94 protein-coding genes and 1 pseudogene (2 of these 95 running past the window's edge) are annotated in these 115,343 nt (G+C 72.8%); 45 read left to right on the top strand and 50 right to left on the bottom strand.

Translation table 11 applies throughout. From position 1 onward, the window contains the following. Positions 1–924 carry the end of an aconitate hydratase AcnA gene (acnA, locus tag CP984_RS08735; RefSeq protein WP_003981071.1) on the top strand. Its footprint begins 1,794 nt before the window's first position, so 924 of the gene's 2,718 nt are visible here — the last part of the coding sequence; the start codon falls outside the window, past its left edge; it ends in the stop codon at positions 922–924. 186 nt (positions 925–1,110) lie between these two features. On the opposite strand, the gene CP984_RS08730 is transcribed toward acnA, so the two are convergent. Both CP984_RS08730 and CP984_RS08725 read right to left on the bottom strand, forming a co-directional pair. Further along, a complete protein-coding gene (locus CP984_RS08730) occupies positions 1,111–2,064 on the bottom strand; it encodes an FG-GAP repeat domain-containing protein (protein ID WP_003981070.1) in 954 nt (317 codons plus the stop codon). 117 nt (positions 2,065–2,181) lie between these two features. After that, positions 2,182–5,607: a GH92 family glycosyl hydrolase gene (locus CP984_RS08725; RefSeq protein WP_003981069.1), complete on the bottom strand. Its 3,426-nt coding sequence runs from the start codon at positions 5,605–5,607 to the stop codon at positions 2,182–2,184. A 419-nt stretch (positions 5,608–6,026) separates the two neighbouring features. On the opposite strand from CP984_RS08725, the gene ngcE reads away from it, so the two are divergent. The 9 genes from ngcE to CP984_RS08680 all read left to right on the top strand — a co-directional run bounded on the left by ngcE (position 6,027) and on the right by CP984_RS08680 (position 19,058). Further along, a complete protein-coding gene (gene ngcE / locus CP984_RS08720; protein ID WP_003981068.1) occupies positions 6,027–7,469 on the top strand; it encodes an N-acetylglucosamine/diacetylchitobiose ABC transporter substrate-binding protein in 1,443 nt (480 codons plus the stop codon). Between the two features lie 70 nt (positions 7,470–7,539). Continuing rightward, positions 7,540–8,463 (top strand): carbohydrate ABC transporter permease, encoded by a 924-nt coding sequence (locus CP984_RS08715; RefSeq protein WP_003981067.1) that lies wholly within the window; start codon positions 7,540–7,542, stop codon positions 8,461–8,463. Beyond that, positions 8,463–9,374: a carbohydrate ABC transporter permease gene (locus tag CP984_RS08710; protein WP_003981066.1), complete on the top strand. Its 912-nt coding sequence runs from the start codon at positions 8,463–8,465 to the stop codon at positions 9,372–9,374. The genes CP984_RS08715 and CP984_RS08710 overlap by 1 nt, the downstream gene beginning before the upstream one ends. A 255-nt stretch (positions 9,375–9,629) precedes the next feature. Then, positions 9,630–10,907: an ROK family transcriptional regulator gene (locus tag CP984_RS08705; RefSeq protein ID WP_003981065.1), complete on the top strand. Its 1,278-nt coding sequence runs from the start codon at positions 9,630–9,632 to the stop codon at positions 10,905–10,907. A gap of 149 nt (positions 10,908–11,056) precedes the next feature. After that, a complete protein-coding gene (locus CP984_RS08700; RefSeq protein ID WP_003981064.1) occupies positions 11,057–12,166 on the top strand; it encodes a substrate-binding domain-containing protein in 1,110 nt (369 codons plus the stop codon). 72 nt (positions 12,167–12,238) lie between these two features. Then, on the top strand, positions 12,239–13,033 hold the full coding sequence (locus CP984_RS08695; RefSeq protein ID WP_030181907.1) for an ATP-binding cassette domain-containing protein: 795 nt from the start codon (positions 12,239–12,241) through the stop codon (positions 13,031–13,033). Continuing rightward, positions 13,030–14,313, top strand: coding sequence for a sugar ABC transporter permease (locus tag CP984_RS08690; RefSeq protein WP_003981062.1), 1,284 nt, complete (start codon positions 13,030–13,032; stop codon positions 14,311–14,313). The genes CP984_RS08695 and CP984_RS08690 overlap by 4 nt, the downstream gene beginning before the upstream one ends. Positions 14,314–15,172: 859 nt before the next feature. Continuing rightward, positions 15,173–17,143: a 1-deoxy-D-xylulose-5-phosphate synthase gene (dxs, locus tag CP984_RS08685; RefSeq protein ID WP_003985643.1), complete on the top strand. Its 1,971-nt coding sequence runs from the start codon at positions 15,173–15,175 to the stop codon at positions 17,141–17,143. Positions 17,144–17,468: 325 nt separating this feature from the next. After that, on the top strand, positions 17,469–19,058 hold the full coding sequence (locus tag CP984_RS08680; protein ID WP_078575301.1) for an amino acid permease: 1,590 nt from the start codon (positions 17,469–17,471) through the stop codon (positions 19,056–19,058). An 18-nt stretch (positions 19,059–19,076) separates the two neighbouring features. Here the strand turns inward: CP984_RS08680 and CP984_RS08675 are convergent, their stop codons facing one another. Next, complete coding sequence (locus CP984_RS08675) at positions 19,077–19,469, bottom strand: NYN domain-containing protein (protein WP_030185688.1); 393 nt, start codon at positions 19,467–19,469, stop codon at positions 19,077–19,079. 64 nt (positions 19,470–19,533) lie between these two features. Here CP984_RS08675 and CP984_RS08670 point away from each other — a divergent pair, with 64 nt between their 5' ends. Beyond that, on the top strand, positions 19,534–20,049 hold the full coding sequence (locus tag CP984_RS08670) for an NUDIX hydrolase (protein WP_003985646.1): 516 nt from the start codon (positions 19,534–19,536) through the stop codon (positions 20,047–20,049). Between the two features lie 41 nt (positions 20,050–20,090). Here CP984_RS08670 and CP984_RS08665 read toward each other — a convergent pair whose 3' ends face one another. Then, positions 20,091–22,217, bottom strand: coding sequence for a 3-hydroxyacyl-CoA dehydrogenase NAD-binding domain-containing protein (locus CP984_RS08665; protein WP_003985647.1), 2,127 nt, complete (start codon positions 22,215–22,217; stop codon positions 20,091–20,093). After that, positions 22,214–23,434 carry a thiolase family protein gene (locus CP984_RS08660; protein ID WP_003985648.1) on the bottom strand — a complete coding sequence of 407 codons (1,221 nt, stop codon included), beginning with the start codon at positions 23,432–23,434 and terminating at the stop codon, positions 22,214–22,216. The genes CP984_RS08665 and CP984_RS08660 overlap by 4 nt, the downstream gene beginning before the upstream one ends. A gap of 596 nt (positions 23,435–24,030) precedes the next feature. Between CP984_RS08660 and CP984_RS08655 the strand changes: the two genes are divergently transcribed. Next, positions 24,031–24,519, top strand: a complete 489-nt coding sequence (locus CP984_RS08655; RefSeq protein WP_003985649.1) for a PepSY domain-containing protein — start codon at positions 24,031–24,033, stop codon at positions 24,517–24,519. Positions 24,520–24,562: 43 nt separating this feature from the next. Here the strand turns inward: CP984_RS08655 and CP984_RS08650 are convergent, their stop codons facing one another. The 3 genes from CP984_RS08650 to CP984_RS08640 form a co-directional block, all read right to left on the bottom strand. Next, the gene (locus tag CP984_RS08650) at positions 24,563–25,837 is read right to left on the bottom strand and encodes an HRDC domain-containing protein (RefSeq protein WP_030185685.1); all 1,275 of its coding nucleotides are present in this window, start codon (positions 25,835–25,837) and stop codon (positions 24,563–24,565) included. An 85-nt stretch (positions 25,838–25,922) separates the two neighbouring features. Further along, the gene (locus tag CP984_RS08645; RefSeq protein ID WP_003985651.1) at positions 25,923–26,585 is read right to left on the bottom strand and encodes a response regulator transcription factor; all 663 of its coding nucleotides are present in this window, start codon (positions 26,583–26,585) and stop codon (positions 25,923–25,925) included. A gap of 389 nt (positions 26,586–26,974) precedes the next feature. Continuing rightward, positions 26,975–27,631, bottom strand: coding sequence for a DUF3000 domain-containing protein (locus CP984_RS08640; protein ID WP_003985652.1), 657 nt, complete (start codon positions 27,629–27,631; stop codon positions 26,975–26,977). A 102-nt stretch (positions 27,632–27,733) separates the two neighbouring features. Here CP984_RS08640 and hemE point away from each other — a divergent pair, with 102 nt between their 5' ends. Continuing rightward, positions 27,734–28,801 (top strand): uroporphyrinogen decarboxylase, encoded by a 1,068-nt coding sequence (gene hemE / locus CP984_RS08635; RefSeq protein ID WP_003985653.1) that lies wholly within the window; start codon positions 27,734–27,736, stop codon positions 28,799–28,801. Between the two features lie 43 nt (positions 28,802–28,844). Here hemE and CP984_RS08630 read toward each other — a convergent pair whose 3' ends face one another. Both CP984_RS08630 and CP984_RS08625 read right to left on the bottom strand, forming a co-directional pair. Beyond that, positions 28,845–30,227, bottom strand: coding sequence for an FAD-dependent oxidoreductase (locus tag CP984_RS08630; RefSeq protein WP_003985654.1), 1,383 nt, complete (start codon positions 30,225–30,227; stop codon positions 28,845–28,847). An 85-nt stretch (positions 30,228–30,312) separates the two neighbouring features. Continuing rightward, the gene (locus CP984_RS08625) at positions 30,313–31,743 is read right to left on the bottom strand and encodes an aldehyde dehydrogenase family protein (protein ID WP_003985655.1); all 1,431 of its coding nucleotides are present in this window, start codon (positions 31,741–31,743) and stop codon (positions 30,313–30,315) included. 155 nt (positions 31,744–31,898) lie between these two features. Between CP984_RS08625 and CP984_RS08620 the strand changes: the two genes are divergently transcribed. After that, the gene (locus tag CP984_RS08620; RefSeq protein WP_003985656.1) at positions 31,899–32,408 is read left to right on the top strand and encodes a hypothetical protein; all 510 of its coding nucleotides are present in this window, start codon (positions 31,899–31,901) and stop codon (positions 32,406–32,408) included. Between the two features lie 13 nt (positions 32,409–32,421). Here the strand turns inward: CP984_RS08620 and CP984_RS08615 are convergent, their stop codons facing one another. Further along, entirely contained in the window at positions 32,422–33,636 is a 1,215-nt protein-coding gene (locus CP984_RS08615; protein ID WP_151416120.1) for a thiolase family protein, read from the bottom strand. 70 nt (positions 33,637–33,706) lie between these two features. Beyond that, on the bottom strand, positions 33,707–34,726 hold the full coding sequence (locus CP984_RS08610) for a DUF4349 domain-containing protein (RefSeq protein WP_003984748.1): 1,020 nt from the start codon (positions 34,724–34,726) through the stop codon (positions 33,707–33,709). A 135-nt stretch (positions 34,727–34,861) separates the two neighbouring features. Between CP984_RS08610 and hemG the strand changes: the two genes are divergently transcribed. Both hemG and hemQ read left to right on the top strand, forming a co-directional pair. Further along, positions 34,862–36,328, top strand: coding sequence for a protoporphyrinogen oxidase (gene hemG, locus CP984_RS08605; protein ID WP_030185390.1), 1,467 nt, complete (start codon positions 34,862–34,864; stop codon positions 36,326–36,328). A gap of 10 nt (positions 36,329–36,338) precedes the next feature. Beyond that, positions 36,339–37,067 carry a hydrogen peroxide-dependent heme synthase gene (gene hemQ / locus CP984_RS08600; protein ID WP_003984746.1) on the top strand — a complete coding sequence of 243 codons (729 nt, stop codon included), beginning with the start codon at positions 36,339–36,341 and terminating at the stop codon, positions 37,065–37,067. Between the two features lie 83 nt (positions 37,068–37,150). Here the strand turns inward: hemQ and CP984_RS08595 are convergent, their stop codons facing one another. The 6 genes and pseudogenes from CP984_RS08595 to CP984_RS08570 form a co-directional block, all read right to left on the bottom strand. Then, complete coding sequence (locus tag CP984_RS08595) at positions 37,151–38,800, bottom strand: alpha/beta hydrolase (protein ID WP_003984744.1); 1,650 nt, start codon at positions 38,798–38,800, stop codon at positions 37,151–37,153. 193 nt (positions 38,801–38,993) lie between these two features. Continuing rightward, positions 38,994–40,025 carry a DUF1996 domain-containing protein gene (locus CP984_RS08590; RefSeq protein WP_167748711.1) on the bottom strand — a complete coding sequence of 344 codons (1,032 nt, stop codon included), beginning with the start codon at positions 40,023–40,025 and terminating at the stop codon, positions 38,994–38,996. A gap of 359 nt (positions 40,026–40,384) precedes the next feature. Then, positions 40,385–41,110, bottom strand: a pseudogene (locus tag CP984_RS08585) (DUF4142 domain-containing protein); the annotation flags it as partial. Between the two features lie 144 nt (positions 41,111–41,254). Then, positions 41,255–42,298 carry a TIGR04222 domain-containing membrane protein gene (locus CP984_RS08580; protein ID WP_226048630.1) on the bottom strand — a complete coding sequence of 348 codons (1,044 nt, stop codon included), beginning with the start codon at positions 42,296–42,298 and terminating at the stop codon, positions 41,255–41,257. A 5-nt stretch (positions 42,299–42,303) separates the two neighbouring features. Next, positions 42,304–43,659, bottom strand: coding sequence for a DUF692 domain-containing protein (locus CP984_RS08575; RefSeq protein ID WP_003984740.1), 1,356 nt, complete (start codon positions 43,657–43,659; stop codon positions 42,304–42,306). Positions 43,660–43,853: 194 nt separating this feature from the next. Beyond that, complete coding sequence (locus CP984_RS08570; RefSeq protein WP_100246675.1) at positions 43,854–44,525, bottom strand: LysE family translocator; 672 nt, start codon at positions 44,523–44,525, stop codon at positions 43,854–43,856. 112 nt (positions 44,526–44,637) lie between these two features. Here CP984_RS08570 and CP984_RS08565 point away from each other — a divergent pair, with 112 nt between their 5' ends. Beyond that, entirely contained in the window at positions 44,638–45,408 is a 771-nt protein-coding gene (locus CP984_RS08565) for a nuclease-related domain-containing protein (RefSeq protein ID WP_003984737.1), read from the top strand. 13 nt (positions 45,409–45,421) lie between these two features. Here the strand turns inward: CP984_RS08565 and CP984_RS08560 are convergent, their stop codons facing one another. Then, positions 45,422–46,414: a LysR family transcriptional regulator gene (locus CP984_RS08560; protein ID WP_050498881.1), complete on the bottom strand. Its 993-nt coding sequence runs from the start codon at positions 46,412–46,414 to the stop codon at positions 45,422–45,424. 140 nt (positions 46,415–46,554) lie between these two features. Between CP984_RS08560 and CP984_RS08555 the strand changes: the two genes are divergently transcribed. Beyond that, on the top strand, positions 46,555–46,920 hold the full coding sequence (locus CP984_RS08555; protein ID WP_003984735.1) for a darcynin family protein: 366 nt from the start codon (positions 46,555–46,557) through the stop codon (positions 46,918–46,920). 86 nt (positions 46,921–47,006) lie between these two features. On the opposite strand, the gene CP984_RS08550 is transcribed toward CP984_RS08555, so the two are convergent. Continuing rightward, positions 47,007–47,774 (bottom strand): aminoacyl-tRNA hydrolase, encoded by a 768-nt coding sequence (locus tag CP984_RS08550; RefSeq protein ID WP_003984734.1) that lies wholly within the window; start codon positions 47,772–47,774, stop codon positions 47,007–47,009. An 86-nt stretch (positions 47,775–47,860) separates the two neighbouring features. Here CP984_RS08550 and CP984_RS08545 point away from each other — a divergent pair, with 86 nt between their 5' ends. The 3 genes from CP984_RS08545 to CP984_RS08535 are packed head-to-tail and all read left to right on the top strand — an operon-like array spanning position 47,861 to position 50,125. Beyond that, positions 47,861–48,538, top strand: a complete 678-nt coding sequence (locus CP984_RS08545) for an AIM24 family protein (RefSeq protein WP_003984733.1) — start codon at positions 47,861–47,863, stop codon at positions 48,536–48,538. A gap of 46 nt (positions 48,539–48,584) precedes the next feature. After that, the gene (locus CP984_RS08540) at positions 48,585–49,454 is read left to right on the top strand and encodes an ATP-binding cassette domain-containing protein (protein WP_078575642.1); all 870 of its coding nucleotides are present in this window, start codon (positions 48,585–48,587) and stop codon (positions 49,452–49,454) included. 2 nt (positions 49,455–49,456) lie between these two features. Then, positions 49,457–50,125, top strand: a complete 669-nt coding sequence (locus tag CP984_RS08535) for a hypothetical protein (protein WP_003984731.1) — start codon at positions 49,457–49,459, stop codon at positions 50,123–50,125. 9 nt (positions 50,126–50,134) lie between these two features. Here the strand turns inward: CP984_RS08535 and CP984_RS08530 are convergent, their stop codons facing one another. Both CP984_RS08530 and zapE read right to left on the bottom strand, forming a co-directional pair. Further along, positions 50,135–51,502 (bottom strand): alkaline phosphatase PhoX, encoded by a 1,368-nt coding sequence (locus CP984_RS08530; protein ID WP_030185380.1) that lies wholly within the window; start codon positions 51,500–51,502, stop codon positions 50,135–50,137. A 130-nt stretch (positions 51,503–51,632) separates the two neighbouring features. Then, positions 51,633–52,718, bottom strand: a complete 1,086-nt coding sequence (gene zapE / locus CP984_RS08525) for a cell division protein ZapE (RefSeq protein ID WP_030185378.1) — start codon at positions 52,716–52,718, stop codon at positions 51,633–51,635. A gap of 107 nt (positions 52,719–52,825) precedes the next feature. On the opposite strand from zapE, the gene CP984_RS08520 reads away from it, so the two are divergent. Together CP984_RS08520 and CP984_RS08515 are read left to right on the top strand one after the other, a co-directional pair. Next, positions 52,826–53,746 carry a pyrimidine reductase family protein gene (locus CP984_RS08520; RefSeq protein ID WP_226048629.1) on the top strand — a complete coding sequence of 307 codons (921 nt, stop codon included), beginning with the start codon at positions 52,826–52,828 and terminating at the stop codon, positions 53,744–53,746. A gap of 156 nt (positions 53,747–53,902) precedes the next feature. Next, complete coding sequence (locus CP984_RS08515; RefSeq protein ID WP_003984728.1) at positions 53,903–54,430, top strand: hypothetical protein; 528 nt, start codon at positions 53,903–53,905, stop codon at positions 54,428–54,430. Here the strand turns inward: CP984_RS08515 and CP984_RS08510 are convergent. Both CP984_RS08510 and CP984_RS08505 read right to left on the bottom strand, forming a co-directional pair. Next, positions 54,396–55,127 (bottom strand): ABC transporter ATP-binding protein, encoded by a 732-nt coding sequence (locus CP984_RS08510; protein WP_003984727.1) that lies wholly within the window; start codon positions 55,125–55,127, stop codon positions 54,396–54,398. The two genes, CP984_RS08515 and CP984_RS08510, sit on opposite strands and share 35 nt — an antisense overlap. Positions 55,128–55,452: 325 nt before the next feature. After that, positions 55,453–56,574 (bottom strand): ABC transporter permease, encoded by a 1,122-nt coding sequence (locus CP984_RS08505; protein ID WP_003984726.1) that lies wholly within the window; start codon positions 56,572–56,574, stop codon positions 55,453–55,455. A 241-nt stretch (positions 56,575–56,815) separates the two neighbouring features. Here CP984_RS08505 and CP984_RS08500 point away from each other — a divergent pair, with 241 nt between their 5' ends. The 4 genes from CP984_RS08500 to msrB all read left to right on the top strand — a co-directional run bounded on the left by CP984_RS08500 (position 56,816) and on the right by msrB (position 60,683). Next, positions 56,816–58,078, top strand: a complete 1,263-nt coding sequence (locus CP984_RS08500) for a sensor histidine kinase (RefSeq protein ID WP_078575647.1) — start codon at positions 56,816–56,818, stop codon at positions 58,076–58,078. Continuing rightward, positions 58,075–58,740 carry a response regulator transcription factor gene (locus CP984_RS08495; RefSeq protein ID WP_003985398.1) on the top strand — a complete coding sequence of 222 codons (666 nt, stop codon included), beginning with the start codon at positions 58,075–58,077 and terminating at the stop codon, positions 58,738–58,740. Before CP984_RS08500 ends, CP984_RS08495 begins: the two co-directional genes overlap by 4 nt. 112 nt (positions 58,741–58,852) lie before the next feature. Continuing rightward, positions 58,853–60,256, top strand: coding sequence for a UDP-N-acetylmuramate--L-alanine ligase (murC, locus tag CP984_RS08490; RefSeq protein ID WP_003985399.1), 1,404 nt, complete (start codon positions 58,853–58,855; stop codon positions 60,254–60,256). 19 nt (positions 60,257–60,275) lie between these two features. Beyond that, entirely contained in the window at positions 60,276–60,683 is a 408-nt protein-coding gene (gene msrB, locus CP984_RS08485; protein ID WP_003985400.1) for a peptide-methionine (R)-S-oxide reductase MsrB, read from the top strand. A gap of 70 nt (positions 60,684–60,753) precedes the next feature. On the opposite strand, the gene CP984_RS08480 is transcribed toward msrB, so the two are convergent. Both CP984_RS08480 and CP984_RS08475 read right to left on the bottom strand, forming a co-directional pair. Then, on the bottom strand, positions 60,754–61,659 hold the full coding sequence (locus CP984_RS08480) for a metallophosphoesterase family protein (RefSeq protein ID WP_003985401.1): 906 nt from the start codon (positions 61,657–61,659) through the stop codon (positions 60,754–60,756). A 148-nt stretch (positions 61,660–61,807) separates the two neighbouring features. Beyond that, positions 61,808–63,346: a PucR family transcriptional regulator gene (locus CP984_RS08475; RefSeq protein ID WP_003985402.1), complete on the bottom strand. Its 1,539-nt coding sequence runs from the start codon at positions 63,344–63,346 to the stop codon at positions 61,808–61,810. Positions 63,347–63,560: 214 nt separating this feature from the next. On the opposite strand from CP984_RS08475, the gene CP984_RS08470 reads away from it, so the two are divergent. Then, positions 63,561–64,094, top strand: coding sequence for a type 1 glutamine amidotransferase domain-containing protein (locus CP984_RS08470; protein WP_003985403.1), 534 nt, complete (start codon positions 63,561–63,563; stop codon positions 64,092–64,094). An 18-nt stretch (positions 64,095–64,112) separates the two neighbouring features. Here CP984_RS08470 and treZ read toward each other — a convergent pair whose 3' ends face one another. Together treZ and CP984_RS08460 are read right to left on the bottom strand one after the other, a co-directional pair. Then, entirely contained in the window at positions 64,113–66,002 is a 1,890-nt protein-coding gene (gene treZ / locus CP984_RS08465) for a malto-oligosyltrehalose trehalohydrolase (protein ID WP_003985404.1), read from the bottom strand. A 49-nt stretch (positions 66,003–66,051) separates the two neighbouring features. Continuing rightward, positions 66,052–66,978 carry a GNAT family N-acetyltransferase gene (locus tag CP984_RS08460; protein WP_003985405.1) on the bottom strand — a complete coding sequence of 309 codons (927 nt, stop codon included), beginning with the start codon at positions 66,976–66,978 and terminating at the stop codon, positions 66,052–66,054. A gap of 252 nt (positions 66,979–67,230) precedes the next feature. Between CP984_RS08460 and CP984_RS08455 the strand changes: the two genes are divergently transcribed. Further along, positions 67,231–67,776 (top strand): DUF1707 and FHA domain-containing protein, encoded by a 546-nt coding sequence (locus tag CP984_RS08455; RefSeq protein ID WP_003985406.1) that lies wholly within the window; start codon positions 67,231–67,233, stop codon positions 67,774–67,776. A gap of 21 nt (positions 67,777–67,797) precedes the next feature. Here CP984_RS08455 and CP984_RS08450 read toward each other — a convergent pair whose 3' ends face one another. Further along, the gene (locus tag CP984_RS08450; protein ID WP_003985407.1) at positions 67,798–68,481 is read right to left on the bottom strand and encodes a lipoprotein; all 684 of its coding nucleotides are present in this window, start codon (positions 68,479–68,481) and stop codon (positions 67,798–67,800) included. A gap of 267 nt (positions 68,482–68,748) precedes the next feature. Between CP984_RS08450 and CP984_RS08445 the strand changes: the two genes are divergently transcribed. Continuing rightward, complete coding sequence (locus CP984_RS08445) at positions 68,749–69,192, top strand: hypothetical protein (RefSeq protein ID WP_003985408.1); 444 nt, start codon at positions 68,749–68,751, stop codon at positions 69,190–69,192. Positions 69,193–69,227: 35 nt separating this feature from the next. Here the strand turns inward: CP984_RS08445 and lpdA are convergent, their stop codons facing one another. Continuing rightward, entirely contained in the window at positions 69,228–70,697 is a 1,470-nt protein-coding gene (gene lpdA / locus CP984_RS08440) for a dihydrolipoyl dehydrogenase (RefSeq protein WP_003985409.1), read from the bottom strand. Positions 70,698–70,789: 92 nt separating this feature from the next. Here lpdA and CP984_RS08435 point away from each other — a divergent pair, with 92 nt between their 5' ends. Then, positions 70,790–71,668 carry a LysR family transcriptional regulator gene (locus tag CP984_RS08435; protein ID WP_003985410.1) on the top strand — a complete coding sequence of 293 codons (879 nt, stop codon included), beginning with the start codon at positions 70,790–70,792 and terminating at the stop codon, positions 71,666–71,668. On the opposite strand, the gene CP984_RS08430 is transcribed toward CP984_RS08435, so the two are convergent. The 3 genes from CP984_RS08430 to glgX all read right to left on the bottom strand — a co-directional run bounded on the left by CP984_RS08430 (position 71,650) and on the right by glgX (position 77,556). Further along, complete coding sequence (locus CP984_RS08430; RefSeq protein WP_003985411.1) at positions 71,650–72,480, bottom strand: M55 family metallopeptidase; 831 nt, start codon at positions 72,478–72,480, stop codon at positions 71,650–71,652. The two genes, CP984_RS08435 and CP984_RS08430, sit on opposite strands and share 19 nt — an antisense overlap. A gap of 103 nt (positions 72,481–72,583) precedes the next feature. Then, positions 72,584–75,010, bottom strand: a complete 2,427-nt coding sequence (treY, locus tag CP984_RS08425) for a malto-oligosyltrehalose synthase (RefSeq protein ID WP_003985412.1) — start codon at positions 75,008–75,010, stop codon at positions 72,584–72,586. Positions 75,011–75,339: 329 nt separating this feature from the next. After that, positions 75,340–77,556: a glycogen debranching protein GlgX gene (gene glgX, locus CP984_RS08420; RefSeq protein ID WP_003985413.1), complete on the bottom strand. Its 2,217-nt coding sequence runs from the start codon at positions 77,554–77,556 to the stop codon at positions 75,340–75,342. Positions 77,557–77,806: 250 nt separating this feature from the next. Here glgX and CP984_RS08415 point away from each other — a divergent pair, with 250 nt between their 5' ends. The 3 genes from CP984_RS08415 to CP984_RS08405 all read left to right on the top strand — a co-directional run bounded on the left by CP984_RS08415 (position 77,807) and on the right by CP984_RS08405 (position 81,482). After that, positions 77,807–78,595: a hypothetical protein gene (locus tag CP984_RS08415; protein ID WP_053799766.1), complete on the top strand. Its 789-nt coding sequence runs from the start codon at positions 77,807–77,809 to the stop codon at positions 78,593–78,595. Positions 78,596–78,734: 139 nt separating this feature from the next. Continuing rightward, positions 78,735–80,114 (top strand): copper amine oxidase, encoded by a 1,380-nt coding sequence (locus CP984_RS08410; protein WP_078575643.1) that lies wholly within the window; start codon positions 78,735–78,737, stop codon positions 80,112–80,114. 102 nt (positions 80,115–80,216) lie between these two features. Then, positions 80,217–81,482: an SAV2148 family HEPN domain-containing protein gene (locus tag CP984_RS08405; protein ID WP_003985565.1), complete on the top strand. Its 1,266-nt coding sequence runs from the start codon at positions 80,217–80,219 to the stop codon at positions 81,480–81,482. Positions 81,483–81,487: 5 nt separating this feature from the next. Here CP984_RS08405 and CP984_RS08400 read toward each other — a convergent pair whose 3' ends face one another. Beyond that, positions 81,488–81,676: a hypothetical protein gene (locus CP984_RS08400; protein WP_129820961.1), complete on the bottom strand. Its 189-nt coding sequence runs from the start codon at positions 81,674–81,676 to the stop codon at positions 81,488–81,490. 94 nt (positions 81,677–81,770) lie between these two features. On the opposite strand from CP984_RS08400, the gene CP984_RS08395 reads away from it, so the two are divergent. After that, the gene (locus tag CP984_RS08395) at positions 81,771–85,136 is read left to right on the top strand and encodes a BTAD domain-containing putative transcriptional regulator (protein ID WP_003985564.1); all 3,366 of its coding nucleotides are present in this window, start codon (positions 81,771–81,773) and stop codon (positions 85,134–85,136) included. Positions 85,137–85,640: 504 nt separating this feature from the next. Further along, on the top strand, positions 85,641–86,411 hold the full coding sequence (locus tag CP984_RS08385) for an exonuclease domain-containing protein (protein WP_003985563.1): 771 nt from the start codon (positions 85,641–85,643) through the stop codon (positions 86,409–86,411). Positions 86,412–86,442: 31 nt separating this feature from the next. Here the strand turns inward: CP984_RS08385 and CP984_RS08380 are convergent, their stop codons facing one another. Further along, positions 86,443–87,333 (bottom strand): aminoglycoside phosphotransferase family protein, encoded by an 891-nt coding sequence (locus tag CP984_RS08380; protein WP_003985561.1) that lies wholly within the window; start codon positions 87,331–87,333, stop codon positions 86,443–86,445. 329 nt (positions 87,334–87,662) lie between these two features. Here CP984_RS08380 and CP984_RS08375 point away from each other — a divergent pair, with 329 nt between their 5' ends. The 5 genes from CP984_RS08375 to CP984_RS08355 all read left to right on the top strand — a co-directional run bounded on the left by CP984_RS08375 (position 87,663) and on the right by CP984_RS08355 (position 94,360). After that, positions 87,663–88,592 carry a carbohydrate ABC transporter permease gene (locus CP984_RS08375; RefSeq protein WP_003985559.1) on the top strand — a complete coding sequence of 310 codons (930 nt, stop codon included), beginning with the start codon at positions 87,663–87,665 and terminating at the stop codon, positions 88,590–88,592. A gap of 263 nt (positions 88,593–88,855) precedes the next feature. Next, positions 88,856–89,653: a carbohydrate ABC transporter permease gene (locus CP984_RS08370; RefSeq protein ID WP_032921856.1), complete on the top strand. Its 798-nt coding sequence runs from the start codon at positions 88,856–88,858 to the stop codon at positions 89,651–89,653. Next, positions 89,653–91,017, top strand: coding sequence for an ABC transporter substrate-binding protein (locus CP984_RS08365; protein WP_003985557.1), 1,365 nt, complete (start codon positions 89,653–89,655; stop codon positions 91,015–91,017). Before CP984_RS08370 ends, CP984_RS08365 begins: the two co-directional genes overlap by 1 nt. 315 nt (positions 91,018–91,332) lie before the next feature. Next, positions 91,333–92,565 (top strand): macrolide family glycosyltransferase, encoded by a 1,233-nt coding sequence (locus CP984_RS08360; RefSeq protein ID WP_030182964.1) that lies wholly within the window; start codon positions 91,333–91,335, stop codon positions 92,563–92,565. A 568-nt stretch (positions 92,566–93,133) separates the two neighbouring features. Then, a complete protein-coding gene (locus tag CP984_RS08355; protein WP_003985555.1) occupies positions 93,134–94,360 on the top strand; it encodes a S8 family peptidase in 1,227 nt (408 codons plus the stop codon). 93 nt (positions 94,361–94,453) lie between these two features. Here the strand turns inward: CP984_RS08355 and CP984_RS08350 are convergent, their stop codons facing one another. The 14 genes from CP984_RS08350 to CP984_RS08285 all read right to left on the bottom strand — a co-directional run bounded on the left by CP984_RS08350 (position 94,454) and on the right by CP984_RS08285 (position 109,602). Beyond that, complete coding sequence (locus tag CP984_RS08350; RefSeq protein ID WP_003985553.1) at positions 94,454–95,386, bottom strand: glycosyltransferase family 2 protein; 933 nt, start codon at positions 95,384–95,386, stop codon at positions 94,454–94,456. Between the two features lie 114 nt (positions 95,387–95,500). Continuing rightward, the gene (locus CP984_RS08345) at positions 95,501–96,415 is read right to left on the bottom strand and encodes a glycosyltransferase family 2 protein (RefSeq protein WP_003985552.1); all 915 of its coding nucleotides are present in this window, start codon (positions 96,413–96,415) and stop codon (positions 95,501–95,503) included. Beyond that, the gene (gene rfaE2, locus CP984_RS08340; RefSeq protein ID WP_030182962.1) at positions 96,412–97,815 is read right to left on the bottom strand and encodes a D-glycero-beta-D-manno-heptose 1-phosphate adenylyltransferase; all 1,404 of its coding nucleotides are present in this window, start codon (positions 97,813–97,815) and stop codon (positions 96,412–96,414) included. The genes CP984_RS08345 and rfaE2 overlap by 4 nt, the downstream gene beginning before the upstream one ends. 37 nt (positions 97,816–97,852) lie before the next feature. Continuing rightward, a complete protein-coding gene (locus CP984_RS08335) occupies positions 97,853–98,500 on the bottom strand; it encodes a D-sedoheptulose-7-phosphate isomerase (protein WP_003987315.1) in 648 nt (215 codons plus the stop codon). Positions 98,501–98,605: 105 nt separating this feature from the next. Beyond that, positions 98,606–99,847, bottom strand: coding sequence for a glycosyltransferase (locus CP984_RS08330; protein ID WP_003987314.1), 1,242 nt, complete (start codon positions 99,845–99,847; stop codon positions 98,606–98,608). Then, on the bottom strand, positions 99,844–100,809 hold the full coding sequence (locus tag CP984_RS08325; protein WP_003987313.1) for a glycosyltransferase: 966 nt from the start codon (positions 100,807–100,809) through the stop codon (positions 99,844–99,846). Before CP984_RS08325 ends, CP984_RS08330 begins: the two co-directional genes overlap by 4 nt. Beyond that, a complete protein-coding gene (locus tag CP984_RS08320; RefSeq protein WP_031008620.1) occupies positions 100,806–101,903 on the bottom strand; it encodes a glycosyltransferase family 9 protein in 1,098 nt (365 codons plus the stop codon). The genes CP984_RS08325 and CP984_RS08320 overlap by 4 nt, the downstream gene beginning before the upstream one ends. After that, positions 101,900–102,604, bottom strand: coding sequence for a D-glycero-alpha-D-manno-heptose-1,7-bisphosphate 7-phosphatase (locus tag CP984_RS08315; RefSeq protein ID WP_003983676.1), 705 nt, complete (start codon positions 102,602–102,604; stop codon positions 101,900–101,902). Before CP984_RS08315 ends, CP984_RS08320 begins: the two co-directional genes overlap by 4 nt. A 3-nt stretch (positions 102,605–102,607) precedes the next feature. Then, entirely contained in the window at positions 102,608–103,660 is a 1,053-nt protein-coding gene (locus CP984_RS08310; RefSeq protein ID WP_003983675.1) for a glycosyltransferase family 2 protein, read from the bottom strand. Next, positions 103,657–105,453 carry a carbamoyltransferase family protein gene (locus CP984_RS08305; RefSeq protein WP_003983674.1) on the bottom strand — a complete coding sequence of 599 codons (1,797 nt, stop codon included), beginning with the start codon at positions 105,451–105,453 and terminating at the stop codon, positions 103,657–103,659. The genes CP984_RS08310 and CP984_RS08305 overlap by 4 nt, the downstream gene beginning before the upstream one ends. 90 nt (positions 105,454–105,543) lie before the next feature. Then, positions 105,544–106,506 carry a UDP-glucuronic acid decarboxylase family protein gene (locus CP984_RS08300; protein WP_003983673.1) on the bottom strand — a complete coding sequence of 321 codons (963 nt, stop codon included), beginning with the start codon at positions 106,504–106,506 and terminating at the stop codon, positions 105,544–105,546. A 229-nt stretch (positions 106,507–106,735) separates the two neighbouring features. Next, a complete protein-coding gene (locus tag CP984_RS08295) occupies positions 106,736–107,692 on the bottom strand; it encodes a polysaccharide pyruvyl transferase family protein (RefSeq protein ID WP_003983672.1) in 957 nt (318 codons plus the stop codon). Then, positions 107,689–108,765, bottom strand: a complete 1,077-nt coding sequence (locus tag CP984_RS08290; RefSeq protein WP_100246643.1) for a glycosyltransferase family 9 protein — start codon at positions 108,763–108,765, stop codon at positions 107,689–107,691. The genes CP984_RS08295 and CP984_RS08290 overlap by 4 nt, the downstream gene beginning before the upstream one ends. 432 nt (positions 108,766–109,197) lie before the next feature. After that, positions 109,198–109,602, bottom strand: coding sequence for a DUF3515 family protein (locus tag CP984_RS08285; protein WP_226048790.1), 405 nt, complete (start codon positions 109,600–109,602; stop codon positions 109,198–109,200). A gap of 226 nt (positions 109,603–109,828) precedes the next feature. Here CP984_RS08285 and CP984_RS08280 point away from each other — a divergent pair, with 226 nt between their 5' ends. Both CP984_RS08280 and CP984_RS08275 read left to right on the top strand, forming a co-directional pair. After that, a complete protein-coding gene (locus CP984_RS08280; protein ID WP_003983669.1) occupies positions 109,829–110,095 on the top strand; it encodes a hypothetical protein in 267 nt (88 codons plus the stop codon). A gap of 550 nt (positions 110,096–110,645) precedes the next feature. Then, positions 110,646–111,914, top strand: coding sequence for an MFS transporter (locus tag CP984_RS08275; protein WP_063604407.1), 1,269 nt, complete (start codon positions 110,646–110,648; stop codon positions 111,912–111,914). Between the two features lie 58 nt (positions 111,915–111,972). Here CP984_RS08275 and CP984_RS08270 read toward each other — a convergent pair whose 3' ends face one another. Then, entirely contained in the window at positions 111,973–112,167 is a 195-nt protein-coding gene (locus tag CP984_RS08270; RefSeq protein ID WP_003983667.1) for a DUF2795 domain-containing protein, read from the bottom strand. A 211-nt stretch (positions 112,168–112,378) separates the two neighbouring features. On the opposite strand from CP984_RS08270, the gene CP984_RS08265 reads away from it, so the two are divergent. Both CP984_RS08265 and CP984_RS08260 read left to right on the top strand, forming a co-directional pair. Further along, entirely contained in the window at positions 112,379–113,677 is a 1,299-nt protein-coding gene (locus CP984_RS08265; RefSeq protein WP_003983666.1) for an ATP-grasp domain-containing protein, read from the top strand. 61 nt (positions 113,678–113,738) lie between these two features. Then, positions 113,739–115,343, top strand: the 5' portion of a protein-coding gene (locus CP984_RS08260) for a CocE/NonD family hydrolase (protein ID WP_003983665.1). It continues 429 nt past the right edge of the window; only the first 1,605 of its 2,034 coding nucleotides appear in the window; it begins with the start codon at positions 113,739–113,741; its stop codon lies beyond the right edge, outside the window.

Genomic DNA, 115,343 nt, shown 5'->3' with positions numbered 1-115,343 from the left:
ATCTGGCCCTCCGAGGCCGAGGTCAACGACGTTGTGGCCAACGCCATCGGCGAGGACATGTTCTCCAAGTCGTACGAGGACGTCTTCGCGGGCGACGCCCAGTGGCAGGCGCTGCCGATCCCGACCGGCGACACCTTCGAGTGGGACCCGCAGTCCACCTACGTGCGCAAGCCCCCGTACTTCGAGGGCATGACGATGGAGACCAGCCCGGTCTCCGACGTCCAGGGCGCCCGCGTGCTGGCCAAGCTGGGCGACTCGGTCACCACCGACCACATCTCCCCGGCCGGTGCGATCAAGGCCGACACCCCGGCCGGCCAGTACCTCACGGAGCACGGCGTCGAGCGCCGCGACTTCAACAGCTACGGCTCGCGCCGCGGCAACCACGAGGTCATGATCCGCGGTACGTTCGCCAACATCCGCCTGCGCAACCAGATCGCGCCGGGCACCGAGGGCGGCTTCACGCGTGACTTCACGCAGGAGGGCGGCCCGGTCTCCTTCATCTACGACGCGTCGCAGAACTACCAGGCGGCCGGCATCCCGCTGGTCATCCTGGCCGGCAAGGAGTACGGCTCCGGCTCGTCCCGCGACTGGGCCGCCAAGGGCACCGCGCTGCTCGGCGTCAAGGCCGTCATCGCCGAGTCCTACGAGCGCATCCACCGCTCGAACCTGATCGGCATGGGTGTCCTGCCGCTCCAGTTCCCCGAGGGCGCCTCCGCGCAGTCCCTGGGCCTGACCGGCGAGGAGACCTTCGACATCACCGGCGTCACCGCCCTGAACGACGGTGGCATCCCGGAGACCGTCAAGGTCAAGGCGGGCGACGTCGAGTTCGACGCCAAGGTGCGCATCGACACCCCTGGCGAGGCCGACTACTACCGCAACGGCGGCATCATGCAGTACGTGCTGCGGTCGCTGATCCGGAAGTAACCGGCGATCCCGCTCCGTTGAGCGGGTGAAACGCGAGGGCCGCACCCCGGCTGGGGGGCGGCCCTCGCTGTGTTGCTGTCCCGCTGCTCATAAACCGGTGCGGCGCGTCTCGTGGAGACGCGCCGCACCATCACCTCACCGGCACACGGCCGACCGGAGTCCCCCGGCTACCGGTGTTCTGGAGGACTAGAACATCCAGCTGTAGATGTTGTAGCCGAAACCGATCTGCTTGCGGGACTCGAAGGGGTCCTGGTTGCCGCCGTCGCCCTTGTAGAGCCACAGCTTGCCGTCGGTGTCGCGTGCCAGCAGGTCCGCGCGGCCGTCGAGGTCCACATCGCCGACCGAGACGAGGGCGTTGTACGCGTTCCAGCCCGCGCCGATCTTGACGCGCGGGGCGAACGGCGCCTTGTAGTCGCCGGTGCCCTTGTAGAGCCACAGGACGCCGGAGGAGTCCCGGGCCACGATGTCGGCCTTGCCGTCGCCGGTCAGGTCGCCCTTGCCGGAGATCTCGGTGTAGGCGTTCCAGCCGCCGCCAACCTTGACGCGCGAGGTGACCTGGCCGTTGTCGTAGCCGAGGTAGATCCACAGCACGCCCGACTTGTCGCGCGCGATGATGTCGTAGGCGGTACCGCCGCCGAGGTTGCCCGGGGACAGGACCTTGTCGTAGATGTTCCAGCCGCCGCCGACCGTACGGCTCTCGGAGTCCGAGTTGAAGTACAGGTTGCCGGCCTTGTCCCAGGCCCACATGCCGTCGCCCACGCCGTCACCGCTGTGGTCGACCGTGGCCGCGGCCTTGAGCAGGTCCCAGTCGCTGGTGACGAACGTGCGCTCGTCCAGGCCACCGGTGCCGTCCGGCAGGTACTGGTAAAGGAAGCCGTCGGAGCGCTGGATGCCGAACAGGCCGAACACGGGGGCCTCGGCGGTCGCCGCCGCACGGGCCGTGGCGCGGGACTTGGCCCCGGCGCCGGCCTTCGGCGCCGCCTGCGCCAGCTTGCTGATGTCGACGTTCTTCACGGGGGCGGGGACCGGCGCGTCCGCCACCGCGGCTGAGGCACTGGTGCCGACCAGGGCGGCGGCGATCGCCGCGACAGCCAGGCGCGATACGGCGCGCCCGCGCTTACGGCCGGGAAGTTTGGCCACGTAATTCTCCATTTGCCATGTGATGAGGCGCGACGCACCCTCATGGGGGTGCGTCGTGTGATCGTCAGGATCTTTGCACAACCTTTTTACATGTCAACTGGTTTACGGGTGGTCTGATCAGTCGGTCCTGAAAACCGCCCGTTTCGGACCGATCAGCTCGAACTCCGCCAAGGAGGCAGGGTTTGCCGGTGTCAGTCGGTAACGCTGGTAGCTCCCAGGTGATTTCACCGTGAATATCCGGGTTTGCCGGTCCCAGCTGAAGGTCTCGTGCGTCCGCCGGTCCAGCGTCCGCCACTTCCCGTGGCGGTCCAGGCCCTCCAGCACCCAGGCGCCGGGCGCGTCACCCTTCGCTGCCGAGGTGAGGGTGTACGAGGTCACCCGCGCCGCCGACGGGAGCGTGACCGGGACGGACTCGAAGGATGCCGAGGTGGCCGACGTGTCGTCCAGCAGCGGGCTGCCGCCCGGCGTCGTCAGGTCGCCGTCGGGCACGGGCACCCGGTCGTCGTGCGTGATGGACGACGGCGCCGCGTGCTCGCCCGTGCCCCAGGAGGACGGGCGCGGCCCCATCGCGAATTCCAGGGTGCCGCCGCGGGCGAGCAGGGCATGGGGCAGCGCCGTCGAATTCCACGGCTTTCCGTTGACCCGCAGCCCTTGGACGTACACATTGCGCGCGCTGTTGCGCGGCGCCTTGACGACGAGATCGCGGCCGTTCTCCAGGTGGACGGTGGCCTCGGTGAACAGCGGGGAGCCGATGGCGTATTCGGGCGAGCCCATCACCAGCGGATAGAACCCGAGCGCGCTGAACACGTACCACGCGGACATCTCGCCGTTGTCCTCGTCGCCCGGATATCCCTGGCCGATCTCGCTGCCCAGATAGAGGCGGGAGAGCACCTCACGCACCTTCTCCTGGGTCTTCCACGGCTGCCCGGCCGCGTCATAGGCGTACGCGATGTGGTGCGACGGCTGGTTGCTGTGCCCGTACATGCCCATCCGGGTGTCCCGGGCCTCGGTCATCTCGTGGATGACGTTGTTGTACGAGCCGGCGAATTCCTTCGCCGCGGTTTCCGGGGTGGCGAAGTACGCGTCCAGCTTCTTCGCCAGACCCGCCCGGCCGCCGTACAGGTTGGCCAGGCCGCGGGTGTCCTGCGGCGCGGTGAAGGCGAAGGTCCAGGCGTTGGTCTCGGTGTAGTCGTGGCCCCAGACGCGCGGGTCGAAACGGTCCGGGGGCAGCCGCCAGTTCCCGGCCGCGTCCTTGCCCTGGAAGAAGCCGACCTTGTCGTCGAAGTGCTTGACGTAATCGCGGGCGCGGTTGAGGAAGTACGCGGACTCCTCCTTGTAACGCGGGTTCTTCGTCTTCGCGTACAGCGCCTGTCCCATACGGGCGATGCCGTAGTCGTTGAGGTAGCCCTCCAGCGCCCAGGACATGCCTTCCTTGGTGTCCGTGCTCGTATAGCCGCGGAAGGGCGAGGTGGCCATGCCCTTACGGCCGACTCCGGGGCTGGGCGGGGCGACGGTGGCGTTCTTCACCGCCGCCTCATAGGCCGCGGCGGCATCGAACTTCACGCCCTTCGCATAGGCGTCGGCGAAGGCCACGTCCGAACTCGTACCGGTCATCAGGTCCGCGTAACCGGGGGAGGACCAGCGGGAGATCCAGCCGCCGTCCTTGTACTGCTGGACGAAACCGTCCACCATTTTCCCCGCCTGGCGCGGAGTGAGCAGGGAATAGGCGGGCCACGTGGTGCGGTAGGTGTCCCAGAAGCCGTTGTTGACGTAGACCTCACCGTCGACGATCTTCGCTCCGGTGCGGTCCGGGGTGTCCGGGCCGGTCCGCGGCGAGAAGGGGCTCGCGTAGCGGGCGCGCGAACCGACCTGCTCATGGCCGGAGTTGGGGTAGAGGTAGAGCCGGTAGAGGTTGGAATAGAGGGTGACGAGGCGGTCCCGGCTCGCGCCCTCGACCTCGATACGGCCGAGGATGCCGTCCCACTGGGCACGCGCGCGGTCCCGGACCCGCTCGAAGGAGTCGCCCGCCGGGACCTCGCGCTCCAGGTTCGCGCGCGCCTGGTCGACGCCGATCAGCGAGGTGGCGATGCGCAGCGTGACCGTACGGTCCGCGCCGGGCCGCAGTTTCAGGTAGCCCGTGACGTCCGGGCCACCGCCGCCGCTCAGCTTGCCGCCCGCGGTGACCGGCGCGTCGAGCACGCCGTACACGAACAGTCGGGTGGCGCCGGTCGACAGGTTGCTCCGGACGTCGGAGAAGCCGGTGACGACGCCCCGCGCGGTGTCCAGGGTGAGCCCGCCGTTGTTGTTGACGTTGTCGAAGATCAGGTTCGCGTCGTCGCCGGGGAAGGTGAAGCGCATCAGCGCCGCGTGGTCCGCAGGGGCGATGTCCGCCCGGAGGCCGTTGTCGAAGGTGACGCCGTAGTGGTGCGGTTTCGCGGTCTCGTTGGTGTGGTGGAAGGGCAGGGCGCGGGCGGTCCGGCCGGCGTCCGGGGTGCCGGCCGCGGTGGACGGCATGACCTGGAAGGTCTGCCGGTCGCCCATCCAGGGGCTCGGCTCGTGGCTGGCGGCGAACGCCTGGAGGGTGGGCAGGTTGGCGGCGTTGTTCTTCCGCGCGTACTCGTACAGCCAGTCGGTGGAGCCCGCGTTGGTCACCGGCGTCCAGAAGTTGAAGCCGTGCGGCACGGCGGTGGCCGGGAAGGTGTTGCCGCGCGAGAAGCTGCCGCTGGAGTTCGTGCCGCGGGTGGTCGCCACGTGGTCGGCGAAGTGGGTGGGCGGCTTCTCCCGGGCCGCGGGGCCCAGGGTGATGTCGTCGACCCAGCCGCGGAAGACCGGTGTGGCCTTCGGCGCGGCCGGGGAGTCGTACGCGATCAGGATGCGATCGACGGTCTTGCCCGCCGCGACGGCGCCGATGCGCGACTGGCGGTGGTTCCACTGGTTGACGTAGAGCGTCTTGGCGGCGGCCTGGCCGCGCGGGGTGAGCGGCGCGCCGTTCTGGTCGGCGGCGCCCAGCTCGCTGAGGTACGTGCCGTCGGTGAAGGCCAGGTCGAGCGCGACGTGGGTGGCGGGGTAGCCCAGGTCGGTGGCGGCCATCTCGGGGAAGATCTTGTACGACAGCGAGGTGGCGGCCGTGACCGGCAGGTCGACGTCGAAGACCTTGTTGTACGAGTAGCCGCGGCCGGACGCGGTGTGGGTGCCCGCGTACCGCAGCGCCCGCAGCCCGCTGAAGCCGGCGTTCGTCCTCGCGGTGGGGGAGGCGGTGGGGCCGGAGTCGGGGTGGCTGCTCATGCCGGCGCCCGGACCGCTCTCGGGGCCCACTCCGGAGGTCTTCCCAGTGCCGTCCGGGCCGGTTTCGACCGTGTCCAGCCAGGCGGGCTGCGGATCGCCGGTCTCGAAGGAGGAGCTGAACTGCCGCTCGCCCGGGGGCTTTCCGGGCGGGGCCGCGACGGCCGGGGCGTACGCCGTCAGGACGAGCAGGGCCGCCACCGCGAGTGCGACGGGGCGGGCCGTGCCGGGCAGGGATCTGTGCCGGTGTCTGAGCCGCACGCGTACCTCTCAACGAAGCGACAATTCCCCAACGGTGACATCGTTGTCAGCTGCGTAATGCAGAGATAAGTAAGGTGCGTGGGGCCTTTGTTGTCAAGGGTGACCCGACGAACGGCGGTCAGAAGTTTCCGGCGCAAGCGACGCATACCGTCGAGGTCTCAACTCGGGAAAGATGGCGGCCCGAACTTGCTTACGATCTTGCCGAGTTGACCTGAAGTGGACTATACCTGTCGGCGTCCGAGCGGCTGTGCGAACGACGCCGCGGACCCGGGGGGACCTGCGGAGCAGCACAAGAAGTCGGCCCCGCACATCTCTAGCGTGCCCGGTGCACATCCCGTACAACTCAGCTTCATCTGACCCGCGGTGCCGGGGTGGCTCCGGTACACCGCCTGAGTCCTGAAGAAGGCGAGGACTTGCGCATGGGATCCACCTCAGATTTCAGCCGCCGTGCCCTGATCAAGCGGGCCGCGGCGCTCGGAATCGTCACCGTGCCGGCCATGAGCGCCCTGTCGGCGTGTGCCAGCAGTGGTGGCGACGGCGGTGAGAAGGCCGAGAAGGGGCAGAAGTCCGCCAAGAATCCGCTCGCGGTCAATGAGAGCGCCGCCCTCGACGTCGTCATCTTCGACGGCGGATTCGGCGACAAATACGCGAAGGACGCCCAGGCCGAATACGTCGCCGCCTTCCCCAAGACCAAGGGCAAGGTCAAGCTCGCCTCCACCCAGAAGATCCAGTCCACCCTCCAGCCGCGGTTCAACGGCGGCAACCCGCCGGACCTGGTGGACAACTCCGGCGCGGAACAGATGGACTTCGGCACACTGGTGTCGAAGAACCAGCTCGCCGACCTCACCCCGCTGCTCGACGCCCCGTCGATCGACGACCCGAACAAGAAGGTGCGCGACACGCTGCGCCCCGGTGTCGTCGAGATGGGCCAGTTCGGCGGCAAGGAAACCTGGATCATGTACTACGCGTACACGGTCTACGGCGTCTGGTACTCCAAGACGAACCTCCAGAAGGTCGCCGACGCGGAATACCCGAAGACCTGGGACGAGATGCTCGCGGTGTGCGAGAAGGCGAAGAAGAAGGGCGTCGCCGGGTGGACCTACCCCGGCAAGTACCCGTACTACCTCCCCTTCAGCCTCTACCCGTTCATCGCCAAGATCGGCGGCGCGGAAGTACTCCGGAAGATCGACAACCTGGAGCCGAACGCCTGGAAGGACCCGGCCGTCAAGGCGGCCTTCGACGCGTACTACGAGCTGTACAAGAAGGGGTATGTCCTCAAGGGCTCGCCGGGCCTGGACCACCTCCAGTCGCAGAAGGCGTGGGCCGAGGGCAAGGCGCTGTTCATACCCAACGGGTCGTGGGTCGAGAACGAGTCGGCCAAGCAGATCGAGAAGAACCCGGACTTCCAGCTCTCGGTCGGCGCGCCGTCCAGCCTCTCGTCCTCCGACAAGATGCCGTTCGGCACGATCTGGGCCTCCGGCGGCGAGCCGTACATCGTGCCCCGGGAAGCCAAGAACGCACCCGGCGGCATGGAAATGCTGCGCATCATGCTCAGCAAGAAGTCCTCGCAGAACTTCATCAAGCAGGTCTCCTCGCTCACCTCGCTCAACGGCGGTACGGAGGGCCTGAAGCTGCCCCCGGGCCTGGACTCGGCGCAGCAGGCGCTGCGGACGGCGGGTCAGAACATCGTCAACCCGCGGTTGCAGGACTGGTACGTGGCGCTGCAGAAGGAGAAGATCGGCGTCGGCGCGCTGGGCGAGATGATGGCGGGCCGCATGACTCCCGACGAGGCGATCACCAAGATCCAGAAGTACGCGGACGAGACGCGCGAGGACAGCAGCGTCAAGAAGTACAAGCGCTGACCGTGCGTCGGACGCGTCACCAGCGGTGGCGGTCACGCGAAACCGCGGGGAAAGAACGGGATCGGTAGTCATGCAGCACGGTAAATACCGCTTCATAGTGGGGTTCCTGGTCATCCCGCTGGCGATATACGCGATCTTCGTGATATCGCCGTTCGTGCAGGCGATCTACTACTCCTTCACGGACTGGACCGGCCTGAGCTCGGACATGAAAATGGTCGGGTTCGACAACTACGCGCGCCTCTTCAAGGACAGCGTTTTCTGGGCCGCGGTGGGAAACAGTGTGACGCTGTTGCTGCTGCTGCCGGTGGTGACGCTCTCGCTCGGGCTCTTCTTCGCCTTCATGCTCAACGTCGGTGGCCGCCGCAGAAAGAAGGCGGTCATCGGCGGGGTGCGCGGATCGGGCACGTACAAGATTCTCTACTTCTTCCCGCAGGTGCTGTCGATCCCGATCGTCGCCCTGCTCTTCCAGTTCGCGTACAACCCGGAGAGCGGCGCGCTGAACGCGTTCTTCCAGGCGATCGGACTGGACAGCGTGCAGCCCGACTGGCTGGGCGATCCGCAGATCGCGCTCTGGTGCATCATGGGCGCGATGATCTGGGCCAATGTCGGCTTCTACGTCGTGCTCTTCTCGGCCGGCATGAGTTCCATACCGAAGGACTTCTACGAGGCCGCGCTGCTGGACGGAGCCAACCGGTTCAACACGTTCTTCCGGATCACCCTGCCGCTGCTCTGGGACACGGTGCAGACCGGCTGGATCTATATGGGCATTCTGGCGCTGGACGTGTCGGCCTTCGCGTTCGTGCAGATCATGAGCGTCGGGCCGGGCGGCCCCGACTACTCCACCGAGGTCCTGCCGCTGTACGTCTATCAGAAGACCTTCCGCGACGGTCAGGCCGGTTACGCCACCTCGATCGGCGTTTCCCTGCTGATAGTGACCCTGATCTTCTCGGCCATCGTCATGCGGCTGGGCCGGCGCGAGCGACTGGAGTTCTGATGAGCGTGCAGACCACCGAGACCCCGGCCGCGACGGGCCGGGACGGCGCGGGCGGCAAGGGCCGCAAGGGCGGCGGAAGCGGTGAGGGCCGCGTCCTGAACGTCTTCTCGCACGGCGTCCTGATCATCTGGGGCCTGCTGGTCACCATGCCGCTGCTGTGGGCGGTGATCAGCTCCTTCAAGGACGACGGGGAGATCTTCGGCTCGCCCTGGGGCCTGCCGTCGGCGCTGCACTTCGACAACTGGGCGCGCGCCTGGGACAAGGCCAACATGGGCCAGTACTTCTTCAACTCGCTGATCGTGGTGGGTGGTTCACTGATCGGCACGATGCTGCTGGGCTCGATGGCGGCGTACGTACTGGCCCGGTTCGACTTTCCGGGCAACCGCTTCATCTACTTCCTGTTCGTGGGCGGGATGGGCTTCCCGATCATCCTGGCGCTGGTCCCGCTGTTCTTCGTCATGAAGAACATGGCCCTGCTGGACACCTACCACGGCCTGATCCTGGTCTACATCGGGTACTCCCTGCCGTTCACCGTCTTCTTCCTCAGCGGGTTCTTCAGAACGCTGCCGACGTCGGTGGCGGAGGCCGCGCTCATCGACGGCGCCTCCCACACGCGTACGTTCTTCCAGGTCATGCTGCCGATGGCCAAGCCGGGCCTGATCAGCGTCGGCATCTTCAACTTCCTGGGGCAGTGGAACCAGTACCTGCTGCCGACGGTGCTCAACGTCGGCGACCCGGACAAGAAGGTGCTGACGCAGGGCCTGGTCGCGCTGGCGGTCAGCCAGGGGTACAAGGGCGACTGGTCCGGCCTGTTCGCGGGCCTGACCATCGCGATGCTGCCGGTGCTCGGCGCGTACATCATCTTCCAGCGGCAGGTGGTGGCGGGCCTGACGGCGGGGGCGCTGAAGTAGCTCCGCGCGCCGTGCCGGCCGGCAGTACGCCGTACGCCACAGCGGCCCCCGCCGATCCGCGGGGGCCACTGGGCTGCTTGGAGAACAGCCGGGTTTTGGCCACAGGCCCGGTGCACCCGGTCGAGGACTTGACGTAACCGGACCCTGGCACGTCAGCTTAGATTCACATGTTGGAGACAAGCCGGGTCCCGTCGGTGTGACCCGGCCGGCGGCCGGTCGTCGTGCCGGGCGCTACAGGCGGGAGTGGATGAGTCGATGGAGACTCCGGGTTCGCAGTCCTCGCTGCACCGGGCCAATCTGGAGCGGGTCGTACGCGCGGTGCGCATGGCGGGATCGCTCACCCAGGCGGAGATCGCCCGGACCACGGGTCTGTCGGCGGCCACGGTCTCCAACATCGTGCGGGAACTGAAGGACGCCGGGACCGTCGAGGTCACGCCGACCTCGGCGGGCGGCCGCCGGGCCCGCAGCGTCTCGCTCTCCGGTGACGCCGGGATCGTCGTCGGGGTCGACTTCGGCCACTCCCACCTGCGCGTCGCGGTCGGCAACCTCGCCCACCAGGTGCTGGCCGAGGAGACCGAGCCGATCGATGTGGACGCCTCCGCCGCGGAGGGCTTCGACCGGGCCGAGCGCCTGGTCAACCGGCTGATCGAGACGACCGGCGTGGGCGCGGGCAAGGTCATCGGGGTGGGCCTCGGCGTCCCCGGGCCCATTGATGTCGAGTCCGGCACGCTCGGCTCGACCGCGATCCTGCCCGGCTGGAGCGGCACGAACCCGAGCGAGGAGCTGGCCGGGCGGCTCGGCGTCGGGGTGTACGTGGACAACGACGCCAACCTCGGCGCGCTCGGCGAGCTGGTGTGGGGCAGCGGACGCGGCGCCGCCGACCTCGCGTACATCAAGGTCGCCAGCGGCGTCGGCGCCGGTCTGGTCATCAGCGGCCAGATCTACCGGGGCCCCGGCGGCACGGCCGGCGAGATCGGGCACATCACGCTGGACGAGTCCGGGCCGGTGTGCCGCTGCGGCAACCGCGGCTGCCTGGAGACCTTCACCGCCGCGCGGTACGTGCTCCCCCTGCTCCAGCCCAGCCACGGGCCTGACCTGACCATGGCGGAGGTGGTCCGGCTGGCCCGGGAGGGCGACCCCGGGTGCCGGCGGGTGATCGGGGACGTGGGGCGGCACATCGGCAGCGGCGTGGCCAACCTGTGCAACCTGCTCAACCCGAGCCGGGTGGTGCTCGGCGGCGACCTGGCGGAGGCCGGGGAGCTGGTGCTCGGGCCGATCAGGGAATCGGTGTCGCGGTACGCGATCCCCAGCGCCGCGCGGCAGTTGAGCATCGTGCCCGGGACGCTGGGCGGGCGCGCGGAGGTGCTGGGCGCGCTCGCGCTCGTCCTGAGCGAGATGGGGGACTCGACGCTGCTGGACGGCACGCTGCCCGCCGACGCAGCGGTGCCGTCGGGTACGCGTACGGCTCCCGGAGTGCCCGCCGTGGCCGGTGCCCGGCCGGCCGGTGGCACCGGTACCTCGGCCATTGCCTGACGTATACGAGGCACGCTGAGTTCACACAGCTAACGCATGGCACCGTTGTCATCTCGTTAAGTATTTACTCCTTGACGGTCTGCGAGCGGCCGAGTTGACTTCCAGCCACCTCGGCCGCAACGACGCGGCCTCGTCAGGGAGGTTTCACCGTGAACACGCATCTGCGTCGTGCCGCCGTGGCCACTGCCGCCGTCTCCATGGCCCTCGGTCTCGCCGCCTGCGGCTCCGCCAAGGAAGCCGGCGGCGACTCGGACACCAAGAAGGACAAGAAGGGGCCGCTGACCATCGGCCTCCTGCTGCCCGAGAACCAGACCGCGCGCTACGAGCGGTTCGACAAGCCGCTGATCGAGAAGAAGATCCGCGAGCTGGCGGGCAAGGACACCGAGATCCTCTACGACAACGCCAAGCAGGACCCTTCCGTCCAGCAGCAGCAGGTCGACACGATGATCACCAAGAAGGTCGACGCGCTGATCCTGGACGCGGTGGACGCCAAGTCCATCGCCGCCTCCGTCAAGAAGGCGAACGACAAGGGCATACCCGTGGTGGCCTACGACCGGCTGGCCGAGGGCCCGATCAAGGCGTACACCTCCGTCGACAACGAGCGCGTCGGGCGGATCCAGGGCGAGTCGCTCCTGAAGGAGCTGGGCGACAAGGCGGGCCAGGGCGAGATCGTCATGATGAACGGGTCCATCACCGACCCGAACGCCAAGATGTACAAGGACGGCGCGCACTCCGTACTCGACGGCAAGGTCAAGATCGGCAAGGAGTACGACACCAAGGAGTGGAAGCCGGAGAACGCCAACGAGAACATGAAGGGCGCCATCTCCTCGCTCGGCAAGGACAAGATCATCGGCGTCTACTCCGCCAACGACGGTATGGCGGGCGGCATCATCACCGCCCTCAAGAGCGCCGGATTCACCAAGCTGCCGCCGGTCACCGGCCAGGACGCGGAGCTCTCCGCCGTCCAGCGCATCCTCACCGGCGAGCAGTTCATGAGCGTCTACAAGCCCTACCAGCCGGAGGCCGACGCCGCCGCGTCGATGGCCGTCGCGCTCGCCCAGGGCAAGAAGCTCGACGGGATCGCCAAGTCCACCGTCGACAGCGCCACCGAGAAGAAGGTGCCGTCCGTCATCGTGACGCCCTTCGCGCTCACCAAGGCGGATATTTCCAAGTATGTCGGCCAGGAAGGTTTCTTCACCAAGGCCGAGATCTGCACCGCCAAGTTCCAGTCCGCCTGCGCCGAGGCCGGCCTGAAGTAGGCCCGGCCGTCCGCCCGGCCCCGCCAGCCAGGGGCCGGACGGCGCGTTCCCGCCGGTCAGGCGGCGAAGGAGATGATTCACGTGTCCGCTACGCCCGTGCTGGCGTTGCGCGGGATCTCCAAGCGGTTCGGCGCCGTACAGGCGCTCACCGATGTCGAACTGGAGATCCACCCCGGTGAGGTCGTCGCCCTGGTCGGCGACAACGGCGCCGGCAAATCCACCCTCGTCAAGGCGATCGCCGGCGTGGGCCCCGCCGACGACGGCGTCATCGAATGGGAAGGCCGGCCGGTCACCGTGGACCGGCCGCACACCGCCCAGGAACTCGGCATCGCGACCGTCTACCAGGACCTCGCGCTGTGCGACAACCTCGACGTCGTCGGCAACCTCTTCCTCGGCCGCGAGATCGTCCGCGCCGGGGTGCTCGACGAGGTCGAGATGGAACGCCGCTCCCGCGAGCTGCTCGGCACGCTCGCCATCCGCATCCCGAGCGTGCGCATCCCCATCGCCTCGCTCTCCGGCGGCCAGCGGCAGACCGTCGCCATCGCCCGCTCACTGCTCGGCGAGCCCAAGGTCGTCATCCTCGACGAGCCCACCGCCGCGCTCGGCGTCGAACAGACCGCCCAGGTCCTCGACCTGGTCGAACGGCTGCGGGAACGCGGCCTCGGCGTCATCCTCATCAGTCACAACATGGCCGACGTCAAGGCCGTCGCCGACCGGGTCGCGGTACTGCGCCTCGGCCGCAACAACGGCACGTTCGAGGTACGCAGCACCACCCAGGAAGAGATCATCTCCGCCATCACCGGCGCCACGGACAACGCCGTGACCCGGCGCAAGGCGCGTACGGATACCGCGGAGGGCCGGAAGTGACCACCAACCTTTCCAAGGCCGACGGCGCCGAGGGCGCCGGAGGCGCCGCCGAGGGTGCCGTTATCGCCGTGGACCCGCGGCTGCTCGTACGGCAGCAGGGGTTCAAGGGCTACCTCGACGAATTCCGCCGCAAGATGCGCAGCGGCGAACTGGGTTCCCTCCCGGTCATCGTCGGCCTCATCATCATCGGCCTCGTCTTCCAGCTCCAGGACTCCGCGTTCCTCGGCGCCGAGAACCTCTCGAACCTCTTCGTGACGGCCGCCGGCACCGGACTGATCGCCGTCGGCATCGTCTTCGTCCTCATCCTCGGCGAGATCGACCTGTCCGTCGGCTCGGTCAGCGGCCTGGCCGCCGCGGTCTTCGCCGTCCTCAACATCAACAACGGCATGCCGGAGTGGGCGGCCCTGATCCTCGCCCTCCTCACCGGCACCGTGGCCGGAGTCCTGCACGGCTTCTTCTTCGCCCGCATCGGCGTCCCCGCCTTCGTCGTCACACTCGCCGGACTGCTCGGCTGGAACGGTCTGATGCTCCAGATCCTCGGATCGAACGGCACCATCAACCTCGACGACAGCGGCCTCGTCGCCCAGCTCACCAACTACTACTTCACGGATGTGGCCGCCGCGTACGGTCTGGCGACGGTTGCCGTCCTGGCCTTCCTCGGCCTCTCCCTCCTCGACTCCCGCCGCCGCGAGGCCGCGGGCGTCCCGAGCAGGCCGCTCAGCGAAACCGTGCTGCGCACGGTGGTTCTCGCCGTGCCCGCCTATCTGGTGGCCTGGCTCCTGAACCAGTACAAGGGGCTGCCGCTCGCCGTGGTCATTTTCCTGGGCGTCGTCGTCGCCCTCGACTTCGTGCTGCGGCGCACCACGTACGGACGCCAGGTCTTCGCCCTCGGCGGCAGCGTCGAGGCGGCCCGCCGTGCGGGCATCAACGTCGCGTTCGTCCGCATCTCCGTCTTCTCCCTCGCCGGCACGATGGCCGCCGTCGGCGGCATGTTCCTGGCCTCCCAGATCAACGCCGCGAACCAGTCTTCCGGGGCGGGCAGCCTCCTCATGAACGCGATTGCTGCCGCGGTCATCGGAGGTACGAGCCTGTTCGGCGGGCGCGGCAAGACGTGGTCCGCGCTCCTGGGCGTCCTGGTCATCCAGTCCATCGCCTCGGGCATGGCGCTGCTGGGTATCGCGTCGGCCGTCCAGTACATGATCACCGGTGCGGTGCTGTTGGCGGCGGTTGTCATCGACTCGGTGTCGCGGAGGACGCAGCGGACGGCGGGCCGAGCGTAAGCTCGGGGTTTGTGGGGGTCTGGCCCGCGCTTCGCGCGGATACGCATTGCCTGGTCTGTGGGGCGGGGGTGCCCAGGGGGCCATCTCCTCGGCGCCTGGAGCGGCCGTCATGTCTGGACGCAACCATGTAACGGTCGCCTGCGGGGAGTGTCCCCCTGCACACCCCCTCCCGTCGGTTCGGCGAGTGCGGGCCGGTGGGGGGAGGGGGAAAGAAGCCTGGTGCGCGCCCCCCATGAGGAGAAGCTCGCGTATGCGCATGCGCAGGGCCCGGGGCGGCTCCGCGTCATGCGGAGGGGGCCGCATGGGTCCGGCCGCCAGGGGTCTGTAAAAGACCCCCGCCACGGCGGCGGGAAAGCCGCCCACGGCGCGGGCTCGGGGACACGTAGGGGTCTCCCCGCAGGCGACCGAAGCCCCGGTTGCGTCCAAACTATTCGGCCGCTCCAGGCGCCGAGGAGTGACCCCTGCGGGGCCCCGAGCCCCCACCCACCGAACCCCCGGCGCCAAGGCGCACCCCCACCGGGGCAACCGCCCCCCACCGGGCAGAACCGCGCACCAGACGCCCCCCACCCACAGCCCATATTTCGCCAGCCCCCAAACACCGCCCCGCGAGGCGCGGAACCACGCGCACCCCCACCACGCAGCACGGATGTCGACGTCCGCCACCCCACGTCGCTTCCGCGGCCGGAGGCCGCGTCCGCAAACCGGCCATCCGCGTGACATACATCGCACGGCCCGTTATCCGTCGCCGCAGGCGGAACATTAGACTCGGCAGATCGACAAGGTCGACCAGCCAGAGCCAGCTACAACCAGGCGAATCTGTACGAATCGCCCGAACCAGCTCGACAGCAAGGAGGCACGGGTGGCGCTGCTGACCCGTATCAAGGGACCGCGCGATCTGGACCGGCTGGGGCCGGAGCAGCTGGAGCAGCTGGCGGGGGAGATCCGTACGTTCCTCGTCGACGCCGTCTCCAAGACCGGCGGTCACCTCGGCCCCAACCTCGGCGTGGTCGAGCTGACCATCGCCCTGCACCGGGTCTTCGACTCGCCGCGGGACAAGGTGCTCTTCGACACCGGCCACCAGTCCTACGTCCACAAGCTGCTCACCGGCCGCCAGGACTTCTCCAGGCTGCGCAGCAAGGGGGGCCTGTCCGGCTACCCCTCGCGCGCCGAGTCGGCGCACGACGTGATCGAGAACAGTCACGCGTCGACGGTGCTGGGCTGGGCGGACGGCCTGGCCAAGGCCAATCAGGTGCTGCGCAAAAACGATCATGTCGTGGCGGTGATCGGGGACGGCGCGCTGACCGGCGGCATGGCCTGGGAGGCGCTGAACAACATCGCCGACGCCCAGGACCGCCCGCTGGTGATCGTCGTCAACGACAACGAGCGGTCGTACGCGCCGACCATCGGCGGCCTGGCGAACCACCTGGCCACCCTGCGCACGACGGACGGCTACGAGCGCTTCCTGGCGCGCGGCAAGGACCTCCTGGAGCGCACGCCGGTCGTCGGCAAGCCGCTGTACGAGACGCTGCACGGCGCCAAGAAGGGCCTGAAGGACTTCATCGCGCCGCAGGGCATGTTCGAGGACCTGGGGCTGAAGTACGTCGGGCCGATCGACGGGCACGACATCGAGGCCCTGGAGTCCGCGCTCCAGCGCGCCAAGCGCTTCGGCGGCCCGGTCATCGTGCACTGCCTGACCGAGAAGGGGCGCGGCTACAAGCCCGCCGAGCAGGACGAGGCGGACCGTTTCCACGGTATCGGCGTGATCCACCCGGACACCGGCCTGCCGGTGGCTTCCGGCGGCGCGAGCTGGACCTCCGTCTTCGGTGACGAGATGGTCAAGCTGGGCCAGGAGCGCGAGGACATCGTGGCGATCACCGCCGCGATGCTCCAGCCGGTGGGCCTGCAGAAGTTCGCGAAGGCGTTCCCGGAGCGGGTCTACGACGTGGGCATCGCCGAGCAGCACGCGGCGGTCTCGGCGGCCGGCCTGGCGACGGGCGGCCTGCACCCGGTCTTCGCGGTGTACGCGACGTTCCTCAACCGCGCCTTCGACCAGGTCCTCATGGACGTGGCGCTGCACAAGTGCGGGGTCACCTTCGTCCTGGACCGCGCCGGTGTCACCGGTGACGACGGCGCCTCGCACAACGGCATGTGGGACATGTCGCTGCTCCAGGTCGTGCCGGGCCTGCGGATCGCCGCCCCGCGCGACGCCGAGCAGGTACGGGCCCAGCTGCGCGAGGCCGTCGAGGTGGACGACGCGCCGACCGTGGTGCGCTACTCGAAGGGCAAGGTCGGCCCGGCGGTGGAGGCCGTGGGCCGGGTCGGCGGCATGGACGTGCTGCGGGAGCCCGGGAAGGGTGTGGAGCGCCCCGACGTGCTGCTGGTGTCGGTGGGTGCGCTGGCGCCGATGTGCCTGGAGATCGCCGATCTGCTCGACAAGCAGGGCATCTCCACGACGGTGGTGGACCCGCGCTGGGTCAAGCCGGTCGACGCGGCGCTGCCGGGCCTGGCCGACGCGCACCGCGTCGTGGTCACGGTCGAGGACAACAGCCGCTCGGGCGGTGTGGGCTCCGCCGTCGCGCAGGCGCTGCGCGACGCGGGCGTGGACGTACCGCTGCGTGACTTCGGTATTCCGGAGCGCTTCCTCGACCACGCCTCCCGCGCGGAGATCCTGGCCGAGATCGGGCTCACCGCGCCGGACATCGCCCGGCAGGTCACCGGTCTGGTCTCGAAGATCGACGGTCGGTACGAGGGCACGGACCGGTCGGTGGACGCCGCGGAGTCGGTGGGTTCCGTGGACGACGCCGAGCGCGCCGAGGCCGCCCGCGACTGACGGAGGATGCGGCTGGTGTACGTACGCGGACGTACGTACACCAGCCGGTCAACGGCTTCATCGGCCGTCCACCGGTCACTCCGGCGCCGCTCAAGGCCGCACAAATCCGACGCGCAACACTGCACAAACATCGCTGAACGGTCATACGATGGGCTGGTGGGCCACCCGAACGGGTGCTTTCACCGGCCCTTCGGCATATCCACCCGTCCGTACCATCGGGTGAATCCCCGCCGCGCACAGGCCCGCCGCACCGTACTCGTTCCGACCATTGCGCAGACTCGGTCAGTTCACGAGTCGCGACGGTCGTCCAGGCGGAGGTTGGCCCATGAGCAGGACACAGCGGGGCACGGCACACGGACCGGAACGCGGCGGCGGGGAGCACGCGCGAGTGCGCCGCAGCGGCCTGTTCCGGACCAAGACGGTCGAGGAGTCGATCCGGGACACCGAGGAGCCGGAACACGCGCTCAAGAAATCCCTCTCCGCCCTCGACCTGACTGTCTTCGGTGTCGGCGTCGTCATCGGCACCGGCATCTTCGTCCTCACCGGCAAGATCGCCAAGGAGACCGCCGGCCCGGCCGTCGCGCTCTCCTTCGTCACCGCGGGCCTGGTCTGCGCGCTGGCCGCGCTCTGCTACGCGGAGTTCGCCTCGACCGTGCCGGTGGCCGGTTCGGCGTACACCTTCTCGTACGCCTCGCTGGGCGAGCTGCCCGCCTGGATCATCGGCTGGGACCTCATCCTGGAGCTCGCGCTGGGCTGCGCGGTGGTCGCCGTCGGCTGGTCCGGCTACGTCCGCTCGCTGCTGGACACGGCCGGGGTCCATCTGCCACAGGGGCTGTCCGGCACCCATGAGGGCACCTTCGGGTTCGACCTGCTCGCGTGCGTGCTCGTGCTGGTGCTGACGGCCGTCCTCGTCGTCGGCGTGAAGCTGTCGTCCCGTGTGACCTCGGTGATCGTCGCCGTCAAGGTCACCGTCGTACTGCTCGTGATCGTCGCGGGCGCGTTCTTCATCAGCGGCGCCAACTACCAGCCGTTCATCCCGCCGAGCAAGGCCACCGAGGGCAGCGACGGCCTGGCGGCACCGCTGTCCCAGCTGATCTTCGGCTTCACCCCGGCCAATTTCGGCATCATGGGCATCTTCGCCGCCGCCGCGGTCGTCTTCTTCGCCTTCATCGGCTTCGACATCGTCGCCACCGCGGCCGAGGAGACCCGTCTGCCGCAGCGGGACGTGCCGCGCGGCATCCTCGGCTCGCTCGCCATCTGCACGGTGCTCTACGTCGCCGTCTCGATCGTCGTCACCGGTATGCAGAAGTACAGCGAGCTGTCGACGGACGCCCCGCTCGCCGACGCGTTCAAGTCCGTCGGGCACCCGTTCTGGGCCGGGCTGATCAGCTTCGGCGCGGCCGTCGGCCTGACCTCGGTCTGCATGATCCTGCTGCTCGGCCAGAGCCGGGTCTTCTTCGCGATGAGCCGCGACGGCCTGCTGCCGAAGATCTTCTCGCAGGTCCACCCGCGCTTCGGCACCCCGTACCGCTCGACCATCGCCCTGGGCGCCGTGGTCGCCGTCGTCGCCGGGTTCACCTCGATCGACGAGCTCGCCGAACTGGTCAACATCGGCACCCTGTTCGCGTTCGTCGTGGTCGCGATCGGCGTGGTCATCCTGCGCCGCACTCGCCCCGACCTGCCCCGCTCCTTCCGCACCCCGCTGGTCCCGTTCGTGCCCGCGCTGTCGGTGCTGGCCTCGCTGTGGCTGATGCTGAACCTGCCGGCGGAGACCTGGCTGCGGTTCGGCATCTGGATGCTCGTGGGCTTCGTCGTCTACTTCACGTACGGGCGGTCGCGGAGCCGGATGAACAGGCCCGGGGGCAGGAACGCGGCCACCGGTCCCGTGGGTGGTGGTCCGGGGCAGGGCAGCTGAGCCGTACGGGCGTGGCGGTCAGCCGCTCCGCCCGCGCCGTACGGCCCGGGGCCCGGCCACCCGGGCCCCCAGCGCCGTCACGCGCGCCCGCAGCCCGCGGTCGGCGGTGACGACCACGGTGTCCGGGCCCCGGTCCGCGTCCCGTACCAGTTCCACGATGCGGTCGTCGCCGCTGCCCGGCGCCTCGACGACCTCCACCCCGGGCAGCGGCGCCACACCGCGCGCCGCGCCCTCCACGACGAGGACCAGCCGGACGGGCGGCCCGTCGGGCGCGAGCCCGGGGAGCCCGTCGGCCGCCTGTTCCGCCAGTGCGTCCCGCAGCCGTTCGGCCGCCGCGCGGCGGTCCCGCCACCAGCCGTCGGGCACCGAGCCGATGACATTGGCCGCGTCCACGACCACCAGAGTGCTCATGGCCCCAGCGTGGCACGCGGAAAACTCCTGTCGTACGACGCGGCCGCGGCCGTACGCTGCCGGGATGCCCACCACCGAGAACGCACCCGGCCTGGTTCGCCGTTCCGCCCGCGTCCTGCTGCTCGGCACGGACGACCGCTTGCTGCTCTTCCGCGGCCATCTGGACCCCGCCCGCCCCGGGGCCGGGCACTGCTGGTTCACGCCCGGCGGCAGCGTCCAGGAAGGCGAGACGCCGCCCGAGGCGGCGGCGCGGGAGCTGGCCGAGGAGACCGGGCTGCGGGTGCCGCCCGGCGCGCTCGGGCCGCTGGTCGCCCGTACCTCCGGATACGCCGAACTGCCGTGGGCGAGCGGCGAGTTCGAGGACGTGTTCTTCCTGCGCCGCGTCGCCCCGTACGAGGTCGACACCGGCGGGTTCCGGGAACACGAGCGCGCTTCCGTCACCGGGCACCGCTGGTGGCCGGTGGACGAACTGGCGACGACGGCGGAGACGGTGTTCCCGTACGGGCTGCCGCCGCTGCTCGCGGACATACGCGGCGGCCGGACACCGGCCGAACCCGTGCGACTGCCCTGGCACCACTGAGCACAGCGGTACCAGGGCAGTCGGCGCGGATGCCGTCCCCGTTACGCGGGCACGCTCGCCACACCCGGGGCGAGGAACTTCTTGCCGTTGACGCGCTCGGAGACGCCCTCGCGGTCCAGGTACGGCGTGATGCCGCCCAGGTGGAAGGGCCAGCCGGCGCCGGTGATCAGGCACAGGTCGATGTCCTGCGCCTCGGCCACGACGCCCTCGTCCAGCATCAGGCCGATCTCCTGGGCCACCGCGTCCAGGACACGGTCGCGGACCTGCTCCTCGGTCAGGACGGAGTCGCCCTGCTTGAGGAGCGCCTTGACCTCCGGGTCCAGCTCCGGCTTGCCGGAGTCGTACACGTAGAAGCCGCGCTTGCCGGCCTTGACCACGGCGGCCAGGTTCGGCGAGACGGTGAAGCGGTCCGGGAAGGCGCCGTGCAGCGTCTCGGAGACGTGCAGGCCGATGGCCGGGCCGACCAGCTCCAGCAGCACCAGCGGCGACATCGGCAGACCGAGCGGCTCGACGGCCTTCTCGGCGGTCTCGACGGGGGTGCCCTCGTCGATGACGTTCTGGATCTCGCCCATGAAGCGGGTCAGGATGCGGTTGACCACGAACGCCGGGGCGTCCTTGACCAGCACAGCCGTCTTCTTCAGCGACTTGGCGACGGAGAAGGCGGTGGCCAGCGACGCGTCGTCGGTCTTCTCCGCGCGCACGATCTCCAGCAGCGGCAGGATCGCGACCGGGTTGAAGAAGTGGAAGCCCACGACCCGCTCGGGGTGCTTGAGCTTGGACGCCATCTCGGTGACCGAGAGGGACGAGGTGTTCGTGGCGAGGATGGCGTGCTCCGGCACGACCGCCTCGACCTCGGCGAACACCTGCTGCTTGACGCCCATCTCCTCGAAGACGGCCTCGATGACGAAGTCCGCGTCGCCGAAGGCGGCGGCCTTGTCCAGGTGGCCGGTCACCAGGCCCTTGAGGCGGTTGGCCTTGTCCTGGTTGACGCGGCCCTTCAGGAGCAGCTTGTCGATCTCGCCGTGGACGTACTCCACGCCCTTGTCGATCCGGGCCTGGTCGATGTCGGTCAGCACGACCGGCACCTCCAGGCGGCGCGCGAAGAGCAGCGCCAGCTGGGAGGCCATCAGGCCCGCGCCGACCACGCCCACCTTGGTGACCGGGCGCGCGAGCGACTTGTCCGGGGCGCCGGCGGGGCGCTTGGCGCGCTTCTGCACCAGGTTGAAGGAGTAGATGCCGCTGCGCAGCTCGCCGCCCATGATCAGGTCGGCGAGGGCCTGGTCTTCCGCGTCGAAGCCCTGGCGCAGGTCGCCGTTCTTGGCGGCGGCGATGATGTCCAGCGCGCGGTACGCGGCCGGGGCGGCGCCGTGCACCTTGCCGTCCGCGATGGCCTTGCCGCGCTGTACGGCCTGGTCCCACGCCTCGCCGCGGTCGACATCGGCCCGTACGACCTCGGTGTCGCCCTTGAGGACCGAGGCGGTCCACAGCAGCGACTGCTCCAGGAAGTCCGCGCCCTCGAAGATCGCGTCGGCGATGCCGAGGTCGTAGACCTGCTGCCCCTTGAGCTGCTTGTTCTGGTTGAGCGAGTTCTCGATGATCACCGAGACCGCGCGGTCGGCGCCGATCAGGTTCGGCAGCAGGACGCAGCCGCCCCAGCCGGGCACCAGGCCGAGGAAGACCTCGGGCAGCGAGAAGGCGGGCAGCGCCTTCGAGACGGTGCGGTACGTGCAGTGCAGACCGACCTCGACGCCGCCGCCCATCGCGGCGCCGTTGTAGTACGCGAAGGTCGGCACGGCCAGGCCCGACAGGCGCTTGAAGACGTCGTGGCCGCCCTTGCCGATGGCCAGCGCGTCCTCGTGCCGCTTGAGCAGCTCGACGCCCTTGAGGTCGGCGCCGACGGCGAAGATGAACGGCTTGCCGGTGATGCCGACGCCGGAGATCTTCCCGTCCTTGGCCTCCGCCTCGACCTGGTCGATCGCGGCGTTCAGGTTCGCCAGCGACTGCGGGCCGAAGGTGGTCGGCTTGGTGTGGTCCAGGCCGTTGTCCAGCGTGATCAGCGCGAAGGTGCCGGCGCCGGGCAGCTCCAGGTGCCGTACGTGCGCCTGGGTGACGACCTCGTCCGGGAACAGCTCGGCCGCGCCCTTCAGCAGCTCGGTGGTGGTGGTCACTTGCCTGCTCCCTCGAAGTGCGGGTTCTCCCAGATGACCGTGCCGCCCATGCCGAAGCCGACGCACATGGTCGTGATGCCGTAACGCACCTGCGGCTGCTCCTCGAACTGCCGGGCCAGCTGCGTCATCAGACGCACGCCGGAGGAGGCGAGGGGGTGGCCGAAGGCGATCGCGCCGCCGTACTGGTTGACGCGCGGGTCGTCGTCCGCGATGCCGTAGTGGTCGAGCAGCGACAGCACCTGGACGGCGAACGCCTCGTTGATCTCGAAGAGGCCGATGTCGTCGATCGTCAGACCCGCCTTGGCCAGGGCCTTCTCGGTCGCCGGGACCGGGCCGATGCCCATGACCTCCGGCTCGACGCCCGCGAAGGCGTAGTCCACCAGGCGCATCTTGACCGGCAGGCCCAGCTCGCGGGCCACGTCCTCGGCGGCGATCAGCGAGGCGGTGGCGCCGTCGTTCAGGCCCGCGGCGTTGCCGGCGGTGACGCGGCCGTGCGGGCGGAACGGCGTCTTGAGGTTCGCCAGGTTCTCCAGGGTGGTGCCCGGGCGCATCGGCTCGTCGGCGGTCGCCAGGCCCCAGCCGGTCTCGCCGCCCTCCGGGTTGGTGCGGCGCACCGAGATCGGCACCAGGTCGGCCTGGATCTTGCCGTCGGCGTACGCCTTGGCGGCCTTCTCCTGGCTGCGTACCGCGTACTCGTCGGCGCGCTGCTTGGTGAGGTGGGGGAGGCGGTCGTGGAGGTTCTCCGCCGTCATGCCCATGAAGAGGGCCGACTGGTCGACGAGCTTCTCGCTGACGAAGCGGGGGTTGGGGTCGACGCCCTCGCCCATGGGGTGGCGGCCCATGTGCTCCACGCCGCCCGCGACGGCGATGTCGTACGCGCCGAAGGAGACGCCGCCGGCGATGCTCGTCACGGCGGTCATGGCGCCGGCGCACATCCGGTCGATGGAGAAGCCGGGCACGGACTGCGGGAGGCCGGCGAGGATGCCGGCGGTACGGCCCAGGGTCAGGCCCTGGTCGCCGATCTGGGTCGTGGCGGCGAGGGCGACCTCGTCGATACGGGCCGGGTCGAGGTCCGGGTTGCGGCGCAGCAGCTCCCGGATGCACTTGACGACCAGGTCGTCGGCGCGGGTCTCGTGGTAGATGCCCTTGGGGCCCGCCTTGCCGAACGGGGTGCGGACGCCGTCGACGAAGACGACGTCCCTAGCGGTACGAGGCACGTTGGCTCTCCTCCAGGTGCGGGATGGCACTGCTGCGGGCGCGCCCGGGGGCGCGTCCCGGTCCTCATGCTACTTGTGGGTAACCATGGTGCCCAGTCCTCTTGGGGTCTGCGGTGAAGGTCACAGGGGGGCTTGTTTCGGCTGGTGGGATATGCGGTGCCTCTGCGGTTCACCCTGGCGCGTTGGGTTCGGTGGGTGGGGGCTCGGGGCCCCGCAGGGGTCACTCCTCGGCGCCTGGAGCGGCCGAAGTGTATGGACGCAACCGGGGCTTCGGTCGCCTGCGGGGAGACCCCTACGTGTCCCCGAGCCCGGTTCGTGCGCGGCTTTCCCGCTCGTTGTGGCTGGGAATGCGCTCCCTGTGCGCATTGGTGCCATTGCGGTCTTATGGTGCAGGTATGCGTACAGATGGGAGCGAAGTCGTGACCAAGCGTGTTCGAGTTGGTGGGGCTGTGTGTGCTGTCGCATTGGCCGGGGGGTTTTTGGCCGGGTGTGGGGGCGATGACAGCGGGGGTGGGGGGTCGTCCGCCTCGCCTTCGGCCTCGGCCCCCTCGCAGTCTGCTGGGGGTGGGGAGTCGTCGGGGGCCTCCTCCGGTGGGATGACCGAGGATCAGCGGTCGCGCAAGGCGCTCGTTCCGGAGGCCAAGATCTCGTATGACCAGGCGCTCAAGGCTGCTACGGGGGCGGTGTCGGGCTCCAAGGGGGTGTCGGTGGAGCTCAAGCGGGGGAGTGGCGGCAAGCCTGAGTGGGTTACGGAGGTGGCCGGTGAGGATGGGAAGGCCGGCACCGTGCGGGTTGACGCGGTTTCCGGGAAGGCGGGGGCGCCGGAGGCCAAGAAGAACGATGACGATGACATGAGGGAGCTGGCGGACCGGCTCAAGCGGGCCACGGTGACGCCGCAGCAGGCCGCTGCCACGGCCACGGGGCGCAAGAGCGGGACGGTTACCGCTGTGGAGCTGGACACCAATGACCAGAAGAAGGAGATCTGGTCGGTGGATGTGGTGACCAAGAACGACTGGAACAAGACCACGTTCGATGTGGACGCGGCCAGCCGGAAGATTCTGCGCGAGCACGTCGACCGGGACTGAGCCTCCGGGGGCGGGCCGGGATCGCCGGGCCGCCCCCGGGGAATCAGGCGCCGGTCGAGGTCAGGGCCTCGGTGAGGATCGGGGTGACCTGTTCGATCTGCCAGGGGCGGGCGCCGTGGCCGGCCAGGACGGCCGCGACGGCTTCCTTGGTCGGCTCGGCGGGGGGCTCCCAGCACAGGCGGCGCACCGTGTCGGGGGTGATCAGGTTCTCCTGGGGGAGGTTCAGGTCCTCGGCCAGGGCGGTCACCGCCGTACGGGCGGCGGCCAGGCGGGCCGCCGCCGCCGGGTCCTTGTCGGCCCAGGAGCGGGGCGGCGGGGGGCCGTTCAGCGGCTGGCCGGGCTGCGGCAGCTCGCTTTCCGGCAGGGCGCGGGCGCGGTCCACGGCGGCCTGCCACTGTTCGAGCTGGCGGCGGCCCATGCGGTGGCCGAAGCCGGCGAGGGCGGCGAGGGCGTGGGTGTTGGGGGGCAGGTTCAGGGCCGCTTCGATGATGGCGGCGTCGCCGAGCACCTTGCCGGGTGAGATGTCGCGGCGCTGGGCGACCTCGTCACGGGTGGTCCACAGTTCCCGTACGACGGCCATCTGCCGGCGGCGGCGGACCTTGTGCATGCCGGACGTGCGGCGCCAGGGGTCCTTGCGGGGCGGCGCCGGGGGCGCGGCGGCGATGGCCGCGAACTCCTGGTGCGCCCATTCGAGCTTGCCCTGCCGCGACAGCTCGTCCTCCAGGGCGTCGCGCAGGTCGACCAGCAGCTCGACGTCGAGTGCGGCGTAGCGCAGCCAGGGTTCCGGCAGCGGGCGGGTGGACCAGTCGACCGCGGAGTGGCCCTTCTCCAGGGCGTAGCCGAGGACGTTCTCCACCATGGCGCCGAGGCCGACGCGGGCGAAGCCGGCGAGGCGGCCGGCCAGCTCGGTGTCGAAGAGCCGGGACGGGACCATGCCTATGTCGCGCAGGCAGGGGAGGTCCTGGGTGGCGGCGTGCAGCACCCACTCGGCGTCGGTGATCGCCTCGCCCAGCGCCGAGAGGTCGGGGCAGCCGACCGGGTCGATCAGGACGCTGCCGGCGCCTTCGCGGCGCAGCTGCACCAGGTAGGCGCGCTGGCCGTAGCGGTAGCCGGAGGCCCGTTCGGCGTCCACCGCCACCGGACCGGTACCGGCCGCGAAGGCCGTCACGACTTCGGCAAGTTCCTCGGCCGTGGCCGTCACGGGCGGGGTGCCCTCGCGCGGTTCCAGCAGGGGGACCGGCGCCGGGCGGGTGTCCGGAGGCGAGTCTCCGGGTGTTCGCAGTGTCGAGTCTTCTGCGGTCTTTTGGGCGTCGGTCACCAGTCAAGGGTATCTGTGTATGCACTGCGCCCGTCGAGGGAACGTTCCCTCGACGGGCGGGACGGTGGTGTTCCGGGGGCGGAGGTCAGTGGATGATGCCGGTGCGCAGGGCCACGGCGACCATGCCGGCCCGGTCGCCGGTGCCCAGCTTGCGGGCGATACGGGCCAGGTGGCTCTTGACGGTGAGCGCCGACAGGCCCATCGAGACGCCGATGGCCTTGTTGGACTGGCCCTCCGCAACCAGCCGCAGCACCTCGACCTCGCGTCCGGACAGCTCGCGGTAGCCGCCCGGGTGGCCGGGGGCGCCCGGGGGGCGGCGGTGCATACGGGCGGCGTTGGCGCCGATGGGCGCGGCGCCGGGGCGGCCCGGGAGGCCGAGGTTGGTGCGGGTGCCGGTGACGACGTAGCCCTTGACGCCGCCGGCCAGGGCGTTGCGTACGGCGCCGATGTCGTCGGCGGCGGACAGGGCGAGGCCGTTGGGCCAGCCGGCCGCCCGGGTCTCGGACAGCAGGGTCAGGCCGGAGCCGTCGGGAAGGTGGACGTCGGCCACGCAGATGTCGCGCGGGCTGCCGACGCGGGGACGGGCCTCCGCGATGGACGACGCCTCGATCACGTCCCGTACGCCGAGCGCCCATAGGTGGCGGGTGACGGTGGAGCGGACGCGAGGGTCGGCCACGACGACCATGGCCGTCGGCTTGTTCGGGCGGTAGGCGACCAGGCTCGAAGGTTGCTCGAGGAGAACTGACACCGGGCCTCCTGGGGGGAGTGGCGGGACGGGAGCCGACATTTGGGGCGAGTCGGAATGCTCCGTCTTTGAAGGGTCACTGACCTCTTCGGCATCAAACGGGCTCGACTTTAGAGTTTGATCTCAACTTAGTTAGGTTCATTTCGGGCAAATCGGTCGCTTGATCGACTGGAGGGTGATCCGGCGGTGGAAGGTTGCCGGGAAGGCGTTCGAGGGGTGTGGGGGAGGAGGGTGTCCGCCTGCCCGTCAGGCGGTGCGCCGGTGGGTGCGCGGTGGCGCCGGGCGGTGCGTCCGTACGCTGCCCGCCACTGCTGTACGCCGGCGGGTGCGTCACCGCGCCGGAGGGCGTACGGGGACGCGCGCCCCCCGGTGCGCCAGTGCGCGGAGCGCGTTCAGCGTGCCTGGGGTCCCCGGCGCTGCGGCAGGGGCACCACACCGCCCCGCGGCGACGGCTCGGGAGCGGCCGGCGGCAGGCCCGCCACCTGGCACAGCAGGTCGCACCACGCCGACAGGTGGGCCGCGGTGTCCGGCACCCCGCCCTGCCCCTCCTCCGGGGTCCACGAGGCGCGCATCTCCAGCTGGGTGGCCGGCTCCCGCTCCGCGAGGCTGCCGAAGGAATGCGAACTGGCCCGCGTGACCGTGCCGCCGATCTCCCCGTACCGCACGCCGCGCGCGTCCAGCGCCCCCGTCAGCCAGGACCAGGACACCTCCGGCAGCAGCGGGTCGGCGCCCATCTCCGGCTCCAGCTCGGCACGCGCCAGCGTCACCACCCGGAAGGTGCCCTGCCATGTGTCGTGCCCGGCCGGGTCGTGCAGCAGCACCAGTCTCCCGTCGGCCAGATCCGCGTCCTCCCCCTCCGGCCCGGCGCCCGGTTCGACGACCGCCGCCTCCAGCGCGTACGCGAAGGGCGCGAGGCGCTTGGGCGCGGGCGTCGGCTCGATCTCGATCTCGGGGCGCAGCCGTGCCGTGCGGAGCGCCTCGATCGCCTGACGGAAGGGGATCGGTACGTTGTCCGCGCTGTCCGCGAGGTGTTCGTGAGCCGCAGCCATGCCCGGAAGATTAGGCGGAAGGAGCCGCTGGGTGAGGGAGGACACCCGCTGCGCGCGTCGCCCATTCGGAGGCGCCCTCGCGCGCGTGCGAAGATTCGGTGTGTGAGCGCCAACGACCGCCCCACGGGCCAGCAGCAGACCGGTACGTACGACTCGGCCTTCCTCAAGGCATGCCGCCGGGAACCGGTGCCGCACACGCCCGTGTGGTTCATGCGCCAGGCCGGGCGCTCGCTGCCGGAATACCGCAAGGTCCGCGAGGGCATCGCGATGCTCGACTCCTGCATGATGCCCGAGCTGATCACCGAGATCACCCTGCAGCCGGTGCGCCGGCACGGCGTCGACGCGGCGATCTACTTCAGCGACATCGTCGTGCCTCTGAAGGCCATCGGCATCGACCTGGACATCAAGCCGGGCGTTGGCCCGGTCGTCGAGAAGCCGATCCGTACCCGCGCCGACCTGGAGCAGCTGCGCGCGCTGGAGCCGGGCGACGTGTCGTATGTGACCGAGGCCGTGCGGATGCTCGTCGGCGAGCTGGGCAGCACGCCGCTGATCGGCTTCGCGGGCGCGCCGTTCACCCTCGCCAGCTACCTGATCGAGGGCGGCCCCTCGCGCAACCACGAGCACACCAAGGCGATGATGTACGGCGACCCGCAGCTGTGGGCCGACCTGCTGGACCGCCTGGCGGACATCACCACCGCCTTCCTCAAGGTGCAGATCGAGGCGGGCGCGAGCGCCGTGCAGCTCTTCGACTCCTGGGCGGGCGCGCTGGCCCCCGCGGACTACCGCCGCTCCGTCATGCCGGCCTCCGCCAAGGTCTTCGAGGCGGTGTCCGGATACGGCGTACCGCGTATCCACTTCGGTGTCGGCACCGGCGAGCTGCTGGGCCCGATGGGCGAGGCGGGCGCGGACGTCGTGGGTGTCGACTGGCGCGTCCCGCTGGACGAGGCGGTCCGCCGGGTCGGCCCCGGCAAGGCGCTCCAGGGCAACCTCGACCCGGCGGTGCTGTTCGCGCCGCGGGAGGCCGTCGAGGGCAAGGCCGACGAGGTGCTGGACGCCGCCGCCGGCCTGGAGGGCCACATCTTCAACCTGGGTCACGGCGTGCTGCCGAACACCGACCCGGGCGCGCTGACCCGCCTCGTCGAGTACGTCCACGAGCGCTCGGCCCGCTGACCGCGCGGGCGGGCCGCCGGTGCTCCGGCGGCCCGCCGTCCGCTCAGCCGCCCGCTTCCCGCACCGCGGCCGCCGCCTTGCGCGCCGCGACCAGGACCGGGTCCCACACGGGGGAGAACGGCGGTGCGTAACCGAGGTCGAGGGCGGTCATCTGCTCGACCGTCATCCGCGCCGTGAGCGCCACCGCCGCCACGTCCACGCGCTTGCCTGCGCCTTCCCGGCCGACGATCTGGACGCCGAGGAGGCGTCCGGTGCGCCGCTCGGCCATCATCTTCACGCGCATCGGGCGGGCGCCCGGGTAGTAGCCGGCGCGGCTGGTCGATTCGATCGTGACGGTCACGTACTTCAGGCCGACCGCTTTCGCCTGCTCCTCCAGGAGGCCGGTGCGGGCGATCTCCAGGTCGCAGACCTTGGAGACGGCGGTGCCGACGACGCCGGGGAAGGTCGCGTAGTCGCCGGCCACGTTCGAGCCGATGACCTGGCCGTGCTTGTTGGCGTGGGTGCCCAGCGCGATGTGCCGGGTCCGGCCCAGTACCAGGTCCAGCACCTCCACGCAGTCCCCGCCGGCCCAGACGTTCTCGTATCCGCGCACCCGCATCGACAGGTCGGTGAGCAGCCCGCCGGTGTCACCGAGCGGCAGACCGGCCCGTTCGGCGAGGGTGGTCTCGGGCCGTACGCCCAGGCCCAGCACGATCACGTCGGCCGGATACTCGCCGTCGTCCTCGGTGGTCACCGCGCAGGCCCGCCCGGAGTCGTCGGTGCGGACGCCGGTGACCACCGCGCCGCGCACCGTCTCGATGCCCATCCCGCACATCGCCTCGTGGACGAGCGCTCCCATGTCCGGGTCGAGCGTGGACATCGGCTGCTCGCCGCGGTCCAGGACCGTCACGTCGTAACCGCGGGTGACCAGCGCCTCGGCCATCTCGACGCCGATGTACCCGGCGCCCACCACGACCGCCTTGGTGCCCTCGGTGGCCTGGAGGGTGTCCAGCAGCGCCTGCCCGTCGTCCAGCGTCTGCACGCCGTGCACGCCGGGCGCGTCGATGCCCGGCAGCGGCGGGCGCAGCGGCCGCGCGCCGGTGGCGATCACCAGCTTGTCGTAGCCGGTCCAGGACTCGGTGCCGCCGCCGTCCAGGTCGCGGGTGCGGACCCGGCCGCGGTCCGGGTCCAGCTCGACGACCTCGGTGCGCATCCGTACGTCGATGTCGCGCTCGCGGTGCTTCTCCGGCGACCGGGCGATCAGGTCGTCCGGGCCGTCCACCGAGCCGCCGACCCAGTACGGGATGCCGCAGGCGGAGTAGGAGGTGAAGTGACCGCGCTCGAACGCGACGATCTCCAGGTCCCCGGGCTTCCTCAGCCGCCGGGCCTGGGACGCGGCGGACATGCCCGTCGCGTCGCCGCCGATGATCACCAGTCGCTCCGCCATCGCGGGGTGCTCCCTTCTCGTGTACGGCCCTGTTTCGTGTACGGCCCTGCGCGGACCGTCTGTCCCGTACGGCGCAGATTACGGGTCAGAGCGGATAACCGGCCGGGGTGGCCCGGACCGTGGTCCAGCGGGTCTCGGTGAACGCGTCCAGGTTGGCCGTGCCGCCGAAGTGCGCGCCGGTGCCGGAGGCGGCGAGGCCGCCCATCGGCGCGACCGGCTCGTCGTTGACCGTCTGGTCGTTGATGTGCAGCAGCCCGGTCGGTATGCGCTCGGCCAGCTCCAGCGCGCGGGCGGTGTCCCGGGTGACGACGCCGAGCGCCAGCCCGTATGCGGTGTCGTTGGCCAGTGCCACGGCCTCGTCGGTGGTGTGGAACTTGCGTACGGGAGCGACCGGCCCGAAGACCTCCTCGGCGTAGGCGGGGGAGCGGTCGTCCACGTCGGCCAGGACGGTGGGCCGGTAGAACAGCTCGCGGTGGCTGCCGCCGGCCGCGAGCCGGGCGCCCGCCGCGGTGCTCGCCTCCACCAGGCCGTGGACGCGGTCCCGCTGCCCGCGGTCGATCACCGGCCCGAGCTGGACGTCCTCGCGGTACGGATCGCCGACGGCGAGCGAGTCCGCCTTGGCCGCCAGCCGTTCGATGTACTCCTCGTACAGGGAAGCGTGCACGAGGTGGCGGCCCGAGGACATGCAGATCTGGCCCTGGTGGAAGAAGGAGGCCCAGGCAGCGGCGGACATGGCGGCGTCCAGGTCCGCGTCCTCCAGGACGAGGAAGGCGCTGTTGCCGCCCAGTTCCAGATGGGCCCGCTTCAGATGGCGCGCGGCGAGCGCGCCGACATCGCGGCCCGCGTTCGTCGAGCCGGTGAAGGAGATCACCCGGACGTGCCGGTCGCCGACCAGGGCCTGCCCGGCCTCCGCGCCGCCCGGCAGCACGTGCAGCAGCCCCTCGGGCAGCCCGGCCGCCGCGAAGACCGCCGCCACGGCGTGGCCGCCGCACACCGCGGTGCGCGGATCGGGCTTGAGGACGACCGCGTTGCCGAGCGCCAGGGCCGGGGCTACGGAGCGCATGGCGAGGACGAGCGGGACGTTGAACGGCGCGATGACGCCGACCACGCCGGCCGGCACCCGGGTCGCGTACGACAGGCGCGGCGCCGCGGAGGGCAGCACCTGGCCCAGCGGATGGTGGGCGAGGGCCGCGGCCTCGTAGCACTCCTCGGCGGCGGTCCGGATCTCGAACTCGGCCTTGCCGGGCACGCTCCCGGCCTCCCGGATGATCCACTCGGACAGTTCGGCGGCGTGCTCGGTGATCAGGTCCCCGGCCCGGCGCAGCACCGCGGCGCGCTCCGTGTACGGGGTACGCGCCCAGGAGCGCTGGGCGGCCGCGGCCTCGGCGGCGGCGCTCTCCACGTCGGCGGGGGCGGCCAGGGTGAACGAGGCCAGCGGTTCGCCGGTGGCCGGTTCGACCGCCGTGGCCCCGCCGCCGTGCAGTGTGGGCCGGTGTGCCGGGTCGAGCAGGGGCATCGCGCAACCTCCGGTCGAGGGGAACGGTTGAGGAATGAACCAGTTCGGTTCATCCTCTCGCACCGGTGATCGACGAGGACGGCGGGGTGCGGGCCTTGCGGGCGCCGCTCCAGGGAGGCAGCGTCACTGAGGACGGCGGGCGGGAGGGGGGGACCGTGTCCAAGGAGGACCTGTGGACGCGTACGGCGGTGACCGTGGCGGCGCTGGTCGGCCTCGCCCTCAAACTCCTCGTCCCGGAGCGGGTGGACGCGACGGCCGTGGCGCTGCTCGTCCTCGCGCTGATCCCCTGGATGTCGACGATCCTCCAGCGGATCGACACGGTCGCGGGCGGCGTGGTGCTGCGCGAGATCAAGAAGACCCAGGCCGGTCAGCAACAGGAGATGGAACGGATGAAGTTCCTCTTCGAGCACCTGGTGCCGCGCGAGGAACTGCGGCACCTCCAGGCGCTCGCCGACGGGACACCGCTCCCGTACGACAGCGGTTACACCCGCCCGCTCCTCGACGCCGAACTGCGCCGCCTCACCGGCACGGGCCTGATCGAACGTCTGCCGGGGCGCACGTTCGCGCAGATGGGCGAGGTCGGGGACGTGCGGGAGCACTTCGCCCTCACGGACGCGGGCAGGGCGTATCTGGAGATACTGAACGGCTACCGGGCCCGCGAATGAGCGCTCCGTCCGGTCAGCGTTCGAGGGTGAGGGCGAGGCCCTGGCCGACGCCGATGCACAGGGCGGCCAGGCCGGTACCGCGGCCGCGGGCGGCCAGCTGATGGGCCACCGCCCCGGCCAGCCGGGCCCCGGAGGCCCCCAGCGGATGCCCCAGCGCGATCGCACCGCCACGCGGATTGACCACCTCCGAATCCAGACCGGGCCACTGCGCCAGACAGCCCAGCGCCTGCGCCGCGAACGCCTCGTTCAGCTCCACCACCGCCAGATCCCCCAAACCCCGCCCGGCCTTGTGCAGGGCGCGGCGCACCGCCTCGACCGGGCCCAGGCCGAACAGCTGCGGCTCGATGCCGGTCACCGCGCTCACACCGATGCGGGCCAGCGGGTCACGGCCGGTGGCCCGCAGCCCCCGCTCATCGGCCAGCAGCAGGGCGGCGGCGCCGTCGCTCAGCGGAGAGGCATTGCCCGCGGTGACCGTCCCGCCCTCCGGGCGAAAGGCCGGCCGCAGCCTGCCCAGCGCCTCCGCCGTGGTGGTGGCCCGGATCGACTCATCACGGGCCAGATCCACCCCCGGCACCGGCACCACCTCAGCCTCGTACGCCCCCGCCTCCCAGGCACGCGCCGCCTTGCGGTGACTGGCCAGCGCAAACGCATCCTGCGCCGCCCGGTCGATGCCGTACTTGTCGGCGATCAGCTCCGCGCCCTCGCCCAGCGCCACCGTCCACTCCGGCGCCATACCAGGGTTGGTCATGCGCCAGCCCAGCGTGGAGGAGAACAGCTCCTGGTGCCCGGCCGGAAAGGCCCGCTCGGGCTTGGGCAGCACGTAGGGGGCGCGGCTCATCGACTCCACCCCGCCGGCCAGCACCACCTGCGCATCGCCCAGGGCAATACTGCGGGCAGCCTGGATCACCGCCTCCAGGCCGGAGCCGCACAGCCGGTTGACCGTCACCCCCGGCACCGTCACCGGCAGCCCGGCCAGCAGCACCGCCATCCGCGCCACATTGCGGTTGTCCTCCCCCGCCCCGTTCGCATCCCCGAACACCACATCATCGATCCGCGCCGGATCCAGCCGCGGCGTGCGCTCCACCAGCGCCCGCACCACATGCGCCGCCAGATCATCGGGCCGCACACCACTGAGCGCACCGCCATACCGGCCGACCGGCGTCCGCACCGCATCCACCACATACACATCACGGGCGCCCCCAGCGCCTCGTGCACCCTGCTCGGTCATCAGCCCGCCCGCCCTGTCCGCTCGAAGATCGGCGCTACCGCCCCGAGTCTTTGCCCGCCGCGTACGGCTGTCAACGGGCCCCCGGGGCGTCACCCTCCCGTGTGGTGTCCGTGCCCTCCGGCGCGGCTTCCGCGGGGTACTGCCGCGGCGGTGCCGGGGGGACGTCGAACGTCCGCGTACGCCTCGGCAGCCGGCCCCGCAGCACCCGCCACAGCCCGTACACCAGCGCTCCGGCCGCGAGGAACGGCAGCGCCGCGCCGACCGCCACCAGCAGCCACCGCACCCCCGCCGTGAAGGCGTCCCAGCCGCTGCTGAGCGCGTCACCGAAGGTGGTCTCCCCGTCGTCGTCCGCCGCGTCCGGCTCGCGCAGCACCAGCGTGACCGTGGCCATGCCGGTCTGCTCCTTCAGGGACTTCAAGCGCGCCTGTAGGGACTCCAGTTCCGACTGGCGGCGGCTGAGTTCGGACTCCAGCGTGACGATGTCGCCGATCGACGTGGCCTTGTCCATCAGCGCCCGCACCCGCGCCACGCTGGCCTGCTGCGACCTGATGCGGCTGTCGGTATCCACGACCTGGTCGGTCACGTCCTTCGCCGAGACCTGGCGCTCCTTGAGCGTGCCCAGGCGGGAGAGCCGGTCCAGCAGCCCGTCGTACGCCTCGGGCGGCACCCGCAGGACGACCCGGGAGCGCTCCCGGCCCTCGCCGTCCCGGTCGGTGGACTCGTCCTCGACGTAGCCGCCGGTGCCCTTCGCCGCCGTACGGGCCTTGGCCAGCGCTCCCGGTACGTCCGCGGCCTCGACGGTGATCGTCGCCGTACGGATGATCTGCGCCGTCGAGACCTGCGTGGGCTTCCCGGTCCCGCTGCCCGCCCCGGACCCCGCCTTGCCGTCGGCCGACGCCGCGCCGCCAGGCGCCTTCGGACCGACCATGCCCTGCTCGCCCCGCGCGGAGCCCTTGTCAGCCTGCGGCGCGCTCGCCGGCCCGGAGTCGCCCTGCCCGGCGGCCCCGCACCCCGCGACCGCGAGGGACGCCGCGAGCAGCGTTCCCGCGGCCGCCCGCCGCGCCCCGTACGCCCGGCTCGCTGTGCCCATGATCCGTACCCCCCCGAAGTGGTGTGCTGTCGTTGCCACTTCGACGGGGCGGGGGAGCCGTGGGTTGCCGTTCGTGGGTCGCGATGCGGTCACGGACCGGACTCCGGAGGAGGCGGCTTCTGAGAGAGTGGGGGCATGAGCACAGCGCACACCAGTACGGGCCGCGCGCCCGGAAGTCACGTCGTCGTCATCGGTGGGGGCATCTCGGGCCTGGCGGCGGCCCACCGATTGCTCGGTGGCGGTGCGCGGGTGACCGTACTGGAAGCGTCCGGGCGGTTGGGCGGCAAGCTGCGCGCCGGGGAGATCGCGGGTGTACCGGTCGATCTCGGTGCCGAGTCGATGCTGGCCAGGCGGCCGGAGGCGGTGGACCTGGCGCGTGCCGTGGGCCTCGGGGACCGGCTGCAGCCGCCCACCACCGCGACCGCCGCCCTGTGGACGCGCGGCGCGCTGCGGCCGATGCCCAAGGGCCATGTGATGGGCGTGCCCGGTGACCTGGGCCTGCTGGCCGCCTCCGGCGTGATCTCTGCCGAGGGCATGGCGCGGATCGCCGAGGACGAGACGCTGGCGCGTACGGAGGTCGGCGCGGACGTGGCGGTCGGCGCGTATGTCGCCGAACGGCTCGGCCGCGAGGTCGTGGACCGGCTCGTCGAGCCGCTGCTCGGCGGCGTCTACGCGGGCGACGCCTACCAGATCTCGATGCGCGCCGCCGTACCGCAGCTCTTCGAGGCCGCGCGCGCCGAGCGCTCGCTGATCGAGGGCGTACGGGGCATCCAAGCGCGCGCGGCGGCGCGCGCCGACGGGCCCGGCCAGGCGCCGGCGCCGGTGTTCATGGGCATCGACGGCGGTGTGGGCACGCTGCCGGGCGCCGTCGCCGACGCGGTAAGGGCCGCGGGCGGCACCATTCGTACAGAAAGCCCCGTACGGGAGCTGCGCCGCACCGCCGGCGGCTGGCGCGTCGTCCTGGACGGCGGGGACGGCCCGGCGGCGCTGGAAGCGGACGCCGTGGTCCTGGCGACGCCGGCGCCCGCGGCCGCCCGGCTGCTGGCCGCCGAGGCGCCCGTCGCCGCCACCGAGCTGTCCGCCGTCGAGTACGCCTCCATGGCCCTGGTGACCATGGCCTTCCGCCGTGCGGACGTGGAGGCGGCGCTGTCCGGCAGCGGCTTCCTCGTCCCGCCGGTCGACGGCCGCAAGATCAAGGCGTCCACCTTCGCGAGCAACAAGTGGGGCTGGCTCGCGGACGCCGACCGGGACCTGTTCGTGCTGCGCACCTCCGTGGGGCGCTACGGCGACGTGGCCGACCTGGAGCGCGACGACGCCGACCTGGTGGACCTGTCGCTGCGCGACCTCGGCGAGGCGGTGGGACTGGCCGCCCGGCCCGTGGCCCAGCAGGTCACCCGCTGGGACGGCGGGCTGCCGCAGTACCCGGTCGGCCACCTGGACCGGGTGGCCCGCATCCGGGCCGAGGCCGGAAAGCTGCCCGGCCTGCGGGTATGCGGGGCGCTCTACGAGGGCGTGGGCATTCCGGCCTGCATCGCGTCGGCCCGCGCGGCCGCGGACGACATCTTGGACACCCTGCCGCAAGCCGCCGCACCGGCCGAGTGAGAATGGACCCATGACTGACGCTTCCGCCCCCGCTCCCGAGAAGACCCCGAACGCCGGCAAGAAGGCGAAGGACCTGAACGAGGTCATCCGCTACACGCTCTGGTCGGTGTTCAAGCTGCGCGACGTGCTGCCCGAGGACCGCACCGGCTACGCCGACGAGGTCGAGACGCTGTTCGCGCAGCTCGCCGCCAAGGATGTCGTGGTGCGCGGCACGTACGACGTCTCCGGTCTGCGCGCCGACGCCGACGTGATGATCTGGTGGCACTCGGAGAGCTCCGACGCGCTCCAGGAGGCGTACAACCTCTTCCGCCGCACCAGGCTCGGCCGCGCGCTGGAGCCGGTGTGGTCGAACATGGCGCTGCACCGCCCGGCCGAGTTCAACAAGTCGCACATCCCGGCGTTCCTGGCCGACGAGGTCGCCCGCGAGTACGTGAGCGTCTACCCCTTCGTGCGGTCCTACGACTGGTACCTGCTCCCCGACGAGGACCGCCGCCGGATGCTCGCCGACCACGGCAAGATGGCCCGCGGCTTCCCGGACGTGCGCGCCAACACGGTGCCGTCCTTCTCGCTGGGCGACTACGAGTGGATCCTCGCCTTCGAGGCCGACGAGCTGTACCGCATCGTCGACCTCATGCGCCACCTGCGCGGCTCCGAGGCGCGGATGCACGTCCGCGAGGAGGTGCCGTTCTACACCGGCCGCCGCAAGCCGGTCGCCGAGCTGGTCGCCGGGCTGGCCTGAGCCGGCGGGGCCGTACCGGTCCCGGACAGCGGGACAGGCCGGGTGCGCCACCCGGCCTGTCGCTCACTGAGCGGTCCGCCGCGCTACTTGCTCCCGCGCTTCCCGGCCGTCGGCAGCACCGGCTTGGGCTCCGCGCGCGGCCCGCAGTACGTGTCCCGCGCCGGGGTCCGCCCGGTCAGCAGATACCGCTCCACATACTGGTTGGCGCAGGTGTTCGTGCCGAACGAGACACCGTGCGTACCCGCGCCGCGCTCGGTCACCAGCGCCGAGCCGGGCAGCCGGCGCCGCAGCTCGATCGCGCCGGCGTGCGGTGTGGCGGCGTCCCGCTCGGCCGACAGCAGCAGCACCGGCGGCAGCGCGCCCGGCGCCGTACGCACGTCCACCGGACGGTGCGGCGCACCGGCCGGCGGCATGGCCGCCTCGCCCACGTCCGCCGCGTAGCCCATCGGGTCCTGTACGGCGGCGGCGCCCCTGGGCGAGAAGCGGGGCCAGAAGGCGCACGGCATGTTCATCCAGGCGTTGTCCCAGGTCTCGAAGGGTGCCACCCGCGCGCTCGCGGTGTTGTCCCGGTCCCAGACCCGCAGGTCACGCGGCCACAGCCCGTCGTTGCACTCCACCGCCGTATAGACCGCGTTGCCGTTCTCGTCCGACTTCGCGCCGTCCGGCAGCGGGGTGGCCTGCTTGAGGAGCGGTTTCGGGTCGCCCTTGACGTACGCGGCGAGCGCCGCCGCGCGCACCGGCCAGTACGCGTCGTTGTAGCCCGTCTTGAGGAACGCCGCCTGGAGCTGCGCCGACCCGACCTTTCCGCCCAGCGGCTTGCGGTCCAGCCGCGCCCGCACGGTGTCGTACGTGCGCAGCACCGCCCGCGGTGTCGTACCCAGGTGGTAGACCTTGTGGTGCTTGGCCACCCAGCGGGCCCAGTCCTGCCAGCGGCGCTCGAAGCCGATGTTCTGGGCGAGATTGTTGCGGTACCAGACGTGCCGGGGGTCTGGATTGACGACGCTGTCGAAGACCATGCGGCGGACGTGGCCGGGGAAGAGCGTCGCGTACACGGCCCCGAAGTAGGTGCCGTAGGACGCGCCCATGAAGGTGAGCTTCTTCTCGCCGAGCCCGGCGCGCAGCATGTCCAGGTCGCGGGCGTTGTTGGCGGACGTGAAGTGGCGAAGGGCCGGGCCCGCGTTGCGCGCGCAGCCCTGCGCGTACGCCTTCGCCTCGGCGAACTTCTTCCGCTTGAACGCCTCCGGGGGAAGCTTCGGGCTCCGGCTCGGGATCTTGGTGAACTCCGCCGGGTCCTGGCAGGACAGCGGCGCCGAGCGCCCGACGCCGCGCGGCGCGTACCCGACGAGGTCGTAGGCCCGCGCCGTCTTGCGCCACCGGTCCAGCTGCCCGTACAGCGGGAAGTTCATGCTGGACGCCCCGGGTCCGCCCGGGTTGAAGACGAGCGAGCCCTGGCGTTCCCTGGGGGAGCCGGTGGCGCGGGCCCGGCTCACGGTGAGGGAGATCTTCTTGCCCTTGGGGTGGGCGTAGTCCAGCGGGACGGCGAGGCGGCCGCACTCCACGCCGGCCGGCAGGTGCTCCTCGGGTGCGCAGTGGCCGAAGGTGATCCGGTGCGGCGCGGGGGCCGGGGTCCTGACCGGGGCCTCCGCGGGCCGGGTGGTGCCGCCGGCCGGGACGGCGACGAGGGCGGACAGGACCAGCGACCCGAGGGTGCCGTAGAGCGCTACTGCTTTCACAAAGCCGTCCCTTCGTATGGAGGCGCCGTGGAGACGCCCGGTGCGCATACAAAAGGGATAGTTGGGGCGAGGGTTGGGCTTGTAAAGCACCGCCCTCCGGTGTCGGGAGCTATGCCCCCAACGAGTGGAGCGCGGTGCGGGGGCCACGGCCGTTCGGCTCGTACAGCCTTGCGTGCGTACGGTCCCGTGTTCCTCAGCGGCAGCGGCGGCCGGAGTTGATGCACGCCACCGCGCGCGCCATCAGGTCGCGCGGCATGAAGTTGGCGAAGTCGGCGTGATCGGTCACCGGCTTGCGCAGTTGCTCGGGGAAGCTGTCCAGGGCGAAGGCGCGCGGCCGGGGGGTGACGGCGTAGGTCAGCCGCATCTGGAGCTGGGGCACGGCCTTCGTGCCGCCGGGGCAGCGGCCGGAGGCCCGGTCGGGGAAGACGAGGTGGGTGCGGTGGTTGGCGCTGTCCTTGTTCGTCCCGTCCCAGCAGCTGGGGAAGTCCAGGACGCGTACGGCCCGGCTGCCGCCGGGACACAGCGGGTACTTGTCCGCCAGCCGCCGGTCCTCGAAGCCGGTGCAGGTCCACTGCGCCCGCGCGTTGGCGGTGCCGTTGGTGAACGCCTTGGCGTCGCCGGTGATGGCGCGCAGGCCCTCGGGCATGGCGGCGACCTTGCCCGCCGGGCTGCCGCGGAAGGTCAGCGAGACCGAGGACGGCGTCAGCACCCGCCCCACGTTCCCGTCCGCCGGGTCCTGCCCGTTGCCGCTGCTCGGGCCGTCCCCGCCACTGAGGCGGCGCAGTACGGGCCAGAAGTACGCCGACTTGTCGCCGCCGGCGCAGGTGGTGCCGGCCGCGCGCAGCGAGCCGTCGGTGGAGAAGGCGTCCGTGGAGCGGTTGCCGACGTAGTCGTGCAGGTGGTGGGCGCCGTTGCGGACACCGGGAGTGACGATGAAGTTGTCGGGGTTGTTGTGCCGCTCCTCGTTGCGGCCGCAGTCGCTGGTGAAGGTGCCGGTGGACGCGCCGGGTCCGTCGCGCGGAGGGCGGGGGCCGGGGCGTACGGAGCGGATGTCGGCGAAGTCCCCTGCGGCCGGGACGCTTTGGCCCGGACCGGTGGAGCCGCTGGGGGAGCCGGAGCCGGCCGGGCCCGCGGGATCGTCGGGGGCGTCCGCCGGGGTGCGCGAGGATCCGGCGGAAGCGCTGGTGGAAGCGTCGGCGGGGGCGTTGTCAGTGGGGTCTGTCACGCTGGGTGACGAGGGTGAAGGTGACGGATCGACGGGCGGGGACCCGGACGGGGGAGTGGCGTTGTGAGCCGAGGCGTTACCGGTGACGGAGACGAAGGTGCCGGCCGAGCCGAGCACGGCGAGCAGGGCGATCAGCACGAGGTGCTTGGTGCCGAGCCGGCGCCGGTGCCGTGGGAGCTGCGGGGGCTTGTGGGGCGGTGGCGCTGGTCGTGGGGGAGGCGAAGGGCGAGGGCTCTGCGGGGGCTTTGGGCTCGCGGAGTGCCGGGGGTCGTGCATGGGCGATCACTTCTTCCCGTTCTCTCGGGGGTGTTGAGGCCGGCCGTCGGGTACCGGGCGGATTCCGGGGCCCCGGTGGCGGTGGCGGGTGGCGTGGCGGGCGGAGGCAGTGAATACGTCGCCGACGGAGTGACGGGCGTCGGTGTGGCGGCCGGCGCGTCCAGGGACGGCGGCGGGGCCGAGGGGCTCGGCGACGGGGAGGAGGTGGCCGCGTCCTCGGCGATCGCGTCGAAGTCGACGAAGCCGGTGTGCTCCAGGACGGAGATGTGGTCCAGGACGGTGCGGTTGGCGTCGTCGGCCAGGCTCCGCACGAGCGCGTTGCGGGTGGTGGCGCGCACCTGCGCGACGACGGTGAAGACCTTGCCGTGCGCGAGCCGCAGGATGTTCGCGAACTTCCGGTCGTACGCGGCCCCGCGCGCCGCGCTCAGCTCGGCCAGCCAGTGCCGCTGCTGGGCGTTGGGCCGGTCGGGCAGCGCGAGACCGAGCTGCGCCGCCACCTCGCGTACGTGCCGGTCGAGCGAGGTGTGCCCCTCGACGAGGTGGGTGCCCGCCTCCCGTACGGACGGCACGGTGCCGCGCTGCTGGGCCTGCTGGCCCGCGGGCAGCTCCCACAGGCCCGCCAGGCGTACGCGGTTGACGAAGTCACGGTCGAGCGCGGACAGCGGGCCGAACGAGGTCGCGACGGTCTGGGTGTCGGCGCCCCCGTCCTGGCCCGGCCGGCCGGCGAACGACCAGATCGGGAAGAGCAGCGCGGCCAGGGTCGCGGCGAGCGCGGTGACGACGAGGCCGGTGCCGGTTACGGATCGCATGGTGCCTCCTGATGCGGCACCGCACGCTAGTGCGCCCTGTGTCGGCCCTGTCGCCCGTTCGGGGAAGCCCCGCCAACGGCCGCCCGGCGTTGGTACGTTGACCGGTTGCCCGGGGGCCGCGGGGGCTACGGACGCCGCGGGGGATCAGCTGCCCCCGCAGCCACCGCCGCCGCAGGAAGAGGAACTGCTGCTGCAGCTGGACCCGGAACTGCCGCACGACGAGCCACCGCCGCACGACGACCCGCCACCGCACGACGAACTGCCGCACCCCGACCCCGACCCCGACCCGCCGCACGACGACCCGCACCAGGCCGTGTCCGAGCTGTCGTCCGGCACGTTCCAGCCGCAGCTCGCGTTCGACGAGCCGGTCGACGTGGTGGACGACGACCCGGAGTACGGCGCCGCCGAGGCACCCGCACCCGCCATCGAGTGCTGCACCTCGGTGAGGTGGTCGCGCAGTACGTCGTCCACGAGCAGCGCGGTGCTGCCGAGCGCCACGAGCAGCGCGGCGGACTGGGTCGCGTCGCTCACCAGGTCCGCCTTGTGCGCCGTACGGAACGTCCGTACCGCCGAGACACCGGCCCGCGTCACCCGCCTGCTGAGGACCTTCCGGCACACCGCGCCGGTCACGATGCCGAGGAGGGCCGCAGGCAGGACCTGGACGACGAAGGGTGTCTCTCCGTTCGCGCCGGTGATGGCGCCCGTCAAGGTGAAGAGCAGGACGAGCACGAAGCCCGCCGCACAGATCCCCGACTGCCAGGCGGCGTACCGCCGCCAGGGGCGCCCGGCGCGCGGATTCCGCATCAGACCGCGCTTCGCCAGCCGGTCACCGACCGCCTGGACGGCCGGGGCCCGCATGACGTGGCGGCGCAGGGTGTCCAGCGCGCCGTCCGGAGTCCGCGCCAGCGAGTCCAGGACGGCCGTCTCGACCGGGTCGTACGCCACCGCCTGCCGCACGGACACCACACCGGGCCCGCCCACGGCGAGCCGGCCGTCCTGGTGCATACCGGCGATCGCGGCGTCCGCGACCCGGGCGGGGCCGCCGGCGAGGAAGGCGATCTCCCAGAGTTCGTATGCGGTCGCCTTGCGGCGCTTGGGGCGGGGCGTCGCACGGACGACATGGACGGTACGGGCGACGAGCAGCAGCGAGGAGGCGGCGATCACCAGGGTCACCAGAGGCGCGAGCATGTTCATCACCCCCGGCCCAGGGCGAGCCGTGCGGCGCGGACGAGCCGGTTCGCGGGCCTGCCCGGCGGTTTCGGCCCGGAGCGGTCCCGCCACCACTGCGTCAGCTGACGGCGCGCGTCCGGGTCGGCGGGCCGGTTCTCGGCCAGCAGATGCACGGCGAAGTCCATGGCGTCCTGGCGGTAACCGCCCTTCATGGGCCGGTGCCGCGCGTAACCGAGGAAGCTGGGCCGGTAGTCCGTGCCGAGGATGCCCGGCAGCTCGGGCGCGACCTTGGCGACCACGGAGGCCCGCTTGTCGGCCAGCGCCCGGCTCTGCACGAGCAGCCGCCGCCGGTCGAAGCCCTCCGGCGCCGGCGTCCCGGCCACCAGCGCGGAGAGCAGCGCGGCCTGCGCGACGGCCAGGCGCTGCCGGGCGGGGGTGGTCGTGGCCGGACCGGTGGTCGTGGCCGGGCCGGTGGTCGGAGCCGGGCCGGTGGTGGGGCTGCCTTCCGTCGCGGGCTCCTGTGCGGTCCCGGGCCCCCGGCGTACCGGGACCGCCGGCGCCTCCGTCATCACCGTGCGGATCATGTCCAGCTCCTTGGCGAGTTCATCGGTCGCCGGGAAGTTCTCGTCGCGCTCCAGGAGGATGCCGGGAGGCGTGGTGCGGGCGCAGAGTTCCGCCAGTACGTCCAGGACGGGGCGGGTCACCGGGTGGGCGTGGGTGTCGTGCCAGACCCCGTCCCGCTCGATCCCGCCCGCCACGTGCACATACGCGATGGCCTCGACCGGCAGCTCGTCCAGTGCCGTGGCCGGGTCCTCGTTCCGGTTCACATGATTGGTGTGGAGGTTGGCGACATCGATGAGCAGCCGTACGCCGGTGCGCTCGACCAGTTCGGCGAGGAACCGTCCCTCGGTCATCTCCTCGTCGGGCCAGGCGACCAGCGCCGCGATGTTCTCCACGGCGAGCGGTACGGGCAGCGCGTCCTGCGCGATGCGGATGTTCTCGCAGAGCACGTCCAGAGCGTCGCGGGTGCGGGGCACGGGCAGCAGGTGCCCCGCCTCCATCGCGGGGGAGGCGGTCAGCGGGCCCCCGGCCCGTACGAACGCGATGTGCTCGGTGACCAGCGGCGCGCCCAGTGCCTCGGCGCGTTCCGCGAGGGCGGCGAGCCGGGCCGGGTCCGGGCGTTCGGCGCCGCCGAGCCCGAGCGAGACGCCGTGCGGCACCACCGTCGTGCCCCGCTCGCGCAGCGCCTGCAAGGCGGGTGGGAGATGACCGGGACAGAGGTTCTCGGCGACGACCTCCACCCAGTCCACGCCGGGCAGCTCCGCCACCCCGTCGGCGATCTCGGGCCGCCAGCCGATGCCCGTACCGAGATGTTCCATGGTTCCCCCCACTCGTGCACCCCCGTGGTGTTGGGTAGTCATCGCCCCGCCGGTCGGGAACCAATCCCGGGGGAGGCGGGTTCAGAGGATGATTTGAGCTTGCGACGGCGCGTGCCACCGAGTGGGCGGCTCGGCTCCTGTCCCGCGCCGCGTGCGGGACGACGCGACGCCGTACGCCCCGCGTTCCGTATCGCTCAGCGCGCCGTCTCGACCCCGACCGCGGCACCCAGCGCGAGCAGGACCCCGCCGGTTGCCTGGTCCAGGCGGCGGCGGACGCGGGGGCGCTGGAAGAGGGCGCGCGCCCGGTGCACCGCCAGGGCGATGCCGCCGAGCCAGAACAAGCCCAGCAGGACGTGGACGGCGACCAGCAGCAGCGTCGTGGCCACGACCGGCGCGCCGTGCGGGATGAACTGCGGCAGCAGCGACATGTACACGACCCCGACCTTCGGGTTCAGGACATTCGTCAGCAGGCCGGTACGGAACGCCCGCAGCGGCGACTGCCGGCCGACGTCGGTGATGCCGGATTCCGGACCGGCGCCTTCCGGTCCGGCGCCTTCCGGCAGGTCGCCCCCCGGCGTGCGGCGGCGCGCGCTGCGCAGCGCCTGGAATCCCAGCCACATCAGATACAGCGCCCCGGCGACGCGCAGCGCGTCGTACGCCGTCCGCGACGCGGACAGCATGGCGGTCAGCCCGACCGCGCCCGCCAGCCCCCAGACGACACAGCCCGCGGCGATGCCCAGCGCGGAACACAGCGCCGCCCGCCGCCCCGAGCCGAGGGAGGTCCGCAGCACCACGGCGAAGTCCGGCCCCGGCGAGACGGTCAGCAGGACGGCCACCGCGGTGAAACCCATGAGAGAGGAGAACACGGGAGATAACCGTACGTTGTCCGCTGACCTCGGCTTTCCCGGGGCCTGACGGTCGTACCCCTTGCCCGGGGGCCGGGTGCCTGCTCCCATGGCCATCGGGGGGTGAGGGGACATGAGCGACATCCGTCATCAGCCCGGCGCGGAGGACGGGTCAGCGGACCAGCTGTCCGCCGACGCCGTCGCGGACCTCGGTGCCGAGGGGAGCGGGGAGGGGAAGCGGGAGGCGCGGTACGCGAGCGACCCGGACCGGCTGTTCCTGCCGCCGGACGACGATCTCGCCCCGAACCGCCCGGGAGAGGCCCTGCGGGTCCGCCTCGCGGAGGAGCCGCGCGCGAGGGCCGCGCTGTGGTGGGCCCGCCTGCTCGGCCGGCGCCCGCCCCAGGACGACTGGCACCGGCAGCTCCTCGGCGAACAGGCCGTCGGCACGGCCCTCGACCTGCTGACGGCGGGCGGCTGGTACGTGATCCACTCCGTGCCGATGCCGCCCGCGGCGGTCATCGGCCACCTGCTCATCGGTCCCGGCGGCGTGCTGTGCGTCGGCACCCATTACGTGCGCGGCGCCCGGGTGCGGGTCGCCGAGGACGCCGTCCGCGTCAGCCGCGGCCACCAGGCGTTCCCGTACGTCCGGGACATCCGGCAGGAGGCCCGGCGCGCCTCCTACGTGCTGACCCGCAGCTGCCGCTTCCGCGTCGAGACCCGGCCGGTGCTGGCGTTCGTCGGCGCGGCGGAGGTGACCCTGGACCCGGCCCTGCGCGGCGTACGGGTCCTGCGGGACGAACGCGAGGCGCCCTCGCTCGGGCAGCTCGGCGGGGTACTGGCCCCCGCGCGTGTGGAGCGTGTCTACACGGTCGCCAGGAACCGCCGTACATGGCTGGCGGCCTGAACGGGCCCGCGCCTCACACTGCCGTCACGCCCCCGGGTCCCCCGACAGTCCGGCGCACCGCGTCGCGCAACCAGTGGTGCGCCCCGTCGGCCGCGTGGCGCGGATGCCAGGCCATGCCGATGGTCACGGGCGGCAGCGGCAGGGGGACATCGAGGAGGTGCAGGCCCAGGGCGGTGGCGGCGTCCGTGAACGGCGAGGGGGCGGCGCCCGGGAGGGCGATGGGGAGGAGGCAGACGACATCGCTGCGGGCGGCGAGGGCTATCGCGGCCAGGTGACTGGGGAGGACGGCGGTGACCCGCCGCTGGAGGCCGTGCTCGGCCAGGGCGGTGTCCAGCGGGCCGGTGAACCGGCCGCGTCGGCTGACCGCGACGTGCTCGGCGGCGGCGAGCCGTTCCGGGGTCAGGGGTTTTTCGGTGAGGGGGTGGCCGGGCCGGACGGCCGCCACCATCCGGAGGGTGACCAGTTCCTCGACCTGGGTCTCGGGGTCGACATGGTCGATGGCGCCGATCTCCAGGTCGATCCGGCCGTCGCGCAGGGCCGGCTGCGCTTCCAGCTCCTCGGCCCGCAGGCGCAGCGAGACCCCCGGCGCCTCCTGCCGGGCCAGTTCCAGCAGGCCGGGGACCAGGGCCGCGCCGACGATGTCGGCGGCTTGGACCGTGAAGGTGCTGCGCAGTGCGGCGGGGTCGACGCCGGTGCCGGGCGAGAGCAGTTCTCCCAGGCGGCGCACCACCGTGGCGGCTTCGTCGCGCAGGGCCTGGGCGCGCGGGGTGGGGACCATGGTCTGTCCGGCCCGGACCAGAAGAGGGTCCTGGAGGATGCGCCGCAGCCGGGCGAGCGTGCGGCTCATGGCGGCGGGTGAGGTGTGCAGGCGCGCGGCGGCGCGGGTGACGCTGTGCTCGGCCAGCAGCGCGTCCAGCGCCACGGCGAGGTTGGCGTCGATGACCGGCTCGGGTCTCGCTGGACCGTTCACGCCGTTCCCCCTGTTCGGACCGTTCAGCGGCGTCATTCCATTTCGGGCAATGATCCCTTGCCGATGTTCCCATTGTGGCAATACCGGGCGCCTCGCAGGATGAAGACGTACCGGTCCGGTACGTCCCACACGGTCTTCACGACCGCTTCCACCTGCCCTTTCGGAGGCAATGCACCATGTCCGCAGAGGAAACCGCGCCGCCCGTCACCGCCTTCCTGCTCATCAAGACCATGCCCGAGTGGCTCGCCATGACCCCCGAGGAGCGCGTGCACGCCTTCGGCACCGAGGTCATGTCCGTGGTCAAGGCCAGGACGACCGGCGTGCGGTCGCGCTTCTACGACACGGAGTTCTACTCCACCCGCGTCACCGACGTCTGGGTCTGGGAGGCCGACGACCACGAGGCCTACCAGCTCCTCATCGACGCGCTGCGCGAAACCCCGTTCTGGGACCGCTACTTCGAGGTCGTCGACCTCCTCGTCGGCACCGAGAACGGCTACGCCCGTACGTACAACGTCGACCCCGTCGCCACCGTCAGCACCTGATACACCGCCCGCACCACCGAACCGCCCGGACCGGGCGACTCCCGATGCCCTCCCGCCCCCCACATGGCCGGAGGGCTTCGGCCGTGTCAGCAGCCTCCGGCAGACGGTTCGAGCCGCGCCCGCAGCGCCGGATGGTCGGCGACGACCGTGCACGAACCGGGCGCGATCTCCGTGAACCCCGCATCCCGGACCATCGGCAGCCCGTCGTGGACCAGCCGCTCCCACTGGTGCGGTGCGGCGGACCGTACGGAGAGGGGGAAGCCGGCCTCCCGCCAGGACGTGCGCTCGGCCGGGGTCAGCTCCCACCACGCGAGCTGGGCGCCGTGGCCCGCCTGGGCCATCGCCTTGCCCGCCGACATGTCCAGCTCGGGGTTGAGCCACAGCACCACGCCGCCGGGGGCGGGCGCTTCGGCCTCCTGCGGGTCGTCCAGGTGCGTCCCGGAGACCTGGAGCCGGGCCAGGTCCTTGGGCCAGCCGTCCAGCGGGACCGGCGGGAAGACCCGTACCTGCGCGTCCGTGCCGTGCACCGTGATCCCCGGCAGCGCCTCGGCCCGGCGCCACTCCGCGCCGCGCGCCCGGCGCACGACCTTGCGGATACGGGCGTCCTGCCAGTCGCGTACGGCTGCCGCCCACTCGCCGTCGCCGGTCGCGCGCTCGTCCGCGAGCAGCACCAGGACGGCCCGCGCCGCGGTCTCCAGCGCGTCCGTGCGGGCGGGGGGCGCGTCCCGCTCGATCCGTACGACGAGGGGGAGGACGTACTGCGGGGCGGCGTCCCGGTCGGACTCCGCGGGGCGCGGCGCGTCGGCCGGGGTGTCGGCCGGATCGCCGGGGCCGGTGAGGTCGGTGCTGGTCACACGGACAAGTGTGCCAGCAGCCCGGCCGGGCCCGCGGCGGGCCGTCGCCTTGGCGGAGCGGATCGTTCCGGGTGATTATCCTCCCTATGCACAGCGACCTCTTCGCCTCCGAAAACGTGGTCACCCAGGCCTCCGCGCCCGGTATGACCCTGCAGAACGCCAAGTCGATCAAGTACGCCGTGGACGGCGAGTGCTTCGCCCGCCAGGGCTCGATGGTCGCCTACCGCGGTGACCTGCAGTTCGAGAAGAAGGGGCAGGGCGTCGGCAAGTTCATCAAGCGGGCCGTGACCGGCGAGGGCCTGGCCCTGATGGCGGTGCGCGGCCGGGGCGAGGTCTGGTTCGCCCACGAGGCCGCCAACTGCTTCATCGTCGAGCTCGCCCCCGGCGACGGCATCACGATCAACGGCCGCAACGTGCTGTGCTTCGACCCGTCCCTGTCGTACGAGATCTCCACGGTCAAGGGCGCGGGGATGACCGGCGGCGGCCTGTTCAACTCGGTCTTCACCGGCCAGGGCAAGCTCGGCGTGGTGTGCGAGGGCAACCCCATCGTCATCCCCGTCTCCCCGCAGGCCCCGGTGTTCGTCGACACGGACGCGGTGGTCGGGTGGAGCGCGTCGCTGAAGACCTCGCTGCACCGCTCGCAGAGCCTCGGCTCGATGCTGCGCGGCGGCTCCGGCGAGGCCGTCCAGCTGCGGCTGGACGGCGAGGGCTTCGTGATCGTACGGCCCAGCGAGCTGCGTCCCGAGCGGGCGAGCGGGAACTGACGGTGACGGCCGGGGGCGCAAGCGACCAGGGGGCGGCGGGGTGCCGATGAGGCTGGACGGGGTCGGGCGGCGCTACGGAGTGCGCGGCCCATGGGTGCTGCGGAACGTGAGTCTCGACCTGCCGCGGCGCTCCCTGGTGCGCGTGGAGGGGCACAACGGCAGCGGCAAGTCCACGCTGCTGCGGCTGCTGGCCGGGATCGACGCGCCCAGTACGGGCCGTATCACCGGCCGCCCGCGCACCGCGTACGTCCCCGAACGCTTCCCGGCCGCCCTGCCGTTCACCGCCGTCGGCTACCTCACCCACCTCGGCCGGGTGCACGGTCTGCGCGGCCGTACGGCGGCCCGCCGCGCCACGGAATGGCTCGACCGCTTCGGCGCCGCCGGCCACGCCCGTACGCCGCTCGCCGAGCTGTCCAAGGGCACCAGCCAGAAGGTCGCGGTGACGCAGGCCCTGCTCGCCGAGCCGGACCTGCTCGTCCTGGACGAGGCGTGGACGGGCCTGGACCCGGCGGCGCGCGAGACCCTCGACCGGGCCGTGGCGGAGCGCGTCGCGGCGGGCGGCACGGTCGTCTTCGTCGACCACGACCCGCGCCGCCTGGAGGGCGCGGCCGACGCGCGGTACCGGGTCACGGGCGACCGGCTGGACCGGCTGCCGGACGGGGCGGAACCGGGCCCGGCGGAAACCGGCGGCCTCCACAGCCCCCGGGTGATCATCGAGGCGGTGGCACCCCCCGGTGCCACCGCTGCCGACCTCCCGGGCCGCCCCTCCGCCACCCCCGGCCCGGACGGCACGACGGTCCGGCTGACCGTCGCCGCCGCCCACTCCGACGCGCTGCTGCGCGCCCTGCTCGCGGCACATCCGCCCTGGCACATCCGCACCGTCACCCCGGCCCCGCCTCCCGACGAAAACCGGTAACCGTGATTCCGCTCCTGCGCTACCACTCGGCCCTGCTCCTGAGGTCGCACCGCTGGCTGCCGCCGGTCCTGCTGTACGCCGCCTTCCTCGCCGTCGGTGTGCAGCCCGGCGGGCCGGTCCTCGACTCGTACGGGTTCGCCGCGATCGGCCCGCTGCCCCTCGCCGCCTGGCTGTGCCGGCTCTGCGTCACCGGCGAGCCGCCCGCCGCCCGTGCCTGCGCCGCCGCGGCCACCGGCCCCGGCCGGGCCCACCTCGCCAGGGTCCTGACCGGGGCGCTGTCCGCGACGGTCCTGGCCTTGGTCGGCACGGTGTACGTCGCGCTCGGGTCCGACCCGCACGCCTCCGACCACCACACCGCCGTCCCCGTGGCGCCCGCGTTCTGCGCCGGGCTGCTGGCCGCGCTCGTCTCCGTCCTGCTCGGCACCGCCGTCGGGGCCCTGTGCAACTGGCCGGTGCTGCGCAGCACCGGCTGGTCGGTCCTGTCCGGCCTGTCGGCCGCGCTCCTGCTGCTGGTCGGGAGCGCCTCGCCCGCCAACGCCGCGGTATCCGGCCTGGTCACCGGCTCCGCCCACGGGACGGTCGCCCTGCCCTGGCTGCCGCTGCTCGGCACGGTCGTCATCGCGGCCGTGGCCACCGCCGTGGCCTGCCGCCTCGGTTCGCGCCGCAACTGAGGACGCGCCTCAGTCCTCCCAGGGCCCGGTCACCGCGAACGTCGTCCCCGGCGTATAGCAGTTGACGTACATCGTCCGCTGATCCGGGGAGAACGTGACACCCGCGAACTCACCCCACTCGGGCTTCTCCGGGGTGCCGATGTTCTGCCGCCCGCGCGCCACCGGGTACACCGTGCCGCGCCGGGTGAGGCCGAACACGTACTGGGCCCCGTCCCCGTCCTCGCACACCATGAGGCCGCCGCCGGGGGCCAGGCAGATGTTGTCGGGGGACTCGCCGGGCAGCTGTACGTCGGTGTCCGGACCGAAGACGACCACGAGGGTCAGGCGGCGCGCGTCCGGGTCGTAGCGCCACACCTGCCCGTAGTGGTCGGCGGCCGAACCGTCCGCGCTCCGCGCGAAGCTGGACACGAAGTAGACGCAGGAGCCGCCCCAGTAGCAGCCCTCCAGCTTCTGCGCGTGGGTGATGCCGCGCGGCCCGAAGTCCTGGAAGCGGACGGGTGTCTGCCGGGCGAGCGGGTCGGGGACGTCCACCCACTCCACGTGATCGAAGCGGGTACCCGTTTCCTGGACGGCGGACAGGTCCTTCACGTCCGGTACGCGCAGCGCCTGGAGCCGTCCGCCGGCCCGCAGCGAGCCCCGCCCGCCGAGCGGCCGGGCGGGCCGGAAGCGGTAGAAGAGGCCGAACGGCTTGTCGAAAGCGTCCTCGGTCTCGTAGACCGTGCCGTTGCGGGGATCGATCGCGACGGCCTCGTGCTGGAAGCGGCCCAGGGCGGTCAGCGGCACGGCGCCGGTGCGGCGCGGATCGTACGGATCGACCTCGAAGACGAAGCCGTGGTCCTTGGTGTACCCGTCCTGGCCCGCCCGCAGCTCGGTCTCCTCGCAGGTGAGCCAGGTGTGCCAAGGGGTGGGTCCGCCCGCGCAGTTGGTGGAGGTGCCCGCGATGGCGACGCGCTCGGAGAGCACGCGCTGGTGCCGGTCCAGCTCCAGCGCCGTACAGCCGCCTTCGCCCGCCGGGTCGTAGGTCAGACCGTCGACGGCGGGGACGGGGACCCGGGACTTGCGCCGGTTCTCGTGGTTGCGTACGAGGTGCACGCGGCCGTGCCGTCCGGGGAAGGCCGCCATGCCGTCGTGGTTGCCCGGTGTCCGCCCCTCGCCCGAGGGCAGCGGGGCGCCCTCGCGGGACAGCACCCGGTACCGGAAGCCCTTGGGCAGATCGAGCAGCCCGGCCGGGTCCGGGACCAGGGGGCCGTAGCCGTGGCGGCCCGCGCCGTGCGCGGCGGCGGTGCCGGTGAAGAGTTCCGTGACGCTGCCGGCGAAGGCGATCGAGACGCCCACTGCACCGGTTCTCGCGAGGACCTGACGACGTGTCGCGGACATGGGCAACTCCCTGCTGGCGGACAGGTGGTGTCGACCCGCATGTGTGTACCACGCACGTCGGCCGCCGGGAACCGGCCGCGCGCGGACCGGAATCCGGCCCGCCGCCGCTGTGCCGCCCTGAGGGCGCGCCCTACGCCTCCGTCAGCGGCTTGGCGTCCCGGGCCAGCGCCGTGAGCCGGGAGATGGCGCGGAAGTACTTCTTCCGGTAGCCGCCCTTGAGCATGTCGTCACTGAACAGCGCGTCGAACGGCTTGCCCGCGGCCACCACCGGCACCTCGCGGTCGTAGAGCCGGTCCGCGAGGACGACCAGCCGCAGCGCGGTGGACTGGTCCGGCACCGCCTGTACGTCGGTCAGGCAGACGGCCGTGATGTCGTCGCACATCGCCCCGTACCGGCTCGGGTGCACCTTCGACAGGTGCTCCAGCAGGGCGGGGAAGTCGTCGAGCGAGGCGCCGGGCGTCCGGTGGGCGACCCGGGTGACGGTCGCCTCGTCGAACGGCGGCGGGGCCTCGGGCAGGCCGCGGTGCCGGTAGTCCTCGCCGTCGATGCGCAGCGGCCGGAAGTGGGCGCTCAGGCCCTGGATCTCGCGCAGGAAGTCCGCCGCGGCGAAGCGGCCCTCACCGAGCTTGCCGGGCAGCGTGTTGGAGGTGGCGGCGAGCGCCACGCCCGCCTCGACGAGCCTGCTCAGCAGGCTGGAGACGAGGACGGTGTCACCGGGGTCGTCCAGTTCGAACTCGTCGATGCACAGCAGGCGGTGGCCGCTGAGCGTCTGCACGGTCTGCTGGAAACCGAGCGCACCGACCAGGTTCGTCAGCTCCACGAAGGTGCCGAACGCCTTGCGCGCGGGGTCGGCCGGGGTCGCGTGCCAGAGGGAGGCCAGCAGGTGCGTCTTGCCGACGCCGTAGCCGCCGTCCAGGTAGACGCCGCGCGGACCCGAGGGGGCCGCGGCCTTCTTGGGGCTCCGGCCGAACCAGCGCCGCTTGCCGCCGGACGCGGCCGTAGCGCCGCCGATGCCCGCGGCGAAGTCGCTCAGGGTCTGTACGGCCGCGGCCTGGCTGGGCTGGTTCGGGTCCGGGATGTAGGTCTCGAAGCGCGCGCTCTGGAACCGCGGCGGCGGCACCATCTCCGCCACCAGGCGGTCGGCCGGGACCTGCGGCGCGCGCTCGGTGAGCGCGACAGGGGCGGTTCCGGCCCCCTCGGCCGGCTGCCCGGCTATGGGGGAGGACTGGGGGGGCGAGGGCTGCGAAGACGACACAGCCGTCCAGCCTAGCCGCTGTGCGGGAGGACTCGGCCGGGTGAGCGAGGCATGTCACACTGCCGCCTATGCGACGCCTGTTTCCCATTCCCTCCCCGTACGTACGGTCCGCCGTTTTCCCGGACACCGCCGGCACCGAGAATTCTGCCGCGTCCGCCCCGGGAACATCACCGGAAGGCAATACCGGAACCGTACTGGGGACCGGGGAGGTTTCCGGGGCCGCCGTTTCCGGTACGGCGGATTCCGGCGCCGCCGATTTCACCGACCGCCGGTGGAGCCTGGACGAACTGGCCGACCTCTACGCGTATCCCCGCACCGACGACGGCGCGGGCTGGCTGCGCGCGAACATGGTCTCCTCGCTGGACGGCGCGGCCCACCACGAAGGCCGCTCGCAGCCGCTCTCCAGCGACGCGGACATGCGGATCTTCGGCGTGCTGCGCGGGCTGGCGGACGCGGTGGTCGTCGGCGCCGAGACGGTGCGCAAGGAGGGGTACCGCCCCGCGCGCGCCCGCGAGGCGTTCGCCGCGCGCCGCGCCGCGGCCGGGCAGGCCCCCGCCCCCGCCATCGCCGTGGTCACGGCGAGCCTGGACCTGGACTTCTCCCAGCCGCTGTTCACCGAGCCGCTGGTGCCGACGGTGATCGTGACCGGTTCCGGGGCCGACGAGGCCCGGGTACGGGCCGCGCGCGACGCCGGGGCCGAGGTGCTTTTCGCAGGTGAAGGCGCTGCGGTCGATCCGTCGCGGGTGGTCGGCGCGCTCGCCGCGCGGGGGCTGTCCCGGCTGCTGACGGAGGGCGGGCCGCGTCTGCTGGGTCAGTTCGCCGGAAGCGGGGCACTCGACGAGTTGTGCCTCTCCCTGGCACCACTGGTGGTCGCCGGTGACGCGTCGCGCATCATGAACGCGCCGGTGACGACCGTTCCGGAAACGTTCGTACTCGCGTCCGTACTGGAGGAGGCCGGTTTCCTGTTCACCCGTTACCGTCGGTCCTGAACAAAGAGCGGAATTGCTCGTTCCGCTTAGCTTCCGCTGGGCACACTAAAGGCCAAGGCCCCGTGTGGCGACGGGGCAGGATGGTTTCTGTCGGTTTCGCTCCGCGGACCGCGAGAGAAGAGAAGAAGGGCGCCCGCCGTGTTCACGAGTGTATTGATGATCGAGAAGTCGCTGACGCCCGCCGACGTGGAGTTCGTCACCACGCTGCACGGCGACGACCAGGTCTCCTTCGTCGTCCTCATGCAGCCGCGCGGCAAGCAGGACCGCCTGCTCAGGGCCATCGACGACGTGGCGCTGGGCGAATTCGAGGACGCCGTGCGCGAAGGCGACGAGCCGGAGGGCGCCCAGGCGGAGCCGCCCGCCGAGCGCGCCCTGTCCCACACCCTCTCGGCCCTGCGGGCGGCGGGCACGGAGGCCATCGGGCAGGTGGTCGAGGACCACCCCCTGGACCTGCTGCGGTCGGTCGTCGACGAGACCGGCGCCGACGAGGTGATCGTGCTGACCGCCCCGCACTACGTCGAGGAGTTCTTCCACCGCGACTGGGCCTCGCGCGCCCGCCACAAGGTCGGCGTGCCCGTACTCAAACTGTTCTCGCACGCGGCCGACGACCCCGCCCAGGACGTGGCGCAGAACCCGTCCCGGGGCCCCGTCACCGGCGGGGGAGCGGACTCCGCCGGGAGCTGAGCCGCCCGTCCCGCACGTCCGCGACCGCGTCCACCGCCTCCAGGTGGGCGCGGTCGTGCGTGACCAGCACCGTCGCGGTGCCGCGCCGGTGGGTCAGCGTGGTGATCAGGTCCAGGACCGCGGCGCCGCGCTCGTGGTCCAAGGCGCTGGTCGGCTCGTCCACCAGCAGCACGGCCGGCTCGTTCATCAGCGCACGGGCGATGTTGACCCGCTGCCGCTGCCCGCCGGAGAGCTGGTGCGGGCGGCGCCCCGCCTGGTCAGCCAGCCCCACCGCGTCGAGCAGTTCCAGCGCCCGCTCCCGCGCCGCCCGCACGGGTTTGCCGTCCAGGTGCGCCATGACCTGCACCTGCTCCACGGCGGTGAGGGACGGCAGCAGGTTGGGCTGCTGGAAGACCATGCCGACCCGGGTACGGCGCAGCGCGGTGAGCTCGGCCCGGCCCATCCCCGCCGTGTCCGTACCGTCGATCACCACCCGGCCGCGGTCCGGGGCGATCAGGGTCGCGGCCACCGCGAGCAGGCTGGACTTGCCGGACCCCGAGGGGCCGACCACGGCGGTCACGCTCCCGGCCGGCACCGTCAGGCTCACGTCGTCCAGGGCGGTCAGGCGGGCGGCGCCGTCCGGGTAGGTGAGGGTGACACCGGTCAGGGCGAGGCCGGCGGACGGCCGGGTTCCGGCCGGGGGGACAGATGCGTTCATGGTGTCCGTCGCTGGGTCGTCGGGGCCGGGCGGAGGTCCGTCCGGCCATTCGATGGGGGGTGTTCCGGCCCGCCGGGCGGAACGGAACGGGAGTTTCCGGGAGCGGAATCCGCAATACGGAGCGGTGTACCGCCCGTCGGGGAATTGCTGCCGGAACAGACCGGCGGGATGTGCCGAAAGGCGGAGATGGTCTCACTGCGGCCGGGCTTACCGAAGGCGGTCCCGCGGATATCGGCCGTGCCGGAATTCGCCGGGTCCGCCCGGGGAATGTCCGGGCACTCCGCCCGGGAAAGCACCGCGCGTGCCGGCCGGAAAGGCGGCGGGCTCATCGGGCGCTGCCCAGCGCGGTCAGCGGGTCGACGGCGGTGATGCGGCGGATCGACAGTGCGGCGCCGACGGCCCCCAGCGCGATCATGATCAGGGCCGGGACCAGCACGGTGGCCGGGTCCAGCACGAACGGTACGGCGCCGCCGACCGCCGCGCCGACCCCCGCCGCGACCGCGGTGCCCACGCCCGTACCGGCGACCAGCAGCACCACCGCCTGCCCCAGCGCGTCGCGCAACAGATACCGGGTGGAGGCGCCGAGCGCCTTGAGCACGGCCACGTCGCCGCTGCGCTGGATCGTCCAGACCGTGAAGAACGCGCCGATCACCAGCGCCGAGATGGCGAAGAGGAAACCGCGCATCAACTGGAGCGAGCCGTTCTCGGCGGTGTACGAGCCGATGGCGCGCAGCGCGTCGCCGGTGGTGACCGTACGGGTGCCCAGCCGCCGGTCGGCGTCGCCCAGGCCGGCGTCCGAGGAGGTGGAGAGGGCGACCACGGTGGCCGAGGCGGCCCCGCCGCCGGAGGCCCGGGAAGCGCCGCCGTGCCCGGAACCCCCGGCCGCCCCCGCCCAGTCGTCCAGCGACGTCCAGACCACCGGCGTATGGCTGAACATCGCCTCGCCCGCCACCGCCGCGACCGTCAGCGCGCGCCCGTTCAGCGCGAGCCGGTCCCCGGCCCGTACGCCCAGCTTGTCCGCGGCCTTCGCGGACAGTACGGCCGCACCGTCCGCGACCCGTCCGGCGCCGGGCGCCAGGTGCGAGCCGGGGCGTACCCCGAAGGCGGACAGGGCCGCGGTCCGCTGCCCGTCACCGTCGCCCGCCGCCGCCTTGACCGTGCCGATCCCCAGCGGCTCCGCCGACGTGACGCCCGGCACCCGCGCCCACGCCTCCCAGGTCCGCCGCTCGACGCGGGAGTCCGCGAAGGACACGTCGCGGCCGTCCGCCGGGGCGGCGAAGGCGAGACGGTCGGCGGGCAGCGAGGTGATCGCCGAGGTGTTCTCCCGCCCCAGGCCCGCCGTCAGGCCGGACAGCAGCCCCACCAGCACCGTGATCAGCACGATGACGGTGCCCATCAGGGCGAACCGGCCCTTGGCGAATCTCAGGTCTCTCCAGGCGACGAACACGGGGCCCGGCCATCCTTCCGTCCGGCGCCGGGCCCGCTGCCCGGCGGCTCGCCCCCACCGTCGCCGCTGCCGGGGGCGCCGGGCATCGCGCCGCGGAGTGGTTCCCCGTCATCAAAAGGCGAGGTCGGCGCTCCACCTTTTGATTGATGCCGGTACGGGTTCCGGCGCCTAGCCTGGAGGGGCCGTGACTCCGCACTCCCTGACCCCAGCCCTGCGGGTGCTGCGCAGCTGCCTGCACCTGATGGTGGCCGCACTGCTGGCGCTCGCCGCCGTACGGGCCGTGGCCGACCACAGCGCGAACGCCCCGGCCGTCGTCGGCGCGGCCGTCCTGCTGCTCGCCGTGTACGCCGTCGGCCCCACACTGCCCCCGGTCCGTACCTCCACGGCCGCCGCCGCCCTCTGGCTCGCCGCCGTCATGGCGGTGTGGGCCGTCCTGCTCGTCCTCACACCGCTCGGCGTCTGGCTGGCCTTCCCGCTCTTCTTCGTGCAGCTCCACCTGCTGCCACTGCGCTGGGCGCTCCCTGCGGTCCTGGTCACCACCCTCGTCGCGATCGCTGGATTCGGCTGGCACACCCACACGCTCACCGTCGGTACGGTCATCGGCCCCGTACTGGGCGCGGCGGTCGCCGTCGCCGTCGTCCTCGGCTACCAGGCCCTGTACCGGGAGAGCGAACAGCGCCGACGCCTCATTGAGGAGCTGACCGCGGCCCGCAGTGACCTGGCGGCCGCCGAGCACGCCGCCGGGGTGCTCGCCGAGCGAGAGCGGCTGGCCCGCGAGATCCACGACACCCTCGCGCAGGGCCTGTCCAGCATCCAGCTGCTGCTGCGCGCCGCGGAACGGGCCGTTCCGTCCGGGCCGGACACCGCCGCCGCGCTCGGCCACATCCAGCAGGCCCGGCAGGCCGCCGTCGACAACCTGGCCGAGGCCCGCCGTTTCGTACGGGCCCTGAGCCCGCCCGACCTGGAGGCCGGGTCGCTGCCCGCCGCACTGGAGCGGCTGTGCGCCACCACCGCCCGCTCCTCCGGCCTGGCCGTGCACTGCCAGGTCTCCGGGGCCCCCGTCGAACTGCCCACCCCGCACGAAGTCGCCCTGCTGCGCATCGCGCAGTCCGCGCTGGCCAACACCGTCCAGCACGCGGGCGCCGCCCGTGCCGAGCTGACCCTCTCCTACATGGACACCGAAGTCGCCCTCGACGTGGTGGACGACGGTACGGGCTTCGTACCCGGCCAGGTGCCGGGGCCGGGCTCCGGCCCCGCCACGGGCACCGGCTTCGGGCTCGCCGCGATGCGCGCCCGCGCCCGCGCGCTGCGCGGCACGCTGGCCGTGGAGTCCGCACCGGGCGAGGGGACGGCGGTCGCCGTCACCCTGCCGTATCCGGAGCCGGCCGCGGCGGAGGCGACGGCCGCGGCCGGCCCCGTAACCCGTCACCATGAACCCGACCCCGACCCCGACCCCGACCCCGCCCCCGATACCGATTCCCCTCCTGGACAGGCCACCGCGTGAGCCACCTCCCCGACCCCGCCGGCCGCCCCGGCCCCGCCCCCATCCGTCTCCTCCTCGCCGACGACCACCCGGTGGTACGGGCCGGTCTGCGCGCCGTCCTGGAGACCGAGCCGGGCTTCGAGGTCGTCGCCGACGTGCCCACGGCCGAGGAGGCCGTCGAGCGGGCCGCCCGGCCGGGCGTCGACGTGGTCCTGATGGACCTCCAGTTCGGCGGCCGGATGCTGGGCTCGCAGGCCACCGCCGCCATCACCGCCCGCGAGGGTGCCCCGCACGTCCTGGTCCTGACCACGTTCGACACCGACGCGGACATCCTCGCCGCCATCGAGGCCGGCGCCACCGGCTACCTCCTCAAGGACGCGCCGCCCGAGGAACTGGCCGCCGCCGTCCGCGCCGCGGCGGCCGGCAAGTCCGCCCTCGCACCGACCATCGCGCTGCGCCTGATGGACCGGATGCGGGCGCCCGCCGCGGCCCTGTCCCGCCGGGAGACCGAGGTGCTCCAGCTCGTCGCCGACGGGCTGTCCAACGCCGCGATCAGCAAACGGCTCTTCCTCAGCCAGGCCACGGTCAAGTCCCACCTGGTGCACATCTACGCCAAGCTGGGCGTCGACTCCCGTACGGCGGCGGTCGCCGCGGCCACCGCGCGCGGGCTGATCCGGCGCTGACCCCGCGCTCCGGCCCGCCCGGCACCGGCTGTCGGTGCCGGGTGCGAGAATCGTGCGCGTACGGACCGCAGAGATCACGGATCACAGAGACCGACGAGCAGGAGACTGACGCATGGCACCGTCCCCGGGCATCCCCGACGCGATGGACCGACCGCACTTCATCGGCATCGGCGGCGCCGGGATGTCCGGCATTGCGAAGATCCTCACCCAGCGCGGCGCCCGGGTCGCGGGCAGTGACGCCAAGGAGTCGGCGACCGCCCGCGCCCTGCGCGACCTCGGCGCCACGGTGCACATCGGCCACGCCGCCGCCCACCTCGCCGAGGACGCCACCAGCGTCGTCGTCTCCTCCGCCATCCGCGACGACAACCCGGAGCTGGCCGCGGCCCGCGAGCGCGGCATCCCCGTCGTGCACCGCTCCGACGCGCTCGCCTCCCTCATGGACGGCCTGCGCCCGATCGCCGTGGCCGGCACCCACGGCAAGACGACCACCACCTCCATGCTGGCCGTCTCCCTCGCCTCGCTGGGCCTGTCCCCGTCGTACGCGATCGGCGGCGACCTGGACGCCCCCGGCTCCAACGCCGAGCACGGCAGCGGCGAGATCTTCGTCGCCGAGGCGGACGAGAGCGACCGCAGCTTCCACAAGTACGCGCCCGAGGTCGCCATCGTCCTCAACGTGGAGCTGGACCACCACGCCAACTACGCCTCCATGGACGAGATCTACGAGTCCTTCGAGACGTTCGCCGCCCGCATCCGCCCCGGCGGCACCCTCGTGATCTCCGCCGACCACCCCGGCGCCCGGGAGCTGACCTCCCGCCTGGCCGGCCGCCTCGACATCGAGATCGTCACGTACGGCGAGGCCGAGGACGCCGACGTACGCGTCCTCAAGATCAACCAGCGCGGGCTGACCAGCGAGGTCACCGTCGCCCTCGCCAACGGCAAGATCCTCACCTTCACCGTCTCGGTCCCCGGCCGGCACTACGCGCTCAACGCCGTCGCCGCCCTCGCTGCCGGCACCGCGCTCGGCCTCCCGCCGCACAACCTGGCCTCCGCGCTCGGCACGTACAAGGGCGTCAAGCGCCGCCTCCAGCTCCAGGGCGAGGCCGCCGGCGTCCAGGTCATCGACTCCTACGCCCACCACCCCACCGAGATGACCGCCGACCTGGAGGCCATCCGCGGCGCCGCCGCCGGCTCCCGCGTCCTGGTCGTCTTCCAGCCGCACCTCTTCTCCCGCACCCAGGAGCTGGGCAAGGAGATGGGCGAGGCGCTCGCCCTCGCCGACGCCTCCGTGGTCCTGGACATCTACCCGGCCCGGGAGGACCCGATTCCCGGCATCACCAGCGCCCTGATCATCGACGCGGCCCAGGCCGCCGGCGCCCGGGTGACCGCCGAGCCGGACAAGACCGCCGTCCCCGAGGTCGTCGCAGGAATGGCGCGGCCGGGCGACCTTGTTCTCACCATGGGCGCGGGCGACGTGACCGAACTGGGCCCGCAGATCCTCGCGCGCCTGCAGAACTGACCCGAGGGAGAGGGACCGTATGCCGTACGAGATCGACAAGCCGGACGAGCAGTGGCGCGCCGAGCTGACCCCGCAGGAGTACCAGGTCCTGCGCCAGGGCGGCACGGAGCCCGCCTTCGTCGGCGAGTACACCGACACCAAGACCGCGGGCGTCTACTCCTGCCGCGCCTGCGGCGCCGAACTGTTCCGCTCGGAAACCAAGTTCGAGAGCCACTGCGGCTGGCCGTCCTTCTACGACCCCAAGGACACCGACGCCGTCGAACTCCTGGAGGACCGCTCCCACGGCATGGTCCGCACAGAGGTCCGCTGCGCCCGCTGCGGCTCCCACCTCGGCCACGTCTTCGAGGGCGAGGGCTACCCGACCCCGACCGGCCAGCGGTACTGCATCAACTCGATCTCGGTGCGGCTGAGGGCGGACGGGGACTGAGGGCGGGGCCGCCGGGTCCGGCGCCGAGCCGGTCCGGCGGCCGTACGCCGCGTGGCGCCCCGCGGCCCCGTCAGAACTGCGGCGCCCGAGCCACCGCCGGCAGAATCTGCACCTGTTGCCCCGGGGCCGCCTTGCGGCGGCGCCACTCGCGCGGGTAGCCGAGGGAGACCTCGATGTGCGGGACGCCGTCGACCTCGATGGTGCGCGGGATGTGCAGGTGGCCGTAGACGACGGAGGCGGCGCGGAAGCGGCGGGGCCAGTTGGCGGTGGCTTTGGTGCCGCACCACAGGGCGAATTCCGGGTGCCACAGGGGCTCGGTGGGCTCGCGGACGATCGGCCAGTGGTTGACCAGGACGGTGGGCAGGTCTTCGGGGATCTCGGCGAGCCGGGCCTCGGTGGCCGCGATGCGGGCCCGGCACCATGCCTCCCTGGTCGGGTACGGGTCCGGGTGGAGGAAGAACTCGTCCGTGCAGACCACCCCGGCCTGCTCGGCGACGGCCAGTGCCGCTTCCTTGGTGTGGGTGCCGGGCGGGCGGAAGCTGTAGTCGTACAGTGCGAAGAGCGGGGCGATCACGGCGGGGCCGCCCTCGCCCTCCCAGACCGGGTAAGGGTCCTCGGGCGTCAGCACGCCCAGCTCCCGGCATATGGCCACCAGGTGCTCGTAGCGCTGGACGCCGCGCAGCTGTACGGGGTCGTTGGACGGCGTCCACAACTCGTGGTTGCCGGGCACCCAGATCACCTTGGCGAAGCGCCGGCTGAGCACGGTCAGTGCCCAGCGGATGTCCTCGACGTACTCACCGACGTCCCCGGCCACCAGCAGCCAGTCGGCGTCCGAGGCGGGCCGCAGCCGGTCGACGATGGCGCGGTTCTCCTCGTAGCGGATGTGCAGGTCACTGATGGCCATCAGCCGGCCGGGCGCCGCCCCGTCCCGGTCGGCCTCGGCGGTGCGGTCTCCTTCGGAGCATGGGGTCTGCATCCCCTGACGGTAGGACAGGAGAGGGGGGTGGGGACATGCAGGGGGGTGGGCTGTTGGACACATCGGGGTGCGGAGGCGGTGGTCAGGGCAGGCCGCCGGGGTGCGAAGGCGGTTGTCAGGGTGGGCCGTCGGGGCGCGGTGGTAGGGCTCAGGACCGTCCGGGGCCGCCGGCCCTGAGGTCGCCGCCGCTTCGGATGCGGGTGGCCAGCCACAGGTCGAAGCGGTCGTCGGGGTCGTCGAGCCGGCGGCCCGTCAAGTCCATGGCCTTGTCGAGGCGGTTGCGTACGGTGTGCCGGTGCACGCCGAGGCGGCGGCTGGTGGCGTCCCACGCGCCGCCGGTCTCCAGCCAGGCGGCGAGCGTCGTCAGCAACTCCTCGCCGTGGTCGGCGAGATCGAGCGGGCCGAGGACGGCGTCGGCGTAACCGTGCAACGTACGGCGGTCGCCGAGGTCCAGCAGCAGTCGGCTGGCCGCGCTCTGCCGGGCCTCCTCCGGCACCCCGCTCGCCCGGCTGACGCCCAGCAGCCCAGCCGCCTGCCGCAGGGAGACCCGTACGGTGTCCGGCGGGGCGAGTGGGCCGATGCCCGCGGGGCAGTGCGGCGCGAACCGGCCGAGTACGTCGCGTACGTCCAGGCCCGCGCCCACCACGGCCTCGATGAGCCCGCTCTCCGCGACGCGGACCAGGCCGCCGGGGACGGCCAGGGCCAGGTCGGCGGCGATGTCGTGCGGACCGCTGTCCGCCGGGCCCGCGGCCGGGGGTTCGATGACGACGCCGCGCACCCGGTCGTCGTGCAGGCCGGCGGCGGCGAGGATGCCGTGGGCGCGCCCCGCCGGGCCTTCTTCGTCGGACAGCAGCTCCGCCAGTAGCGCCGACCTGCGGCGGCGCTCCGGCTCGTCCATGAGGTGGCGGCGCTCCAGTTCCAGAGAGAGCAGCGAGACCAGGCCGGGCACCACAGCGCGCGCTGCCGCGTCCGGGGAGCCTACGAGCAGCAGCAGGCCGCGCAGCCGCCGGGCGCCGAGCGGCTGCACCTCAAGCTGGCGGCCACCGGCCGTACTGGACGCGCTGCCGCGCAGGCCGCGGGCGGCGACCCGTTCCACGAGGTCCCGTGCGGCCGGTGGCGGGGCCGACTGCCCGCCGCCCGTGGCGAGCAGCCGCCCGAGCGGGTCGAGCACCGTGGCGCCGACTCCGGTGGCGGCGGTCCACTCCTCCAGCATCGGTTGCAGGCCGCTGTCCGTCGCCGCCGCGGTGAGCCGCCGCTGCGTGGCGAACGCGCGCTGGAGCACCGCGCGCTGCTCGTCGGCGCGCGCGTCGAACACCGCCTTGGTGACGGCGATGAACGGCACCTCGTCGGGCACCGTCAGCAGCGGCAGACCCGCTTCGCGCGCGGCGTCGACCAGCGGTGCGGGGGCTTTCTGGTACGGGAGTCCGCGGCCCAGCCCGAGCGCCAGGCAGGCCGCCCCGCCTTCGGTCACGTCCTGTACGTACGTCCGGCAGGCCGCCGGTTCCATCGGCAGTACCAGGCCGATGGTCATCAGCAGCTCGCCGCCCTGCAGCCACTTGCCCGGATGCAGCAGGTCGGAGACGGTCGCGGCCTCGACCGTACGGTCCAGCTGCCCGGCCGGGACGTCGTAGGTGAGGGACAGGTTCAGCTCCGGCCGGGCGAGGAGGTCGGCGATACGCAGGGGCATGGACACAGTGTCCATCAGATGAAGCCGCGATGGACAGCTGGGATATAGGGCTGACTGCCCTGTTTGCGGGGTGACGCATCCCGGTACCCGCTGCCCCAGGACGTATCACCTCCCATTTGGCACGTTTTTGCCCGGTTGCGACCGGGGATGCGAAAAGAAGACCGCAGAGGGAACATCCCTTCCTACGCAAGACGAACGCAAAGGATGAACGGCCATGCAGGTGGCGTTTCTCGTAGCACCCGAAGGCATCGAGCAGGTCGAGCTGACCGAACCGTGGCAGGCGGTGATCGACGCGGGCGGTACCCCGAAGCTCGTCTCCACCGAGTCCGGCCGTGTGCAGGCGTTCAACCACCTGGACAAGGCGGACACCTTCCCCGTCGACCGGACCGTGGACCAGGCACAGGTCGGCGACTTCGACGGGCTGGTGCTGCCCGGCGGCGTCGCCAACCCGGACGCGCTGCGGATGGACGAGAAGGCCGTCGCGTTCGTCCGCGGCTTCTTCGACGCGGGCAAGCCGGTCGCGGCCATCTGCCACGCGCCGTGGACGCTGATCGAGGCGGACGTGGTCCGCGACCGTACGCTGACGTCCTGGCCGAGCCTGCGGACGGACATCCGCAACGCCGGCGGCAACTGGGTGGACGAGCAGGTCAAGGTCTGCACGGGCGGTCCGAACACGCTGATCACCAGCCGTAAGCCGGACGATCTGAAGGCGTTCTGCGAGACCTTCGTCGCGGAGTTCCAGCGCTGATTCCCCGTCCGGGGCGCGTCACTCCTCCTTCAGCACCGCGGCCGACTCGGGCGGCAGCCTCAGGGCGCCGTCCGGGTCGGCCGCAACCGCGTCCGCGTCCGGCCACGCCGCCAGCACCCGCGCCCGCCCGCCGGCCCCGGGCACCCCGGCCGTGCCCTCCCCGGCCAGTCGCACCACCACCCGCACCGCCCCGCGCCGTACGCACAGCCAGCGGGCCTCCTCGTCGTACGTGACCTCGGTCCGTGTCATGTCCGGGTCGGTCAGCTCGGGGTGGGCGGCGCGTACCGCCAGCAGGGTGCGGTACCAGGCCAGCAGGGCGGCGTGCGGCTCGCGCTCCGGCTCCGACCAGTCCAGGCAGGAACGGTCCCGCGTTGCCGGGTCCTGCGGGTCCGGGATCTCAGACGCCCGCCAGCCGTGCGCGGCGAACTCGCGGCGGCGCCCGTCGCGTACCGCCTCGGCCAGCTCCGGGTCCGTGTGGTCGGTGAAGAACTGCCACGGCGTCCGGGCCGCCCACTCCTCGCCCATGAACAGCATCGGCGTGAACGGGGAGCACAGCACCAGCGCGGCGCCGCAGGCGACCAGGCCGGGGGAGAGGCCGGCGGCCTGCCGGTCGCCGAGCGCCCGGTTGCCGATCTGATCGTGCGTCTGGGCGTAGGCCAGCAGGCGGTGGGCGTCGGTGGCGCGCCGGTCCAGCGGGCTGCCGTGCCGCCGGCCGCGGAAGCTGGAGTACGTACCGTCGTGGAAGAAGCCGCCGGTCAGCGTCTTGGCGAGGGCGGCGAGCGGCGCACGCGCGAAGTCGGCGTAATAGCCCTGGGACTCGCCGGTCAGTGCCGTGTGCAGGCTGTGGTGGAAGTCGTCGTTCCACTGCGCGTGCAGACCGTAACCGCCGCCGGAGCGCGGCGCGAGGACGCGCGGGTCGTTGAGGTCCGACTCGGCGATCAGGAAGAGCGGGCGGCGCAGGTGTGTGGCGAGCGCGTCGACCGCGCCGGACAGGTCGGCGAGGAAATGGCGGGCCCGGGTGTCGTGCAGGGCGTGTACGGCATCGAGCCGCAGCCCGTCGAGCCGGTAGTCCCGCAGCCAGGCGAGCGCGCTCCCGATGAAGTACGTGCGCACCTCGTCCGACCCGGGTGCGTCAAGGTTGACCGCGGCGCCCCACGGGGTGTGGTGGGTCTCCGTGAAGTACGGCCCGAAAGCGGGCAGATGATTGCCGGACGGGCCCAGGTGATTGTGGACGACATCCAGGACGACGCCCAGACCGTGCCCGTGCGCGGCGTCCACGAGGCGCTTGAGGCCGTCCGGGCCGCCGTACGGTTCGTGGACCGCCCAGGGCGCGACACCCTCGTACCCCCAGCCGTGCGTCCCGGGGAACGGGCACACCGGCATCAGCGCCAGGTGGGTGATGCCCAGGCCGGCGAGGTGGGGCAGGTGCTCGACGGCCGCGTCGAAGGTGCCGGCGCCGGTGAACGTGCCCACGTGCATCTCGTACAGCACCGCTCCCGGCAGGGGCCGCCCGGCCCACGGGTGCTGCCAGACGAACCGGTCGTGCTCGACGACCGCGCTCGGCCCGTCCGGCCCTTCGGGCTGCCGGGCCGAGCGCGGGTCGGGCAGGAGCGGCCCGTCGTCGAGGCGGAAGCCGTAGCGGTCGCCGTGGCGGGCCGGTACGTCGGCCCGCCACCAGCCCGGGCGCCCGGGGGCGCGCTCCATGGGGACGTGTTCGGCGGACACGGCCCCGGTGGGGGCGTATCCGGTCGCCACGGCGTGTCCCGTGGTCAGCGCGCCGTTCGCGGCGCGGTCGCCCGCCGTGCCGCTGGCGTCTGCCCCTTCCGTCGCGCCGTCCGCGCGCCCGTGGGGCGCCACGAAATGCAGCGCGACCCGTTCGGCGTCCGGTGCCCACACCTCGAAGAGCACGGCTGTCCTCCTTCGTCCGGCGCGCGGACGAAGAAAGCCCCGTCCGGCCTCAGATGAAGAATGCCCGCTCCTGCGTCATCGGGTAGCCCGCCCTGGCGAAAGCCGCCGCCATCGGGACGTTCGGCTGGTCCGTTTCGCCGAGGATCGTCTCCGCTCCCTCGGCCGCGAGGTGGCGGGTGCAGTCGACGAGCAGGTCGTAGCCGTACCCCCGGCCGCGGTGCTCCGGCACGAGGCCGATGAACCCGATGACCGGCACCTGGTGGTTACGGGCCGGTATGTGCAGCCCGACGACCTCGCCTCCCCGCCCCGGATCGGCGGTCCAGGCGACCCGCCACCAGTCGCGGGGCGACGGGCACCAGTTGAAGAAGTCCAGCTCCTCCCGCGCGGCCTGCTCCACACCGCCCTCGGCGATCGCCTTCCGGGCGTGGGCGTCCAGCGAGCCGTTCTCGACGCGCCGCAGAATGTCCAGGATCACACCGTCGTCCGGCTCCGGCCGGAACACCAGCCGGCCCGGCGGCTCGGGCAGACCGCAGGCGGGCGTCCAGGTGTAGCGGAACCGCTCGACGAGCGGTGTGAGCCCGGCCGCGGCGGCCGCGTCCATCCGGGCGCGCGCGGCGTCCCGTACGGCCTCCTGCTCGCGCCAGCCCGGCGGCAGCAGCAGTATGTACTCGGAGTGCAGGGGCGCGGTGCGCAGCAGACGGGCCGCGGCGTCCGACTCGCCCGGCGCGAAGTCGAACCAGTCCAGGGCGGCCGGGCGGGTGTCGCCCGGCCCGGCCCACCAGGCGGCGCGCGCCACGACGACGCCGTCGCGCAGCGCAACCCAGGTCCACTCGGGGCGGTACAGGCCGCCCTGAGCGAGGGTCGCGTAGTGACGTCCGAAGAGCGTGTGGCCGACGAGGCCGGCGGTGGGGTCGTCCAGTGTGTGGAAGAGATGCGCGTCGCTCTCGCTGAGCGCGCGGAAGACCAACCCGGTCATGATGTCCTCTCGGAAGGCAGGGATCGCGCTCCCGGTCGGCTGAGATCAGCCCAGGACAGCCCGGTGGACGGGGCGGGAGCGCGCATACAGGTACGTCGACACGGCTCTCGCCTCCTCTCCTTCTCGCGGGCCGACGGTGAGCGTAGCCGGAGGACGGGCGGGGCACCAGGGACTTCCGGCGGGGCCGCTGCCGCCCCGCGCACCGGCCTCCGTGGCTGGACACCGGCCCGTGGGCGCCGGACAATCACCCGCATGACATCGCTGGAGTTCCCGGCCCGACCGGCGCGCCCGTCGGAAGCCGACCGGGAACGCGCCTTGGAACTGCTGCGCGAGGGCGCGGCGCAAGGCAGGCTGTCCCAGGACACCTTCCTGCGGCGGCTGGAGCTGGTGCTCGGCGCCCGCCAGCACGCCGAACTCGCCGCCGCCACCGCCGATCTGGCCTCCCGCGGCCGGGTCGAGGGCGCCGTGCTGCGCGCGGTGGGCAAGGCGTCGGCGTTCAACATCATGGTCCGCCGCGCCTGGCGCCGCGAGCGCCTGCCGAAACTCCTCCTGCCCGCCCCCGGCCCGTTCCCCCTCCTCATAGGCCGGGCCCCCGGCTCCGGCCTGCGCCTCAACCACGACACGGTCTCCCGCTCCCACGCCGAACTGCGCAACGCCAACGGCGCCTGGCTCCTGCGCGACCTCGGCTCCACCAACGGCACCTGCGTCAACGGGCGCCGGGTGGTGGGGGAGGTGGGGGTGCAGCCGGGGGACCACGTCGCCTTCGGGAGCGTGGGGTACGTCCTTACGCAGGGATAGGCGGCCAGGACCCGGGAGGGGTCAGGACACCGGTGCGACGGACTTCTTGGCCATCTCGTACGCCGGGAGCATTTCCTTGTGCTCGGTGTTGTCGAACCCGCCGAGATGGACGACGGTCGCGCCCTTCGGCGTCACCACCGCGAACGCCCGTTCCTGCTGGGGCTCGTCCTTCAGGGGGCTCTTCGTCGTGTAGGAGACTTCCGCCGCGGGCAGTTCGCCGGCCTTGGTGTCGCTGAATTCCTTCTTGACGACCCTCGGCTGCTCGCCGGTGAATTCCTCCAGCACCTCGCGCGGCGACTTCTTCGTCGGGTCCGTGGTCCACACACGGATGAATCCGATATTGCCCGCCGGTTTGGCGTCGATCTCGCAGGCGCCCCTGGCCGACTTGTGGCCCATGAACTCGCCGAGCAGCTTCCCGTCTTCGGGCTTGAGGCCCTTGGGCTGCCACATCTTCGCCACGTCGAACGACACCGGCAGTTCGCAGAGGCTGCCGGCGGCCCCGACCCGGGTGCCCTTCTTCCACGCGTCGGGCGAACCGGCCGCAGCCTTGTCGTCCTTCTTCGCCGCATTCGCCGAGGCCGCGGCCGAAGCGGAGGGTGAAGCGTTCTTGGCGGTGTCGCCGCCCTTTTCGGGGGTGGCCGAGCAGCCGGCGAGCACACCGATCGAGAGCACGGCGGACACCGCGCCCCACTTGTACTTACCCATACCGTCTTTCCGTCATAAAAAGGTCTACAGGCGCAGTAACTTAACCCGGCGGACGCGGGGTGCCAAACCGTTATTCATGCCCGGAAGTTTCCGCCCTACTGGTGATCCACTACGGGCCCGCCCGGCGCGTCCCCGAGGCGGACCGGGGGCGCGTTTCGTCCGGCCGGACGACGGACCGGCGGCGGACGGGCCGGATGCTGGTGACGGCCGTTCGCGCAACGCGTCCCAAGGCCCCATACGCCACTGAGCCGTGAGGAAAGGTCCGTCATGAGTACGCGCGCCCCGCGCCCCGCCACCGTCCCCGCCGACCGCCTGGCCCGCCCCCGCATCCGGCAGGCGCTGCGCACCGTGCGACTGCTCGTCGGCTGCTACGCGGCCCTCAGCGTCCTCACCCTGGGCGCCGTCGTGCTGCTGCGGGACCACCCCGGTACGGTGACCGACGCCGTGTGGGTCCGCACGGTCATCGTCGTCGTCACGTCCCTGCTCATGGTCTCCTTCGCCGCCCGTACGGCCCGTGGCCACGGCCGGTCCTACCTCCGGCTGCGGGTGGCCTCGGCCGTCATGGTCGCGGTGATCGCGGCCGTCGTCGTGCTGCCCGGAGCGTTTCCGGCGTGGCTGAAGATCGAACAGGGGGCGTGCGGGGTGCTGCTGGCCGGCGTGGTCCTGTTCGCCAACGGCGCGCGGGTACGGGCGGTGTTCGCCGGTCGCTGAGGCAGGCTCGTACGCCCGCCCCGTACACCCGTCCCTCAATGTTGATGCAGCCCCCTCCCCGCCAGCGTCAGGAACGCCTCCCCGACCGCTTCCGACAGCGTGGGATGCGCGTGGATGTGCTGTGCCACATCGGACGGTTCGGCGTCCCAGGCGACGATCAGCTGGCTCTCGGCGATCATCTCCGAGACGTGCGGGCCCACCAGGTGCACGCCGAGTACGGCCCCGGTGGCCTCACCGCCCGCACCGTCCGCCGCCGCGACGACCTTCACGATGCCGCCCTGTCCGTGCACCATGCCCTTGGCGACCGCCGTCAGCGGCATGGTGTTGACCCGCACCTCCAGGCCGCGGGCGCGTGCCTCCGCCTCGGTCAGGCCGACCGAGGCGGTCTGCGGCGAGGAGTACGTCACGCGCGGCACGGTCGCGTGGTCCACCGGCCGGGACGGCACGCCGGCCAGCGTTTCGGCGACCAGCAGGCCCTCCGCGAACGAGGCGTGCGCCAGGCCGGGAGAGGGCGGCGGCAGCAGGTCGCCCACCACATGGATACCGGGTACGGCGGTCTCCAGGCGGGACCAGTCGGCGGGCGGCACGAAACCGCGCGCGTCGGTGGCGAGTCCGGCAGCGGCGAGGCCCAGGCCGTCGGTCACCGGCACCCGGCCGACCGCGACCAGCAGGCGTTCGGCCTCGACCGTCTCCTCGCCGCCGCGGGTGCGTACGGTGGCCCGTACACCGGACCCCGTCACCTCGGCCCCGGTCAGCGTCGAGTCCGTACGGACCGTGATCCCGCGCTTCTTCAGGCCGCGCGCCAAGTGGCGGCTCACGTCCTCGTCCTCCAGGGGCAGCAGTCGCCCGGCGGCCTCGACGAGGGTGACCCGGGCGCCCATCGACCGGTGGAAGGACGCGTACTCGACGCCGATCGCGCCGCCGCCCAGCACCAGGACCGAGTCCGGCAGGCCGGGCGCGAACAGGGCGTCGTCGCTGGTGACGACGGTACGGCCGTCCGGTGCGAGGCCGGGCAGCAGGCGCGGGCGGGAGCCGGTGGCGAGCACGATGCCGCGCCGCGCGGTGAACTCCCCGCCGTCCGGCGCCTCGACGTACACGGAGCGCGGGCCGGTCAGGCGCGCGCTCCCGCGCACCACACGCACCCCGGCACGCTCCAAGTGCCCCTCCACGCCCCGGTGGTTGCGCGTCACGATGTCGTCCCGGGTGGCGGTCAGCGCGCCCCAGTCGACGCTGTCGAGCGTGGCCTTCACACCCCAGCGCTCGCGCGCCTCGGCGATGCCGTCCATCAGTTCCGCCGCGTGCAGCATCGCCTTGCTCGGGATGCAGCCGCGGTGCAGACAGGTCCCGCCGACGAGGTCCCGCTCGGCGAGGACCACCCGCAGTCCGAGGGAGGCGGCCCGCAGGGCCGTGCTGTAGCCGCCCGTGCCGCCGCCGATGACGATCACGTCGGTCCCGCCGCCGCGCGCGGCCCCCGTTCTCGTACCACCGCTGTTCATGTCGCTCATGCGGCCAGCCTCCGCCCCCGCCCGCCCATGAGTCCAAGGCAATGTTTCCATGGGGGCGATGAACATCGTTCATGGGGAGAACGGAGGGCCGTATGAGTCTGCGGCAGATGGAGTACCTGGTCACCGTGGTCGCGGAGGGCTCCTTCACGCGCGCGGCCGAGCTGCTGCACGTGACCCAGTCGGCGCTGTCCCACCAGATCAAGGCCCTCGAACGGGAGGTCGGCGGGCCGCTGCTGGAGCGGATGACGCGCGGCGTCCGGCTGACGCCCATGGGCCGCGCCTACCTCCCGCACGCCGAACTCGCCGTACGCAGCGCCGAACAGGCCCGCCGCGCCGCGCTGGCGTCGGGCGCGGCGCGGAGCGGCGAGCTGCACATCGCGACGGTGCACGCGCACGCCATCGGCGTGCTCCCGGAGGTCTGTGTGCGCTGGGGGCGTGAGTACGGCGGCGTGCGCCTGGTTCTGCACGAATACGCCACCACCGACGAGCTGTACGAGCACATGGAACGCGGCGTCGCCGACGTGGCGGTCGGGCCGCGGCCACCGACGTGGCCGGGGCCGGTCACGGTCGTGGGGGAGGAGCGGATGGTGCTGGTCCTGCCGCCCGGCGACCCGCTCGGCGGCCGTACCGCCGTACGCATCGAGGAGGTGGCCGACCGCCCCTGGGTGCGCTGCGCGCTGGAACCGGTCGTGGCGGGCCGGCGGTGGCTGGACGTGGAGTGCGAACGGGCCGGCTTCACGCCCCGTACGGCCGTCCGCACCCAGCACACCTCGACGGCGGTCCGCATGGCGGCGGCCGGCGTCGGTGTCCTCCTGACCGCCGCCCACGAGCTGACCGGTCTGGACTGCACCGCGGTCCCCACCGACCCGCCGTGGCGCCGGGAGATCACCGTCTTCTCCCGGGTGCCGCCCACCGGCGCGGCCGAGCACTTCGTGGACCTCCTCCGGGAGGCTCAGCAGTACGGCTGCTGATGCGTGAGCGAAGCCGCCACGCGCATCCATACGCCGAAGAGCCGGTACAGGTCGGTCAGCGCCCCGCGCGCCCGTACGGTCCGGCCGTCCACCGAGGTCACGCCCGGTATCCCCAGCAGCGTCGCGGCCACCGACGCCGACTGCCAGCGGACGGTCAGGGCGCACGGGTCCGGCGGCGGACCGGGGGCCCGCGGCGGCGTGGAGAGGGCGGCGGCGACCGTCTCCTCGATGGCCCGGCGGGCTTCCGCGTCGGGGAGCAGCTCGGCGGCGAAACGGTCGTGCGCCTGCTTCACGGCGACGGTGGCGATCGTGTCGTCCCACTCCTTCGTCTCCGCGCAGGCACCGTCGTCACCGGTCAGGGCCACCACGGGCACCCCGAGGGCCGCGGCGGTGGCCTGCGCCAGGCCGATTTCGCCCACGGGGCGGCCGTCCAGCCAGATGTCCTCGATCTCGTGGCCCATGAAGCTGTGGCTCAGCACGCCGAGCGTGCCCGCCCGCGCGTGGTAGCCGACGCAGACCACGGCGTCGTGCCCCGGCGTGAGCCCTTCGAGCATGCCCATCTGCTTGGGCTTGCCGCGGATGAGCCGGGCCGCCGGGTGCAGGGCCTCGGGCAGCAGGTTGCGCATGGGCCCGTGCGCGTCGTTGACGACGATGTCCGTGGCACCGGCCGCGACGGCACCACGCACGGCGGCGTTGACGTCCTCCGCCATCATCAGCCGCCCGCGCTCGTAGTCCCGCCCGCCCGGCTGGACGTCGTCGGCGTCGACGAGGCCCGTGACGCCCTCCATGTCCGCGCTGATGTAGATACGCACCGTACGTACTCCTCAGACTCGACCACTGGGCAGACGACGGCCGTTCCCCCTCCGGTTCCGCACCGGGCAGCCGTCCCGCGGTCGTGTCCGTACGCCCCTTCCGTCAGTCCTCTCCCACCAGCAACGCCACCGGATACCGCGCCAACAGCTCGCGCAGGCAGACCACCGGTTCGGGACACTCCCGGCCGGTGAGCAGATCCCGCCACGGGCCCGGACCCGGAAGGTGCAGCTCCGTGTCGCGCCAGCCGCCGTCCTCGGCCAGCCGGAGGGAAAGGCGCGTGGCCACCGTCACGGCACGTCCGGCGCGGGCGAAGGCCAGGCAGTGCCCGGCGGCCGAGCCGTCCGCGTGCAGAGGGGTGTACGTGCCGTCCACGCCGAACCAGTCGGGATGGTCCCGGCGGAGGCGCAGCGCTCTGGCCGTCAGCAGCAGCTTCTCCGCGGAGAGGTCCTGCGGGTCGGCACCGCCGTCCAGTTCGGTGAGCAGGTCGGCGCGCAGCCGCGGCGGGCGGCGGTTGTCCGGGTCCACCAGCGCGGTGTACTCGGTCTCGGTGCCCTGGTAGAGGTCGGGCACGCCGGGCATCGTCAGGTGGAGCAGCGCCGCGCTCAACACGTTGGCGCGGATGTACGGCGCGAGATCGGCGGCCAGTTCGGTGAGCGAGGACGCCGCCGGTCCGCACGGCCCCGCGCGCAGGAATTCGCCGACCGCCTCCTCGTACCCGGCGTCCTGCTCCGTCCAGGACGTGTGCAGACCGGCCTCCCGTACGGCCTTGAGCACCGAGGGGATCAGCCGTTCGGCGGACGGTTTGCCCAAGCCGAAGGCGGTCTGCCAGGCCGTCCACGCCAGATGCTGGTCCGGCGGCTGCGGACCCTCGCCAGGCCCGGCGGACACCCGGCGCAGCAGGTCCCGCCACCGCTCCGGGCACTCGGTCAGGACCGCGATCCGCGCCCGTACGTCGGCGCTGCGCTTGGTGTCGTGCGTCGAGAGCACCGTCGAGGTCAGCGGCCAGTCCCGCTGGATACGGGCGCAGTACGCGTGGAAGGTGTCCACGCCCACCGTGGGCGCCCCCGGGTCGGCGCCGACCTCGCAGGCCGACAGCAGCGGCACATAACGGTAGAAGGCGGTGTCCTCCACGGACTTGGCGCGCAGCGCGGAGGAGGTCTGGGCGAAGCGGGCGCAGAAGTCCTCGCAGTCCGGGCCGTCCCCGAGCAGGCCGAGCGCCAGATCGCGCACCAGGTCCACGGCCAGCGCCTCCTGCGGCGAGCGGAAGACCGCACGCGCCCGCGCGGCGGCCTCGGCCAGCATCGCCGCGTCCTGCTCGCCGCGCCGCGGGTCGCGCGCTCCGGCGCGGTCGGTGGCGTACGGGCGGTAGACGGGCAGCCGGACCAGCAGCTCCCGGACGGCGGTGCGCAGGGCCCAGGGCGCGTGGTCGCCCTGGTGGGACGCCTGGTCGCTGATCCGCCCCGCGGTCCGCACCAGCCGTTCGACCTCGGCGGCGAGATCGTGGGTGACGACCTCGTAGGCGGCGCGGCGTACCGTTTCCTCCCAGTCGCCGCCCGCGTCCGCCAGCGGGGCCACGAAGTCCCGGTAGACGGTGAACAGGCGGCCGGAGCCGAGCGGGCAGACGAACAGGCCGTCGAGGTGCCGCAGCGCGTCGTAGCCGGTGGTGCCCGCGCACGCCCAGCCGTCCGGCAGGCGCTCCCGGCCGGTCAGGATCTTCTCGACCACCGTCCAGCGCCCGCCGGTGGCGGCGTGCAGGCGGGCGAGGTAGTTGCCCGGGGCGGCCAGGCCGTCCGGGTGGTCGATGCGCAGCCCGTCGACGACGCCCTCGCGCAGCAGCCGCAGGATCGTCGCGTGGGTCGCCGCGAAGACCGCCTCGTCCTCGACCCGTACGCCGATCAGCTCCGAAATGGTGAAGAACCGGCGGTAGTTGATCTCACTGCGGGCCAGCCGCCACCAAGCGAGGCGGTACCACTGCGCGTCCAGGAGGCGCGGCAGCGGAAGCCGTTCGGTGCCGGGGCGGATGGGGAAGGCGTGGTCGTGGTAGCGCAGTATGTCGCCGTCGACCCGGATGTTCCCCAGCTCGTCGCCCAGCCGCCCGCCCAGCACCGGCAGCAGCACCCGCCCGCCGTGCCCGCCGTCCCAGTCGATGTCGAACCAGCGGGCGTACGGACTTGCGGGGCCGTCCCTCAGCACCGCCCAGAGCGCGGCGTTCAGCGACTCCGGCGCGGGCACGGCCATGTGGTTGGGAACGGTGTCCACCACCAGCCGCAGTCCATGCGCCGCGGCCCTCGCGGCCAGCGCGCGCAGCCCCTCCTCGCCGCCCAGCTCGGCCCGCACCCGCGCGTGGTCCACCACGTCGTAGCCGTGTGTGGAACCGGGCACCGCCTCCAGGACAGGGGAGAGGTGGAGGTGCGAGACGCCCAGCGCGGCAAGGTACGGCACGGCTTTCTCGGCCGCGGCGAAGGGCAGGTCCGGCTGGAGCTGGAGCCGGTACGTGGCGGTGGGTGGCGCACTGGATTCGGCCGTCATGGGAACACCCGTACCCGCCGGACGGCTTGTTGTTTCATCCGGCCCGGGCCGCCCCGGCACCGAAGCGCTGTGTACGCACGATCCGGACGGCCCGGATGTACGCGCAGGACGGCGCCGGGCGGCGACCCCCGCCGGTTCCCCGACCGCCGGCCCCCGCCCATAGGCCCTGCACACTGCCGGGGCCGGGCACCCCGACTACGCCGAACGGACCTCTCGCCCGGGCCGTACGACAGCATCGGGAACCACCGCAATGGCGGAGCCGGCCGTACGGCCCACGGCGTACCCCGGCCGGCGCCATGGACCAGTGTCACGGACCGGCAGCCCGGACCCTATGCAGGCCGTTGCAGCACCAGCATGCTGCGGCCCGGCAGCGCGAGGCGGTCGCCGGCCTGAGCCTTGATGCCGCCGCCGTCGGCGACCGCCTCCGGGTGGGCGGTGTCCACCACCGCCTGCCACTGGCGGCCGTGGTCGACCGGCACGGTGAACTCCCGCTCGTCCGCGTGCGCGTTGAACATCAGCAGGAAGGAGTCGTCGGTGATCCGCTCGCCGCGCGGGCCCGGCTCGGTGATCGCGCTGCCGTTGAGGAAGACCGTCAGCGACTTGGCGTGCGCCGCCTGCCAGTCCCGCTGCCGCATCTCCTCGCCCTCCGCCGTGAACCAGGCGATGTCGGACAGCTCGTCGTGGGTGCCCTCCATGGGGCGGCCGTGGAAGAAGCGCCGCCGCCGGAATACCGGGTGATCGCGCCGCAGCCACACCATCTGCCGGACGAAGGTGAGGAACTCCTGGTCCTCCTTGCGGACGGCCGCGAGCTCCGGGTCGTCCTCGGCTTCGGTCCCGGACTCGCCCTCGCCCTCGCCCCCTTCCCCGGCCTCCGTACCGGCGGCGCCCCCGTCGGTGTCCGGCCACCGCACCCACGTCAGCTCGTTGTCCTGGCAGTACGCGTTGTTGTTGCCGCGCTGGGTGCGCCCGAACTCGTCGCCGTGGCTGAGCATCGGCACGCCCTGCGACAGCATCAGGGTGGCCATGAAGTTGCGCATCTGGCGGGCCCGCAGCTCCTGTACGGCGGGGTCGTCCGTCGGCCCCTCGGCGCCGCAGTTCCAGGACCGGTTGAAGCTCTCGCCGTCCTTGTTGTCCTCGCCGTTGGCCTCGTTGTGCTTGCCGTCGTAGCTGACCAGGTCGCGCAGGGTGAAGCCGTCGTGGCAGGTCACGAAGTTGATGGAGGCGAGCGGGCGCCGGCCGTCACCCTGGTAGAGGTCGGAGGAGCCGGTCAGCCGGGAGCCGAACTCGGCGAGGGTGCGCGGCTCGCCGCGCCACAGGTCCCGTACGGTGTCGCGGAACTTGCCGTTCCACTCGGTCCACAGCGGCGGGAAGTTCCCCACCTGATAGCCGCCCTCGCCCACGTCCCACGGCTCGGCGATCAGCTTGACCTGGCTGACCACCGGGTCCTGCTGCACCAGGTCGAAGAACGACGACAGCCGGTCCACCTCGTGGAACTGCCGGGCCAGCGTCGCCGCCAGGTCGAAGCGGAACCCGTCCACCCGCATCTCCGTCACCCAGTAGCGCAGCGAGTCCATGATGAGCTGGAGGACGTGCGGGCTGCGCATCAGCAGCGAGTTGCCGGTGCCGGTGGTGTCCATGTAGTAGCGCGGGTCGTCGGCGACCAGCCGGTAGTACGAGGCGTTGTCCAGGCCGCGGAAGGACAGCGTGGGGCCGAGGTGGTTGCCCTCCGCCGTGTGGTTGTAGACCACGTCGAGGATGACCTCGATACCGGCCTCGTGCAGCGCCCGTACCGCCGACTTGAATTCCAGCACCTGCTGCCCGCGGTCGCCCCAGGACGCGTACGCGTTGTGCGGGGCGAAGAAGCCGATGGTGTTGTAGCCCCAGTAGTTCGCCAGCCCCGCGTCGACGAGCCGGTGGTCGTGCACGAACTGGTGGACCGGCATCAGCTCCAGGGCCGTGACCCCCAGCCCGGTCAGGTGGTCGATGACCGCGGGGTGCGCCAGCGCCGCGTAGCTGCCGCGCAGGTCGTCCGGCAGGTCCGGGTGGAGCATGGTCAGGCCCTTGACGTGCGCCTCGTAGAGCACCGTCTCGTGGTAGTCGGTGCGCGGGGGGCGGTCGTCGCCCCAGTCGAAGTACGGGTTGATCACGACCGACGTCATCGTGTGCGGCGCCGAGTCGAGGTCGTTGCGGCTGTCCGGCCTGCCGAAGTGGTAGCCGTACACCGCCTCGTCCCAGTCGATGCTGCCGCTGACCGCCTTCGCGTACGGGTCCAGCAGCAGTTTGGCGGAGTTGTGCCGGTGACCGCGTTCCGGCTTGTACGGGCCGTGCACCCGGAAGCCGTACCGCTGCCCCGGCATGATGCCGGGGAGGTAGGCGTGCCGTACGAACGCGTCGGTCTCCCGCAGTTCGACGGCGGTCTCCGAGCCGTCGTCGTGCAGCAGTGACAGCTCGATGCGTTCCGCCGTCTCGGAGTACACCGCGAAGTTGGTGCCCGCACCGTCGTACGTGGCACCCAGGGGATACGTCTGTCCGGGCCAGACCTGCATGCGTCGACTCTTCCACTTCCTCGATGGGCGTCGCGACGCCTGGAGGCATCACGTCGGTCGTGCGTCGCCGTGTTCGATTGCTGCGTACGGTGCTGCGCTCGTCTCCTGTTTCAACCTGCCCAATTCGGCTGGTTTTTCGCGCGATCTGCGCCGAAAGGCGGGCAACCCGCGGTGAAGTCGGATCGTCGTACAGGACGACCGATGTGTGCCGAGCACCATGAGGCAGCAGGGGGGAACAGTGCGCAACATGATGCGCCGTCACCTGGGCAAGGTGGTGGCGGGCGCGGCCGTGGCGCTGGCGGGTACCGCCGCGCTGGCCGCGGTGACCCTGCCCGGGGACGCGGGGGCGGCCGGCGGGGGGAGCCGGGCCGCCGCGGCGGCGGGCCCCGGGTCGCCAACGGGCCAGGTGCGGCCGGGGGCCGTCGAGCGCGCCCCCGCCGAGGGACGCGAGGGAGTCGGCCGGGATCCGCTCACGGACGACGAGATCGCGCGGGCGCAGGCCCTGGCGGCGCCTCCGGCGTTCCGCGGCGCGGCCGAGGACGTACGGGGCAGACGCGGGCCCGAGCGGCTGACCACCGATCTGGCCGAGCTGGGCCCGGAGGAGACCGGCCGCGCCGACGCGCCGCGCCGGGCGAACGTGTCGTTCTACGACTACCGGTCCGAGGCGTATGTGACCAAGACCGTCAACCTCACCACCGGGAAGGTCGAGAAGACCGACAGCCGGCACGGTGTGCAGCCGCCGCCCGACCGGGCGGAGAGCGAGGAGGCGGCCGGCCTGCTGATCGCCGCGCCCGAGGGGGAGGGTCTGCGGAAGGACTACAAGCACGCCACCGGAAAGGACCTCACCGGCCCCGGCCAGCTGGCCGTGACCGGCTTCGTCTACCGCGGAGCGGCGGAAGGACCGGCTCCGGAAAAGCTGCGCGCCTGTGGGCAGCACCGCTGCGTGCGGCTCTTCACCAAGGTGCGCAACGGCCAGTGGATCGACACCCGGCGCTACGTGATCGACCTGAGCGCGCGCACGGTCGGCCGGCTGGACTGAGCCGACCGGGAGAGCGCCGGCCCGGCGCCCCCGCCCGGCCCGGCCGTGCGGCCGCCCGGCAGCAACCGTGCAGCATCCCGCACCCGCGTACTCGCAAGCCTCCGCGGCTTCCGTCTCACCGTCGTACAGGAGCGTTTCCATGCACGAAAGATCCTTCCGCCGTGCCCGCGTCCACCACGGACCCGCCCGTGTCCCTGTCCGTACCCCGGCCCCGGCCCGCCGGGCCCGCGCCCGGCGCACCGCGCTGCTCGCCGCGCCGCTGCTGCTCGGCACGGCGGCACTGACGGCCGGACCGGCCGCCGCCCAGGCCGCGCCGGCGGCCCCCGCCCCCACCGCCGCAGGGTGCAGTACCCCGTACAGCATCACGCAGACCCTCGAAGGCGGCACCACTTGGCGCATGTGCTGGCACTACGAGGCCAACGCCGGGCTGGTCCTGGACAACGTCTCGTACCAGCCCAAGGGCGAGCCCCGGCCCATCCAGGTGCTGACCACCGCGAAGCTGGCCCAGATCCACGTCCCGTACGACGACGGCGGCAACGAGTACGACGACCTCACCGGTCAGAGCTTCGCGCAGGGCCTGCAGACGCTGGACCCGGGCGAGTGTCCGGGCGGCACCATCAAGGCGGTCAAGGTGCCGGGCGCCTGGGACCCGCAGCACCCCTACGTCAACGGCCTGTGCGTCACCACCCGCGCCCGCGGCCACGCCTACCGCCTGGGCCGCTACCCCGGCGAGACCACCAAGATCCAGCAGGTCCAGGGCAAGGACCTGCTCGTCTACACGGTCAACAAGACCGGCTGGTACGAATACATCGTCGAGTGGCGCTTCTCCGCCGACGGCACGATGAACATGCAGGTCGGCGCCACCGGCACGCTCTCGCCCGCCGACTACGACGCGGGCGACGGCCGCGGCTGGCCGATCGGCAAGGGCGCCAAGGACTACGCCACCAGCCACAGCCACAACGTCTTCTGGCGCCTGAACTTCGGCCTGGACGGCTCGTCGGCCAACCGCGTCGAGCAGTTCGACTCGACGACCACCCCGGGCGGCGCCGGGCAGGCTCCCAGGACGAAGACGGTCCGCACCCCGGTGGCCAAGGAGCTGGCGGGCGACGCCGGGCCGACCCGCTGGTGGCGGGTGGTCAGCAACGTCGGCAAGAACAAGGACGGCCACCCCCGGTCGTACGAGATCGTCCCCGGCCGCTCCAGCAAGTACACCGGGCGTGCCTTCACCCGGCACGACGTGTACTTCACCGAGTACAACAAATGCGAACAGTTCGCCAGCAACAACCTGGCGAACTGCGGCACCGGCGCGGGCAGCAGCGTCGACCGATGGGTCAACGGCCAGCCGCTCCGCCACCCCATCGCGTGGGTCAACATCGGCTACCACCACATCGCCCGGGACGAGGACCAGGAGCCCATGCCCGTCCACTGGCAGGGCTTCCAGCTCGCCCCGCGCGACGTGACCGCTATGAATCCGCTCACTCCGCCCGAGCTTTCCGGACACAACGGTCACGTCGAATAAGGGGAGTTGACGCCGGACTCGATCCATCCTGCTGCACCGCCTCCCGGACCCGCAGTAGTCTGCCTTGATCGTTGGCACGGGGGTTCGGAAGGCGGTGTGCGGGTGAGCTCGGGCGGGCTGGAGTTGCCCCCTGGTGACGATGGCCATGACGGCCAGGACGGTCATGAGGGACCCGACGGCGGCTCCGCCGACGTCCCGCCCGGGGCGGTGTCCCTGGCCCGGCCGATGGAGATCGGCGCGGAGCTGGACTGGGGCGCCGAGGCGTGGAGCGAGGTGCGCACGCGCGCGCGGCGGGCCGGGCGCGCCTACATCTGGCTGAACATCGTCGAACAGCGGCTGCGGGCCGTCGTGGCGGCGGTGCTGTGCCCCGTCTACGAGCCGGTGCACGGCGACGAGTGGGTCATCGCCGCCGCCGGGCCCACCGGCCAGGAGTGGGTCCAGCGCGCCGTGGCGGTCCGCGAGGTCAGCCGCCGCAAGGGCTACCTGCTCGACCCCGCCGACGACAACATCCTCAGCTTCCTGACGCTCCCGCAGCTGCGCGAGCTGATGGTGCAGCACTGGCCCTGCTTCGAGCCGTATTTCGACGACCGCAGGGAGGTGGAGCTGGCCCTCGACGAACTGGAGGTGGCCCGCAACATCGTCTCCCGCAACCGCGCCCTGACCGGCACCGTCCTCGCCCAGGCGGAGAGAGCCTCCGCCCGGCTGCTGGACATCCTCGGCTCCGGCATCGGCACCCGCACCGCCGGACGGCTGCCCATCGACGCCGTGGAGGACCTGGTCGGCGACCGGTACGCGGACGTCGTCGGCGTCCACACCGACCGGGTACGCCTCCAGCGGCAGCTGCCCGCCGAAGACCTCTTCGGCGGCGCCCGCCGCCTGGACGCCATCGGCATCGGCCTCAACCTCCTCGTACAGAACTACTCCGGCCGCCGCATGGTCCGCCTCGCCGAGTCCGGCTGCCGCGTCCGCCTGCTCTTCCTCAACCCCGCCAGCAGCGCGGTCCGCCGCCGCGAACGGGAACTGGGCCTGAAGAAGGGCGAAATGAGCCGTTCCATCGAAATGAACATCCTGCACATGCGGCGCGTACGGGCCCGGCTCCGCGACCCCGGCGCCTTCGAGATCCAGGTCTTCGACGAGACCCCCCGCTTCACCGCCTACCTGGTCGACGGCGACGGCCCGGACGGCGTGGCCGTCGTCCAGTCCTACCTGCGCCGCAGCCGCGGCATGGAGTCACCGGTCTTCGTCCTGCGCGGCGGCGGGCGCGAGGTGCTGCGCCAGGGGGCGGACCGGGAGGAGGATCACGGTCTTTTCGAGACGTATCGGGAGGAGTTCGAGAACGTTTGGGCGGATAGTCGGCCGGTTTCTTGAGGGGGTCAGGCTGTGGCTTTGGCGGCGGCCTGTACGGCTGTTCCTCGGTGGCGCAGGACTTCCCACTCCTCGGCCACCGGCCTGCTGAAACGCTCCTCCAGTACGTCCAGGACGTGGGCGCGGCCGTAGCGCCGCCCGGAAGCGACGGGCAGGAGACGTGCTTCCGTTGCGGGAGGGGTTTCGGAGTCGTCCATGGCACAGGCGTAGCAGACCGGGCCGGCACCCCACCACTGCCACAGCCCCGCAGGTGGCGGCCGGTGCGGGTGAGGGGCCGGGTACCGTTGCGGCATGCGATTCGGCGTGCTCGGGCCGGTGGAAGTGTGGGCGGCGGACGGACGGCCCGTACGGGTACCCGAACGGAAAGTACGGGCCCTTCTGGCCGCGCTGCTCGCCCACCAGGGGCGGCCCGTCGGCGCCGCCCGGCTCATCGACGCCCTGTGGGACGAGCGGCTGCCGGCCAACCCCACCGGCGCCCTTCAGGCCAAGGTTTCACAGCTGCGCCGCGCTCTGGAGGCGGCCGGGCCGGGCGGCCGTGCGCTGGTCGCCGCCCGTCCGCCCGGCTACCAGCTGGACGCCGCCGACGACGCGGTGGACGCGGGCCGGTTCGCCGCGCTGACGGCCCGCGCGTACGAGAACCAGGACCCGGGGGAGCGCGCCGCGCTGCTCACCGAGGCGCTGGGCCTGTGGCGTGGCCCGGCCTTCGCCGGGTTCGAGGACGAACCCTTCGCGCGGGCCGCGGCCGACCGCCTGGAGGAGCAGCGGCTGACGGCCCTGGAGGCACAGGCCGCGGCCCGGCTGGAGCTGGGCGAGCACGGCCCGCTGGCCGGCGAACTGGCCGAGCTGGTGGCCCGCCACCCGCTGCGCGAACGATTGTGCGCGCTGCACCTGCGCGCCCTGTACGGCGCGGGGCGGCAGAGCGAGGCCCTGGCGGCGTACGCCGCCCTGCGCGAGCGGCTGGCGGAGGAACTGGGCGTCGATCCCGGGCCCGAGCTGACGGCCCTCCACCAGGCGATATTGGAACAGGACCCTCGGCTGGCGGGCGTGAGCCGCGGGGAGGGTGAGGCGGAACACCGCCCTCCGGCCCGCTCCGCCGCTCCGCCCCGCACCAACCTCCCCGCCTCCCTCACCGAACTCGTCGGGCGGGACGCCGCGGTGCGTGACGTCCGCGCGCTCCTGGAGGCGGGCCGGTTGGTGACGCTGACCGGGCCCGGCGGGGTCGGCAAGACGCGGCTGGCGCTGGAGGCCGCGCAGCGGCTCGTGGACGACTCCACCCGGTTCCCGGACGGCGTTCTGCTGGTGGAGCTGGCGGCGCTGGGGCGGCCGGGCGGCGCGGACGGGCACCGTACGGTGTCGTGCACGGCCGCCGAAGTGGCCGAAGCGGTGCTCGCGGTGCTGGGCGTACGCGAAGGCGCGGCCTCCGCCCCGGTGGGCGAGCGTCTGGCGGGCGCGGTGCGCGACAAGCGGCTGCTCCTGCTGCTCGACAACTGTGAGCACGTCGTCGACGCGGTCGCCGAGGTCACGGCGGCCCTGCTGGCAGTCGCTCCCGGCCTGCGGGTGCTGGCGACCAGCCAAGAACTGCTCGGGCTGGCCGGTGAGCGGGTCCTGCCGGTGCCGCCCCTGGAACAGGCCGACGCCGTCGCCCTCTTCGTGGCGCGCGCGGCAGCCACTGCGCCTGGCTTCGCGCTGGAAGGGGTGGACGGGCTGAACGGGTTGGGCGGGCCGGACTCGCCGAACTTCTCGGACGGGCTGGACTCGCCGGTGGAGAGCAGCGCGGCGGCCGTCGCGGACATCTGCCGTCGCCTCGACGGCATCCCCCTGGCGCTGGAACTGGCCGCGACCCGCGTACGGGCCCTCGGCGTGCGGGAGCTGAGCGCGCGGCTGGACGACCGGTTCCGGCTGCTGGGCGCGGGCCGCCGCGGCGCGCCGCCGCGCCAGCAGACCCTGCGCGCGATGATCGACTGGAGCTGGGAGTTGCTGACCGCCGACGAGCGGACCGTACTGCGGCGGCTCGCCGCGCACGCCGACGGCTGCACGCTCCGGGCGGCCGAGGAGGTGTGCGCGGGCGGCGGCGTACGGTCAGGGGAGGTGGCGGCCGTGCTGGCGCGGCTGGTGGACCGCTCCCTGGTGGTGGTTGCGGAGGGCCCGTACGGCCCGCGCTACCGCCTGCTGGAGTCGGTGGCCGCGTACTGCCTGGAACGGCTCCGCGAGGCGGGCGAGTGGGAGACGGTACGGCGGCGCCACAGCGTCCACCACACCTCACTGGCCGAACGCGCGGAACCCTTCCTGTACGGGGAGAGACAACGCGAATGGCTGGCGCGGCTCGACGCGGAGACCGCCAACCTGCGTACGGCCCTGGACAGCGCGGTCCAGGAGGGCGCGGCGGAGCGCGCGCTGCGCCTGGTCAACGCCCTGTCCTGGTACTGGTTCCTGCGCGGCCGCCTCGGCGAGGCGGGTCGCGCGCTGGCGATGGCGCTGGACGCGGCCGCCTCCTCCTGCGTGCCCGACGGGCTGCGGCTGCGGGCCATGGTCTGGCAGGTCGGTATGGCCTCGCTGGCAGGCGGCGACACCGATCCGGTGGCGCGGGCCGATGCCGTACTGAAGCAGTACGGGGACGAGCCGGACCCCGGTGCGGGGGACAGGACACCGGCGGACCACGCCTGGGCCCTGTGGTTCCTGACCTACGCCCAGGTCGGACTGGGCGACCCGGCAGTGGCCCGCGAACGGCTGTCGCGCGCGCTGGCGGCCTTCCGGGCGCTCGGCGACCGCTGGGGTACGGCAGCCGTTCTCAGCAGCCGCGCCCAGGGGCAGTACGCGGCCCCCGATGCCGTACGCGAGGGGACTGCGACGCGTCAGCGGGACGCCGAGGAGAGCGCGGACCTCTTCCGGGAACTGGGCGACCGGTGGGGCCAATTGCAGGCGGCGGAAGCGCTCGGGACGCTGGCGGAGATCAGCGGCGACTACGAGCGCGCCGCCCGCCTGCACCGGGACGGCCTGTGCGGCGCCGAGGAACTGGGCCTGTGGATCCAGGCGTCGTACAAACACTCCGGCCTCGGCCGTATCGCCCTCCTGACCGGCGACCTGGAGGCGGCGCGCGAACACCACGAACGGGGGCTGCGGCTGGCCGCCGAGCAGTCGCACCGGCGCGGCGAGATGTTCGCCGAGACCGGCCTCGGCATCGGCGCCCGGCGCGCGGGCCGCCTCGACGATGCCGAACGGCACCACGCGCGCTGGCTGGAGTGGTGCCGCAGCCGGGACGGCGACCCCGGTACGGCCCTGATCCTGGCGGAACTGGGCTTCACCGCCGAACTGCGCGGCGACGCCGATACGGCCCGCCGCCTCCACCTCGACGGCTACGAGGCGGCCAGCGCCACCGGCGACCCACGCGCGCTCGCCCTCGCCCTGGAGGGCCTGGCCGGCGCCCGTTCCCTGGCCGGCCACCCCACCCACGCCGCCCGCCTCCTGGGTCACGCCACCGCCACCCGCGCAGCCGTCGGCACCCCACTGCCACCCGCCGAACGCTGGGACGTGGACCGCATAACGGCCCGCACACGAGAGGCCCTGGGAAGCGCCACCGCTTTCACCACGGCCTTTGAAGAAGGCACCGCGATGACAGCCGAGGAGCTGGTGCGTGAGGCGGTGGGCGGCGGTGCGTGAGGTGCCGTTACCCGGCGGCTCGGTGCACGCGGTCGTACGGGTGGGACGCACGGTACGCCGCCCGGCGACACCGCGCAGCGGGTTCGTCCGCGACCTGCTGCGACACTTCGAACGACACGGCTGGCCGGGCGCCCCGCGCCACCTCGGGTCGGACGAGGCCGGACGTGACGTACTGGATTACGTGAACGGGCACGCGGCCTGGGAACCCGTGCAGCCTTTCTGGGCTGGGATCTGGCGGTGCCGGGGCGCGGGTGGGCGTCACGGATGTGACCGGCGCGGCCCGGCGCATGCGGCTGATTTGTGACGGTTACGGGATGGCCGACCGCGATGCCCTCGTGGCCACCGTCCTGTGGTGGCAGGACCGCTGTGCCTCCGGCATCGAAGCGGCGGCGGACGCGGGGGACCCGGCGGTGGTCCGGCTGCGGGCGGGCGGGGGCGGGGCGTTGTCAGTGTCGCGTGGGAGAGTAGGGGAACACGGGGGAAGCAACACCGAAGGAGGCCGTCATGGGCTGGCATCAAGGGCTGCTCGTCAGCTTCGACTTGGAGACCACCGGCACGGACGTCGAGCACGACCGCATCGTCACCGCCGCGCTCATCAGGCTGGAGGCGGACGGCCGGGAGGCCCTGCGGGAGACCTGGCTGCTCGACCCCGGCGTACCGGTCCCCGAGGAGGCCGCGGCCATACACGGCATGACGACCGCTCACGTCCGGGAGCACGGCCGGGCCGCGGCGGACGGCATAGAGGAGATCACCCAGTCCCTCGCCGGTGCGCTGGAGGCGGGCATACCGCTCGTGGTGATGAACGCGCGGTACGACCTCTCGCTGCTGGACCGCGAGTGCCGCCGGTACGGCCTGCGGACGCTCGCCGAGCGGCTCGGCCGCCGGCCCGCGCCGGTCATCGACCCGCTGGTGCTGGACAAGCACGTCGACCCCTACCGCAAGGGCAAGCGAACGCTCCAGGCCCTCTGCCTGCATTACGGCGTGCCGCTGGAGGCCGCGCACGAAGCGGGCGCTGACGCGGTGGCCGCGGCCGGTGTGGCACGGCGGATCGGCGAGCGTCACCCGGCGGTGGCCGGGACGGCCCCGGCGGCGCTGCACGCCCTTCAGGAGAAGGCGGCGGCCGAGCAGGCCGCTTCGTTCCAGCGGTATCTGCGCCGCTCCGGTGACCCGGCGGCGATAGTCGAGGCGGCCTGGCCGCTGATCCCGTACCAGCAGTCGCGCGAGCGCGCCGAGGACCTCCCGGTTCAGGCGTCGTCCTCGGGCGGCGCGAGCTGAGGCCGGGGACCGGCGCCGGGCCGCCGGGGCGTCAGAAGGGGTACCACCGCACGGTCGTGTCGCCCTCGCGCAGCGAGGCGATCCGGCGGCGGAATTCGTCGAGGGCGGCGGGGTTGCCGGGGGCGTGCTGGGAGACCCAGGCGCAGCTGGCCGTCTCCCGGGAGCCGCGCAGCACCGCACAGCCCTCCCAGTCGCGCACGTCCCAGCCGTAGACCCGCACGAACGTGTCGTACGCCGCGGCGGGCAGGCCGTAGCGGTCGCGGCTGAGGGCCATCACGACGAGATCGTGTTCCCGCAGATCAGAGGAGAACGTTTCGAGATCGACGAGCACCGGGCCGTCGGGGCCCACATGGACGTTGCGGGTCAGCGCGTCACCGTGGACGGGGCCGCGCGGCAGATGCGGTTCCAGCGCGGTGGCGGCAGCGGCGAACGCGTCGCGGCGGCCCCGCAGATACTCGGCGTCCCGCGCCGAGACCGCGTCGCCGGCCAGCCGCAGCCAGCGCTCCACACCGCCCAGCAGATCACGCCGTGGGAGGGTGAACGGCGGCTCGGGCAGCGCGTGCACCAGGCGCAGCAGAGCGGCCAGGTCGGCCGGTTCGGCGGGGCGTACCGGCTCCGGCAGCCGCTCCCAGAACGTGACCGGGTGGCCGTCGACCAGCCGGGCCGTCGGCTCGGCCGCGCGCACGGCCGGCACGCCCTGCTCCGCCAGCCACACGGCGACGCGCAGCTCCCGCTCGGCGCGCTCCAGGAGTTCGGCGCTGCGTCCGACCCGTACGACCGGACCGTTGCCGCCCAGGGCGAAGACCGCGTTCTCGCCGAGTGACAGCAGCCGGGCGTCGGCGGCGGCGTCGGGCCGCCCGGCCGCTGCCAGGACGCCCCGGGCGTGCGCCTCCGTGAACGGGGTGGTGCTCGGTGCGGTCATGCGGGCGGCCTCCTGCGGTGCGTGATCGGCACCAGTGTCGCAGGTACCGGCCCCGGGCAGCCGGGTGGTGCCCGGTGCTTGACTGCGGCGGGTGCCGTCATGACGATGACGGCGGCCACCTGCCCGTTCCGCCCGGGCGGGCGTGGTCCGTTCGTGGTGGTCGGTGGCGTCCTGGGCGGAATCGTTCGCGGTCGGCGGTGCCGTCCGGGTGAGCAGACGGGGGAGTCGCGTTGGGTCCACAGGGTCCGGAGGGTCCCGGACGGAGGCGAGGGCGTACGGAAGCAAAGGGGGTGAAGGGGGCGAAAGGGGTGAAGGGGGTTCAGGCGGCAGTGGCCGTCCGCGGCCCGGCGCACCGTTCTGCCCGCCGTTCCGCCCACCTGTCCGCGCGCGGTACCTGGTTCCTGGTGGCGCCCGCGCTGATCCCCATCCTGGTGCTGAGCGTGGGCCCGCTGCTGTACGGTATCGGGCTGGCGTTCACCGACGCGCAGTCGGGGCGTACGGAGGCCACCCGGTGGGTCGGCCTGCTGAACTTCTCCGACCTGCTCCAGGACACCTTGTTCTGGGACTCGTTCCGGGTCGGCCTGGTGTGGGCGGTGGGCGTCACGGTCCCGCAGTTCTTCCTCGCCCTCGGGCTGGCGCTGCTGCTCGGCCAGGACCTGCGCATGCGCTGGCTGGCCCGCGCCCTCGCGATCATCCCCTGGGCGATGCCCGAGGTGGTGGTGGGCATCATGTGGCGGCTGGTCTACCACCCGGACGCGGGCGTCCTGAACGAGACGCTGCGCAGCCTCGGGCTCGGCCCCGACGAAGGGGTGGACTGGCTGAGCGGTACGGCCACCGCCCTGCTCGCCGTGGTCGTCGTCGGCATCTGGGCGGGCATGCCGCAGACCACCGTCACGCTTCTCGCCGGGCTCCAGAACGTGCCGCGCGAACTGCACGAGGCCGCCGCGATGGACGGTGCCGGGGCCTGGCGGCGCTTCCGTACGGTCACCTGGCCCGCGATCAAGCCGGTGGCCCTGGCCATCTCGGCGCTCAATTTCATCTGGAACTTCAATTCCTTCGCGCTGGTCTTCGTGCTGACCGACGGCGGTCCCGGGGGCCGCACCCGGCTGCCGATGCTGTTCGCGTACGAGGAGGCGTTCCGGTACGGACAGTTCGGTTACGCGGCCGCGATGGGGCTGGCCATGGTCGCGGTCATCGCCATCCTGCTGGCCGTCTATCTCTCGCGACGGCTGAGGGGAGAGGGGGAGGAGGACCGATGACCCACGATTCCCCGCCCGGTAAGCGCCCGTCCCCCGATTCGCCGGCCGGTGAGCGCCCGTCCCCCGATTCCTCGCCGCGTGAGGACGCGTCCCCCGATTCGCCGTCCCGTAAGGCCCCGTCTTCCGATTCCCCACCCCGCAAGGACCAGTCCTCCGATTCCCTGCCCCGTAAGGCCCCGCCCACCGATTCCCTACCCCCTGAGAACCCGCCCCCCGGACGCCGTCCGGTCACCCGCCGTACCGTCGGCCGGGCCGGGCAGTATCTGGCCCTGCTCTGCTACCTCGTCTTTCTCGCCTTCCCTTTCCTCTGGCTGGTCTCAACCGCCTTCAAGCCGCCGCGCGAGCTGGGCAGTCTGCATCCCACCTGGATTCCCCGGGCGCCGACCCTGGACAACTTCCGTACGGCCTTCGACGAGCAGCCGCTGCTCCAAGCCGCCGCCAACAGCCTGCTCGCCGCCGCCGTCTCGGCGCTGGTCGCGATCGTCCTGGCGACCCCGATGGCGTATGTCCTCGCCCGTCTCCGCACCCGCTTCGCGCGGGCGGCGACCGGGTGGGTCGTGGTCAGCCAGGCGTTCCCGCTGGTCCTGGTGATCATCCCGCTCTTCCTGGTCCTGAAGACCCTCCACCTGGTGGACGCCCGGACCGGGCTGATCCTGGTGTACGTGGTGTGGTCGCTGCCGTTCGCGCTGTGGATGCTGACCGGCTACGTACGGGCCGTACCGCCGGAGCTGGAGGAGGCCGCGGCGGTGGACGGCGCGGGACGGCTGCGCACCCTGGTGTCCGTCACCGGGCCGCTGCTGGCGCCGGGGATCGTCGCGACGGGCCTGTTCGCGTTCATCACCGCATGGAACGAGTTCTTCTTCGCGCTCGTCCTGCTCAAGTCGCCGGAGAAGCAGACGATGCCGGTCGTGCTGACCCACTTCCTCGGGGCGGAGGGCGTCGCCGACCTCGGCCCGCTCGCGGCGGCGGCCCTGCTCGCCACGCTGCCCAGCCTGCTGCTGTTCGCCGTCATCCAGCGCCGGATCACCGGCGGCATGCTGGCCGGGGCGGTGAAGAACTGATGCGCGCGCCCCGCAACGGCCCCGGGCCCCGTACCGAACCCGGCGGCAACGGCTTCCGCAACGGCGGCCCCCGCCGCCGTACCCTGCTCGCCGCCGCGGCGGCCGTGCCCACCGCGGCCCTGCTGCCCGGCTGCTCGGGCGGTGACGGCCGGCGCGGTGGCAGAGGCCGGAGCGTGCTCCGCTTCCAGTCGCTGGCCTGGCAGAAGGAGTCCGTGGACGCCAACAAGCAGCTGGTCGCGGAGTGGAACCGGCTGCACCCGGACATTCCCGTCCAGTACGTGCAGGGAGCCTGGCCCACCGTCCACGACCAGCTGCTCACCTCCTTCGAGGGCGGCGAGGCGCCGGACATCATCCACGACGCCTCCGACGACCTCGCGGACTTCGCCTACGGCGGCTACCTCGCCGACCTGACCGGGCTCCTCCCGCGGCGCCTCAAGGACGACATCCCGGCGCGCGGCTGGGAGTCGGGGACGTTCGGCGGCCGGGTGTACGGCATCCCCTTCCTCCAGGAGCCGCGCGTCCTGATCGCCGACGGGGTGAAACTGCGGCGCTCCGGGGTGCGCGTGCCGACCGCCGACGCGCCCTGGACGTGGGAGGAGTTCGGGGAGGTGGCGAAGGAGCTGACGGGCGGTGGTGGCTACGGCGTCGCCTGGCCGCTGAAGGAACCGGTCTCCGTCACGCTCAACCTCGCCCTGTCCACCGGCGGCCGGATCTTCCGGCGCCGCCCGGACGGGCGGGCGGAGGTCCGCTTCGACGCCGCCGACCAAGTGGTGCCGCGCACCATCCACGACCAGGTCAACGTGGTCCGCAGCGCGGCCCGTACGACCCTGGGCATGGGCGGCGCCGACACGCTGCCCGGCTTCTTCGCCGGCCGGTACGCGATCCTGCCGCTCGGCTTCTCCTACCGGCAGCAGATCGCGCAGCAGGCGCCGAAGGACTTCGAGTGGACGGTGCTGCCCGCGCCCCGGGGGGCCGGCGGCGCGGACCAGGGTGTCAGCCCGCAGACCCTGTCGATCGCGGCGGACTGCCCGCGCAAGGAGGAGGCGATGGCCTTTGTCGACTTCCTGCTCAGGCCGCCCAACATGGCCCGGCTCGCCCTGGGGGACTGGATGCTGCCGACCGGGCGGGAGGCACTGAAGGCGCCGGAGCTGCACGAGGACCGGCACGACTGGGCGACGGGCACGGCGCTCGCGGACACGCTGCGGGCCGCCCCCGCGCAGTCGGTGCGCGGCTACCCGGAGTGGAAGGACAAGATCGCGACGCCGGGGTTCCAGGAGTACTACAGCGGCGCGATCGACCTGGACGAGCTGCGCCAACGCCTCGTCCACGACGGGAACCTGGTCCTGGCCCGGTACCAGCGCTGACGGCTCAGCGCCATGCCGGCGGCATGTACGGGGGTGGCTGCCCTTGGTGCGCGTCTCCGTACCGTGCTGGTGCGGCTGTCCCTGGTGCGCGCCCTGTACGTACCGGTGCGGCTGCCCCTGGTACGCGCCGCGTACGTACCCGTGCGACCGCCCCTCGTACGCGCCCCGTACGTACCGCTGCCGCCGCCCCGAAACGCGCCCCGTACCGAACCGGCCCCGCTGTCCCACACCCCACCGCCCCCGCTGCCCCGCCCCAAACCGGCGGCTCCGTCCATCGATTGCGCGAGACGCGCCGTCTCGCTTACGGTTCCGGACATGAGTCCTTTATCGACCACCCGTGCCCACCGGCCCGCCCACATCGCGATGTTCAGCATCCCCGCCCACGGGCACGTCAATCCGAGCCTGGAGGTCATCCGGGAGCTCGTCGCCCGGGGGCACCGCGTCACCTACGCCATCCCGCCGTCCTTCGCCGAGATCGTCGCCGCGACCGGGGCCGAGCCGAAGTTCTGGAACTCGACGCTGCCCACCGACGAGGACCCGGCGCTGTGGGGCACGCAGCTGCTCGACGCCATGGACCTGTTCCTCGACGACGCCATCCAGGCCCTGCCGCAGCTCGCCGCGGCCTACGAGGGCGACGAGCCGGACCTCGTCCTCCACGACACCACCGCCTATCCCGCGCAGGTCCTCGCCCACCGCTGGGGCGTGCCCGCCGTGCAGCTCGCCCCGCACATGGTCGTCTGGGACGGCTTCCAGGCCGACATGGGCGAGCAGATGAGCGTCGACATGCAGGGCACCGAGCGCGGCCGGGCGTATTACGAGCGCTTCCGCGACTGGCTCGACGAACAGGGCATGTCCGAGGTCACCGACCCCGAACGGATCGCGACCGAGCCGGCCAGCGGCCTCGCCCTGATCCCGCGCGCCATGCAGCCGCACGCCGACCGCGCAGATCACGCCAGGTTCACCTTCGTCGGCGCCTGTCAGGGCGACCGCGGGCACCAGGGCGACTGGCGGCGGCCTGACGGCCTCGCCGCGGACGCGAAGGTGCTCCTCGTCTCGCTCGGCTCCTCCTACACCAACGAGCCCGGCTTCTACCGGGAGTGCATCGAGGCGTTCGGGGGCCTGCCGGGCTGGCATGTGGTGCTCCAGGTCGGCAAGCACATCGAGATGTCCGAACTCGGTACGATCCCGGACAATTTCGAGGTGCATCACTGGGTGCCGCAGCTCGCCGTGCTGCGGCAGGCGGACGCCTTCATCACCCACGCGGGGATGGGCGGCAGTCAGGAGGGGCTGGCCAACGGGGTGCCGATGGTGTGCGTACCGCAGGCCGTGGACCAGTTCATGAACGCGGACATCCTCCAGGGGCTCGGGGTCGCCCGGCACGTCCCGAAGGCGGAGGCCACGGCGGACGTCCTGCGGGAAGCGGTGCTGGGCCTGGTGAACGATCCGCAGGTGGCGGCCGTTTCGGAACGGATCCGGCGGGAAATGGCGGCGGAGGGCGGCGCGAAGCGGGCGGCGGATCTCATCGAGGAGAAGCTGCCCCAGGGGTGAAGTGGGCGTTCTGTAATGGAATATCGGCGCATTCCCAATAAGTAGGACGCACAGTACGCGGTATCCGTCGCATGGCGTGCCGAAGGAAATGCGGTGCGTGAATGGCGGATTGGGCCGGGGGTGGCGCAAAGTGAGTGGCGTCACCCCCGGACGGGGGCGTGCCGATGATTGAGGCGCGCGTGAACCGGGGATTGTTGACCCGTAAAGAAACCGGCGGCGACCCGTTGCCCGGCTTCGCGCCGCAACGCCGGGCGGGGCCTGCGGCATTCGGTCCGCAGCTCTCCGTACCGCGGGTAACCGAGTGGTCGGCACCACCGTTGACCTGCGCCATATTACCGCAATGTAAACGGAGTTGACCCGCCGTCCGGCGGCGCGGGGGCGCATTTGACCCCTTCTGCGGTCCTTTGCAATTACGCAACGTTGTTGTCTATCTCACAACGCCCGGTCGGCCTTGAATTGGCCGCGTCAATCCGACAGGGTTTCGAGCCAGCCCGGCGGAGATCTTGTTCTCCGTCCGGGCTGTTGCGCAACGTTTTCCCCCCACACCCCGAACGAGGAGAACCCTCGAATGGCTCACGCTCACAAGCGTTCCAGCAAGAAGCGGCTCGTCACCGCGATATCCGCGGTGGTCGCGGCCGGCGGCATCGCCACCGTCACCGCGGTCACCGCGGGCGCGTCGCCCGCCGAGGGCACGGTGTACGGCGCCGAGGCCAAGGGCGCCGTCAGCGGCAGCTACATCGTCATGCTCAAGAACTCGGTCCGCGGCGCCGCGGTGCAGGCCGAGCAGAACAAGGACCTGGCCGGCAAGTACGGCGGCGAGGTCAAGCGGTCGTACTCCGCTGCGCTGAACGGCTTCTCCGCCACCGGCCTCAGCGCCGAGGAGGCCCGCCGGCTGGCCGCCGACCCGGCCGTCGACAAGGTCGTGCAGAACAAGAAGTTCCACGTCAACGCCACCCAGGACAACCCGCCGTCGTGGGGCCTGGACCGCATCGACCAGGCCGACACCCAGGGCGACAAGAAGTACACCTACCCCGACAGCGCGGGTGAGGGCGTCACCGCGTACGTCATCGACACCGGTGTGCGCACCTCGCACAAGGACTTCGAGGGCCGCGCGTCCTCCGGCTTCGACGCGGTGGACGGCGACAACGACGCCACCGACGGCAACGGCCACGGCACCCACGTCGCGGGCACCATCGCCGGCAAGGCGCACGGCGTCGCCAAGAAGGCCAAGATCGTGGCGGTGCGCGTGCTGGACGACCAGGGCTCCGGCTCCACCGAGCAGGTCGTCGCCGGCATCGACTGGGTCACCAAGAACCACAAGGGCCCGTCGGTCGCCAACATGTCGCTGGGCGGCGGCGCCGACGAGGCGCTGGACGCGGCGGTCCAGAAGGCGGTCGCCTCCGGTGTCACCTTCGCCGTGGCGGCGGGCAACGAGTCCACCGACGCGGGCCAGGGCTCCCCGGCGCGGGTCAAGGAGGCCATCACGGTCGCCTCCAGCACCAACACCGACGAGCAGTCCGACTTCTCCAACTACGGCAGCGCCGTGGACCTGTACGCGCCGGGTTCGGACATCACCTCGGACTGGAACGACAGCGACCAGGGCACCAAGACCATCTCCGGTACGTCCATGGCCACCCCGCACGTCGCGGGCGCCGCCGCGGTCTACCTGGGCGCCCACAAGGACGCCAAGCCGGACGCGGTCGCCAAGGCGCTGACCGACGGCGCCACGGCCGACAAGATCAAGAACGCGAGCCAGGGCACGCCCAACAAGCTGCTGAAGGTCGGCGAGAAGTAACCTCCCCGTCCGTTCGGCTCCGGTCGCCGGCCGTCGCGCTCGCCCCCACGGGGCGCGACGGCCGGCGTCGTGCCGTCCGCGGCCCAAAAGGCTTCAGCCGCAGTACCGCCGCGCCGTCGACTCCCGCTGCGGTGCCTCCAGCAGCCGCAGCCGGCCCTCCACCTCCCGCGGCACGGGGCGCCGTTCGCGCAGCACCCACGGCAGGCCGCCGACCGCCTCGGCGAACGCCCGCACCGACACCGCGTCGCGGGGCACCGTCGAGACGAGCGTCCGCGTGCGGCGCACGGCGGCCGGCAGCGGTCTGCGCAGCCAGGTGAACCACAGCGTGTTGCGGATGCCCTGGCGCCGGCGCAGCGTCGCGTCGCGGTGCGGCGACGCCCGGTGGTGGACGGTGAGCCGGTCGGCGTACGCGAGCCACCAGCCGTCGGCCGCGAGGTCGGCCGCGAGCAGCTCCTCCTCGCCGCCCAGGACCAGCCGGGGCGAGAAACCGCCCGCTGCCCGGAAGGCGTCGGCCCGCAGCACGGTCGCCGCCGCGAGGAAGGAACCGAGCGCGGGCCCGGGCAGCCAGGAGGGCGCGGGCAGCGGCGAGTGCCGCAGCTCCTGGACGATCGGATCCTCGACCGGTTCGCCGGGACCGGCGTCCGCCTCCGGGGCGTCCGGATGCGAGTGAACCATGATGCGCGCGGTCACCGCGCCCAGCCGCCCGTACGTGTCCAGCAGATCGGCGGCCCCGGCCAGCGCGCCGGGCTCCCACCACGAATCGTCGTCGCAGAACGCCAGATACGGCGTGGTCGCCACCCGCGCGGCCAGATTGCGCCCCACCGCCCCGGCGTTGTGCGCCAGCGGAATGAGCCGCGGCGCGAGGGGATGGCGGCGGACGGCGGACGCGCTGCCGTCCGTGGAACCGTTGTCCACCACGATGACCGGCGGCTTCTCGGGCAACTCGGCGAGCCGGTCCAGGGTGTGCAGCAGGTCGTCGCTGCGGTTGTGGGTGATGAGGATGAGGGTGGTGCGGGGGTCGGTCATGGGGGGTCCTTGGGACGGTGGGTGGGTTTGGCTTGGTGGGCGGGGCGGGGGCCGTATGGCGGCGGGGTGCCCGATGGTGGGCCGCTCGGTGGCAGACCCCCCGACGCCGCCCCCTCACCCCACCCCCTCCAACACCCGCACCCGGGCCTCCACCAGCGCGGGCAGCGCTCGGCGCCGTGCGAGGGCGGCCGGGAGGCGTTGTACGGCTTCGGTCAGTGCCAGTCGGGCCGTCGGGTCCGTGCGGCCGTCCAGCGCCAGTCGTACGGTGTGTGCCACGGCGTGTCGCAGTGGGCGGCGCAGCCACGCGGTGAGCAGGACGTTGCGGCGTACCTGGGCGGCGCGGCCGGGGCGCGGCGCGCCGCCCGCGCCGTCGGGCTGGTGCCGGGCGATGAGTGCGGGGCAGTAGGCGACGCCCCAGCCGGCCGCCTCCAGGTCCAGGGCCAGCAGCGATTCCTCGGCGCCGAAGTGGAGTACGGGGTGGTAGCCGCCGACCTCCAGGAACGCGTCGCGGCGGGCGACGGCGGCGCAGCCGAGGAAGCCGAGCACGGACGGTCCCGGCAGGTCGGGTTCGCGGCCCAGCGGGGAGGCGGCGAGCACGTCGTTGAGCGGGTCGGGGCCGGCGTCCGGCCCGACCAGGGTCGCGGCGGCGGCCAGCCCCAGGCGTGGGTGCGCCGCGAACACCTCGGCGGCCCGCGCCAGGGCGCCCGGTTCCCACCAGGAGTCGTCGTCGCTGAACGCCACGAGCGGTGTGTCGAGCGCGGCGGCCCCGTACGTGCGGCCGACCGCGCCGAGGTTGTGGCCGGGCGTCAGGACCCGTACGGCGGGGAAGTGCTCGTACACGGCGGCCGCGGTGCCGTCCGACGAGCCGTTGTCCACGACCACCACGGGCGGCTCCTCGGGCAGCCGGGTGATCCGCTCCAGCGTCCCGAGCAGGCGCTCGCGCCGGTCCCGGGTGATCATGACGATGCCCACCCGCGGGGCGTCCGGCGCGGCCACCGTGCCGGGCGGCCCAGCCGTGGCCGCGGTCATGAGCGGACCTCAGGCCCCGGCGCGGCGGCGCGGGCCGCGCGCCGGGCCAGCGCGGTCGTGGACCTGCCGTCCAGGTACGGCAGGACGAGCGCCTGGCCGCCCCACTCCCGCAGCGTGGCCGCCTCCGGAAGCGCGTCCACCGAGTAGTCGCCGCCCTTGACCCATACGTCGGGCCGCAGCCGCCGCAGCAGTTCGACGGGCGAGTCCTCCTCGAACACCGCGACGGCGTCGACGCTGCCCAGCCCGGCCAGCACGCGGGTGCGGTCCGCCGCGCGGGTCAGCGGCCGTCCCGGGCCCTTGAGGCGGGTGACGGACGCGTCGGAGTTGACGCACACGATGAGGCAGTCACCGATCCGCCGGGCACTCTCCAGCAGGCCGACGTGCCCGGCGTGCAGCAGGTCGAAGCAGCCGCCGGTGGCGACCACCGTGCCGCCCCTGGCCCGCACGGACCGGGCCAGTTCGAACGGGTCGGCGGGCCGCGCCGCCACCGGCCGTTCCACCGGTGGCGCGGTGCGCCACAGCGCGCGGTTGCCCGCGCCGCCCGCCGCGACGAAGGCGGCTGCCTCGGCGACTGCCCGCTGTACGGCCTCCTCGGGCAGCGCGCCGTCGGCCAGCGCGGCGGCCGCCGTGGCGGCGAAGCAGTCGCCCGCCCCGCACGGGTCGCCTTCGGCCCGGTACGGCGCGGGTACCAGCATCGGCGAGTCACTGCCCGCCCTCGCCAGCAGCGCGCCGCGCGCGCCGAGCGTCACCGCGACGGCCGCGGCCTGCCATTCGGCGGCCAGTTGAGCACCCCGTACGGCACAGGCGTGCAGCGACCGGTCCTCGCCGGAGGTCAGCGCGCGCGCCTCGGACGCGTTGGGCGTGACCAGCCGCGCGCCCGGCACGGGCGGGTCGCCCTTCGGGTGCGGGTCCCACAGCAGCGGCACCCGGTGCGCCACGTCGGCGAGCAGGTCGCGCACCGCCGCCGCAGTGCCCCGACCGTAGTCGGCGGCGAGGACGGCGCGCGCTCCCGCGAGCGCCTCGCGCACCTCGGGCCCTGGCTCACCCGGCCGCCCGCCACCGCAGTCGAACCGCACCAGGGGGCGCCCGGAGGCCATCACCCGCGTCTTCTGCGGCAGTTGGCCGTCCAGAGGAATCTCCGCCAGGCGTACGCTGCCGCGCAGCGCGCGCCGTACCGCCTCGCTCGCCGGGTCCTGACCCAGCGCGGCAATCAGGACCACCTCGCGTCCCGAGCGCGCGGCGAGCGCGGCGGCGAGTCCCGCACCGCCCGGCCGACTGCGGTCGTCGGCCACGTCCACCACCGGGGCGGGCGCGTCGGGAGCCAGCCGCGAGGACTCCCCGTCGATGTCCCGGTCCAGCAGTACGTCCCCCACGACGACCAGGGGCTGACGGGCGCTCATGGCCACCTCCGGGAACGGGGGACAGGCCGGGTGGCGTTCACAGCGCACCGTCCCGCTCCACCACCGCGGCCTCCAGCGGAACGTCCGCGGCGGCCGGCGCGGACGGCGGCGCCGCGCTGACCGCGTCGAAGTGCTCGCACAGAATGTGCACCGCGATCAGGTGCGCTTCCTGCACCGTCGCACTGCTGGGGGAATCCACGCACACCGCCTCGTCCACGGCGTCCGCCAGCGGATTGGGCCGGGGCCCGGTCAGCGCCCACACGCGCAGTTCGGCGTCCCGGGCGGTCTCGGCGGCAGCCAGCAGGTTGCCGCTGCGGCCGGAGGTGGACAGCAGCAGGAGTACGTCGCCGGGGCGGCCATGGGCGGCCACCTGACGGGCGTAGACCTGCTCGAAGCCGTAGTCGTTGCCGATGGCGGTGAGGCTGGAGGTCTCGGCGTGCAGCGAGATCGCCGAGTAGGCGGGGCGGTCGTGGTGGTAGCGGCCGACGAGTTCGGCCGTCAGATGCTGGGCCTGGGCGGCGCTGCCGCCGTTGCCCGCGGCGAGCAGCCGGCCGCCCACCGGCAGCACGGCGCCGAGGTGGTTCCCCCACTCGGCTATCCGGCGCAGATGGCGGCGGCGCAGGTGCTGCACCGCGTCCTGGAGCGACTGGCAGTGGTGGTGTGCGGCGTCGAGAGGATGGTTCATGGTCGTCGGGCTCCCGGGATGCTCCGGGGCCCGCACCTCCTTCACACGTCTGCGGCGGGGACAGGGCGTAGGACGGTTGGCCGGGGCGGGGCCGCGGGGCGGCGGTCAGGCCACCTCGGTGACGGCGGGCCGCGGGCTCAGCACGCCGCGGTAGACGACTTCGGTGCCGGCCGCAACCTGGTCCCAGCCGTACCGGGCCAGTACGCGGCGGCGGCCCGCGGCACCGCAGGCGGCCCGCAGTTCGCCGTCCATGAGCAGTTCGCCGACCGCGTGGGCCAGTGCGGCCGGGTCGCGCGGCGGCACCAGCCGCCCGCAGTCCGGGTCGGCCACGGTGTCCAGCTGCCCGCCGACGGCGGTGGCCACCACCGGCGTGCCGCAGGCCATGGCCTCCAGCGGCACGATGCCGAACGGCTCGTAGTCCGCCGGGCACAGCACCACGTCGGCGGCGCGCAGCAGCGGCGGTACGTCCTCGCAGGGCACACCGCCGATGAAGCTCACCCGGTCGGCCACCCCGGCGGCGCGGGCCAGTTCGCGCAGCCGCCGTACCTCCGGGTCCGCGTCGATCAGATCGGCGGGCGGCCCGCCGGCGATGATGAGCCGGGCCTCGGGCAGCCGGGCCAGCGCGGCGACGGACACCTCGGCGCCCTTGCGCGGGACGAGCCGGCCGAGCTGGAGCAGCAGCGGGTGGTGCGCGCTGTGGTCGGCGACCGGCCCGTCCGGTGTGAAGCGCGCGGTGTCCACCCCGCACGGCACCACGCTGACCTTGCCGTCGCCGATGCCCATCCGGCCCAGCTCGGTGACCTCGTCCCGGCAGGTGGCGATCACCCGGGCACAGCCCTCGCCCACCTCGGCCTCGCTGGTGACGCGGGTGCGCGGGCTGGTGTCGGCGTCGCCCTGGTGGCGCCGCTTGACGGTGCCCAGCGCGTGGTACGTGTGGGCCAGCGGCAGCCCCAGTTCGCGGGTCGCCCGGAGCGCGGCCAGGCCGGACATCCAGAAGTGCGAGTGGACCAGGTCCGGCGCCCGTACCCGCCATTCGGCGGCCAGGTGGTCGCCGAACGCCGTCATGTACGGCAGCAGGGAGTCCTTGGGCACGTGCCGGGGCGGTCCGGCGGGGACGTGCCGGACCCGGACGCCGGGCCGCAGCACCGTCTCGTCCGGCAGGTCGGCGGCGTCCCGCCGGGTGTACACCGTCACCCGGTGCCCCCGGTCGGCCAGCGCGCCGGCCAGGCGCGCGACATGGACGTTCTGCCCGCCCGCGTCGACGCCGCCGAGCACCGCCAGCGGACTGGCGTGCTCGGACACGAGCGCGACGGACAGGCGCGGGGTGTCGCGGAGCGGGGTGGTCATCTCTGCACCTCCGTGATCAGACGCTCCCAGTCGTGCAGGAAGCGCTTGAGCCCGTAGCGCTCCAGGGCCGCCTGGCGGGCCCGCGCGCCGTCCTCGGCCGCCGCGTCGGGGTCCTCCAGATACGTGCGGGCGGCGCGGGCCAGGACCTCGGGCCGGTTGGAGAGGGTGCCGGTGCCGGGCCGCACCGCTTCGGCGGCCTCGGTGGTGGCCAGGGCCACCACCGGCATGCCCAGGTGCATGGCCTCCAGCAGCGACAGGCCGAGCGAGGTCCAGCGCACCGGGTGCAGGTAGAGCCGCCGTTCGGCCATCGCCGCATGCAGTTCGGCCTGGGGGAGGTCGGCCGTGCGGCAGCGGTCCGGTGGCAGCCCCAGGTGCTCGGCGAGCCCGTCGGTGCGCATGCCGAAGACGTCCAGCGGGACGGCGGCCGACAGCGCGGGCAGCAGGTCGGTGCCGACCGTACGGCCGCGCCGCACCGGCTCGTTGACCACGACGGCGGCGCGCTCGACGGCGCCGGTGTACAGATGGCCGGGGTCCACGATGCCGTGCTCGATCACTTCCGTACGGGTGCCGCCGCTGTCCCAGAACAGCCGGTTGAAGTGGGTGACGTGCACCAGCACCAGGTCGTCCCGGTCGGCGCATGGGTGGCGGGTGTGGGGTACGTCGCCGTCCGGCGCGTTGTGCTCCAGGTAGACGGCGGGCACGTCCCGGCCGGGGCGGCGCCCGCCCAGCCAGCGTTCGGCCAGCTCCGCCTCGTGCGGCCGTTGCAGCACGACCAGGTCGACCGGGGCGTGCCGCAGCTCCGCCGGGGTCTTCTCCACCACCGATTCGGGCCATGGGAAGGTACGGGCGCGGCCCAGCCCGTCGGGCCCCCGGTCCGGGGTGACCGGCACCAGATAGGTGTGCGGCCCCTGGACGAACGCGGTCGTCCACGATCCGTGGACATGCCAGAGCAGGATGTTCATACAGTCGCACCTCGTTCGGTGTCGTCGGGAGCCGCTACGGAACGGTCCGTACGGCCGGGCGCGGACGGCACCGACGGCCGTCCGGGGCCGGTCAGCCGGGACACGGCGGCGAGCAGCGCGGTGTCGCTGACCGTGTCGAGACAGGGGTGTCCCGGCACCGGACAGCGCCGTGCGCGGCTGCCCGCGCACGGCGCGTCCTGGTCGCCCAGCAGGACGTGCGGCACGCCGTACGGCGCCCACAGCCGCGCGGGCACCACCGGCGCGAACAGGCAGACGACCGGCGTGCGCACGGCGGCGGCCAGGTGCGCGGGGCCGGTGTTGCCGACGACCACGGCCCGCGCGCCCGCCAGCACCCCGGCGAGCTGGTGCACGTCGGTGCGCCCGCCGAGGTCCAGCGCGTGGCGGCCCGCGACGGCGGCGGTCAGCTCCCGTTCGCCGGGCCCGCCGGTGACGACGACGCGGTGCCCCGCCGCGCTCAGCGCGCTCGCCGCCCGCGCCGCCCGCGCGGCACTCCAGGCGCGGGCCGGTACCGCCGCGCCCGGGTGCAGCACCACGTACGGGTCGGAGCCGGTCAGGGGAGAAGTGTCGGGCGGCGGCAGGACGCCGAGGGCGCCGTCGTCGCCGGGCGGCAGGGCGAACCCGGCGTCCCGCGCGAGGTCCAGCGCCGCTTCGGCCTCGTGCCGGTACGGCTTGCGGTGGTGCCGCAGGTCCAGCAATGCGCCGGGGTAGTCCACGCTGTCCGCCGCGACCCAGCCGACCCCGGCGAGCTTGAGCAGCAGCGCGGCCGGAAGTGGGCTCTGGTGGTACGAGACGAGCACCAGCGCCCGGTCGAACCGGCCCGCCGCCAGGGTGTCCACCAGATCCCTCGTGACCTGCCGGTCCACCGGCGCGGGCCGCAGGCCCACCCACGGCGCATCGTGGACGATCACCTCGTCCACACCGGGCAGCAGCCGCGCCGCGCGCTCGCCCAGCGGGCCGCACAGCAGCGCGGTGTACGACGAGCCCGCCGCCACGGCACGTACCGCCGGACCGGCCAGCAGCACATCACCCGCGCTGTCCAGCCGGACCACGAGCGTCCGTGGGGCCGAGGTCATGCCGCGCCCTCTCCGGGACCCGGGCCGCCCAGCAACAGCCGTACGGCACCCGGCAGATCGCGCGCGTACTCGCGTGCCGCGACGACCTCCTCCGACCGCGTCATCGGCGTCGGGACGAGCACCCCGCGCGCCCCGGCGGCCCGCGCCGCGCCCACGTCCGCGCCGATGTCGCCGACCACGGCGGTACGCGCGGGGCAGACGCCGAGGTACGCGCAGGCGGCGAGGACCAGGCCGGGCGCGGGTTTGCGGCAGCCGCAGCGGTCCCCGGGCCCGTGCGGGCACACCGCCCACACGTCGAACGGCCCGAACCGCGCGTCGACTTCCTGCCGTACGGCCGCGACCTGATGCCCCGTCAGCAACCCGCGCGCGACGCCGGACTGGTTGCTCACGACGCCCACCATCAGGCCGTGGGCCCGCAAGGCGGCCACGGCCTCCAGCGCGCCGGGCATCGGCTCCACCAGCGACGGGTCGCCGTTGTACGGCACATCGGCCACCAGCGTCCCGTCCCGGTCGAACAGCACCGCCTCCAGGGGGCCCGTGTCGTCGCCGGACGGCGGCCGGGTGGGGACCGGTATCCGCTCAGGGGCCTGCCGCCCCGGCGCGTACAGCCACAGGCGCCCGGCCTCCTCGCGCTCCGCCGCCGGGTCCACGACCGCCGTCGCCCCACGGGCGGCCGGCGCGGCATTCTGATACCTGTTCACCGGCTACACCCGCTCCGGCACCGGCTCCGGCAGAGCCTCCGGCACCGCGGGCGCCGGGCGCACGCTCAGCGGCGCCACCCGGCGGTGCCGCACCAGACCGCGCAGCCAGTGCCCGGCGGCCGACGGCGGAATCAGCACGCTGGTCACCGCCATCGTCACCACCTCGTCCCGGGTCCGCGGCCCCGGCGCGATCCGCGCCCACGCGAACTCCGCCGTACCGCCCAGCCACAGCCCGGCCAGCACCGCCGCCGTCCGCCGCCGCCCGGCCGCCGCACAGAGCAGCGAGGCGCCCGCCGCGGCCGTCACCGCCAGATGCCACGGCAGCCGGCCGCGCGGCGCGTCCGCGTGGTGCCACCAGTCCCGGCCGTGCCGACGGGTCATCAGCACATCGTCGGCATTGCCCGCCTGGAGCCGTACGGAGACCCAGCGGTCGGCCGGGCGCACCGGGTGCGTGGTGCGGCGGGTGCCGGACGCCAGCGCCCAGCCGGCCGCCAGCACCCGCAGCGCCAGATCGGCGTCCTCCCGGAAAGCGCGCCGGAACCGTTCGTCGAAGCCGTCCACGGACTCCAGCGCGTCCCGCCGGTACGCCATGTCCGCGGTGATCCACTTGGCGGTGGCCAGCCCCGCGGTATTGCGCTCCCAGTCCGTCGACCGGCGGTCGGCGGGCACCGGGACGGCGATTCGCGCGGTGATCCCGGCCGTACGCGGCGACGCGGCGGCGAGGTCGGCGGCCAGGTCCGTACCCCAGGTGGGGCCCGGCACCACGTCGTCGTCCAGGAAGACCACCCACGGCGTGGCGTCCGCCGCCCGCCACCCGGTGTTACGGGCCGCCGCCGGGCCGCGCGCGCAGCCCGGGACGACCTTCGTCCGGTCGCGCAGTGCCGCCGGGATCGCGGCGGGCAGCGGGGTGCAGTCGTCCAGCGCCCGGTCGTCCACCAGCACGACCTGGAGCGGCGGCGGCCCCTCGGCCGCGGCCAGCGCCTCCAGGCACGCCGTCAGGCTGGGCCGCCCGAGCGTCGGGATCACCACCACGTAGTCGGTGGACGGCGAGGTCATCGGACCACCTCCTCACCGCTGCCCGCGACCGGCCCGGTGACCGGCAGGGACGCGGTCTCCGCCAGCCGGTCGTACGAGGCGGGCGCCAGCGTCTCCTCATGGCCGGACGGGAACGACAGCACCTCGGCCGGGCGCCGCGCCGAGCGGTTCCCGGCGGCGAAGAACTCCTCCCGCCGCACCGCGAACGGGCCGATCGCCAGCAGGTCCACCGGCGTGGAGCCGAAGCACTCCAGCGCGTCCCGCGGGTCGTCGACCATCGGCCGCCCCGCGGTGTTCAGGCTGGTGTTGACGACCACGGGCAGCCCCGTACGCTGCTCGAACTCGGCCAGCATCCGGGCCACCAGCGGCTCGTCGGCCGGGTCCACGGTCTGGATGCGGGCGGTGCCGTCCACGTGCACCACGGCCGGGATCCGCTCCCGCCACTCCTTCGCCACGTCGTGCACGAAGAGCATGTACGGGCTGGGCAGCTGCCCGTCGAAGATCCGGCCCGCCCGGTCGGCCAGCACCATCGGCGCCACCGGCCGGAACTGCTCGCGCCCCTTGACGTCGTTGAGCCGCTCCAGGTTCGCGGAGTGGCCCGGGTGCGCCATCAGGGAACGGTGGCCGAGCGCCCGCGGCCCGTACTCCGAACGCCCCTGGAACCACGCCACGATGGCGTTCTCGGCCAGCGCCTCCGCGACGGTCGCGGCGATGTCCTGGGGCCGCTCGAACGGCACGGCGGCGGTCCGCAGCCACGCCTCCAGCTCCGCGTCGGACCAGCCGCGGCCCAGGTCGGCACCGGGCATCGGCGCGGGCTCCTCGCCGCCGTCGGCGCTCAGCAGCAGCGCGCCGCCGAGCGCGGTGCCCGCGTCACCGGCCGCGGGCTGCACCCACACCCGGTCGAACGGCCCCTCGCGCGCGATCCGCGCGTTGGCCACACAGTTCAGCGCCACCCCGCCGGCCAGCGTCAGCACACTGTCGTGCGTGCGGCCGTGCAGCCAGCGCGCCAGGTCCAACAGCGTCTCCTCGAGGACCAGCTGGGCACTGGCCGCGAGATCGGCGTGCGCCTGGCTCCACGGCTCCTCCGGGCTGCGCGGCACACACAGGTCGCTCCACGGCACATGCGCGGCGTGGAACCCGCCGTCGCCCGTCGGATACACGTGGCGGCGCAGCTCGGGCAGCATCCGCGGGGTGCCGTACGAGGCCAGCGCCATCACCTTGAACTCGTCCGAGGAGCGCAGGAATCCGAGGTGCGCGGTCAGCTCCTCGTAGACCAGGCCGAGCGAGTGCGGCAGCTCCTGCCCGTACAGCGGCTCCAGCTTGCCCTGCACGCGCTGCGCCGCCAGGTGCGAGGTCGCCTCGCCGCGCCCGTCGAGGACGAGTACCGAGCAGTTGTCGGCGTCCGGCGCGGCGAACGCGGCGGACGCGGCGTGCGCCATGTGGTGCGGGACGTAGCGCACCCGCTGCGGGTCGAGCCCCGGCAGCGCGGTCTTGAGGAAGCCGGGGGCCTCGCGCGCGTACGTCAGGCGGAGGTGGTCCCAGGGGTCGTCCAGCCCCATCTGCTCGGCGGGCCGGGCGAGGCGGGGGTCGAAGGAGTACGCCACCGCGTCCAGCTCCTCGGGGCGCAGCCCGGCCGTGGCCAGGCACCAGGCGGCGGCCTGGTCGGGCGTCTCCCAGGCGGAGAAGGGCACCGGCCGCTTGCCGTGTTTGCGCCGCGAGAAGCGTTCCTCCTCGGCGGCGGCGACGGTCTGCCCGTCGACGACGAGGGCGGCGGCGGGGTCGTGGAAGAGCGCGTTGATGCCGAGAATGCGCATGGAAGTTCGCTGGCCTTTCGTCGGGATGGGCGGCGGCCGGCCGGTCGGGACGGCCCGTACGCCGGGGCTCCGGCCGGAACCGGGCCGGTGTCAGGCCCCCGGCCGCTTGCGGAACCAGTCGACGGTGCGCGCCAGACCGTCCCGGGCCGCCACTTCGGGCTCCCACTGGAGCTTGCCGCGGGCCAGGGTGATGTCGGGGCAGCGGACCGCGGGGTCGTCCGTGGGCCGTTCGATGAACCGGATCTCCGAGCGGGAGCCGGTGAGTTCGGTGATCAGCCGGGCCAGGCCGAGCATGGTGATCTCGACCGGGTTGCCGAGGTTGACCGGGCCGCGCAGATCGGAGGCGGCCACCGCGAGGACGCCCCGTACGGTGTCGTCCACGTGGCACAGGGAGCGGGTCTGCCGCCCGTCCCCGGTGACCGTGAGCGCTTCGCCCGCCAGGGCCTGCCGGATGAACGTCGGCACCGCGCGGCCGTCGTGGCCCCGCATCCGTGGCCCATAGGTGTTGAACAGCCGCACGATGCCGGTGTCGGTGCCGTGGGTGCCCGCCTCGGCGGTCGTCAGCGCCTCGCCGAAACGTTTCGCCTCGTCGTACACGCTCCGCGGGCCGATCGGGTTGACGTTGCCCCAGTACGACTCGCTCTGCGGGTGCTGCTGCGGGTCCCCGTACACCTCGGACGTCGAGGCCAGGACGAAACGCGCCCCGTGCGCGCGGGCCACCGCGAGCGCGTTGCGGGTGCCCAGACTGCCGGTGTCCAGCGTGTGCAGGGGCAGCCGCAGATAGTCGGCCGGGGAGGCCGGAGAGGCGAAATGCAGGACGAGATCCACCTCGCGCCCGATCCGGAACGGCTCGGTGACATCGGCCTCGACGAACGCGAACCCGGGCCGTCCCTTGAGGTGGGCTATGTTCTCGCGCGCCCCCGTACTCAAGTCGTCGATGCAGGTCACGGAGGCCCCCTGGGCCAGCAGCGCGGTACACAGATGCGAACCGACGAAACCCGCGCCGCCGGTCACCACGGCGTGTTTCCAGTTCCGGGACAAGGCGGCGTTCATGGGATCTCCCTCGACTAGGGGGCTACCGGGCATCGGGTGCCTCTACAGCCCCGGAGAAAACGTCACGCTGGGCGACACTGCGTACGCCCCTCGCATCGCTTAAGCTGAAAAATCGCCGTGTGGCGGCCTGTCCCGCCCGATGCCGCCCGATGGCCGTGCGTGGCCAGTCAATTCCCGTACGCGGTGGGGCGGTGGGCCCCGGTCTTCCGGCCCGGCAACCGCCGCACAGTCACCCGTCCGACCGAGCCAGCCACCGCAGCAGCCCGCCGAGCAGCCCGTCCCCGTCCGGCGGCAGCGTGTGCGGCCCCGTCTGCGCCCGCCCCTGAGGCGACAGACACCAGGCGAACAGCCGGTCCAACTCCCTCTTACCGGCCTGCTCGCAGCGCAGAACGGCCGGCCAGCCCAGCGCCGCCGCCTGCGCGCTGACCTTCGCGCCGCCCTCGACGGGATCGACGGCCAGCGCCGGAGTACCCGCGCGCAACGCCAGGACCATGCCGTGCAGCCGGGTGGTCACCACCACGTCCAGCCGGGCCAGCACCGCGTGCAGGTGGTCCGGCGTCGCGGGCAGCCGCCAGTCGCGTGAATCCAGCCGGGTGTCCAACGGCACGCGCGCCGCGTCCACGGTCCCCAGCCAGTCCGTCAGCCGCTCCGTGACCTCCTCGTGCCGCCGCCGGGCGCCGTACTCGTGCTGCCCGCCGGTCAGCACCACACCGACGAGCGGCACGTCGCCGGGCGCCGGGGCCCGCAGGCTCAGATCCTGCGCCCCGGTCCGCCGCCCGGCCAGGTCACGGGGCAGCACCTCGTCGAACCGGGTCACCGCCGGATCGTCCGGATCGGGTACGGACACGCCGACCGCGACCCGGCGGCACCCGGCGAACCGGTCGTGCAACGCCAGCAGCGGACTCGGCCCGCCGTCCGGCGTCGGCCACGAGTGCACCGGCCCGCAGGCGAACACCACATCCGTGAAGGCCGCGGGGTCGGCGTCGTCCAGGTGCAGCGCGTCCGGCCGGAACACCGGCGACCAGGCCGTGTCGTACGGAATCCCCGCCCCGTGCAGCGCGCTCTGCACGGCCTCGGCAGCGAGCATGTCCCCGGCCGTCACCTCGCCGTGCAGAAAGCTGAACCAGCCGGTGAGGAGGGTGCGGCGGGTTGGCGCGAGGCCCTGCCCCCGGGTCGGCGCCGTCACGAAACCGGTACCGGCACCGACCCGGGCGCGGCGGCCGGCCGAGCCCCCAGCCGTACGTCTTCGGGCCTCCGTACCGGCTCCGGCAGCCGTGCCACCGCTGTCAGCACCTCCGCCGCGGTGATCCGCAGCAGTCGCTCGTCCGGCTGTCCGCCGTGCGCGTCGCCCGGGCGGGCCCGGTCCAGGTGGCCCGGATGCCACAACGCCCGGTGGCGGGGCACCCGGGGCGGGCCCCACAGCCGGGGTGCTACGGGCCCGAAGAGCACCACGGACGGCGTGCCCAGCGCGCTGGCCAGATGCGCGAGCCCGGTGTCTCCCACGATCACCGCACGGGCCCGCGCGACCAGCGCCGCCAGCTCCCCGAACGGCAGATCCGCCGAACCGCCGAGAACCGCCGACGGCGGCAGCCCGGCCTGAACGGCGACCTGCCGCGCGAGCGGCCCCTCACCGGCCCCTGCGGTCAGCACCACACGGTGCCCCGCACGGTGCAGCGCGTGCGCCACCGCGGCGAAACGCTCCGGCGGCCAGCGGCGCGCCGCGGCGTCCGCACCGGGGTGCACCACCACCGCGCCCGGCGCGGGCGACGGGCCGGGCGGCGCGTCGATCCGCAGATCATCCGGGTCCGCCGGAATCCCGTACCAGGTCAGCAGTCGGCACCAGCGGTTGCGCTCATGTTCGTCCTCACGCCAGACCGGCCCCAGAATGCGGGGCATGGCCGGATGCGCATACGCGAACAGCCGCACCGGGCGCAGCGCCAGCAGTGGCAGATGGCTGGCAGGCCCGTTCCCGTGCAGATCCACGGCGACAGCCGGGGGCGGCCCGGCCCAGTCGATCCGCCGCGGCACGCCACGGCCGGGCGCCGACGCGGGCAGCACCCGGTCGACCACCCCCGTCGCCACCGCGGCCTCCGCCAGCCGGCCGGGCGCCGCCAGCACCAGCTCATGCTGCGGATACGCCGTACGCAACGCCCGCAACGCAGGCACCGCCGTCAACAGATCCCCGAGCCCCAACGCCCGAAGAACAAGAATGCGCGGCCGGTCGGCGCGGGGGTGGGGGCTTGGGCGGGGCGGGGTCATGCGGGTGCCTCCTTGGTGTTCCGGGTGGGGCGGGTCCCGGGCTGCGTGGTGGGGCCGTTGCCCTCCAATGTGCGTGTGCGGTTGTCGCTTCGCGACCGCTGGTGGGGGGGACTGGTCCGCGCTGTCGCGCGGGTGCGCATTGGCTTTGTTGTGGGGCGGGGGTGCCCAGGGGGCCATCTCCTCGGCGCCTGGAGCGGCCGTCATGTTTGGACGCAACCATGTAACGGTCGCCTGCGGGGAGTGTCCCCCTGCACACCCCCTCCCGTCGGTTCGGCGAGTGCGGGCCGGTGGGGGGAGGGGGAAAAGAAGCCTGGTGCGCGCCCCCCATGAGGTGACGCTCGCCATGTGCATGCGCAAAGTCCCGGGCCCCGGGCCGAGCCGTGCACGCGTCCCTATGGGCCGCAGCGCCCGGCAGTCCGCCGAGCTGCGCCGTCAGACGCAGTGCGCCGTCTGCGGTATCTCCTTGACCGCGGCGTTGAGGTCGGCCAGGCCGTCACCTGCCGGGGCTGAGGCTTGCGCCACGGTTACCTCGACGGCGGGGGCGCGTCCGTACGTGATGAGAACCCGCTCCCCGTTGTCCGACGCCCCTTCCCGTAGCACCCAGTCCACGCCGTTCACGTTGAAGCAGGGGTCGGTGGTCGGTTTGGGGGGAGCCGTACCGCACCGTAGAACGACGGCCCCGTCTCCCCAGATGGCCACTCCCTCTGCTGACGTGCTGGACCGTTCCTTTCCCAGGAGCTGGGACGGATAGTGGGCGGCAGCCCGGCCGCAGGCAGGGTGCCCCGCGTTTGGCGCGCTCTCCCTGCCGGGCGGCGACGCGGCCGAAAGGGCGATCATCCCTCCCGCGGCGAGGGCCGCGCCGGTGGCCGTCACGGCGATGACGAGTGTCCTGCGGGACCGTCGAGCCATAGTGAGCCGCGCCTTCTCCGCTCCGGGTGATCTTGCTGATTCCGCAAGGTTATCGACCGCGTGCGGGCCGCCCTCGCTCGTGTCCAGGGGGCTGGGCCGGGTTACCAGCACGTGCCCGTATGCGTTGATCAGAGCCAGGGAGAGGAGCACGACGATGCCCGACACCACTGTCCGGATTCCGCGCGAAGCCAAGGAGCGCCTGGCCGCGATCGCGGCCGGTGAAGGGTTGTCGCTGCGGGCCTATCTGGTCCGTCTCGCCGACACCCTGTTGACGCCGCGGGAGCGGGACGAGCAGGCCGAGCAGGTCTGTGCGGCACTGCGCCACTGGGAGGGGTGGGAGGGGTACGCCCCGAGCCCTGCCGAACAGCAACGCCTGGATGAAGAACTCGACCGACGCCTGGCCCGGGCGGTCGGCCGGTGAGCGGACGGAGGTTTCTCTACGCCTCGGCCTGAGCATGCGGCGAAGCGGGCCGGGGCCGCCCCAGGCCGACCACCCGCCCCTGTGAGCAACCCCACCCCACCCCCGCACCCCTTGCGCCCCAAGGGATCCGGGGGCTTTCGGCGCGTTCGGGCCGAGGCCTCACTTCCCCTGCCCCCGAAGTGTCTGTGAACATGTGGGATTGCTGTGCCTGGAGGGTTCGCTGATGGGCGGACCGGAGTGAGGCCGGCATGTCTACCGAATCGGCGCCCGCGGTGTGCACGCAGTCGTGCTCCGTGCCCGTCGAGCCGCTCTCCGAGCCTGCTGGGCTCTTCACGAAGTTCTCGCCGCTGTGTCTTTTCCTGTTCGATCCGCTGCCCGTGTGCCGGCGCAAGCGGAGTCCCACGAGACGATTCCCGCCCCGGAAACCCCTGAAACGGTGCAAACCGAGAAAAATGTACGCCGACGCTTCGGCGGCTTCCGGTATCTGCTGGGCCGCAAGCGGGCCGGCGGCGCCGATCACGCGCCGTGGCGGTCGCTGCGCTACCGCAGCATGCGCTGGTGGTCGGTGGCCAATCTGGTGTCCAACGCCGGCACCTGGATGCAGCTGACCGTGCAGAACCTGCTGGTGCTCCAGCTCACGGGTTCCGCGGCGGCCACCGGTCTGTCGCTGTCCGTACAGGCGGGCCCCGGTCTGATCATGGGGCTGTTCGGTGGTGCCGCCGTCGACCGGTGGCCCCGCAAGCTCACGGCCGGGCTGAGCCAGGCCGTGCTGGGGTTGGTCGCCTTCACCACCGCGGCCCTGGTCGCCACCGGTCAGCTGAACTACGGGATGCTGATGGCGCTCGCCGCCGTCACCGGTCTGGTCGCCACGGTGGACGGCCCGGCCACCGCCCTGCTCGGCAACGATCTCGTACGCCGGGAGGACGTGCCCTCCGCGATCGCCGTCGGCTCGCTGGTGCACAGCGTGGGGCGGCTCGGCGGTACGGCTCTGGCCGGTATCGCCGTCGGCTTTCTGGGCACCGGCGCCGCGTATGCGGCCAACGGGGTGTCCTTCCTGTTCGTCGCGGCCGTCATCCCGTTCCTGAAGCCGGTGAGCGAGGCGCTGCGCGCGCCCGCGAAGAGCCGGGAAGGTACGGAGGAAACCGTCGCGTCCGTGGGGGCGGCGGAGCCGGAGATCGGTGACCGGGCCCGGGACGGTCTGGCGTTCTTCATGCGCCGGCCGCGGCTGGTCGCGCTGGCCGCCATCACGGGGCTCAGCGCGATCTTCGGCCGGAACTACCAGCTGACCCTGGCCGTCCTGGTCACCGGGCCGCTCGCGGCGGGCGCCGGCGCGTTCGGCACCGTCTCGTCCGTACTGGCGGCGGGCGGCATCGTCGGCGCGATCCTCGCCGCCCGGCTGCGCAACCCGTCGGTCAAGCTGGTCGGCGCGCTGGCCGCCGCCGGTGCGCTGCTCCAGGTCTTCGCCGGGCTGTCCCCGTCGCTGATCGTCCTGCTCGTGCTGGTGCTGCCGATGTCGGTGGTGGAGTCGGTTTCCGACACCGCCGGTACGACGGTGCTCCAGACGGACCCGCCGCCGAACATGCGCGGCCGGGTGCTGGGCGTGTGGCGCAGCGCGAGCACGGTGTGGGGTCTGGTGGCCCCGCCGCTGCTGGGCCTGCTGATGGAGGTGGTCGGTGCCCGCGGCGCCCTGGTGGCGGGCGGTCTGATCATCGCGGTGGCGATCGGCGCGGGCGCGCTGCTGCGCTCCCGTGAGCGGATCTCCTGGCTGGTGCCGGCGCCCGCGCCCGCCATGGCGGCGGACTACCGGTCCGTGGCCTGACGCACGGGCGGGGCCGGTGGGACGCGCGTTCCACCGGCCCCGGCGCCGTGCGGTGCGGCTACTGCTTCTTGAACACGGCTTTCTCCACCTCGGCCGGGTTCTCGTAGCTCTTGCTGGGGATGCTGGAGATCTTGTCCCGCATGCCGCTGTCCGCGTGGTTGCCCTCGGCACACGAGACCAAATCGTCCTTGCTCGCAGGGTAGTGGGCGCCCTTGAGGGCCTTCTGCAGCTCGATCGGGTTGGTGTCGCTCATGGGGTCCTCCGGTTGGGGGAGTGGGGTGCCGTCCGGCGGCCTGCCGGTGGCCGCCCCTCCAGTACCCGACCATTACGGGATTAATCGGACGATAGTTCCGCCCTGGAGCGATGTTCCGGGCCTCCGGCCCCTGGCCGCGCCGACCCGCGAATGGTCGGCATCCCCAGGGGTACCCGCGTCCTCCCGCAGCGCGTGAGCCCGAGGAGGACCGGTGAGCGGGAAGAACATCTTCGTACTGGGCCTGGAGGAGGCCAACCTCCCCGCCCTGCACGACGTGCCGGACGCGGAGCGGTACCGCTTCCACCCCGTGCTCACACTCGGTGAGCTCCAGGGGGGCGAGGTCTCCGTACCCGACCTCCTGAAGAAGGCCCAGGGCATCCTGGACTCCTTCGACGGCACCATCGACGCGATCGTCGGCTACTACGACTTCCCCGTCAGCACCCTCGTACCGATCCTCAGCGAGCGCTACGGCACCCGCAGCACCGGTCTGGAGTCGGTCGTCAAGTGCGAGCACAAGTACTGGAGCCGCCTGGAGCAGGAGAAGGCCGTCGACACCCATCCGCGCTTCGGCCGCGTCGATCTCGACACGCCCGACCCGCGCCCGCCCGAGGGCGTCCGCTTCCCCATGTGGCTCAAGCCCGCCCTCGCGTACTCCTCGGGACTGGCCTTCGGCGTGCACGACGAGGCGGAGTTCCGCGCGGCGGTCGCCCGGATCCGCGAAGGCATCGGCCGCGTCGGCCGCCCTTTCGAGGACATCCTCGGCCGCCTCGACCTGCCGCCCGAGATGGCGGGCATCGGCGGTCAGGTCTGCCTCGCGGAGGAGGCGCTGTCCGGCATCCAGGTCGCGGTCGAGGGCTACGTCCACGACGGCGAGGTCACGGTCTACGGCGTACTGGACTCCATCGACTACCCCGGCTGCTCGTCCTTCCTGCGCCACCAGTACCCCTCGACGCTCCCCGAACCCGTCCTGCACCGGCTGCGCGACGCCACCGCCCGCGTCATGCGGCAGATCGGCATGCAGGAGGCGACCTTCAGCATCGAGTACTTCTACGACCCGCACACCGACGCGATCAACGTGCTGGAGGTCAACCCCCGGCACTCCCAGTCGCACGCCGAACTGTTCCAGTACGTCGACGGCGCGCCCAACCACCACGCCATGCTGCGCCTCGCCCTCGGCGAGGACCCGGCCATGCCGCACCGCGCGGGCCGCTACCGGACCGCCGCCAAGTGGTACTACCGGTGGTTCGCCGACGGCGTCGCGCGCGAGGTGCCCACCCACGAGGAGATCGCGCGCATCGAGAGACGGATACCGGGCACGCGGATCCATGTGATCCCCGAGCCGGGCCAGCAGCTGGCCGACATGGCGGAGCAGGACAGCTACAGCTTCGAACTGGCCCATGTCTTCACCGGGGGCGACAGTGAAGAGGAGCTGCGCGAGAAGTACGACCACTGCGTGGCGGCTCTGGACCTGGCCTGCGAGCGGACCCGGCCCGGCGGCCGGGACGGCTGAGCCGGGCGGCCGGTCCGCGGGGCGGCGCCGGCGGGCACGACAGTGAGGAGAAGGTCGCCGCATGCGTTACGTGAGCAATCTGCCCTGCGCCACGGCGGAGGAGGACCACGTCACCATCCCCGTCTCCGACGGCACCCGCCTGTCGGCGCGCATCTGGCGCCCCACGGCCTCGGACGAGGAGCCGGTGCCGGCGGTGCTGGAGTACATCCCGTACCGCAAGGGGGACCTGACCGCCGTACGCGACTCCATCCACCACCCCTACATCGCCGGCCACGGCTACGCCTGTGTCCGCGTCGACCTGCGCGGCACCGGCGAGTCGGAGGGAGTGCTCCGGGACGAGTACCTGGAGCAGGAGCAGGCCGACGCCGAGGACGTGCTCGCCTGGCTGGCCGCACAGCCCTGGTGCGACGGCACCACCGGCATGATGGGCCTGTCCTGGGGCGCCTTCGCCGCCCTCCAGGTCGCCGCCCGGCAGCCGCCGAGCCTGCGCGCCATCGTCATCGCGTCGTTCACCGACGACCGGTACGCCGACGACATGCACTACATGGGCGGCCAGCTGCTCTCCGACAACCTGGCCGAGGCGGGCACCATGTTCGCCTACGGCACCTGCCCGCCCGACCCGGCCGTGGTGGGCGGGCGGTGGCGCGGGATGTGGCGGGAACGGCTGGAGAACACCAGGCCGTGGGCGCTGGAGTGGCTGAGCCACCAGCGCCGCGACGCCTACTGGCGGCACGCCTCGGTCTGCGAGGACTACAGCTCCGTACGCTGCCCGGTCCTCGCCTCCAGCGGCTGGGCCGACGGCTACTCCAACGCCGTGACGCGGCTGCTGGGCGGCCTCGACGTGCCACGCAAGGGCCTGATCGGCCCCTGGTCGCACAAGTTCCCCCACCTGGGCGAACCGGGCCCCGCGATCGGCTACCTCCAAGAGGTCGTGCGCTGGTTCGACCACTGGCTCAAGGGCGCCGACAACGGCGTCATGGACGGGCCGATGCTCAGCGCGTGGATGCAGGACAGCGTGCCGCCGTCCACGTCTTACGAGACCCGCCCCGGCCGCTGGGTCGGCGAGCCCGACTGGCCCTCCCCGCACATCCGGTCCGTGGCCCGCCCGCTGTTCCGGCACCGGATCGGCGCCGACGGCGAGGAGTGCGGCGACCGGGGCTGCGGCGTGCTGACCGTGCAGTCGCCGCTGTCCGTCGGCCAGTTCGCCGGCAAGTGGGCCTCCTACAACGCGCCGCCCGACCTGCCGTACGACCAGCGCGAGGAGGACGGCGGCTCGCTCGTCTTCGACAGCGACCGGCTCACCGAACGGGTCGAGATCCTCGGCTCGCCCACCGTCGAACTGGACCTGTCGGTCAGCGAACCGGTCGCCATGGTCGCCGCCCGGATCTCCGACGTGGCCCCCGACGGCCGGGCCACCCGCGTCACCTACGGCGTGCTCAACCTCGCCCACCACGAGACGATCGGCGAACCGGAGCCCCTGGAGCCCGGCCGCCGCTACCGCGCCACCGTCCAGCTCAACGGCGTCGCCCAGGCGTTCCCGCCCGGCCACCGCATCCGCCTGTCGCTGTCCACCTCGTACTGGCCGCTGGCCTGGCCGCCGCCCCGGCCCGCCATGCTCACCGTGCACGAGGGGACCAGCACCCTGACGCTGCCGGTACGCCCCACC

The sequence above is a fragment of the Streptomyces rimosus genome (assembly GCF_008704655.1).
GTDB classification, from domain to species: Bacteria; Actinomycetota; Actinomycetes; order Streptomycetales; family Streptomycetaceae; genus Streptomyces; species Streptomyces rimosus.
Note: the sequence above shows the minus strand (reverse complement) of the source record. Positions and strands in the feature narration are given on the sequence as shown.

Excerpts from the sequence above, each read along its gene's own strand:
- CP984_RS08415 (WP_053799766.1), top strand. The coding sequence starts at position 77,807 with ATGCGCCGTCACCTGGGCAAGGTGGTGGCGGGCGCGGCCGTGGCGCTG.
- hemQ (WP_003984746.1), top strand. The coding sequence starts at position 36,339 with ATGACTGACGCTTCCGCCCCCGCTCCCGAGAAGACCCCGAACGCCGGC.
- rfaE2 (WP_030182962.1), bottom strand. The coding sequence starts at position 97,815 with ATGAGCGCCCGTCAGCCCCTGGTCGTCGTGGGGGACGTACTGCTGGAC.
- CP984_RS08395 (WP_003985564.1), top strand. The coding sequence starts at position 81,771 with ATGCGATTCGGCGTGCTCGGGCCGGTGGAAGTGTGGGCGGCGGACGGA.
- CP984_RS08275 (WP_063604407.1), top strand. The coding sequence starts at position 110,646 with ATGCGCTGGTGGTCGGTGGCCAATCTGGTGTCCAACGCCGGCACCTGG.
- CP984_RS08545 (WP_003984733.1), top strand. The coding sequence starts at position 47,861 with ATGCACAGCGACCTCTTCGCCTCCGAAAACGTGGTCACCCAGGCCTCC.
- CP984_RS08475 (WP_003985402.1), bottom strand. The coding sequence starts at position 63,346 with ATGCCCCTGCGTATCGCCGACCTCCTCGCCCGGCCGGAGCTGAACCTG.
- CP984_RS08410 (WP_078575643.1), top strand. The coding sequence starts at position 78,735 with ATGCACGAAAGATCCTTCCGCCGTGCCCGCGTCCACCACGGACCCGCC.
- CP984_RS08320 (WP_031008620.1), bottom strand. The coding sequence starts at position 101,903 with ATGACCTCGGCCCCACGGACGCTCGTGGTCCGGCTGGACAGCGCGGGT.
- msrB (WP_003985400.1), top strand. The coding sequence starts at position 60,276 with ATGCCGTACGAGATCGACAAGCCGGACGAGCAGTGGCGCGCCGAGCTG.
- murC (WP_003985399.1), top strand. The coding sequence starts at position 58,853 with ATGGCACCGTCCCCGGGCATCCCCGACGCGATGGACCGACCGCACTTC.
- CP984_RS08385 (WP_003985563.1), top strand. The coding sequence starts at position 85,641 with ATGGGCTGGCATCAAGGGCTGCTCGTCAGCTTCGACTTGGAGACCACC.
- CP984_RS08365 (WP_003985557.1), top strand. The coding sequence starts at position 89,653 with ATGCGCGCGCCCCGCAACGGCCCCGGGCCCCGTACCGAACCCGGCGGC.
- CP984_RS08300 (WP_003983673.1), bottom strand. The coding sequence starts at position 106,506 with ATGAACGCCGCCTTGTCCCGGAACTGGAAACACGCCGTGGTGACCGGC.
- CP984_RS08625 (WP_003985655.1), bottom strand. The coding sequence starts at position 31,743 with ATGCCCCTGCTCGACCCGGCACACCGGCCCACACTGCACGGCGGCGGG.
- CP984_RS08435 (WP_003985410.1), top strand. The coding sequence starts at position 70,790 with ATGAGTCTGCGGCAGATGGAGTACCTGGTCACCGTGGTCGCGGAGGGC.
- CP984_RS08555 (WP_003984735.1), top strand. The coding sequence starts at position 46,555 with ATGTCCGCAGAGGAAACCGCGCCGCCCGTCACCGCCTTCCTGCTCATC.
- CP984_RS08335 (WP_003987315.1), bottom strand. The coding sequence starts at position 98,500 with ATGAACCATCCTCTCGACGCCGCACACCACCACTGCCAGTCGCTCCAG.
- CP984_RS08380 (WP_003985561.1), bottom strand. The coding sequence starts at position 87,333 with ATGACCGCACCGAGCACCACCCCGTTCACGGAGGCGCACGCCCGGGGC.
- CP984_RS08450 (WP_003985407.1), bottom strand. The coding sequence starts at position 68,481 with ATGGGTAAGTACAAGTGGGGCGCGGTGTCCGCCGTGCTCTCGATCGGT.
- CP984_RS08675 (WP_030185688.1), bottom strand. The coding sequence starts at position 19,469 with ATGAGCACTCTGGTGGTCGTGGACGCGGCCAATGTCATCGGCTCGGTG.
- CP984_RS08445 (WP_003985408.1), top strand. The coding sequence starts at position 68,749 with ATGAGTACGCGCGCCCCGCGCCCCGCCACCGTCCCCGCCGACCGCCTG.
- CP984_RS08510 (WP_003984727.1), bottom strand. The coding sequence starts at position 55,127 with ATGAACGCATCTGTCCCCCCGGCCGGAACCCGGCCGTCCGCCGGCCTC.
- CP984_RS08515 (WP_003984728.1), top strand. The coding sequence starts at position 53,903 with ATGATCGAGAAGTCGCTGACGCCCGCCGACGTGGAGTTCGTCACCACG.
- CP984_RS08460 (WP_003985405.1), bottom strand. The coding sequence starts at position 66,978 with ATGACCGGGTTGGTCTTCCGCGCGCTCAGCGAGAGCGACGCGCATCTC.
- CP984_RS08470 (WP_003985403.1), top strand. The coding sequence starts at position 63,561 with ATGCAGGTGGCGTTTCTCGTAGCACCCGAAGGCATCGAGCAGGTCGAG.
- CP984_RS08305 (WP_003983674.1), bottom strand. The coding sequence starts at position 105,453 with ATGCGCATTCTCGGCATCAACGCGCTCTTCCACGACCCCGCCGCCGCC.
- CP984_RS08615 (WP_151416120.1), bottom strand. The coding sequence starts at position 33,636 with ATGACCGAGCAGGGTGCACGAGGCGCTGGGGGCGCCCGTGATGTGTAT.
- glgX (WP_003985413.1), bottom strand. The coding sequence starts at position 77,556 with ATGCAGGTCTGGCCCGGACAGACGTATCCCCTGGGTGCCACGTACGAC.
- ngcE (WP_003981068.1), top strand. The coding sequence starts at position 6,027 with ATGGGATCCACCTCAGATTTCAGCCGCCGTGCCCTGATCAAGCGGGCC.
- CP984_RS08290 (WP_100246643.1), bottom strand. The coding sequence starts at position 108,765 with ATGACCCCGCCCCGCCCAAGCCCCCACCCCCGCGCCGACCGGCCGCGC.
- CP984_RS08565 (WP_003984737.1), top strand. The coding sequence starts at position 44,638 with ATGAGCGACATCCGTCATCAGCCCGGCGCGGAGGACGGGTCAGCGGAC.
- CP984_RS08325 (WP_003987313.1), bottom strand. The coding sequence starts at position 100,809 with ATGAACATCCTGCTCTGGCATGTCCACGGATCGTGGACGACCGCGTTC.
- CP984_RS08575 (WP_003984740.1), bottom strand. The coding sequence starts at position 43,659 with ATGGAACATCTCGGTACGGGCATCGGCTGGCGGCCCGAGATCGCCGAC.
- CP984_RS08310 (WP_003983675.1), bottom strand. The coding sequence starts at position 103,660 with ATGACCTCGCCGTCCACCGACTACGTGGTGGTGATCCCGACGCTCGGG.
- CP984_RS08350 (WP_003985553.1), bottom strand. The coding sequence starts at position 95,386 with ATGACCGACCCCCGCACCACCCTCATCCTCATCACCCACAACCGCAGC.
- CP984_RS08480 (WP_003985401.1), bottom strand. The coding sequence starts at position 61,659 with ATGCAGACCCCATGCTCCGAAGGAGACCGCACCGCCGAGGCCGACCGG.
- CP984_RS08270 (WP_003983667.1), bottom strand. The coding sequence starts at position 112,167 with ATGAGCGACACCAACCCGATCGAGCTGCAGAAGGCCCTCAAGGGCGCC.
- CP984_RS08710 (WP_003981066.1), top strand. The coding sequence starts at position 8,463 with ATGAGCGTGCAGACCACCGAGACCCCGGCCGCGACGGGCCGGGACGGC.
- CP984_RS08540 (WP_078575642.1), top strand. The coding sequence starts at position 48,585 with ATGAGGCTGGACGGGGTCGGGCGGCGCTACGGAGTGCGCGGCCCATGG.
- CP984_RS08655 (WP_003985649.1), top strand. The coding sequence starts at position 24,031 with ATGACCGAGGATCAGCGGTCGCGCAAGGCGCTCGTTCCGGAGGCCAAG.
- CP984_RS08355 (WP_003985555.1), top strand. The coding sequence starts at position 93,134 with ATGGCTCACGCTCACAAGCGTTCCAGCAAGAAGCGGCTCGTCACCGCG.
- CP984_RS08695 (WP_030181907.1), top strand. The coding sequence starts at position 12,239 with ATGATTCACGTGTCCGCTACGCCCGTGCTGGCGTTGCGCGGGATCTCC.
- CP984_RS08360 (WP_030182964.1), top strand. The coding sequence starts at position 91,333 with ATGAGTCCTTTATCGACCACCCGTGCCCACCGGCCCGCCCACATCGCG.
- CP984_RS08400 (WP_129820961.1), bottom strand. The coding sequence starts at position 81,676 with ATGGACGACTCCGAAACCCCTCCCGCAACGGAAGCACGTCTCCTGCCC.
- CP984_RS08455 (WP_003985406.1), top strand. The coding sequence starts at position 67,231 with ATGACATCGCTGGAGTTCCCGGCCCGACCGGCGCGCCCGTCGGAAGCC.
- CP984_RS08345 (WP_003985552.1), bottom strand. The coding sequence starts at position 96,415 with ATGACCGCGGCCACGGCTGGGCCGCCCGGCACGGTGGCCGCGCCGGAC.
- CP984_RS08560 (WP_050498881.1), bottom strand. The coding sequence starts at position 46,414 with ATGACGCCGCTGAACGGTCCGAACAGGGGGAACGGCGTGAACGGTCCA.
- CP984_RS08580 (WP_226048630.1), bottom strand. The coding sequence starts at position 42,298 with ATGCTCGCGCCTCTGGTGACCCTGGTGATCGCCGCCTCCTCGCTGCTG.
- CP984_RS08705 (WP_003981065.1), top strand. The coding sequence starts at position 9,630 with ATGGAGACTCCGGGTTCGCAGTCCTCGCTGCACCGGGCCAATCTGGAG.
- CP984_RS08500 (WP_078575647.1), top strand. The coding sequence starts at position 56,816 with ATGGTGGCCGCACTGCTGGCGCTCGCCGCCGTACGGGCCGTGGCCGAC.
- CP984_RS08670 (WP_003985646.1), top strand. The coding sequence starts at position 19,534 with ATGCCCACCACCGAGAACGCACCCGGCCTGGTTCGCCGTTCCGCCCGC.
- CP984_RS08630 (WP_003985654.1), bottom strand. The coding sequence starts at position 30,227 with ATGGCGGAGCGACTGGTGATCATCGGCGGCGACGCGACGGGCATGTCC.
- CP984_RS08715 (WP_003981067.1), top strand. The coding sequence starts at position 7,540 with ATGCAGCACGGTAAATACCGCTTCATAGTGGGGTTCCTGGTCATCCCG.
- CP984_RS08640 (WP_003985652.1), bottom strand. The coding sequence starts at position 27,631 with ATGGCTGCGGCTCACGAACACCTCGCGGACAGCGCGGACAACGTACCG.
- CP984_RS08330 (WP_003987314.1), bottom strand. The coding sequence starts at position 99,847 with ATGACCACCCCGCTCCGCGACACCCCGCGCCTGTCCGTCGCGCTCGTG.
- CP984_RS08610 (WP_003984748.1), bottom strand. The coding sequence starts at position 34,726 with ATGGGCACAGCGAGCCGGGCGTACGGGGCGCGGCGGGCGGCCGCGGGA.
- CP984_RS08280 (WP_003983669.1), top strand. The coding sequence starts at position 109,829 with ATGCCCGACACCACTGTCCGGATTCCGCGCGAAGCCAAGGAGCGCCTG.
- hemG (WP_030185390.1), top strand. The coding sequence starts at position 34,862 with ATGAGCACAGCGCACACCAGTACGGGCCGCGCGCCCGGAAGTCACGTC.
- CP984_RS08530 (WP_030185380.1), bottom strand. The coding sequence starts at position 51,502 with ATGTCCGCGACACGTCGTCAGGTCCTCGCGAGAACCGGTGCAGTGGGC.
- treY (WP_003985412.1), bottom strand. The coding sequence starts at position 75,010 with ATGACGGCCGAATCCAGTGCGCCACCCACCGCCACGTACCGGCTCCAG.
- CP984_RS08520 (WP_226048629.1), top strand. The coding sequence starts at position 52,826 with ATGCGACGCCTGTTTCCCATTCCCTCCCCGTACGTACGGTCCGCCGTT.
- lpdA (WP_003985409.1), bottom strand. The coding sequence starts at position 70,697 with ATGAGCGACATGAACAGCGGTGGTACGAGAACGGGGGCCGCGCGCGGC.
- CP984_RS08285 (WP_226048790.1), bottom strand. The coding sequence starts at position 109,602 with ATGATCGCCCTTTCGGCCGCGTCGCCGCCCGGCAGGGAGAGCGCGCCA.
- CP984_RS08680 (WP_078575301.1), top strand. The coding sequence starts at position 17,469 with ATGAGCAGGACACAGCGGGGCACGGCACACGGACCGGAACGCGGCGGC.